The sequence below is a fragment of the Streptomyces sp. NPDC002623 genome, from assembly GCF_053592635.1.
On the sequence record NZ_JBSFWB010000004.1, the window covers coordinates 1 to 99,387 of the forward strand.

Annotated in this window: 95 protein-coding genes and 2 pseudogenes; 46 read left to right on the forward strand and 51 right to left on the reverse strand. The window is 72.2% G+C overall.

Annotated elements, in window-relative coordinates; genetic code table 11:
* The coding region (locus ACWD4O_RS08020) for a TerB family tellurite resistance protein (protein ID WP_451279329.1) at positions 1-89 on the forward strand (89 nt) is incomplete at its 5' end.
* Positions 90-201: 112 nt separating this feature from the next.
* Here the strand turns inward: ACWD4O_RS08020 and ACWD4O_RS08025 are convergent.
* Entirely contained in the window at positions 202-576 is a 375-nt protein-coding gene (locus ACWD4O_RS08025; RefSeq protein ID WP_451279331.1) for a DUF952 domain-containing protein, read from the reverse strand.
* A gap of 243 nt (positions 577-819) precedes the next feature.
* Here ACWD4O_RS08025 and ACWD4O_RS08030 point away from each other — a divergent pair, with 243 nt between their 5' ends.
* Together ACWD4O_RS08030 and ACWD4O_RS08035 are read left to right on the forward strand one after the other, a co-directional pair.
* Positions 820-1,023 (forward strand): cold-shock protein, encoded by a 204-nt coding sequence (locus ACWD4O_RS08030; RefSeq protein ID WP_031482971.1) that lies wholly within the window; start codon positions 820-822, stop codon positions 1,021-1,023.
* A gap of 124 nt (positions 1,024-1,147) precedes the next feature.
* Positions 1,148-2,662 (forward strand): DEAD/DEAH box helicase, encoded by a 1,515-nt coding sequence (locus ACWD4O_RS08035; protein WP_451278547.1) that lies wholly within the window; start codon positions 1,148-1,150, stop codon positions 2,660-2,662.
* 244 nt (positions 2,663-2,906) lie between these two features.
* Here ACWD4O_RS08035 and ACWD4O_RS08040 read toward each other — a convergent pair whose 3' ends face one another.
* From ACWD4O_RS08040 to ACWD4O_RS08070, 7 genes are all read right to left on the reverse strand, one after another.
* Positions 2,907-3,119, reverse strand: coding sequence for a DUF4287 domain-containing protein (locus ACWD4O_RS08040; RefSeq protein WP_450946374.1), 213 nt, complete (start codon positions 3,117-3,119; stop codon positions 2,907-2,909).
* A 164-nt stretch (positions 3,120-3,283) separates the two neighbouring features.
* The gene (locus ACWD4O_RS08045; RefSeq protein WP_451278549.1) at positions 3,284-4,138 is read right to left on the reverse strand and encodes an SDR family oxidoreductase; all 855 of its coding nucleotides are present in this window, start codon (positions 4,136-4,138) and stop codon (positions 3,284-3,286) included.
* A gap of 44 nt (positions 4,139-4,182) precedes the next feature.
* Positions 4,183-4,638, reverse strand: coding sequence for a VOC family protein (locus tag ACWD4O_RS08050; protein WP_451278551.1), 456 nt, complete (start codon positions 4,636-4,638; stop codon positions 4,183-4,185).
* Between the two features lie 9 nt (positions 4,639-4,647).
* Complete coding sequence (locus ACWD4O_RS08055; protein ID WP_451278553.1) at positions 4,648-5,523, reverse strand: response regulator transcription factor; 876 nt, start codon at positions 5,521-5,523, stop codon at positions 4,648-4,650.
* 52 nt (positions 5,524-5,575) lie between these two features.
* Positions 5,576-6,058: a hypothetical protein gene (locus tag ACWD4O_RS08060; RefSeq protein ID WP_451278555.1), complete on the reverse strand. Its 483-nt coding sequence runs from the start codon at positions 6,056-6,058 to the stop codon at positions 5,576-5,578.
* 9 nt (positions 6,059-6,067) lie between these two features.
* A complete protein-coding gene (locus tag ACWD4O_RS08065) occupies positions 6,068-6,421 on the reverse strand; it encodes a hypothetical protein (protein WP_451278557.1) in 354 nt (117 codons plus the stop codon).
* Positions 6,422-6,488: 67 nt separating this feature from the next.
* Positions 6,489-7,688, reverse strand: a complete 1,200-nt coding sequence (locus ACWD4O_RS08070) for a sensor histidine kinase (protein WP_451278559.1) — start codon at positions 7,686-7,688, stop codon at positions 6,489-6,491.
* A 139-nt stretch (positions 7,689-7,827) separates the two neighbouring features.
* Here ACWD4O_RS08070 and ACWD4O_RS08075 point away from each other — a divergent pair, with 139 nt between their 5' ends.
* Complete coding sequence (locus ACWD4O_RS08075; RefSeq protein ID WP_451278561.1) at positions 7,828-8,214, forward strand: VOC family protein; 387 nt, start codon at positions 7,828-7,830, stop codon at positions 8,212-8,214.
* 71 nt (positions 8,215-8,285) lie between these two features.
* Here ACWD4O_RS08075 and ACWD4O_RS08080 read toward each other — a convergent pair whose 3' ends face one another.
* Positions 8,286-11,147 (reverse strand): AAA family ATPase, encoded by a 2,862-nt coding sequence (locus ACWD4O_RS08080; RefSeq protein WP_451278563.1) that lies wholly within the window; start codon positions 11,145-11,147, stop codon positions 8,286-8,288.
* Positions 11,148-11,582: 435 nt separating this feature from the next.
* Here ACWD4O_RS08080 and ACWD4O_RS08085 point away from each other — a divergent pair, with 435 nt between their 5' ends.
* From ACWD4O_RS08085 to ACWD4O_RS08095, 3 genes are all read left to right on the forward strand, one after another.
* Positions 11,583-12,191: a helix-turn-helix transcriptional regulator gene (locus tag ACWD4O_RS08085; protein WP_450946605.1), complete on the forward strand. Its 609-nt coding sequence runs from the start codon at positions 11,583-11,585 to the stop codon at positions 12,189-12,191.
* Between the two features lie 164 nt (positions 12,192-12,355).
* On the forward strand, positions 12,356-13,030 hold the full coding sequence (locus tag ACWD4O_RS08090) for a DUF4255 domain-containing protein (RefSeq protein ID WP_451278565.1): 675 nt from the start codon (positions 12,356-12,358) through the stop codon (positions 13,028-13,030).
* Complete coding sequence (locus tag ACWD4O_RS08095) at positions 13,027-15,018, forward strand: AAA family ATPase (protein ID WP_451278567.1); 1,992 nt, start codon at positions 13,027-13,029, stop codon at positions 15,016-15,018. Before ACWD4O_RS08090 ends, ACWD4O_RS08095 begins: the two co-directional genes overlap by 4 nt.
* Positions 15,019-15,034: 16 nt before the next feature.
* Here ACWD4O_RS08095 and ACWD4O_RS08100 read toward each other — a convergent pair whose 3' ends face one another.
* The 3 genes from ACWD4O_RS08100 to ACWD4O_RS08110 form a co-directional block, all read right to left on the reverse strand.
* Positions 15,035-15,694, reverse strand: coding sequence for a hypothetical protein (locus tag ACWD4O_RS08100; protein WP_451278569.1), 660 nt, complete (start codon positions 15,692-15,694; stop codon positions 15,035-15,037).
* Positions 15,695-15,914: 220 nt separating this feature from the next.
* On the reverse strand, positions 15,915-16,403 hold the full coding sequence (locus ACWD4O_RS08105; protein WP_451278571.1) for a hypothetical protein: 489 nt from the start codon (positions 16,401-16,403) through the stop codon (positions 15,915-15,917).
* 85 nt (positions 16,404-16,488) lie between these two features.
* Entirely contained in the window at positions 16,489-17,238 is a 750-nt protein-coding gene (locus ACWD4O_RS08110) for a DUF5919 domain-containing protein (RefSeq protein ID WP_451278573.1), read from the reverse strand.
* A gap of 196 nt (positions 17,239-17,434) precedes the next feature.
* Here ACWD4O_RS08110 and ACWD4O_RS08115 point away from each other — a divergent pair, with 196 nt between their 5' ends.
* The 4 genes from ACWD4O_RS08115 (at position 17,435) to ACWD4O_RS08130 (ending at position 20,248) form a co-directional block, all read left to right on the forward strand.
* The gene (locus ACWD4O_RS08115) at positions 17,435-17,641 is read left to right on the forward strand and encodes a hypothetical protein (RefSeq protein ID WP_451278575.1); all 207 of its coding nucleotides are present in this window, start codon (positions 17,435-17,437) and stop codon (positions 17,639-17,641) included.
* 65 nt (positions 17,642-17,706) lie between these two features.
* Entirely contained in the window at positions 17,707-18,030 is a 324-nt protein-coding gene (locus tag ACWD4O_RS08120) for a DUF6415 family natural product biosynthesis protein (RefSeq protein ID WP_451278577.1), read from the forward strand.
* A gap of 114 nt (positions 18,031-18,144) precedes the next feature.
* Positions 18,145-19,089, forward strand: coding sequence for a radical SAM protein (locus ACWD4O_RS08125; protein ID WP_451278579.1), 945 nt, complete (start codon positions 18,145-18,147; stop codon positions 19,087-19,089).
* Positions 19,090-19,102: 13 nt separating this feature from the next.
* On the forward strand, positions 19,103-20,248 hold the full coding sequence (locus ACWD4O_RS08130; protein ID WP_451278581.1) for a protein-L-isoaspartate(D-aspartate) O-methyltransferase: 1,146 nt from the start codon (positions 19,103-19,105) through the stop codon (positions 20,246-20,248).
* A gap of 24 nt (positions 20,249-20,272) precedes the next feature.
* Here ACWD4O_RS08130 and ACWD4O_RS08135 read toward each other — a convergent pair whose 3' ends face one another.
* Both ACWD4O_RS08135 and ACWD4O_RS08140 read right to left on the reverse strand, forming a co-directional pair.
* The gene (locus ACWD4O_RS08135; RefSeq protein WP_451278583.1) at positions 20,273-21,667 is read right to left on the reverse strand and encodes a ricin-type beta-trefoil lectin domain protein; all 1,395 of its coding nucleotides are present in this window, start codon (positions 21,665-21,667) and stop codon (positions 20,273-20,275) included.
* Between the two features lie 141 nt (positions 21,668-21,808).
* Complete coding sequence (locus tag ACWD4O_RS08140; RefSeq protein WP_451278585.1) at positions 21,809-23,230, reverse strand: hydrolase; 1,422 nt, start codon at positions 23,228-23,230, stop codon at positions 21,809-21,811.
* A 248-nt stretch (positions 23,231-23,478) separates the two neighbouring features.
* On the opposite strand from ACWD4O_RS08140, the gene ACWD4O_RS08145 reads away from it, so the two are divergent.
* The 5 genes from ACWD4O_RS08145 to ACWD4O_RS08165 all read left to right on the forward strand — a co-directional run bounded on the left by ACWD4O_RS08145 (position 23,479) and on the right by ACWD4O_RS08165 (position 28,381).
* On the forward strand, positions 23,479-25,449 hold the full coding sequence (locus ACWD4O_RS08145; protein ID WP_451278587.1) for an eCIS core domain-containing protein: 1,971 nt from the start codon (positions 23,479-23,481) through the stop codon (positions 25,447-25,449).
* Between the two features lie 151 nt (positions 25,450-25,600).
* On the forward strand, positions 25,601-27,199 hold the full coding sequence (locus tag ACWD4O_RS08150; protein WP_451278589.1) for a phage tail sheath family protein: 1,599 nt from the start codon (positions 25,601-25,603) through the stop codon (positions 27,197-27,199).
* Positions 27,200-27,270: 71 nt separating this feature from the next.
* A complete protein-coding gene (locus ACWD4O_RS08155) occupies positions 27,271-27,714 on the forward strand; it encodes a phage tail protein (RefSeq protein WP_020132887.1) in 444 nt (147 codons plus the stop codon).
* Positions 27,714-28,226 carry a hypothetical protein gene (locus ACWD4O_RS08160; protein WP_451278591.1) on the forward strand — a complete coding sequence of 171 codons (513 nt, stop codon included), beginning with the start codon at positions 27,714-27,716 and terminating at the stop codon, positions 28,224-28,226. Before ACWD4O_RS08155 ends, ACWD4O_RS08160 begins: the two co-directional genes overlap by 1 nt.
* Complete coding sequence (locus tag ACWD4O_RS08165; RefSeq protein ID WP_351906007.1) at positions 28,223-28,381, forward strand: DUF6760 family protein; 159 nt, start codon at positions 28,223-28,225, stop codon at positions 28,379-28,381. Before ACWD4O_RS08160 ends, ACWD4O_RS08165 begins: the two co-directional genes overlap by 4 nt.
* A gap of 563 nt (positions 28,382-28,944) precedes the next feature.
* On the opposite strand, the gene ACWD4O_RS08170 is transcribed toward ACWD4O_RS08165, so the two are convergent.
* Positions 28,945-29,388: a hypothetical protein gene (locus tag ACWD4O_RS08170; protein WP_451278593.1), complete on the reverse strand. Its 444-nt coding sequence runs from the start codon at positions 29,386-29,388 to the stop codon at positions 28,945-28,947.
* Positions 29,389-29,460: 72 nt separating this feature from the next.
* Entirely contained in the window at positions 29,461-30,138 is a 678-nt protein-coding gene (locus tag ACWD4O_RS08175; RefSeq protein ID WP_451278595.1) for a hypothetical protein, read from the reverse strand.
* Positions 30,139-30,439: 301 nt separating this feature from the next.
* Here ACWD4O_RS08175 and ACWD4O_RS08180 point away from each other — a divergent pair, with 301 nt between their 5' ends.
* The 9 genes from ACWD4O_RS08180 (at position 30,440) to ACWD4O_RS08220 (ending at position 39,959) form a co-directional block, all read left to right on the forward strand.
* Positions 30,440-31,837 carry a hypothetical protein gene (locus ACWD4O_RS08180; RefSeq protein ID WP_451278597.1) on the forward strand — a complete coding sequence of 466 codons (1,398 nt, stop codon included), beginning with the start codon at positions 30,440-30,442 and terminating at the stop codon, positions 31,835-31,837.
* 63 nt (positions 31,838-31,900) lie between these two features.
* Positions 31,901-32,326 carry a phage tail protein gene (locus ACWD4O_RS08185; RefSeq protein WP_358802384.1) on the forward strand — a complete coding sequence of 142 codons (426 nt, stop codon included), beginning with the start codon at positions 31,901-31,903 and terminating at the stop codon, positions 32,324-32,326.
* 75 nt (positions 32,327-32,401) lie between these two features.
* Complete coding sequence (locus ACWD4O_RS08190) at positions 32,402-33,127, forward strand: CIS tube protein (protein WP_451278599.1); 726 nt, start codon at positions 32,402-32,404, stop codon at positions 33,125-33,127.
* Entirely contained in the window at positions 33,127-35,037 is a 1,911-nt protein-coding gene (locus ACWD4O_RS08195) for a VgrG-related protein (protein WP_451278601.1), read from the forward strand. The genes ACWD4O_RS08190 and ACWD4O_RS08195 overlap by 1 nt, the downstream gene beginning before the upstream one ends.
* 43 nt (positions 35,038-35,080) lie before the next feature.
* Positions 35,081-35,524: a GPW/gp25 family protein gene (locus tag ACWD4O_RS08200; protein WP_351905984.1), complete on the forward strand. Its 444-nt coding sequence runs from the start codon at positions 35,081-35,083 to the stop codon at positions 35,522-35,524.
* Positions 35,524-37,482, forward strand: coding sequence for a putative baseplate assembly protein (locus tag ACWD4O_RS08205; RefSeq protein WP_451278603.1), 1,959 nt, complete (start codon positions 35,524-35,526; stop codon positions 37,480-37,482). Before ACWD4O_RS08200 ends, ACWD4O_RS08205 begins: the two co-directional genes overlap by 1 nt.
* Entirely contained in the window at positions 37,479-38,036 is a 558-nt protein-coding gene (locus ACWD4O_RS08210) for a phage tail protein (protein WP_451278605.1), read from the forward strand. Before ACWD4O_RS08205 ends, ACWD4O_RS08210 begins: the two co-directional genes overlap by 4 nt.
* Positions 38,033-39,376 carry an NADase-type glycan-binding domain-containing protein gene (locus tag ACWD4O_RS08215; RefSeq protein ID WP_451278607.1) on the forward strand — a complete coding sequence of 448 codons (1,344 nt, stop codon included), beginning with the start codon at positions 38,033-38,035 and terminating at the stop codon, positions 39,374-39,376. Before ACWD4O_RS08210 ends, ACWD4O_RS08215 begins: the two co-directional genes overlap by 4 nt.
* Positions 39,377-39,530: 154 nt before the next feature.
* Positions 39,531-39,959 carry a GtrA family protein gene (locus ACWD4O_RS08220; protein ID WP_451278609.1) on the forward strand — a complete coding sequence of 143 codons (429 nt, stop codon included), beginning with the start codon at positions 39,531-39,533 and terminating at the stop codon, positions 39,957-39,959.
* Here the strand turns inward: ACWD4O_RS08220 and ACWD4O_RS08225 are convergent.
* The 4 genes from ACWD4O_RS08225 to ACWD4O_RS08240 form a co-directional block, all read right to left on the reverse strand.
* The gene (locus ACWD4O_RS08225; RefSeq protein WP_451278611.1) at positions 39,949-40,764 is read right to left on the reverse strand and encodes an aminoglycoside phosphotransferase; all 816 of its coding nucleotides are present in this window, start codon (positions 40,762-40,764) and stop codon (positions 39,949-39,951) included. The two genes, ACWD4O_RS08220 and ACWD4O_RS08225, sit on opposite strands and share 11 nt — an antisense overlap.
* Before the next feature lie 87 nt (positions 40,765-40,851).
* On the reverse strand, positions 40,852-40,992 hold the full coding sequence (locus tag ACWD4O_RS08230; RefSeq protein ID WP_451278613.1) for a hypothetical protein: 141 nt from the start codon (positions 40,990-40,992) through the stop codon (positions 40,852-40,854).
* Between the two features lie 4 nt (positions 40,993-40,996).
* The gene (locus ACWD4O_RS08235; protein WP_451278615.1) at positions 40,997-42,106 is read right to left on the reverse strand and encodes a radical SAM protein; all 1,110 of its coding nucleotides are present in this window, start codon (positions 42,104-42,106) and stop codon (positions 40,997-40,999) included.
* Positions 42,107-42,260: 154 nt separating this feature from the next.
* A complete protein-coding gene (locus ACWD4O_RS08240; protein ID WP_451278617.1) occupies positions 42,261-42,722 on the reverse strand; it encodes a DUF6415 family natural product biosynthesis protein in 462 nt (153 codons plus the stop codon).
* Between the two features lie 185 nt (positions 42,723-42,907).
* Here ACWD4O_RS08240 and ACWD4O_RS08245 point away from each other — a divergent pair, with 185 nt between their 5' ends.
* On the forward strand, positions 42,908-43,678 hold the full coding sequence (locus ACWD4O_RS08245; RefSeq protein WP_451278619.1) for a helix-turn-helix domain-containing protein: 771 nt from the start codon (positions 42,908-42,910) through the stop codon (positions 43,676-43,678).
* A gap of 61 nt (positions 43,679-43,739) precedes the next feature.
* Here the strand turns inward: ACWD4O_RS08245 and ACWD4O_RS08250 are convergent, their stop codons facing one another.
* Positions 43,740-44,066 (reverse strand): hypothetical protein, encoded by a 327-nt coding sequence (locus tag ACWD4O_RS08250; RefSeq protein ID WP_451278621.1) that lies wholly within the window; start codon positions 44,064-44,066, stop codon positions 43,740-43,742.
* Positions 44,067-44,238: 172 nt separating this feature from the next.
* Between ACWD4O_RS08250 and ACWD4O_RS08255 the strand changes: the two genes are divergently transcribed.
* On the forward strand, positions 44,239-44,376 hold the full coding sequence (locus tag ACWD4O_RS08255; RefSeq protein ID WP_451278623.1) for a hypothetical protein: 138 nt from the start codon (positions 44,239-44,241) through the stop codon (positions 44,374-44,376).
* 36 nt (positions 44,377-44,412) lie between these two features.
* Here ACWD4O_RS08255 and ACWD4O_RS08260 read toward each other — a convergent pair whose 3' ends face one another.
* The 7 genes from ACWD4O_RS08260 to ACWD4O_RS08290 form a co-directional block, all read right to left on the reverse strand.
* Complete coding sequence (locus ACWD4O_RS08260) at positions 44,413-45,318, reverse strand: DMT family transporter (protein WP_451278625.1); 906 nt, start codon at positions 45,316-45,318, stop codon at positions 44,413-44,415.
* A gap of 322 nt (positions 45,319-45,640) precedes the next feature.
* Positions 45,641-46,399: an SDR family NAD(P)-dependent oxidoreductase gene (locus ACWD4O_RS08265; RefSeq protein ID WP_451278627.1), complete on the reverse strand. Its 759-nt coding sequence runs from the start codon at positions 46,397-46,399 to the stop codon at positions 45,641-45,643.
* A 41-nt stretch (positions 46,400-46,440) separates the two neighbouring features.
* A complete protein-coding gene (locus tag ACWD4O_RS08270) occupies positions 46,441-47,796 on the reverse strand; it encodes an MFS transporter (RefSeq protein ID WP_451278629.1) in 1,356 nt (451 codons plus the stop codon).
* 79 nt (positions 47,797-47,875) lie between these two features.
* Complete coding sequence (locus ACWD4O_RS08275; protein ID WP_451278631.1) at positions 47,876-48,460, reverse strand: TetR/AcrR family transcriptional regulator; 585 nt, start codon at positions 48,458-48,460, stop codon at positions 47,876-47,878.
* 144 nt (positions 48,461-48,604) lie between these two features.
* Positions 48,605-49,012 carry a hypothetical protein gene (locus tag ACWD4O_RS08280; RefSeq protein WP_451278633.1) on the reverse strand — a complete coding sequence of 136 codons (408 nt, stop codon included), beginning with the start codon at positions 49,010-49,012 and terminating at the stop codon, positions 48,605-48,607.
* A 255-nt stretch (positions 49,013-49,267) separates the two neighbouring features.
* Complete coding sequence (locus ACWD4O_RS08285) at positions 49,268-49,534, reverse strand: hypothetical protein (RefSeq protein WP_351905955.1); 267 nt, start codon at positions 49,532-49,534, stop codon at positions 49,268-49,270.
* On the reverse strand, positions 49,531-50,121 hold the full coding sequence (locus tag ACWD4O_RS08290; RefSeq protein ID WP_451278635.1) for a MarR family winged helix-turn-helix transcriptional regulator: 591 nt from the start codon (positions 50,119-50,121) through the stop codon (positions 49,531-49,533). The genes ACWD4O_RS08285 and ACWD4O_RS08290 overlap by 4 nt, the downstream gene beginning before the upstream one ends.
* A 193-nt stretch (positions 50,122-50,314) precedes the next feature.
* Between ACWD4O_RS08290 and ACWD4O_RS08295 the strand changes: the two genes are divergently transcribed.
* The gene (locus ACWD4O_RS08295) at positions 50,315-51,538 is read left to right on the forward strand and encodes a sensor histidine kinase (protein WP_451278637.1); all 1,224 of its coding nucleotides are present in this window, start codon (positions 50,315-50,317) and stop codon (positions 51,536-51,538) included.
* Between the two features lie 223 nt (positions 51,539-51,761).
* Here ACWD4O_RS08295 and ACWD4O_RS08300 read toward each other — a convergent pair whose 3' ends face one another.
* On the reverse strand, positions 51,762-53,162 hold the full coding sequence (locus tag ACWD4O_RS08300; protein WP_451278639.1) for an LCP family protein: 1,401 nt from the start codon (positions 53,160-53,162) through the stop codon (positions 51,762-51,764).
* A gap of 344 nt (positions 53,163-53,506) precedes the next feature.
* On the opposite strand from ACWD4O_RS08300, the gene ACWD4O_RS08305 reads away from it, so the two are divergent.
* Positions 53,507-54,325 (forward strand): lipase family protein, encoded by an 819-nt coding sequence (locus ACWD4O_RS08305; RefSeq protein ID WP_451278641.1) that lies wholly within the window; start codon positions 53,507-53,509, stop codon positions 54,323-54,325.
* On the opposite strand, the gene ACWD4O_RS08310 is transcribed toward ACWD4O_RS08305, so the two are convergent.
* From ACWD4O_RS08310 to ACWD4O_RS08330, 5 genes are all read right to left on the reverse strand, one after another.
* Positions 54,300-55,241, reverse strand: coding sequence for a helix-turn-helix transcriptional regulator (locus ACWD4O_RS08310; RefSeq protein WP_451278643.1), 942 nt, complete (start codon positions 55,239-55,241; stop codon positions 54,300-54,302). The genes ACWD4O_RS08305 and ACWD4O_RS08310 overlap by 26 nt on opposite strands.
* Positions 55,242-55,418: 177 nt before the next feature.
* Positions 55,419-55,934, reverse strand: coding sequence for a hypothetical protein (locus ACWD4O_RS08315; RefSeq protein WP_451278645.1), 516 nt, complete (start codon positions 55,932-55,934; stop codon positions 55,419-55,421).
* A gap of 107 nt (positions 55,935-56,041) precedes the next feature.
* Positions 56,042-57,757, reverse strand: coding sequence for a lysyl oxidase family protein (locus ACWD4O_RS08320; protein WP_451278647.1), 1,716 nt, complete (start codon positions 57,755-57,757; stop codon positions 56,042-56,044).
* Positions 57,758-57,967: 210 nt separating this feature from the next.
* A complete protein-coding gene (locus ACWD4O_RS08325) occupies positions 57,968-60,103 on the reverse strand; it encodes a TerD family protein (RefSeq protein WP_451279333.1) in 2,136 nt (711 codons plus the stop codon).
* A 165-nt stretch (positions 60,104-60,268) separates the two neighbouring features.
* On the reverse strand, positions 60,269-61,153 hold the full coding sequence (locus ACWD4O_RS08330; protein ID WP_451278649.1) for a hypothetical protein: 885 nt from the start codon (positions 61,151-61,153) through the stop codon (positions 60,269-60,271).
* Between the two features lie 188 nt (positions 61,154-61,341).
* Here ACWD4O_RS08330 and ACWD4O_RS08335 point away from each other — a divergent pair, with 188 nt between their 5' ends.
* Positions 61,342-62,328: a glycoside hydrolase family 26 protein gene (locus ACWD4O_RS08335; protein WP_451278651.1), complete on the forward strand. Its 987-nt coding sequence runs from the start codon at positions 61,342-61,344 to the stop codon at positions 62,326-62,328.
* A 62-nt stretch (positions 62,329-62,390) separates the two neighbouring features.
* Positions 62,391-63,308: a M23 family metallopeptidase gene (locus ACWD4O_RS08340; protein WP_451278653.1), complete on the forward strand. Its 918-nt coding sequence runs from the start codon at positions 62,391-62,393 to the stop codon at positions 63,306-63,308.
* Between the two features lie 225 nt (positions 63,309-63,533).
* Here ACWD4O_RS08340 and ACWD4O_RS08345 read toward each other — a convergent pair whose 3' ends face one another.
* Both ACWD4O_RS08345 and ACWD4O_RS08350 read right to left on the reverse strand, forming a co-directional pair.
* Positions 63,534-65,870 (reverse strand): ATP-binding protein, encoded by a 2,337-nt coding sequence (locus tag ACWD4O_RS08345; RefSeq protein ID WP_451278655.1) that lies wholly within the window; start codon positions 65,868-65,870, stop codon positions 63,534-63,536.
* Positions 65,871-66,032: 162 nt separating this feature from the next.
* Complete coding sequence (locus tag ACWD4O_RS08350; RefSeq protein WP_451278657.1) at positions 66,033-66,572, reverse strand: DUF7144 family membrane protein; 540 nt, start codon at positions 66,570-66,572, stop codon at positions 66,033-66,035.
* 125 nt (positions 66,573-66,697) lie between these two features.
* Between ACWD4O_RS08350 and ACWD4O_RS08355 the strand changes: the two genes are divergently transcribed.
* The gene (locus ACWD4O_RS08355) at positions 66,698-67,258 is read left to right on the forward strand and encodes an FxLYD domain-containing protein (RefSeq protein ID WP_451278659.1); all 561 of its coding nucleotides are present in this window, start codon (positions 66,698-66,700) and stop codon (positions 67,256-67,258) included.
* Between the two features lie 26 nt (positions 67,259-67,284).
* On the opposite strand, the gene ACWD4O_RS08360 is transcribed toward ACWD4O_RS08355, so the two are convergent.
* On the reverse strand, positions 67,285-67,977 hold the full coding sequence (locus ACWD4O_RS08360; RefSeq protein WP_451278661.1) for a DUF6445 family protein: 693 nt from the start codon (positions 67,975-67,977) through the stop codon (positions 67,285-67,287).
* 198 nt (positions 67,978-68,175) lie between these two features.
* Between ACWD4O_RS08360 and ACWD4O_RS08365 the strand changes: the two genes are divergently transcribed.
* Entirely contained in the window at positions 68,176-68,637 is a 462-nt protein-coding gene (locus ACWD4O_RS08365) for a VOC family protein (protein WP_451278663.1), read from the forward strand.
* 46 nt (positions 68,638-68,683) lie between these two features.
* Here ACWD4O_RS08365 and ACWD4O_RS08370 read toward each other — a convergent pair whose 3' ends face one another.
* The 3 genes and pseudogenes from ACWD4O_RS08370 to ACWD4O_RS08380 all read right to left on the reverse strand — a co-directional run.
* On the reverse strand, positions 68,684-69,037 hold the full coding sequence (locus ACWD4O_RS08370; RefSeq protein WP_451278665.1) for a hypothetical protein: 354 nt from the start codon (positions 69,035-69,037) through the stop codon (positions 68,684-68,686).
* 96 nt (positions 69,038-69,133) lie between these two features.
* Positions 69,134-70,036: a hypothetical protein gene (locus ACWD4O_RS08375; RefSeq protein WP_451278667.1), complete on the reverse strand. Its 903-nt coding sequence runs from the start codon at positions 70,034-70,036 to the stop codon at positions 69,134-69,136.
* Positions 70,037-70,069: 33 nt separating this feature from the next.
* A pseudogene (locus tag ACWD4O_RS08380) lies at positions 70,070-70,192 on the reverse strand (ATP-binding protein); the annotation flags it as partial.
* A gap of 83 nt (positions 70,193-70,275) precedes the next feature.
* Here ACWD4O_RS08380 and ACWD4O_RS08385 point away from each other — a divergent pair.
* The gene (locus tag ACWD4O_RS08385; protein WP_451278669.1) at positions 70,276-70,512 is read left to right on the forward strand and encodes a hypothetical protein; all 237 of its coding nucleotides are present in this window, start codon (positions 70,276-70,278) and stop codon (positions 70,510-70,512) included.
* Here ACWD4O_RS08385 and ACWD4O_RS08390 read toward each other — a convergent pair.
* Positions 70,481-71,203 carry an MOSC domain-containing protein gene (locus ACWD4O_RS08390; RefSeq protein ID WP_451278671.1) on the reverse strand — a complete coding sequence of 241 codons (723 nt, stop codon included), beginning with the start codon at positions 71,201-71,203 and terminating at the stop codon, positions 70,481-70,483. The genes ACWD4O_RS08385 and ACWD4O_RS08390 overlap by 32 nt on opposite strands.
* 190 nt (positions 71,204-71,393) lie before the next feature.
* Between ACWD4O_RS08390 and ACWD4O_RS08395 the strand changes: the two genes are divergently transcribed.
* Positions 71,394-72,113 carry a DUF4142 domain-containing protein gene (locus tag ACWD4O_RS08395; protein WP_451279335.1) on the forward strand — a complete coding sequence of 240 codons (720 nt, stop codon included), beginning with the start codon at positions 71,394-71,396 and terminating at the stop codon, positions 72,111-72,113.
* Positions 72,114-72,139: 26 nt separating this feature from the next.
* Here ACWD4O_RS08395 and ACWD4O_RS08400 read toward each other — a convergent pair whose 3' ends face one another.
* Positions 72,140-73,801 carry a glycoside hydrolase family 13 protein gene (locus ACWD4O_RS08400; protein ID WP_451278673.1) on the reverse strand — a complete coding sequence of 554 codons (1,662 nt, stop codon included), beginning with the start codon at positions 73,799-73,801 and terminating at the stop codon, positions 72,140-72,142.
* Positions 73,802-74,126: 325 nt separating this feature from the next.
* On the opposite strand from ACWD4O_RS08400, the gene ACWD4O_RS08405 reads away from it, so the two are divergent.
* The 4 genes from ACWD4O_RS08405 to ACWD4O_RS08420 all read left to right on the forward strand — a co-directional run bounded on the left by ACWD4O_RS08405 (position 74,127) and on the right by ACWD4O_RS08420 (position 77,820).
* A complete protein-coding gene (locus ACWD4O_RS08405) occupies positions 74,127-75,101 on the forward strand; it encodes an LAETG motif-containing sortase-dependent surface protein (RefSeq protein WP_451278675.1) in 975 nt (324 codons plus the stop codon).
* Between the two features lie 241 nt (positions 75,102-75,342).
* Positions 75,343-75,909 (forward strand): DUF1062 domain-containing protein, encoded by a 567-nt coding sequence (locus tag ACWD4O_RS08410; protein WP_451278677.1) that lies wholly within the window; start codon positions 75,343-75,345, stop codon positions 75,907-75,909.
* Positions 75,910-76,042: 133 nt separating this feature from the next.
* Positions 76,043-77,059, forward strand: coding sequence for a permease (locus ACWD4O_RS08415; RefSeq protein ID WP_451278679.1), 1,017 nt, complete (start codon positions 76,043-76,045; stop codon positions 77,057-77,059).
* Positions 77,056-77,820: a TIGR03943 family putative permease subunit gene (locus ACWD4O_RS08420; RefSeq protein ID WP_451278681.1), complete on the forward strand. Its 765-nt coding sequence runs from the start codon at positions 77,056-77,058 to the stop codon at positions 77,818-77,820. The genes ACWD4O_RS08415 and ACWD4O_RS08420 overlap by 4 nt, the downstream gene beginning before the upstream one ends.
* Before the next feature lie 18 nt (positions 77,821-77,838).
* On the opposite strand, the gene ACWD4O_RS08425 is transcribed toward ACWD4O_RS08420, so the two are convergent.
* Positions 77,839-78,612, reverse strand: a complete 774-nt coding sequence (locus ACWD4O_RS08425; protein WP_451278683.1) for a hypothetical protein — start codon at positions 78,610-78,612, stop codon at positions 77,839-77,841.
* A 534-nt stretch (positions 78,613-79,146) separates the two neighbouring features.
* Between ACWD4O_RS08425 and ACWD4O_RS08430 the strand changes: the two genes are divergently transcribed.
* Positions 79,147-80,121 (forward strand): nucleoside hydrolase, encoded by a 975-nt coding sequence (locus tag ACWD4O_RS08430; protein ID WP_450946450.1) that lies wholly within the window; start codon positions 79,147-79,149, stop codon positions 80,119-80,121.
* A 43-nt stretch (positions 80,122-80,164) separates the two neighbouring features.
* Here ACWD4O_RS08430 and ACWD4O_RS08435 read toward each other — a convergent pair whose 3' ends face one another.
* From ACWD4O_RS08435 to ACWD4O_RS08450, 4 genes are all read right to left on the reverse strand, one after another.
* Entirely contained in the window at positions 80,165-80,848 is a 684-nt protein-coding gene (locus ACWD4O_RS08435) for a hypothetical protein (protein ID WP_451278686.1), read from the reverse strand.
* Entirely contained in the window at positions 80,845-82,557 is a 1,713-nt protein-coding gene (locus ACWD4O_RS08440) for a PHP domain-containing protein (protein ID WP_451278688.1), read from the reverse strand. Before ACWD4O_RS08440 ends, ACWD4O_RS08435 begins: the two co-directional genes overlap by 4 nt.
* Positions 82,558-82,721: 164 nt before the next feature.
* Complete coding sequence (locus ACWD4O_RS08445) at positions 82,722-84,065, reverse strand: helix-turn-helix domain-containing protein (protein ID WP_451278690.1); 1,344 nt, start codon at positions 84,063-84,065, stop codon at positions 82,722-82,724.
* A 332-nt stretch (positions 84,066-84,397) separates the two neighbouring features.
* Complete coding sequence (locus tag ACWD4O_RS08450) at positions 84,398-88,171, reverse strand: nSTAND1 domain-containing NTPase (protein ID WP_451278692.1); 3,774 nt, start codon at positions 88,169-88,171, stop codon at positions 84,398-84,400.
* Positions 88,172-88,419: 248 nt separating this feature from the next.
* On the opposite strand from ACWD4O_RS08450, the gene ACWD4O_RS08455 reads away from it, so the two are divergent.
* Positions 88,420-89,232 carry an NPP1 family protein gene (locus ACWD4O_RS08455; RefSeq protein WP_451278694.1) on the forward strand — a complete coding sequence of 271 codons (813 nt, stop codon included), beginning with the start codon at positions 88,420-88,422 and terminating at the stop codon, positions 89,230-89,232.
* On the opposite strand, the gene ACWD4O_RS08460 is transcribed toward ACWD4O_RS08455, so the two are convergent.
* Together ACWD4O_RS08460 and ACWD4O_RS08465 are read right to left on the reverse strand one after the other, a co-directional pair.
* Complete coding sequence (locus tag ACWD4O_RS08460) at positions 89,216-90,313, reverse strand: hypothetical protein (protein ID WP_451278696.1); 1,098 nt, start codon at positions 90,311-90,313, stop codon at positions 89,216-89,218. The two genes, ACWD4O_RS08455 and ACWD4O_RS08460, sit on opposite strands and share 17 nt — an antisense overlap.
* A 63-nt stretch (positions 90,314-90,376) precedes the next feature.
* A complete protein-coding gene (locus tag ACWD4O_RS08465) occupies positions 90,377-91,597 on the reverse strand; it encodes a PP2C family protein-serine/threonine phosphatase (RefSeq protein WP_451278698.1) in 1,221 nt (406 codons plus the stop codon).
* A 135-nt stretch (positions 91,598-91,732) separates the two neighbouring features.
* Here ACWD4O_RS08465 and ACWD4O_RS08470 point away from each other — a divergent pair, with 135 nt between their 5' ends.
* Together ACWD4O_RS08470 and ACWD4O_RS08475 are read left to right on the forward strand one after the other, a co-directional pair.
* Positions 91,733-92,188, forward strand: coding sequence for a hypothetical protein (locus tag ACWD4O_RS08470; protein ID WP_451278700.1), 456 nt, complete (start codon positions 91,733-91,735; stop codon positions 92,186-92,188).
* A gap of 225 nt (positions 92,189-92,413) precedes the next feature.
* The gene (locus ACWD4O_RS08475) at positions 92,414-93,334 is read left to right on the forward strand and encodes a hypothetical protein (RefSeq protein WP_451278702.1); all 921 of its coding nucleotides are present in this window, start codon (positions 92,414-92,416) and stop codon (positions 93,332-93,334) included.
* Here ACWD4O_RS08475 and ACWD4O_RS08480 read toward each other — a convergent pair.
* Positions 93,231-94,574 carry an aminotransferase-like domain-containing protein gene (locus ACWD4O_RS08480; protein ID WP_451278704.1) on the reverse strand — a complete coding sequence of 448 codons (1,344 nt, stop codon included), beginning with the start codon at positions 94,572-94,574 and terminating at the stop codon, positions 93,231-93,233. The genes ACWD4O_RS08475 and ACWD4O_RS08480 overlap by 104 nt on opposite strands.
* Before the next feature lie 92 nt (positions 94,575-94,666).
* Between ACWD4O_RS08480 and ACWD4O_RS08485 the strand changes: the two genes are divergently transcribed.
* The gene (locus ACWD4O_RS08485; RefSeq protein WP_451278706.1) at positions 94,667-95,404 is read left to right on the forward strand and encodes an alpha/beta fold hydrolase; all 738 of its coding nucleotides are present in this window, start codon (positions 94,667-94,669) and stop codon (positions 95,402-95,404) included.
* 10 nt (positions 95,405-95,414) lie between these two features.
* Positions 95,415-96,368 carry an endonuclease/exonuclease/phosphatase family protein gene (locus ACWD4O_RS08490; RefSeq protein ID WP_451278708.1) on the forward strand — a complete coding sequence of 318 codons (954 nt, stop codon included), beginning with the start codon at positions 95,415-95,417 and terminating at the stop codon, positions 96,366-96,368.
* A 69-nt stretch (positions 96,369-96,437) separates the two neighbouring features.
* Here ACWD4O_RS08490 and ACWD4O_RS08495 read toward each other — a convergent pair whose 3' ends face one another.
* On the reverse strand, positions 96,438-98,495 hold the full coding sequence (locus ACWD4O_RS08495) for a PhoX family protein (protein WP_451278710.1): 2,058 nt from the start codon (positions 98,493-98,495) through the stop codon (positions 96,438-96,440).
* Positions 98,496-98,761: 266 nt separating this feature from the next.
* On the opposite strand from ACWD4O_RS08495, the pseudogene ACWD4O_RS08500 reads away from it, so the two are divergent.
* Positions 98,762-99,387 (forward strand): annotated as a pseudogene (locus ACWD4O_RS08500) (VWA domain-containing protein); the annotation flags it as partial.

Below are 99,387 nucleotides of genomic sequence, written 5' to 3' on the forward strand. Positions count from 1 at the left end.
CGGACGGCGACTTCGACAAGACCGAGCAGGCCGTGGTCCGGGAAGCCTGCTTCACCCTCGACCTGCCCCCGCACGAGTTCGACCTCTGACGAGTCCGGCCTTACGGCAGGTCGCCTCTGCCAAGTCGGACGTCTGGCAAGTCAGAAGGGCGCATCGAGGCGCGCCGCATGTGCGGTGCCTCGATGCGCCCTTCTGCTCAGCTCAGCGACGGTCCGTCAGGCCGACGGCGCGGCCCTCCGCGTCCCAGCGGACCTCCAGGACACGGGCCACGGCGGCGCGGTCGAGCGGTCCGAAGACGTGCGGGAACAGCGTGCCCTCGGCGACCCCGGGCGGCGGGGCGGGGTCGGCGGCCTCCCACTCGCACCTCGCGGTGAGCCGCTCCTCGTCGAGGACCAGCGCCAGCAGCGGCCGGGACGTGCTCCGGTAGAACGCGTCGACGACGGCGAGGGTGGTCTCCTCGTCAGGTGAACAGTGGACGAACCCCTCCTGAGCGAGAGAGGCCGGCGCATAGGGCCGGTCGGGGCCGGCGGCATGCGCCGCGTCCCATTCCGCGAGCGTTACGACGTGATAAATCATCATCGGATCATCATCAGGTCGGTCGGCCGTGAGGGTGCCCGCAGGGTTGCCTCCCTGCTCCACGGGCCCCTCCTGCGTTCCTGTGCTACCGTGATAAAAGTGGCAGTTTCGGTTACCAGAGGCTTGTGAGTGCTCTTCGACCATCCGTCGACGAGCACTCTTTTTGTTTCCGGGGCTTTCTGATCCTGCGACGCCGGGTCCGCAAGGTGCGGACACCGGGCACTGCCCCAAGGGAGATTCAATATGGCATCTGGCACCGTGAAGTGGTTCAACGCGGAAAAGGGCTTCGGCTTCATCGAGCAGGAGGGTGGCGGCCCGGACGTCTTCGCCCACTACTCCAACATCGCCACCCAGGGCTTCCGCGAGCTTCAGGAAGGCCAGAAGGTGACCTTCGACGTCACGCAGGGCCAGAAGGGCCCGCAGGCCGAGAACATCGTTCCCGCCTGAACCGCCTGACGTCCACGAGACGCTGAGATCCGCGCGCTTTTCACGCGGATCCCGTGGCCGGGGCCCGTACTCCTGAGTACGGGCCCCGGCTCATGGCTTTTTGCCCTTTCGAGGAAGGTTCCGAATGAACCGCAACAGCTCCGTCCGCTCCCGTTCGGACAGGCGCCAGGGCGCCCCCGCCCGTTCGGCCAAGCCAGGGCGGAGCGGACGCGGGAGTCGTCCCGCCGCGTCCGGCGGTGAATTCGCGCTGCCCGTCACCCTCACCCCTGGGCTGCCGGCCGTCGAGGCGTTCACCGAACTCGACATGCCCAAGCCGCTGCTGGCCGCCCTCGGCGCCGAAGGCGTCACCACCCCCTTCCCCATCCAGGCCGCGACGCTGCCGAACTCGCTGGCCGGCCGGGACGTCCTGGGCCGTGGCCGCACCGGCTCCGGCAAGACCCTCGCCTTCGGCCTCGCCATGCTGGCCCGTACGGCGGGACAGCGCGCCGAACCCCGGCAGCCGCTGGCCCTGGTCCTCGTCCCCACCCGGGAACTGGCCCAGCAGGTCAACGACGCCCTCTCCCCTTACGCCCGCGCGCTGCGGCTGCGGATCGCCACCGTCGTCGGCGGACTGTCGATCGGCCGCCAGGCGAGCGCCCTGCGCGGCGGCGCCGAGGTCGTCGTGGCCACGCCCGGCCGGCTGAAGGACCTCATCGACCGCGGCGACTGCCGACTGGACCGGGTCGAGATCACCGTCCTCGACGAGGCCGACCAGATGGCCGACATGGGCTTCATGCCGCAGGTGACGCAGCTGCTCGACCAGGTGCGTCCCGACGGCCAGCGCATGCTGTTCTCGGCGACCCTGGACCGTAACGTCGACCGGCTGGTGCGCAACTACCTGCACGACCCCGTCGTCCACTCGGTCGACCCGTCCGCGGGCGCGGTCACCACGATGGAGCACCACGTGCTGCATGTGGAGGACGAGGACAAGCAGGCCACGACCACGGAGATCGCCGCCCGCGACGGCCGCGTCATCATGTTCCTGGACACCAAGCACGCGGCGGACCGGCTGGCCAAGAAGCTGCTGGCCGTCGGGGTGCGCGCCGCGTCCCTGCACGGCGGCAAGTCCCAGAACCAGCGCACCCGCACCCTGGCCCAGTTCAAGGACGGCCATGTCACGGTGCTGGTGGCGACCAACGTCGCGGCCCGCGGCATCCACGTCGACAACCTCGACCTCGTCGTCAACGTCGACCCGCCCGCCGACCACAAGGACTATCTGCACCGGGGCGGCCGCACGGCGCGCGCCGGCGAGTCCGGCACGGTCGTCACCCTCGTCCTGCCGAACCAGCGCCGGGAGATGACGCGTCTGATGGCGGACGCCGGCATCACCCCGCAGACCACCCGGGTCCGCTCGGGCGGCGCCGAGCTGAGCCGTATCACCGGTGCGCAGGCCCCGTCGGGAGTGCCCGTGGTCCTGGCCCCGCCGGCCCCCGCCGAGAGCCGTCCCGCACGCGGCGGCTCAGGGCGCGGCGGCGAGCGCAACGGCTCCGCCCCGCGCGCCCGGCGCGGCCGTCCCGCCGCTGCCGCCTCCGGCGCCGGCTCCGGGCAGGGCCGTCGCCGGACCCCCGCCAAGGGCAACGGCACGACCGGCGGCCGCTAGGACAGGCCCTGGGGCCTGTCCGGCCGATCAAGTCGCAGGAAATCGCCGGTGCCGAATCAGCGCCGGTGAGCGGGGTGATGGGGGTCCCCCCGCTCGAGCGCAGTCGAGAGTGGGGGAGCGTGCAGCTGCAAGGCGGAGGAGGGCGTCGACGCGGAGCGTCGGCAACCGACGACAACGCCGCAGATGTGCGTGCCACACCCCGCGTCTGCGGCATGATCGGCCGGACAGGCCCTAGGGCCAAGGCTCACGCGCCGGCGGTCTCCGCCAGCGTGTGGGCCACCAGGGCGTTGGCGTGGCCGTGGCCCAGGCCGTGCTCGGTCTTCAGCCAGGAGACGAGCTCCATGTGCCGGGTCAGCGGCGAGGCGCGGATCAGCGTCTTCCACTCGTCGATCGGGCGGCCGTACTTCTTCTCGATCGACGGGAAGTAACTGGCGGGGCCCTTCACGGGTGCGGTCATCTCGGTTGTCCCCTTTGGTCTCGGCCGTCGGCCGCCTTCGGCCGCCTTCGGTTTCCGATGGCTTCCGTCGGCCTTTCGTCGGCTTCCTTTGACTTCCTCTGACTTCCTTCGGCTTTCTGACCGGCCGAGGGGAGGGAACTGATCGGTCGCAGACGTGATCCGCGTCACCGTCCGGTGACCGCCGCGCACACCCCTCCGTCGACGAGGACGTCGATGCCGTTCAGGAAGCTCGCATCGTCCGACAGGATGAAGGCGGCGACCGCGGCCACCTCCTCGGGACGACCGGTGCGGCCGAGCGGGGTCGCCTCGACCAGCTTGCGCATCGAATCGTGCTCGGCCGCCTCCTGACGGCCCTGCGGGGTGTCGATGACGCCCGGGGCGAGCGAGCACACCCGGCCGCCGACCGGCCCCAGCCGTACCGCCTCCCGGCGGGCGAAGCGGGCCACACCGTGCTTGGCCCACGGGTAGGCGAGCGTGGACTCCTCTAGGGCCGGGCCGATCGCCTCCCGGATCCGGTCGAGGAACCCCGCCCGCAACGGGTCCTCGAGCAGTTCGACGACGTCCGGGTCGGGGTCGACGCCGGCGAGCAGCGGGGCCATCGACGAGAAGTACACGTGCGCCGTCCCGGCGGTGGCCAGCGGGCGCAACGCCTCGGCGAGGAGCGCGGTCCCGATCAGGTCGACCTCGAAGATGCGCCGCCAGTCGGCCATGGTCGGCGAGATGCCGGCGGCGTGGGCGACCGCGCGGAGCGCGCCGAGCTCCTCGACCCGGTCGGCGAGCCGTCCCAGCCCGTCGCGGTCGGTGACGTCGAGGACGAAGGGCTGGGCGACGGCCCGGGCGGTCGAGGCGTTGAGGTCGTCGGCGACCTCCGTCACGCTGTCCTCGTCCAGGTCGACGAGCAGCAGCACGTCCACCATGTCGGCCATCCGCCGCGCGCAGGCCTCCCCCATCCCGCGCCCGGCGCCGGTGACGACGCCGACGGTGCGCGCGCCACGGCCTGCGGGGCTTGCAGTCGTCATGTGGTGCTCCTTGTCTCGGTTCATACAGGTGGGGAAATGCGGGCTCACTGCGTGGACCAGAGCCGCTCCAGGGTCGGCCGGACCGCGCTGCTGACCAGCTCGACCCGGAAGCCGGTCACCTCGCCGGCGCGCAGGAAGGCGAAGAACGGTGTGCCGTCGGGGCCCCTGCGGGTGGCCTCGACCACATAGCCGTTGCATTCGAGGTCGGCCGTGTCGGCGGCCACGTCGTCGGACCAGTAGCCGATGTGGTGGATCCCGGAGCCGGGCGTCGGCTCCCAGAGGGTGCCGGGAAGGGGCCGTACGACCTCGATCCTGGGCGTCGACTTCGAGTACGCGCAGCGGAAGTCGAGGACGGCGACGCCGGTGGGCAGCTCCACCTCGACGGGGCCGCCCATCTCGTCGTGCCACTCCAGGCCGAACGACTGTGAGAGCCGGTCCGTCGTCGCCCTGAGGTCCTCGGCGACGATGCCCACGTGGAACTGGTCCTCGGGCTTCAGCATGGCGTCTCCTCATAAGTCGGCGCGGCCCAGCCAGTAGCCGAAGCCGCGGCGGGTGTGGATGAGTGCGGGGCCCTCCCGGTCCACCTTGTGGCGGAGGCGCGAGACGAGCTTCTCGATGGCCTCGCCCGCGCGGGACTCGCCCCAGACGTGCCGGCTGATCTGTTCCTTCGACAGCACGCACTCCGCGTTGGCCAGCAGATGGCGCAGCAGCCGGTACTCGGCCGGGGTGAGTGCGAGGGGCCGGGGCCCGCGCCGGGCCTGACAGGCGGCGTCGTCCATGACCAGGTCGACGGGACCGACCAGGTCGACGGGACCGACCGGGCCGACCGGACCGACCGGACCGATGCGACCGACCGGGCCGACCACCTCGTCGCCCACGTCCATCACACCCATCGCGCCCATCACGCCCCCCTCGTCGCCGTGTCGCGGCCGGTCCGCGTGCCGCCCGCGCCGTCGGCCGCGCAGCAGCACGGCGACCCGGGCGAGCAGTTCGGCGATCCGGAGCGGCTTGGTGACGTAGTCCTCCTGCTCGGCGGCGAGTTCGGGCACGAGCCGGGGGAGCGCGTCGCAGGTGGCGAGGAAGAGCAGCGGCGGACGGTCGGCGGGGGCGACGCGGCGGCGCCGGGCCGGGTACACGTTCTCGCGCAGGGCGGCGTCCCACACCAGGAGGTCGAACCGCTGTCTGTCGAGCCGGACCATGCCCTCGGCGCCGCTGTCCGCCGTGCCGACCCGGTAGCCGGCCAACTCCAGGGCGGTGCTGACCAGTTCGCTGTCCGCGGGGTCGGCGGCGACGACCAGGACCTGCTGCCCGTCCCCGCGGGGCGGGGACACGGGCCGGGGCAGCAGCGAGGACACAGGCAGGGACACGGGCAGGGACACAGACATGACGGCACCCTTCGTGCGGGACTGCCCCCACGGTAGCAGCTACTTGCCTAAGTTAAGCAAGGTTCCTGCGCGTGGGCGGCGAGGGCGGCGCGGGCGGCGTTCCGTCGTCGCCCCGGCCGAGGAGGTCCCGGCAGACGCCGGTCGCCGCGAGCGCGAGCCCCGCGTACATCAGCAACCGCCCCCACGCCGAGGCGATGAGTTCCTGCGGGTCACCGTCCGGCATCACGCGGCCCCAGACGCAGGTCACCCGGGGCGGGAACGCGTCCACGGAGACGCGCTCGAGGCGGTAGTCGCGCATCGTGTCCATGTACACGCCGTGGCCGGTCGCGGAGGCGCAGACGTCCAGGGGGTGCAGGAACGCGAGGCCGTAGACGGTCGCCGCGCCGTATCCGGCCAGCGCGATCACCGAGCCGAGGATCGTCCAGCGCCGGCCCGGGGACAGCCCGTGGGCCCGCGCCCACAGGTCCAGGACGACGGCGAACGGCGCGAGGACGATCGTCAGGGCCATCGTGCCGAACAACGCGAACACGTCCATCGCCCCGCCTCACCCGCCGTTCGCGGCGTAGAGGGCGTACGGCAGCAGGATCAGCGGGAGGGTCAGCAGCCGCGGCCGGAGCGAGCGGCCCGTGCGCAGGGGGCCCAGGACGTCGAAGAGGAGGAGCAGCAGGGCGACGAGCACGCCGAAGAAGACGAGCATGATCAGGACCATGCCGCTGTCCTCGATCTGGTTGTAGGTGCAGTTGTCCAGGTCACGGACGTCGATGTCGTCGTACCCGCAGTGCCCGTGGTCGATGTACCAGCGCGCGCAGAGCAGGGCGGCGGCCGTCGGGAACCCGATCAGGAAGTGCCCCAGGAACGACGGCAGGCAGCCGCGCAGGGCGCCGAGTGCGGTGCTCATCCGGCCACTGCACCAGCAGGGTGATCATCCGGCTGTGATGGAAGCCATACCTCCGGTCACAGGCCTGTCACACCTGTCGCCGCCCGCGCTCCGCCGGGAACAGCGCGCGGACCTGCCAGCCGTGGCCGGCCGGCACCGGCCCGGTGTGCAGTTCGCCGCCCAGGGCCGTGACCCGCTCCCGCAGGCCGACCAGGCCGAAGCCGCCGCCGTGCGCCTCGGCGGGCAGCTGGGTGCCGCCGCGGCCGTCGTCGACGACGGTGACGTCGAGGCGGTCGCCCTCGCGGCGGAGGCGGACGGTGACCGTGGCGGCGTCGGCGGCGTGCCGCCGCACATTGGTCAGGGCCTCCTGGACGACGCGGAAGGCGGCGGCCTGCACCTCGTGCGGGAGGTCGCCGGGCAGGGCGGGGTCGCGGTGGAGGGTGACGCGCTGGACCGGGCTGCCGAAGCGGTCGGTGAGCTCCGCGATGCCGGCCAGGTCGCCGACCGGCCGCCGCTCCCCCTCCGCCGTGTCCCGCAGCACGCCGACCGTGCGCCGCATGGAGGCGAGGGCCTCGGTGGCGGCGCGCTCGATGCCGGCGAGAACCGGGTCCAGGTCCTGGCCGAGGCCGTCGGGGCCCTCCCGCCGCGCACCGGCCATCATGCGGGCCATCTGCGTCTGCACGAGGATCCCGGTGACATGGTGGGCGACGAAGTCGTGCAGGTCGGCGGCGATCGCGAGGCGCTCCGCGCGCCGCGTCTCGTCGACGGCGACGGTCCGGCGGTAGTCCAGCGACCGCAGGTACGCGGCGAGCCCGGCGACGAGCAGGACGAGCACCAGCCCGACGACGATGTAGGCCAGCCCCTCCCCGTCCCCCGACCACGGCGGCCGGTAGTACCGGGCCGGAGCGGCGAGCAGCGCGCCCGCGTCCAGCACCGCGCACACCAGGAGCCATCGGGGCGGACAGTGCCGTACGGCGATGAAGAGGAGGCAGAGCAGGACCGCGACCTCGCCCGGACCCAAGGACGCGTCGCGGTCCAGCACGACCGCGGTGGCCGTGTTCAGGACGGAGAGCAGTCCGGGCACGGCGGTGCGCAGCTGCGGGGTGAGCCATGCCGGTCGCCGCGCGGCCGGCCACAGCACGGCGGCGAGCCCGGCGCCGAGGACGACCGCCGGACGCCACAGCCCGTAGCCCGTGTCCTGCGCGACCACGAGGTCGAGCACGGACGCGGCGAGCAGCGCACCGACGACGGCGCCCCGTGCGCAACCTCGTAGCCAGCCGGATCTCATGCAGCTCACGGTAGGCGCAGGCACGGCCGACGGTATCGGCCGAATGGTCGAGGAAGCGCGGCGGCTTCGACTGATATGTTCCCGTTCATGCCGCACGGCCGGTGACCGACCACGGTCCGAAGCACCGAGGAGAGCAGCCATGAGGATCCACCGGACCAGCGTCTTCGTCGACGACCAGGAAGCGGCCCTGCGCTTCTACACCGACGTGCTCGGCTTCGTGAAGAAGCACGACGTCCCGCTGGGCGAGGACCGGTGGCTGACCGTGGTCTCGCCGGAGGACCCCGACGGCACCGAACTGCTGCTGGAGCCCTCCCGCCATCCGGTGGTGAAGGCCTACAAGGAGGGGCTCGCCAAGGACGGCATCCCGCTCGCCGCCTTCGCCGTGGCCGATGTGCCCGCGGAGTTCGCCCGGCTGCGCGGACTCGGCGTGCGGTTCACCCAGGAGCCGCTGGAGACGGGCCCGGTCACCATCGCGGTGCTGGACGACACCTGCGGCAACCTGATCCAGATCCTGCAGAGCAGCTGACCACGCCCCCGCCCCTGCGCGCCGGTCGGGCCGGTCGGTCGTCCGGGTCGTCCGGGTCGGGGCGTCCCGGTTCAGTCCTCCCCCAGCGCCCCCCGCAGCTCCGCCCGCCGCCGGATCCCCAGCTTGCGGTAGGTGCTGGTCAGGTGGGTTTCCACGGTGCGGCGGGCCACATGCAGGAGTTCCGCTATCTCCGTGTTGGTACGGCCCGCCGCCGCGAGTTCCGCTATCCGGCGTTCGCTGCCGGTGAGGGACCCGGAGCCGGTGTGGGCGGGGGTGGTGCGGCGGGCCCCGGCCGTGCGCAGGACCTGCTCGGCGTGGGTCAACAGGCGGACGCTGCCCAGCCGTTCGGCGCGTTCGGCGCCCTCGCGCAGATGCTCGCGGCCCCGGCTGCGTTCGCCGGCGTCGATCAACTGGCGGCCGTGTGCGAGGAGCGAGGCCACCAGTTCCGCCTCGGCCGGGGAGTCCCGCAGGACGGCCACCGCCTCCTCGCCCAGCTCCAGCCCCCGTCGCCCGCGGGTCGCCCGGCCCAGGACGCGCAGCGCCCGTCCCTTCGTGCGCGGGGTGTCCCACACCTGGGCCAGCCGGAGTTCCTCCGTCGCCAGGGCCAGCGCCTCCTGCGGGTTGCCCAGCTCCAGCCGGCACTCCGCGGCCGCCGTCCGCCACGGGGTGACGACCGGGCTGAGGACGGCGCGCGCGGACTGCCGGCGGCCGCACTCCAGGAAGTCGTGGAGGGCGCCGGCGACGTCCCCCTCGGTGGAGCGCAGCACGCCCCGTGCGTAGAGGAAGCGGTTGAGTTCCCAGGAGTCGGAAGCGTCGCGCAGGTCGAAGCTGTCGGCGAGGCGTCGGGCCTCCGCTGTGCGGCCCGTCTCGACCAGGGCGAGCAGGGCGTGCGCGTCGACGTTGGCGGGGCCGCAGCCGGTGTGCCGCGCCCGGGCCCCGGGGTGCGCGGCGAGCAGGGTCCCGTAGGCGCCCCGCGCCGCCGCGATGTCCCAGTCGGTGTCCATCAGGGCCTGTTCCATCGGGTGCAGGAGCGCCGGATGCTGGCCGGCCAGGCCGCGCTCCACCAGCCGTTCCGCCTCGTCGAGTTCGTCGGCCCACTGGGCCACCGCCGCGGCCGTGCCCAGCAGGAACGGCTCGGCGAGGGAGTCGGCGGGCTCGGTCAGCAGGGTGCGCATCCGGCGCATCGCCTCCCGGGCCGCGATGTCCCCCGCGGTCGCCGCGTAGCGGACCAGGAGCGCCCGGCCGGACGCGCCCACCAGCTCCGGGGTGCGTTCGGCGGCGTCGGTGAGCCAGCGGTAGGCCTCCCGGCGGACGGCCTGGTCCTGGTCGGAGAGGAGCGCGGACGCGGTCTGCAGGGTGCGGGCCAGGTCGGGGTGGCCGGACAGCCGGGTCTCCAGGCCGCGCAGCGCCTCCACCGCCGTCCGGACCTCGCCGCGGCCGGCGAGCGCGGTGCCCAGCGCGATGGCGGTACGGACCTGGTCGCGGGGCTGGGCCGGCAGGTCGAACGCCTCGGCGAGCCGCGGGATGCCCGCCGGGGCGTCGGTGGAGGCGTACTCCAGGGAGCCGAGCTCGGTGAGGAGACGCTGGCGCAGGTCGTCGGGCAGCGGTTCCTGGAGGGCCCGGCGCAGATAGCGGACGGCGTCGCCCTGGCGGCCGTCCCGGACGGCGACGGTGCCGGCGTCGCGCAGCACGCGCAGCGCCCAGGGCAGGCCGGCGGGCGCGCTGCCCAGCAACTGCCGGGCCACCGCGTCGACATGGTCGCCCCGGCGCAGCATCGCCTGGGCCACCGCCCGGTGCGCGTCCTGGCGGCGGGCGGTGGACCAGCCGCCGAGCACGGCGTCGCGCAGGAGCGGGTGGGCGTAGCGGGGGCGGCCGGCGGGGTCGGGGCGCAGCACTCCGAGCCGTGTCATCGCGGTGAACCAGCCGGAGACCCGGGCGGGGTCGGCGCCGGAGGCCTCGGCGACGAGGGCGGCGAGGCCGTCGACGGTGGCGGGGGCGCCGGGGCTGTCGGAGGTGCCGGGGCTGTCAGGGGTGCCGGGGCTGTCAGGGGCGTCTGCAGTATCTGTGGTGTCGGAACCGTCCGTGATGTGCGTGGTGTCAGGGGCCGGCGGGACTTCGAGGGGGGTTTCCAGGGCGGCGAGCGTCCGGGCCACCTCCGCGGTCGCCGCTCCCGCGCTGTCCAGCCACCAGGACACGGCCGCCGGGTAGGAACCCGGGTACAGCGCGGCGCACGTCCTCGGGACGACCGTCGGCCGTGGGGCGCCGTCGAGGTCGTCGAGGAGGGCGTGCAGAAGCAGCGGGCTGCCGGCGCTTGCGCGCACGCAGTCCGCGGCGGCCCGGTCGGAGGCCTTCGGGAGGGCGGCCCGGACCAGTTCGGCCGAGGCGTCGTCGGTGAGGGGGGCGAGGGTGTGGGTGCGGAGCAGGGACGGGGTGAGGGCGTGGGTGAGACCGGCGGGGCGCGGGGCGATGTCGTACTGACTGCGCTCGGTGGCCACCAGCAGTACCGGTAATCGGTCGATACGGCGGGCCGCCTCCATGAACCAGCGGCGCGAGGCCTCGTCGGCGAGGTGGACGTCGTCCACGGCGACCATGAGCGGCGCCTCGTCCGCGTACGAACGCAGCAGCCGCCACAGCCGTGCCGCGCTGCCGCGGTCCTCGCCGCCGGGGGAGAAGTCGGCGAACTCCGGCACGGGGCCGAGGAGATGGAGGACGGCGGAGAACGGCAGCGCGGTGTCCTCGGGGGAGCAGCGGGCGCGCAGGACGCGCAGGCCGAGGTGGGTCGCGTGGGCGGCGGCGGCCTCCAGGACGGCGGAGCGGCCGGTGCCCGTGGCCCCGCGCAGCAGGACGAGCCGGCCGGCTCCGGCCAGGGCCCGCTCGGCCTCCGCGGCGAGCAGTGCGCTTGCGTCCTCGCGTTCCCGCAACGGTCCGGTCATCCCAGTCTCCTGCTTTCGCGGTCGGGTACGTCGGACATCTGGTCGGGTATGTGCAGGTGGAGGCGGTGCTGTTGAGCACAGGTCCGCGCGGCCGTTGTGGCGAGGCTCACGAAAGCGCGGCGCACACCGATCATTGCGCCTCTGACTTGCAAAGATGTTGGCGAACTGTGGTGCCGGAGGGCTTGCTCTCGTGGTCCGCCTCGTGGTGCTCCACGATTGCGCGAGCCCCAGGAGTCACAGAAGGGTGGACCGTACCCACCCGTCACGGCTTCCCGCCGAGCGGCGGGCCCGTGAACATGGGGGAAACGGTTGCTCAGCACACCTCGGACACCAGAGACCGCCGCCGCAGGCACGGCAGGCGTCACCGCAGTCGGCGCGGCCGCGGCGGGCAGCTCTGCCGCGGGCACTTCTCTCGCCGCCCGGCGACGGGTTCCCGTGGCCGTCCAGGCGCCGGACCCGATCTCCCGCGAGGGCGCGGTCAGCCAGTTGCGCGGGCGTCCGGAGATCGAGGTCCGCGAGGAGCTCTCGGCCGCCGCCGGCACGGTGGCGCTGCTGATCGAGGACACCCTCGACGAAGCGGCGCTGACCCGGCTGCGGCGGATCGTGCGCAGCGAGGGGGCGCAGGCGGTCCTCGTCGTGGGCACGATCCGCGAGACCGAACTGCTGGACGTCATCGAGTGCGGGGTCGGGGCCATCGTCTGGCGTCGCGAGGCGACCGCGCACCGGCTGGTGCAGGCGGTGCTCGCCGCCCACCGTGGCGACGGCGACCTGCCCGCCGACCTGCTCGGCCGGCTGATCAGCCAGGTGGGCACACTGCATCGCGGTGCGGCGGGCAGGCCCGGCGCCCCCTCCCTGGGTCTGACACCGAGGGAGGTGGACGTGCTGCGGCTGGTGGCCGAGGGCCTGGACACCGGAGAGATCGCCAGCAAGCTGTCCTACTCCGAACGAACCGTCAAGAACGTCATGCACGGACTCACGACGCGGTTGCATCTGCGCAACCGGGCGCACGCGGTGGCATATGCCCTCCGGGAAGGCTACATCTGACCGAACGGGCAATCGAAGGAGGACACGCGGGCAGAACACGCTGCCCGTCCACAGGTCCCGCGGTGCGTGCGCAAACCGGCCCGTGACGGGCAGGCTGAGAGGGCGACCGCTGTCGCCGACAACGTGATCGTCAGGCAAATGCAAGGCAATTGAGGAGCACGACGGTGATCCACGAGGTGGACGAGGTCCTCAAAAGCCTGCTCGAAGGCGGCGCACTGGCCGGCTCCGGCATCGAGGTCTCCTTCGAGGCCCCCACCCGCGACTGGGCCGCCCGCCGCAACGCCCCTGTGATCAACACCTACTTGTACGACATCCGCGAGGACGTGTCCCGTCGGCAGCGCGGCCAGATGGCGGTGCGCGACGAACGTGACGTCGTCGTGAAGCGCCGTCAACCCCCGCGCTGGTTCCGGCTGTCGTACCTGGTGACCGCCTGGACGCGGACCCCGCAGGACGAACACCGGCTGCTGTCCGCCGTGCTGGCGACGCTGCTGCCGCGCGAGATGCTCGCGGCCGACGAACTCCCCGGCTCCCTGGGCGCGCTGGGCCTCGCGGTGCCGGTGACCGTGGCCGGCATCCAGACCGAGTCCCGTTCCCTCGCCGAGATCTGGTCCGCCCTGGGCGGCGAGCTCAAGCCCTCCCTGGACATGGTGGTGACGGCGCCCTTCCCGGCGTACCCCGAGTACGACGCCGGGCCGCCGGTCACGGAGGGCGCGGCGGTCCGGCTGCGCGGTATCGACGGCGACCCGCCGGAGACGGGCGAGCGCGCCCACCGCCCGCACCAGGTGGCCGCGGCCCGCGCCGCCCGCGAGGCCGCGACCCGCCCGCCGGGCAAGCCGTGACCGACACGTACACCGGGCAACCTGCGATCGTCGCCGGGTCGACCGGGCTGCTCACCCGCCTCGCCGCGCTGCGCGAGCGGGTCGCCGCCCTCGTCGACCGGCGCGCCGCCACCGACCCCACGGCCGCCGACCCGCTGCGCGGCCTGTACCTCTCCGAGGACGCGGTACGCCATCTGCTGACCGGCGCGCCACAGCCCCCCGCGGACGGCCTCGCCCCCGCGCTCGACCCGCCCGACGCCCTCACCGCCCTGTGCGCCCGGCTCCGCCTCACCGAGTTCGACGCCGCGATCCTCCTCATCGCCCTCGCGCCCGATCTCGACCGCTCCTTCGAGCCGCTGTACGGCTATCTCAACGACGACGTGAGCCGACGGCGGGCCACGGTGGGGCTGGCCCTCGACCTGTGCGGGGCGCCCGCGCACCTGGCCGCGGCCCGGGCCCGCTTCCATGCCTCGGCGCCCCTGCACGCATACGGCCTGCTGGAGCTGGAGGAGCCCGAACGGCCCTTCCTGTCCCGCCTGTTGCGCGTCCCGGACCGGCTGCTCGCCCATCTCCTCGGCGACGACACCCCGGACGCGGCCCTGCACGGCCTCCTCCATGAACTCCCCCCGCCCCTGCCCGCCGCCGACGACGACTTCGTCGACCGGCTGGCGCACCGGCTGCGGGACGGCGGCCCGCTTACCGTCTATCTGCGCGAGCACCGCGAGGGCGACGGCCTGGCCGCGATCGCCTCGGCGCTCGGCGCCGCCGGCCTCGACGCCCTGCGCTTCACCGGCCCCGACGACCGCGTCCCCGACCTGCTGCGCGAGGCACGCCTGGCCCGCCGGGCGGTGGTCCTGTCCGGTCTGCCGGACAAACCCGGCCGGCTGATCGGCGCGCTGACCGACGCCCCGGACGTCACCGTCCTCCTCACCGACCCGCGCCCCTACGACCCGCACTGGTCCACCCACGACCCGCTGGTCCTGGACGCACCGCGCCGCAGGACGGGCGGGACGGCGGCCTGGGCGGTGGCGCTCGGCGCGGCGGAACCGGGATTCGACCTCGCCACCACCGTCGCCCCCTACCGCCTCGGCGGCGAGCGGATCGCGCGGGCCGCGCACGCCGCCACCGCGCTGGCCGCCTTCGAGGGCGGGCCGCTCACCGCCGACCACGTCCGCCTGGCCGCCCGCCAGCAGTCGGCGTCCGGCCTGGAACGGCACGCACGGCGGATCCGTCCCGACGTCGGCTGGACGGACCTGGTCCTGCCCGACCGCCCGCTGACCCAGCTGCACGAACTCGCCCTGCGGGCCCGGCACCGCGACCGCGTCCTGGGCGACTGGCGGCTGAGCGCGGGCGGCGGCCGCGGCAGAGGAGTGCTCGGCCTGTTCGCAGGCGAGTCCGGCACCGGCAAGACGCTCTCCGCCGAGGTCGTGGCCGCCGAACTCGGCCTGGACCTCTACGTCGTCCAGCTCTCCTCGGTCGTCGACAAGTACGTCGGCGAGACCGAGAAGAACCTGGAGCGGATCTTCACCGAGGCCGACCGCACCGACGCCGTGCTGCTCTTCGACGAGGCCGACGCCGTCTTCGGCAAACGGTCCGAGGTCAAGGACGCGCACGACAAGTACGCCAACATGGAGAGCGCCTACCTGCTCCAGCGCCTGGAGTCCTTCGACGGCATCGCGCTGCTCACCACCAACCTGCGCGCCAACATCGACGAGGCGTTCACCCGGCGCCTGGACCTGGTCGTCGACTTCCCGTTCCCCGACCCCGGCCAACGGCTCGCGCTGTGGCGGCACGGCCTGGCCCACGTCCCGTGCGCCGCCGACATCGACCTCGAGCCGCTGGCCAAGGACTTCGAACTCGCCGGCGGCTCGATCCGCAGCGCGGTCGTCACCGCCGCCTACCTCGCCGCCGGCCGCGACGAGCCGGTGGCCGACGGCGACCTCCTGGAGGGCGCCCGCCGCGAGTACCGCAAGGCGGGCCGCCTGGTCCCGGGCGAGGCCAACTGGTGATGCCCGCGCGTACGGGTCACCGGTCGCCGAGCGAGCCGATCAGCAGGAAGCCGGCGACCCCCGTGAAGACGAGGCCCATCACGACTTCGACGACAAGCCCGAACCCGGTGTCCAGGCCGTAGGCCAGCGCGTGCGTCGCCATGCGCACCGGCATGAAGCTCATGAACATCCAGGCGAACGTGCGGAAGACGAGCATGAAGAAGCCGTCCCACCACCCGAGCAGCAGCCCCCACAGCAGCAGTCCCAGGCCGAAATGAGCCACGTACAGCCGGGTGTTGAGCGTGCCGCCGGACTTCGGCAGGAACCACTGCGAGCCACCCGCCACCTCCACGCCGACGACTTCCCCGTGCCAGAGTCGCAGTGTGACCGGCTTGCCCTTCTCGGCCTTGTCATGGAAACCCGACGACACGTTACGGGCCTCCCGGGAACCGTCGGCCCGCTGCCAGGTGACCTCGTAGTGCGTGGTCGTGTCCGTGTACGTCCCACCGTTCGCGTCGGTGTGCGTCGTGGTCGTGGTGTAGGTGCGCCGCCCGACGACGGAACCCGCCTCGCCGTCGAAGCAGTCACCGGCGTCCCGCTCGCACGCCACGACCCCACGGAACTCCCGGATCTGCCGATACGGATCGGCGGCACCGGAGAGCGCCACCACGAGCACGGCCACCCCCAGCACAACCACCACCCACCGCCCGGCGGAACGCCCGGGCAACGATAAGCGGCGCAACGGCAGACGAAACCAGCGACGAGTCCTCATTCCCACCCCCTGGCGATCACCCGCGCCCACGGGGCGAATCGCTGCCCCCTTGATACCCGCTCACGCTGCACGGTCACCCGGCAACGCCCGAACAGCGCCCCTTTTCGTCACCTTCCGGAAACCGCAAGCGACGTGACGTGACAGGTCAGGCCCGCCGCGCGGCCCCCGTCGGCCAGACGACGTCAACGGGCAGCCCCGCCGCCCGCGCCTCCAGAACCGCGTCCGCCGTGCCTCCGCCCCTGCCGCTCGGAGGCTCCCCGTCCCAGACGGCGAAGAGCCTGTGCGCGCGCTGCAAAAGCACGCGGTTGGCGTCCTCGTACGCCGCCCGGTCCGCCCGCGGATGCGCCAGCACGACTACCTCGTCGGCGACCCCGACCAGCCGGTCGAAGACGACGGCGTGGTCGGGCCCGACCTGCTCCCGCCGGTAGTCCTGGGAGGGGACGACGGCGACAAGACGGCCCCCGAGCTCCAGGACGACCTCCGCGAAGAGCGAGTCGGCGCCCTGAGCGATGCAGGAGACACCCGTCAGCCCGCCGCCCGCATACGGCCGAAGCGCCGCACGCAACGCCTCGCGCACCAGCGGCACACTGGCCTCGGTCAGGTCTAGATGCCCGGTCACGGCTATGGCGATCACGTCACTCCTCGCTGCGGTGGGCCGACAGGCGTCCTGCGCGTCGCCACGTGCCGAACAACTCGCCGCATGGCTGACTTCCGCTTGATCAGCCGGTTCCCTTCGTGGTGTCGACGATCGGGACACCGCGCCCCCACAACTCCTCGGCATGTTCGGCGAAGCGGTCGAACATGCCGCTCTCTGCACGTCGGCGGACATGCATCAGCGGCGAGTCGTGGCCGACGAGCCGAGCCAGATGCGGAGTGACGAGGGCCTGGTCGTCCATGCGGAACACAGAGAGGCTCACGTGGTTCATCGCGTCCTCGGGGGCGCTGTAGCGGGCCTCGATGCCTTCGACGTCGCGCAGCCTGACGAGTTCTTCCAGGCTCATCCTGATGCGGGTGCTCACAGTGAGGGCGACGTCTTCGATCCGTTCGCGCTGGCGCGTCACTTCCCCAGCCGGGTCGCCCAGCAAGAACCGGACCTTGCACCCGCTCCGCGCCTTTCGTCGCAGCACGGAGGGGAAGGCGGGCACCTGAGTCCACAGAAAGTAGTTCGTGTACCCGGCGAAGAGCAGATCCGCGGATGCCTCGGAGATGAGCTCGGACCAGACGGTCGAGGGACACGCAGACCGGTAGGGGTAGGTCTGCACGATCTCCCGGTCGCCACCGGTCTTGAGCCGGTCCCGGACGGCCTTCGGCCACAGCATGTCGGCTTCAACTCCCAGCGCGCGCGACGCATCTTCCCTGTTCCTGGCGTGCGGGATCAACTCGTCGTCGTTGACCCAGCGTTCGACCGTCTTCCCTGAGACACCAACGCGAAGCGCAAGCTGTCGGGGAGACAGTCCGGCGGAATCCATAGCCGATCGTAAGGCTCTGTTCAAGTCTCCCCCAGACGACGTTTGGGCGTTTTCAACGCTAGCGCCCGGAAGTCCCAACTGTCTGCTTTTCGCGCCTGATTCGCCCCAGCCGGGCCATCACGATGAAGGCACAACAGACCCCGGCGACCGCGCGAACGGCCCCGGGGCGTGGCCAACGCCTCTCAGGAGCGTCGACATGTCGAACCGTACAACCCGCCCCCCGGACCGCCCACAGGGCGGCGGCATGACGATCCGGATCTACACCGTGGACCGCCACGGACAGGTCACCGACGACCGTGGTACCCGCGCCGTGCCCCATGAGGCCAGGCCGCTGCCCGCCGTGCAGGACACCAGGTTCCCGCCGTGCGGCTGCCCGAAGTGCCTTCCGGCGGCGGACCGGTGAACGCCCCGAGTCGCGAGAGCGACATGTCGAACGCTCCGTCCCCAGCCGGTTCCCCCCGCCCCGCCATGTGCGCCGCAGCCTCCTGGTTCCTGAGCCGGACGACGCTTCCCCGCCATCAGATCGTGCGGCTCTTCGACGACGACTTCCGGACCTTCCTGGAGCAGTTGATCCCGCAGATCGAGCAACTGGCCGGGACGAGAGCCGAGGACGATCTCCAGGCACTGGTCGCGCTGGCCGGAGTCGACGAGGCCCGCCGTCGGCTCGGTGTCGCCGAGCGGCCGGGGCTGAGCGGTGAGGTGGAACGCGTCCAGCAGCTCGCACGGTCGGTCGTGGCGCTGCGCGGCCACCACGACGCCCTGACCGACACCCTGCCCCACACCCACCCCTGACGGAAGTACGCCACGCCCCGGCGTGAGGGGCCCCACGGCGACCGCAGGGTCAGGGTCGCAACCAGCCAGGACAGCCGCCTCCCTCCCCCATCGACACAAGGAGCCTCCCCCCCCATGACCACACTGCTGGAATCACCCACTCGCCTCACGCCCGCCGGCATTACCTTCCTCGAACTTGAGATCACCCGGGAATGCCAGCTCACGTGTCCGGCCCACTGCTACGCCGAGGCCGGTCCCGGTGCCGGTCACGGCGGCATGACCGGGGACGACTGGCGGCGCGTCATCTCCGATGCCACCGGTATCGGCGTGAAGCAGGTGCAGTTCATCGGCGGTGAGCCGACCCGGCACCCCGAGTTCGCCGATCTCGTACGGCACGCCCTGGCCGAGGGGCTGCGTGTGCAGGTGTTCAGCAATCTGTACCGGGTCCGCGAGCCCTGGTGGGAGCTGTTCGCCCACCCCCGCGTATCCCTGGGCACCTCGTACTACTCGGACGACCCCGACGAACACGACGCCGTCACCAACCGCACCGGCAGCCACGCCAGGACGCGTGCGAACATCGCCGAGGCCATCCGGCGCGGTGTCCCGATCAAGGTGGGCGTCATCCACCTGCGCGACGGCCAGCGCACGGAACAGGCCCGTGTCGAGATGGAGGCGCTCGGTGCCACCCGTACACACGTCGACCGGGTACGCGGTGTGGGTAACGCCGCCCAGGTGCCGCCCTCGGTGACCGAGCTGTGCGGTGCCTGCGGTGACTCCCGCGCGGCCATCGGTCCGGACGGCGAGGTCTGGCCCTGTGTGCTCTCCCGTTTCCTGCATCCGGCCGGCAACGTGCGCCGCGCTCCCCTCGCCCAGATCCTCGGCGGCGACGCATGGGCGGCGCTGCTCTCGGCGATTCCTCGGCGGCGCGGGCGGGCGGGCTGTACCCCCGACGAGGACTCGTGCATGCCGTCGCCGGGTGACATCCCGTCCGTCAACCGCACGGACACTGCCTGCAACCCCGACAAGGACGGCTCCGACTGCGCCCCAGCCGAAACCCCGGCCTGCGCACCCAAGCACTGAGAGGGTGGATGCCATGGACTGGCAGACACACGCCCGTCGGCTGGCGGATGACGCCCTCCGGCCCGAGTCCCGTTGGCACGCGGCCCTCGCCGGCACGCCCCGGCATCTCTTCGTGCCTCGCTGGTGGGGGCACGCGGACGACGGCGGCGGCGGATGGGTCCTGCGGGAGGGCGCCGCCGACCCCGACAGCTGGCTGAAGACGGCCTACACCGACACCACCCTGGTCACGAGGGTCAGCGCGCTCCACGCCGACGAAGTGACCGATGAGCCTGCCGAACACATCGCACAGGGTCGCCCCACCTCGTCGTCCACCCTCCCCACGCTCGTCGTCACGATGTACCGCCACGCCTTCCTCCGGGACGACTCGCGCACGCTGGTCGTCACCGGTTCCGGCTACGGCACCGCCCTGGCGTGCACCCGGCTCGGCGACGAGTACGTGACCAGCGTCGACGTCGATCCGTACCTGGTGCAGAGCGCCGGGCAGCGGCTGGACGCCATCGGCCTGCACCCCGCTCTAGCCGTCTGCGACATCACGGGAGAACTACCCGGGCGCTTCGACCGGATCGTGTCCACTGTCGCGGTCGCTTCCGTTCCCGCGTCGTGGCTGCGCGCGCTGAACCCCGGCGGACGGCTGGTGACGACGCTCGCCGGTACGGGACTGCTCATCACCGCCGACAAGTCCGACGACGGCGGAGCGGTGGGCCGGGTCGAGTGGGATCGCGCCGCGTTCATGGCCGCCCGGCACGCCGCCGACTACCCCCTGCAGCGCGAGGAGATGCTCGCGAGCATCCAAGGCCGAGAAGGGGAGACCGTCACCGTCAGCCCGTTCCCCGTCGTGGACGTCCGCAACGGCTGGGAGCTGTGGAGCACCTTCGCCGTGCACCACCCACGCGTCGAGCACTGGTACGAGGATACCGACGGGCGCCGGACGGCATGGATGGCCCACCCCGACGGATCCTGGGCCCGCGCCACGGGCACCGGCGGCGAGCCCGCCGAAGTCCACCAGGGCGGCCCCCTGCGCCTGTGGGACGAACTGGACCGCATCCGCCGCTGGTGGCTGGCCGACGGCTACCTCAACACCTACGGAGCGAGGGTCACGGTCACTGCGGACGGCGTGACCGCACTCGCCCGTGGTGGGTGGACGGCCACCCTGGGATGACCGTCCCCACGGGCTGGAAGTCGGCTACTTCGCCGTCCACTTCTGGTTCGGGGTGCCCGAGCAGGTCCACAGCTGGAGCTTCGTGCCGTTGGCGGTGCCGTTGTCCTTGGCGTCGATGCACTTGTCGGCCTGGGGGTTGACCAGGTCGCCGGCCTGGCTCAGCACCCACTGCTGGGCGGGGTTGCCGCTGCAGTTGGCGAGCTGGATGACCGCGCCGTCGTCCCGCGAGCCCCAGGCGACGTCCATGCACAGGCCGAGCGAGCGCACCGTGCCGTCGCTCTTGAAGACCCACTTCTGGTTCGCCGACCCGGCGCAGTCCCACAGCTGGAGCGGGGTGCCGTCCTTGCCCTTGCCGTTCTGGGCGTTGGTGACGTCGATGCAGCGCTTCGAGCCGGTGCCGATGATGATGGCGCCGGGCACCGCGACCGGCGGCTTCGTGGTGCTCGTACCGCCCCCGGTGCTGCCCCCGCTCCCGCTGCCGCTGCCGCCGCCACTGCCCGACCCCGAGCCGCCGCCGGAGGCGGAACCGCCGGTGCCATTGTCCTGGGCCGGCGCGGAGGACGTCTGCACGGGCAGCGGGTCGGCGGAGGCGTCCACCCTCGGCGCGGACGGCGCGGAGACGGAGGGGCTGGGCAACGCCGTCGCGCCGGCCGACTCGGCCTTCGGCTGGGCCAGGGACCGCACCGACGGCTTGTACGTCAGCCAGATCATCACGAACGCGATCGCGACGGCGAGCATCAGGCTGAGCGCCGTCGCCAGCCAGCGGGGCAGGAAGCCGCGCTGGACGAACGTGCCGTCCACCGAGAGCGGGATCGCGCCCGAGCGCTGCACGTTCAGCGCGTACGGGCGCTGCTCCTTCGAGCCGAACCAGATGATCTGGCGCGGGCGCAGGGTCGTGTCGACGAACACCGCCCGCCCCGGCTCGATCTGCACGCTGCCGGGGCTGAACTCGTAGCCCAGGTGGTCGCCCATGTCGGCGCCCGCGACGGACGCCGTCACGCGCGTGTTGCCGAGGTTGTCGATGGCGAGGCGCGGGCGGCCCCGGAACCGCCCCTTCACCGTCGGCGGCACCAACTCGGCCCGCACCTCGGTGAACGGCGTGATCGTCAGATTCCCCTCGGGAACCGTCACCGCCTCCGGATGCTCCGTCGGCGTGATGCGCACCGCAAAGGGGTTCGGGCCGGCCGTCGCGTCCGGAGTGCGCGGCGGCGCGAACGTCAGCTCGACCGTCCCCGTCGTGCCCGGGTAGAGGCGGAGCGTCGGCGGCTCCACCGTCGTCCAGGGCGCCACACTCCCCACCGGCTCGAAGCGGTACTCGTCGACGACGTCACCGGTGTTGCGCACCCGCAGCCGTACGGTCGTGCTGCTGCCGGGGTCCACGGTCGCCGCGGCCGGTTCCAGAGAAGTCCACAGAGTCACCTGGCGACGTTACGACGCGGGCCGCGAGGCCGTCAGCAGGCCGTGGGGCACGACCGCTGCCCGAAAGGGACGAGCGGACGTGCCCGTTCACACGGTTTCAGACGTGGATCCGGCGGAGGCTCAGACGTCAGGCCTCAGGCCTCAGACCGTGAAGCGGACGGCTTCGAGTTGGAGGCCCGCCCCCATGACGCTGCCGCCGTAGATCCAGTCAGCCGGCTTGGTGCAGCCGACGCCCAGCCAGCCGCGGTCCTGGACATGCGGGTTCTGGCAGACGGAGCCGTCCGTGACCCCGATGGTGAAGCCCTCCATCGGCGAGACGGCCTCCTTGGTCTGGCCGATGTACATGTCGACCCCGTCGGCCGCGCTCGACCACTTGTCCTTGGTGTACCAGCCCTCGACGACGTGCGCGCCGTTGCCCCTTACTCCGCCGGTTCCCGCGGTGGCGATGTTGAGGGCCTTGATGGGCAGGGTCTTGCCGGTCGTGCCCGCGATCGCCCCGTCGCAGACGGGGTCCTGCCAGCCGTTGTCCGCCACGTAGGCGCGGTAGCAGATGTGCCGTCCGTCGCTGCGCGCCGCCAGTTTCAGCACGGCGTCGGCCGCCGTCTCCTGCTTGGGCTTCACGGGAGCCTCCGACTCGCTCCCGCCACCGTCCCCGCCGCTGCCGCCGCTGCCGCCGGCGGCCGGGGCCTGGCTGCTGGCGGGCGCCTCGACCACGGCGGGCGCCGTCGGGGTGGGCACCAGGACCGGGGCGCTGGGCGACGCCGAAGGGCTGGGCGCCAGGGTGCTGACACCGGCCTCCTCGACCTTCGGCTGGGCCAGGGACCGCACCGACGGCTTGTACGTCAGCCAGATCATCACGAACGCGATCGCGAGCGCCAGGGTCAGGCTGAGCGCCGTCGCCAGCCAGCGGGGCAGGAAGCCGCGCTGCACGAACGTGCCGTCCACGGACAGCGGTACCGCGCCCGAACGCTGCACGTTCAGCGCGTACGGCTGCTCCTCCTTCGAGCCGAACCAGATGATCTGGCGCGGGCGGAGCGTGGTGTTCACGAACACCGCACGCCCCGGCTCGATCTGCACATTGCCCGGCTGGAGCTCGTACGACAGCCGGTCCCCGTTGTCGCTGCCGCTCAGCGAGGCGGTGAGCTTGGTGTTGCCGACGTTGTCGATGGCGAGGCGCGGGCGGCCCCGGAACCGTCCCTTCACCGTCGGCGGCACCAACTCGGCCCGCACCTCGGTGAACGGCGTGATCGTCAGATTGCCCTCGGGGACCGTCACCGCCTCCGGATGCTCCGTCGGCGTGATGCGCACCGCAAAGGGGTTCGGGCCGGCCGTCGCGTCCGGAGTGCGCGGCGGCGCGAACGTCAGCTCGACCGTCCCCGTCGTGCCCGGGAAGAGACGCAGGGTCGGCGGCTCCACCGTCGTCCAGGGCGCCACACTCCCCACCGGCTCGAAGCGGTACTCGTCGACGACGTCACCGGTGTTGCGCACCCGCAGCCGTACGGTCGCCCGGCTGCCGGGGTCGACGGTGACGGACGAGGGTTCGAGGGAAGTCCACAGGCTCACACGCCGACGCTACGGTGCCGGTCGAGGGGAAGATCAGAAGCCACGGGGCAGAGCGGGTGCCCGGCAGGGCCGCCCCGGCTGCCCTTCCGTCCGGACGCGGCCGAAGGGTGCCCCCCGGTCTGCCCCCACGGCCCTGCCGGATCCGGCGACGGCGCGGTAAGGATGGGAATTTGCCACCGGTTCACCGGTTCACCGGCTCGGTCCCACCGTCGCCGATTCACCGTCTCCGTGCCGTTTCAGGGGTTCCCATGCGCAGCCAGGACCAGCCGAAGGATTCGAGCGTGCGCGGGGCGGGCGGTGCGCGGGCCCCGCGCACCCCGGGATCCGCGGTTCCCCCGCAGCACGCTCTCGCCACCCGCTCGCCCGAAGCGATCCTCGCCCTCCAACGGACCGCGGGCAACGCGGCGATGGCCCAGCTGGTGGCCCAACGCAGCGCCGGACAGGACCCCGACACCGTGCAGCGGGCCGCCGACTCCGTGCAGTCGGTGATCCGCTCTTCGGGCACCCCGCTCGACGGGGCCGTGCGCCAGGACATGGAGGCCCGGCTCGGCGCCGACTTCGGCGACGTACGGCTGCACACGGACACCGCCGCCCGGCAGTCGGCCGCGGCGGTCGGCGCCCGCGCCTACACCTCCGGCAGCCATGTCGTGATCGGCGACGGCGGCGGCGACCGGCACACCCTCGCCCACGAGCTGACGCATGTGATCCAGCAGCGGCAAGGCCCGGTCGCGGGCACCGACCACGGCGACGGACTGCGGGTCAGCGACCCCTCCGACAGATACGAGCGGGCCGCGGAGGAGAACGCACGCCGGGTACTGTCCGGCTCCGCGCCCGCCCCCTCTCACGGCCACGGCCACGACCATGCGCACGACCACGACCACGGTCACGCTCCCGCAGCGGAGTCGGCGTCCGGGGTGCAGCGCGCTCCCGCGCCCGGCGCCGCGCCCACCGTCCAGCGCGCGCGGACCGGCGGCATCGACGGTGTCGAGCCGCTGCCCGAGACCGACGCCTACTTCACGACCCAGTCCCCGGAGGGCGTCCTGGCCAAGGGCCAGTCCCCGAACGGCCTGATCAACGCCAAAGTGGACCACATGGGCGTCAAGAACCACCATCCGGCCGGCGTCACCCTGCGGTACTCGGACGACGGCACGCTCGCCGTCCACGACACCGACCGGGAGCCGAAGGAGTTCTACGCGACGAACACCGTCTTCCAGCAGGCGGTGGCCCAGCTGGCGCAGACGGGCAGCCAGTACACGCTCGTCCAGGGCGGGGCGCAGATCAGGACCCCGGTCGGAAATCTGACCAAGGTCACCCCGGTGACGGCGAACCCCGCCACCCAGCAGATGGCCGGCGGTTTCGCCGACCTGATCAAGGTGCAGTGCATCGACGTGGCGCGGCAGGTCGTCGGCAACTACCAGATGCAGCTGGTCATGGCGGGCAACGGCGCCAATGCCAATGCCCCGTGGGGCCAGAACGTGGGCGTCCCGCTGGCCGATCACCTCACGCAGAGCGTGGGCTTCGGCGGGACCACCGACGCGACGACCGCCGCGGCCGCGGCGACGACCGCCAACAACCAGGGCGGCCGCAGCGAACGGGACGTGGCCCGCGACTACGGCTCCACGCTGCGCGACCACCCCGCGCAGTCGGACGCCGCGGCGCGGAAGATGGGCATCAACCAGCACGCCCGGCCCGACGTCGGCGAGGGCTTCGCCACCCTCTCCATCGGCCACGACGACAAGATCGACTTCGCGACGGCGGCCCCGGGACAGAACTCCACCGACCGCAGCAATGTCGACGTGTGGAACTACCACTTCGCCGGGGTCGTGGCCCGCAGTCTCAACGGCGCGGACTGGGTGACGCTGGAGAACTACACCCGCAACCAGAACGCCCAGAAGGCGCTGAAGGACCTGGAGAGCAAGCTGCTCGACACCTACCGGGAGAAGACCAAGTCGATCTTCAACAACTACACGCCCCAGGAGCCCAAGAGCACCATGGAGAGCGAGCGGATCATCGAGATGCTCCAGAAGATCGCCCACACCACCCGCGCCAAGGCGATGGCGGAGTACCAGGCCCTCGGCATCGACCAGACGGCGTGGAAGGGCAAGTGGTTCTTCCGTCTGTACGGCTCCCAGGTGGGCGAGACCTTCCACGACAAGCAGTACGCGGGCGGCGCCGGCGACTTCGTGAACCCGCTGACCGTGCGGGTGCGCCGCGCCTGACCCGCCCGCCCGCGCACGGACGCCGAGGACCCGGTTTTGCCCTCGCGGCCACCAGGTCTGCCCGCAGACGTGCACCGGAGGCCGTTTCGGGGGACGCGCTTCGCGCGTGACGGTGAAAGAGTCCTGACGCGTACCCCGAGGAGAGCACAGCATGCCGTCCTACCTGTCGCCCGGCGTATACGTCGAGGAGGTGGCCAGCGGCTCCCGCCCGATCGAGGGGGTGGGCACCTCGGTGGCGGCCTTCGTCGGGCTCGCCCCGACCGGCCCCCTGAACGAGCCGACCCTGGTGACCAACTGGACCCAGTACGTGGCGGCGTTCGGTGACTTCACCGACGGCTACTACCTGGCGCACTCCGTCTACGGCTTCTTCAACAACGGCGGCTCGGCGGCGTACGTCGTGCGCGTCGGCGGCACCGCGGCCGGCGCGAGCGGCGACGCCAAGTCCCCCGCCGCGGTGGGCGGTTCCGCCGCCCAGGCGGCGCTGCCGGCCGGTGAGCCGAAGCAGCTCGGCACGTTCACCGTGACGGCCCTCGCGGCCGGCGCGAGCGGCGGCCCGCTGAGCGTCGAGGTCGCGGACGCGGAGGGCGAAGGCCCCGCCGAGCGCTTCAAGCTGATCGTCAAGGACGGCGACAAGGCCGTCGAGACCTTCGATGTGTCGGCGAAGAAGGGCAACCGCTCCTACGTCGTCACCCAGGTCAAGGAGCGCTCCAAGCTCATCGCCGTGGCCGAGGCCGCGCCGGCCGCACAGCTGGCCCGCCCCGAGAACCAGACGGTCGCGCTGGCCGCGCCGTCCGCCTCGGCCCCCGCCGTCCCGGGCGGCGCCCCCGACGACATCGCCTCCGTCGGCCCCGCGCAGTACCTGGGCGACAGCTCCGACCGCACCGGCTTCGGCGGCCTGGAGGCCGTCGACGAGGTGTCCATGGTCGCGGTGCCCGACCTGATGGCCGCCTACCAGCGCGGCGCGATCGACCTGGAGCAGGTCAAGGCCGTTCAGCTGGGCCTGATCGCGCACTGCGAGCTGATGGGCGACCGCGTCGCGATCATCGACCCGCCGCCCGGCCTGAACGCCCGTCAGATCCGGGTCTGGCGCCAGGAGACGGCCGGCTACGACTCCAAGTACGCGGCCCTGTACTACCCGTGGATCAAGTCCTTCGACCCGGCCTCCGGCCAGGCCCGGCTGATCCCGCCGAGCGGTCACGTGGCCGGCGTGTGGGCCCGCAACGACTCCGAGCGCGGCGTGCACAAGGCTCCCGCGAACGAGGTCGTGCGCGGCGCGGTGGACCTGGAGATCCAGATCACCCGCGGCGAGCAGGACCTGCTCAACCCGATCGGCGTGAACTGCATCCGGGCGTTCCCGGGCCGGGGCATCCGCATCTGGGGCGCCCGCACCCTCTCCTCCGACCCGGCCTGGCGCTACCTGAACGTCCGCCGGTACTTCAACTACCTGGAGGAGTCGATCCTGATCGGCACCCAGTGGGTGGTGTTCGAGCCGAACGACCACGCCCTGTGGGCCCGGATCCGGCGCAACGTCTCCGCGTTCCTCGTGAACGAGTGGCGCTCGGGCGCCCTGTTCGGCGCCCGCCCCGAAGAGGCGTACTACGTCAAGTGTGACGAGGAGTCCAACCCGCCGGAGTCGGTGGACCTCGGCCGGGTCATCTGCGAGATCGGCATCGCGCCGGTCAAGCCCGCCGAGTTCGTCATCTTCCGGCTGGCCCAGTTCTCCAGCGGGAGCGGGGAGCTGGAGGAGTAGGCCTCCAGCAGGCCTCCTCACCTCCGTATCCCTCTCCTCAACTCCCTCAGATCACTTAGAAGGAAAGCCAGATGAGTCTCCAGCCGGGTGACGCCCTTACTTCACATAATTTCGGCCTGCAGATCGACGGCGTGATGGTCGAGTACCTCGCCGAGGTCAGCGGCCTCAGCCTCGAACAGGACGTCATCGAGTACCAGCAGGTCTCCGCGCAGGGCAAGCCGGTCACCAAGAAGCTGCCCGGCGTGAAGAAGGCGGGCACCTGCACGGTCGTGCGCGGCATGACCCAGTCCGCGGCGTTCAACCAGTGGATCACCGAGTCGATCAACGGCGTGATGGGCACCGCCCGCAAGAACGCCACGATCATGGTGATGGACTACCAGAACAACCCGGTCAAGCGGTACAACATGCGCAACGCCTGGTGCAGCAAGATCGACACCAGCTCGGTGAAGGCCGGCGAGGCCTCCGCGCTGACCGAGACCGTGACGATCACGTTCGAAGAACTGGTCATCGAGTAATGCGGCGTACGGCTGTCCGGGCGGCGGCGGCGAGCGGGGAGCCGCATGAGGCGCTCCCGCCCGCGACCGCCGTGCCCGAATCCACCTTCGCGGGGCAGGCGGCTCCCGCCGCTGCCCCGGCTCCCGCCCCGGCGGCGTACCGGCTGCAAACGGAGTTCCCCTTCGAACTGCCGCGCGGTTACGTCGACGAGGCGGGCACGGTCCACCGCGACGGCGTGATGCGGCTGGCGACGGCGCGGGACGAACTCGTCCCGCTCCGCGACATCCGCGTCCAGGAGAACCCGGCGTATCTGTCGGTGGTGCTGCTGGGCCGGGTCATCACCCGGCTCGGCAGCCTGCCGCTGGTCCACGACGGCGTCGTGGAGAGCATGTTCGCCTCCGACCTGGCGTTCCTCCAGGACTTCTACCGCCAGATCAACGCCGAGGGGCACACCCGCGCCTCGGTGCAGTGCCCCCACTGCTCGGAACCCTTCGAGGTGGAACTCGGCGGGAGCCGCCTGGGGGAATCGTGACGTACGCGACCGACCGGATGCACGAGGAGATCGCGTACGTCGCCTACCACTTCCACTGGAGCCAGGACGAGATCCTGGACCTGGAACACCACGACCGGCGCCGTTACGCCGACCAGATCGCGTCCCTGGTGACCCGGGGCGGGGCGGAGGGCTGAGGCATGGGGTTCCTGGAACGGCTGCGGGGCGGACGCGGGGGGCGCGAAGGGCGCGAGGGGCGCGAGGGGCGCGCAAACGGCTCGGGTACGCCGTCGGCGACAACGCCGGCCCCGGCTGGCGGCCGGACGGATACGACATCGGCCCCGGCGGCGACCTCGGCATCGGCTCCGGCATCCGCGCCGCGGGTCGTCACGGCCGCGTGGCCGTCGCTCCCGCCCATCCAGCGGACGGCGGCCGGGGGCACGTCGGGGGTCGCGGACGCCGGCTTCGGCGGCCGACTGGCGACCTGGCAGAACCCTTCCTTCACCGCCACCGGCTCCCCCGCGGTCCTGGACTCGGGGCCGGGCGGCCGGATGAGCAGCCTGCGGGTCGCTCCACCGGTCGAACAACCCCAGCGGGTGGTTGCGCCGCCTCGGGCCACGCCTCTGCAGCGTGCGGTTCCTTCCGCTCCCTCAGCCCCTTCAGCCCCTTCAGCTCCTCCGACTCCTTCGGTCGGGATACCGGTGCGGCCGTCCGTGCAGGCGGCTCCCGCGTACCCGACGACGGCGTCGGTTCCCACGCCTCAGGCCCCGGTTCCGGCTCCTGCTCCTGCTCCTGCTCCTGCTCCGGTTGCCGCTGCCTCCGCCGCGCCGCCGATGCCTGTGGTGGCGGCACGATCGACGACGCCTGCGACTCCGGCTCCCGCCGCCTTCCCGACTCGGGGCATCCGGGTGTCCCCGGCGAGCCCCGGCCCGGCGACGGCACCGGCCTCGGCCCCGTTGACCAGGTCCGTGTCGGCACCGGTCCAGCGCCGTACGCTGCCCGCCCGGCCGACGCCCGCACCCGCGTCGACGTCCGCCTCCGCCGGTTCCGCGCAGGCCTCCGGCCGGGGCACGGCCACCGACGCCGGAGGCACCCCGCCCGCCAAGGAACCCGCGCCGGGCCCACGACCGGCCCCCTCGGCCTCTCCAGCTCCCTCGACCTCGTCCGCCGCAGCGGGACCGACGGCGGCGAGGGCGGGCGGCACGCCGTCCCCGACCCTGAGCGGGTCCCCGGGCGTGTCCCCGGCCCCGGCGTCCGGTGGGCAGCCGGTGGGGATTCAGCGGGCGGTACCCCGCCATGAGCAGGCCGCGCCCGCCGCCTCCCGTCCGACGACGCCCGGTCCGGACCCGGTCCGAGTGCAGCGTGCGGTACCAGTACCGGTCGCGGGTGACGCCGGCCCCTCGCCGGCAGCCGGTGCCACACCCGCCAGGCCCACCACGCCCACCACACCCGCCGTGCCCACCGGCCCCGCCCGGCCGTTCCCCACGACCACGCCGACCACGCCGACCACGGCTGCCTCGCCTCCTGCGCCGGGAAGTTCACCGTCTCCGGGGACGTCGAGAACCGCGCCGACTCCGCCCGTCGCCTCCGCGGGACCCCCCGCGGCGAGCACCGCGCCCAGCGTGCAGCGGGCCGTCACGGGGCGGACGGCATCGTCGCCCCCGAGCAGCCCGCCGCCGACACCCGCCGCGGCCACACCGCACCCCGTGAGCAGCCGACCCGCCCCCGCCGACACCCGCACCGGGTCGTCGGCCGCCCGCACTTCCGGCTCCGTTCCCGCGCGCAGCACTGCCGCCACCCCGGCGACGGCACCGCCCGCCGCCGTACAACGCGCGGCAACGCCACTTGCCCCGGCCCCGGCCGCCACCCCCGCCTCCACCCCCGCCTCCACCCCCGCCTCCGCCTCCGCCTCCGCCTCCGCCTCCGCCTCCGCCTCCGCCGACAGCGGTCGCACCTCGCCCCCGGCCGTGCAACGCGCAACGACGGCACCCCGTCCGACTGCGGGCCCGACCTCGGCCCCCGCCCCGATCCCTGGCCCGTCGGTACCGACCTCCGGTGACGCCGGTCGGACATCGCCCCCCGCCGTGCAGCGAACCACACCGGCACCCGGCGCGGCCTCGAGCCCGGCCTCAGCCCCGCGTTCGGCCTCCAGCGACGCTGGCCGGACGTCGTCCCCGTCCGTACAGCGGACGGCACCGGCAACCAGCTCAGCCTCCGCCCCCTCCCCCGGTGCGCCCCCGACCTCGACCCCGACCGTGCAGCGCGCAGCGACGGCCCCCGGCGCGACCACTTCGCCCGCCCCCGTCGTCCCCACCCGGCCCGTCGCCGCGAGCGGTTCGACGCCGACGTCCCCCAGCCGCCCTGCCGCCGAAGCCGGTTCCGGACAGCCGTCGTCCGCGACGAGCGTCCAGCGGGCGGTCGGCCCCGGCGCGGCCACCCCCCGACCCCGCGCAGGCCTCGGCGCCCCCACGAGCCTCCCTCCGGACCGCCCGCGTCCGACGACACCCGCCAACGCCCCGGCGCCCGCTCCCCGTACAACCACCGCGACGCCCCCGGCGAACCTCGCCGACCTCGCGCCCACCCCCGGCACCCCGAGTTCACGGACGGAGCCGCTCCCCGCGCTCCAGCGCTCCACCCCCCTCGGCGCCCCCGTCCAGCGCACCGCGGCGGCACCGACGCCCCCCGCGCAGCCCTCCCGCCCCGCGCCCGCGCGCCCCGCACTGGGCAGCCCCCTCTCCGCCCGCCCCGCCGACGCCAAGCCGCTCGCCGCGCCGAGCGCCACCCCCGTCGCGCGCCAGGCCGACGCCCCCCGTACGACGACGTCCCCCACGCCCCCCGTCGTACAACGCGCCACCGCAACACCCACGGCCCCCCACCTCCCGCGGCCCGCTTCCACCTCCCCTGCCGCACCAGCCACCCCCGTCACCCTGCCGATGCCCATCGCGCTGCCGATGCCCGCGCAGGCGACACCAGCCACCCCCGCTTACCCCACGGCCTCCCCGACCGCCTCCCCCACCACCTCCCTCACGACCTCCCCCCTCCGCTCCGTCACCCGCGCAGTGCGCCCCATGACGACAACCGCCAAGTCCCCGACGCCCGCTTCCGCCCCCTCCGTCGTGCAGCGCCGCGCGGCCGCCGCACCGCCCGTACCACTGCGCCGCTCCGCACCCGGCGCGCCCGCAGGCCTTCCCGTGGCCCGCCCGTACCCCACGCCCACGCCCACGCCCTCGGTCGGGGCCGCAGCCGCCGCCCCCGCAACCCCTCTCCCGGGCATCGCATCGCTCCCCCCGGGCGCCCATCTCCCCGCCACACCCCTCCCGCCCGCTCAGCCCACCGCCCCCGCCGCCGCCACTCCCCCCACGATCCAGCGACGTGCCGCGGCCGCCCCGCCCGCGCCGCCCGCCGGGGTGCCGAAGACCCCCCGCCCCGCCACCGCCGGCCCGCCTCCCGGTTCCGGCGGCGCCCAGAGCTCCTCGAACTCCGCGAGCCCGGCGCACGCCGAGCCGCACCCGGGGTTCGATCCGCGCTCGCTCACCGACTTCCAGCTCGACGAGCTGACGCACCGTCTGACCGGGCGCATCACCCGGCTCCTGCGCACGGAACTGCGACTCGACCGCGAACGGATCGGCAGGCTCCGCGACCCCCGCCGCTGACCGACAGGCGCCCTTCCCGCCCCCACTCCCCTCCCGCACTCCCAGAAAGGCCAGGCGGCTCCGATGCCCTCCGATCTCGACCCGGGCTCCACGATCTTCTTCACCCTGACCATCGACGGAGAGAGCCTCGGCTACTTCAACGGGTGTGAGGGACTCTCGTCCCAGGTGGAGATCGAGCACCGCCAGGAGGGCGGGAACAACGGCTTCGTCTGGGCGCTGCCGTCCCGTGTGACGTTCTCCAACATCCGGCTGACCCGGCCCCTCACCCCGGACACCACCAAGGTCGCCAAGTGGATCTCCTCGGTGACCACCGGGGTGACCCGGCCGACCGCCCAGATCGCGGCCCTGCGCGCGGACGGCTCGGAGGTCGCCCGGTGGGGCCTGATCGACGTGCTGCCGGTCAGCTGGCAGGGGCCGTCGCTCAACCCGGACAGCCCCGGCGTGGCGACTGAGGTCCTGGAGATCACCCACCACGGCTTCACCGACTGACCACCAGGACGAGCACAGCGCGCACGACGAGCACAGCGAGCACGACGACCAGCACAAGGCAGGGAGTGACAGGCCATGGCCAAGGGAAGCAAAGGCGGCGCCGGCAAGAGCCTGGTCCGTGCGACCCTCGCGATCCACGAACCGCCGGTGGGCACCAGCACCACGCCCGGCGGGCTGATCAAGTCGTTCGGGTTCGACTTCAACCCGTCGCAGCTGCAGCTCGGCCGGAAGGCCCAGTGGAAGGTCACGCCGACCGCGGCCGTCCGGGACGGCTCCGTACCGGAGTTCATGGGTCCGGAACCGCGCCAGATGACCGTGGAGATCTTCCTCGACTCCTCCGACCAGCCCGGCAGCAACACCGTCCTGAAGAAGGTCGAGTCGCTGCTGGAGTGCTGTGAGGTGACGACGAAGAGCATCGCCGCCAAGCAGCCCTCACCGCCGTGGGTGGTGTTCCAGTGGGGTTCGTTCTCGACGGCCCGCTTCACCGCCTATGTGAGCAGCATCGACGTCACGTACTCGCTGTTCGGCACGACCGGCGTCCCGATCCGTGCCACGGCGCAGGTGCATCTGCACGAGATCCCGAGCAAGACGAAGGGCCAGAACCCGACCTCGGGCGCGCTCACGGCCCAGCGCGTGCACCGCGTCGTCGCCGGCGACTCGCTCCAGTCGCTCGCCTGGCGCGAGTACGGCGACGCGTCCGCCTGGCGGTCGATCGCCGAGGTCAACGGCATCGACGACCCCTCCCGGCTGCCGACCGGCATCGAGCTCGTCATGCCGGCCGTAGAGGAGGTGCGCTACTAGTGGTCCAGTCCGCGTTCTCCAGCGTCATCCAGGTCACGCTGGGCGGCCGTCCCCTCCCCGTCGACTTCGCGCCGCTGCTCGTCGAGGGCTGGGTGGACCAGGGGCTCGGTGTCCCGGCCGCCTTCCGGCTGACGTTCCGCGACCCGTACCGCCAGGTCCTCGGCAAACTGGGCGTCCGGTTCGGCACCCCGGTGGTCCTCGCGCCGATCGCGGACGGCAAGGGCGCGGCCGACCCGCTCCTCACAGGCGAGGTCTGCGGCATGGAGGCGGACTACGACGGCACCGGCACCTTCACGGTCATCCGGGGCTACGACTTCGGTCACCGGCTGATGCGCCAGCGCCGGGTCGCCGCGTACCGCAACCAGAGCGCCTCGGACATCGCCCGCAAGCTGGCCGCGCAGGCCGGCGTCCCCGTCGGGAAGATCCAGTCGACCAAGACCGTCTACGAGTTCATCAGCCAGGCCAACGTCACCGACTGGGACTTCCTCGCCCGGCTCGCCGACGAGAACGAGATGGTCATGTCGGTGGACTCCAAGGGGAAGTTCCAGTTCCTCAAGCCCGACCCGGCCTCGGGCGCGCCGCCCACCTCGACCCCCGGTGAGAAGAGCCCGTTCGTCATGGAGGCGGGCACCGACATCCTGCGGCTGCGGGCCGCCGTCACCGCCGCCGAGCAGGTCGGCACCGTCGAGGCGCGCGGCTGGGACGTCACGACGAAGAAGAAGCTCACCGCGACCGCGCCCGCGAAGACCAACCCGGGCATCAGCATCGGGACGACCCCCGGCGAGGCCTCCGCCAAGTTCAAGCCGGCCAAGCTGGTCGACGCGCAGACGCCGTACGACCGGCAGTCGGAGGTGAAGTTCGCCGCCGAGGCGCTCGCCGACGACGTCACCGGCTCGTTCGCCGAGCTGGAGGTCGTCGCGCGCGGCACCCCGAAGCTCCGCCCGGGCCTGCCCGTCACGCTCGCGGACGTGGGCGCCCCCTTCGAGGGCAAGTACACCGCGACCTCCGTACGGCACGTGTTCGGCGACGGCAAGCACTACGAGGCCTGGGTCACCGTCAGCGGACGGCAGTGGCGGTCGCTGTTCGGCCTGACCTCCGGCGGCGGGGGAGGCGGTGCGACCAGCGGCCTGAACCTCCCCGGCACGACCAACGCGCTCGTCACGGACGTCCAGGACCCGCTCAAACAGGGCAGGGTGAAGCTCCAGTTCCCCTGGCTCGACGACCTCTACATCAGCGACTGGACGCGGGTCGTGCAGTGGGGCGGCAAGGCCGGCGGCTCCATCTTCCCGCTCGACGTCGGCGACGAGGTGCTGGTCGCCTTCGACCGGGGCGCCCTCGACCACCCGTACGTCATCGGCGGCCTCTACAACGGCAAGGACAAGCCGACCCCGGTCAAGGACGTGCCGCTGCACGACGGGGCCCGGCGGCGCGCCGTCCGGCACACCCTCTCCGACCGTGACGGCAACCGCGTCGACCTGCTCAGCCAGACCACCGGCGGCCGCAAGCAGGGGGTCCGGGTCACCTCCGGCGACGACCGGCTCGTCATCAACCTGGACCGCACGAAGACCGAGATCACCATCGACAGCAAGGGCGACGTCAGCATCAAGGGCAGCCGCGCGGTGTCCGTCGAGGCCGGCACCGACCTCACGCTCAGCGCGCGCCGCAACCTCACCATCAAGAGCGGCGCCCTGTTGACCATCCGGGGCAGCTCGGTCAACGTCAAGTCGATGACGGGCGTGCTGTCGGTGGACTCGGCCGGTCTGCTCAGCCTCAAGTCGGCCGGCGCCGCGATGGTCAGCTCGCTCGGCACCGTCCAGGTCAACGCCACCGCCAACGTCGGCATCAGGGCCGCGACCCTCATGCTCCAGGGCGTGGTGATGGTCAACAGCAAGCCGTACCCGCTGCCATGACGGCCCGCATCACCGAAAAGAGAAGAAGGCAGGTGGCCGTCTGATGGCCGAGCAATTCGTCGGATCGGGCTGGGCGTTCCCGCTGCGCATCGGCCCCACCGGTGGCATCGCCATGGTCAGCGGCGAACGCGAGATCGAGGAGGCCATCCGGCTGATCCTCGCCACCGCCCCGGGCGAGCGCCCGATGCGTCCGGAGTACGGCTGCGCCATCCACGACCTGGTCTTCGCCCCGGTCAACGAGGCGACGGCCGGCCGGATCCAGCACGAGGTGTACACCTGCCTGGACCGCTGGGAGCCGCGCATCGAGGTCAACGACGTCGAGGTCACGGCCGGCGCCGAACAGGGCGTGCTCTTCATCGACGTCCGCTACTCGATCCGCGGCACCAACAACCCGCGCAGTCTCGTCTTCCCGTTCTACGTCATTCCGTCCCACGACGAGCCGGATCTCCCCGGCTCATCCGGTACGGCTTCCGAAAGCGACCGCTGATGGCCCTGCCCTCCCCGAACCTGGACGACCGCCGCTTCCAGCAGTTCGTCGACGACGCCAAGCGCTACATCCAGCAGCGCGCACCGGAGTGGACCGACCACAACGTCTCCGACCCGGGCGTGACCCTCGTCGAGACGGTCGCCCACATGGCCGACCAGATCGTCTACCGCCTCAACCGCGTCCCCGAGAAGAACCATCTGGCCTTCCTGGACCTGGTCGGCATCCGGCTCTTCCCGCCGTCCGCCGCGCGCACGGAGGTGACGTTCTGGCTGTCCGCGCCGCAGGAGGAGCCGGTCCTGCTGCCGGTGGGCACGGAGGTGGCGACGGTCCGCACGGAGCGCGAGGAGGCGGTCGTGTTCGCGACGGAACGCGAACTCGTCGTCGTGCCCTCCTGGTTGAAGCACCTCGTGGTGCAGCACCGGGGCGAGCCGGTCACCGACCGGACCACCGACCTCACCGAGGGCAAGGACCTGCTCTGCTTCTCGGAGGCCCCGCAGCCCGGCGACTGCATGCTGTTCGGCCTGAGCGCCGCCGTCCCGCACTGCGCGGTGGCCCTGGAACTGGACAGCCGCGTCGACGGCGTCGGCGTCGACCCGCGCCAGCCCCCGCTCGTCTGGGAGGCCTGGACGGAGGACGGCTGGCAGGAGTGCGAGATCGACCGCGACGGCACCGGCGGCCTCAACCGCCCCGGCGAGGTCGTCCTGCACATCCCCGGCGGGCATGTGCTGTCCCGCTCGGGCGGCCAGGAGGCGGGCTGGCTGCGCTGCCGCGTCACCGAGCCCCTCCCCGCCCAGCCCTTCTACACCACCTCCCCGACCGTGCGCTCCGCCGAGGTCTTCACGGTCGGCGGCACCGCCCCCGCCGTGCACGCCGAGACGGTCGAGGACGAGGCCCTCGGCGAGTCGACGGGCCTGCCCGGCCAGCGCCTGGCCCTCACCCACACCCCCGTGGTCGGCGACGACCCGCCGCTCCTGCTCCAGACCGCCGAGCACGAGGGCTGGATCGACTGGCAGGTGGTCCCCCACTTCGCCGCCTCCGGACCGGACGACCGGCACATCACCCTCGACGCGGCCACCGGCGAGATCGCCTTCGGCCCGGCCGTCCGCGAACCCGACGGCCGGCTCCGCCAGTACGGGGCCGTCGCCGCCAAGGGCTCGGTCATCCGCGCCCGCCGCTACCGCACGGGCGGCGGCCGGGCCGGCAACGTGGCCCGGGGCACGGTCCAGGTGCTGCGCACCTCCGTCCCGTACGTCTCGGAGGTCGTCAACCGCGAGGCCGCGCGCGGCGGCGTCGACGGGGAGACGGTGGAGGAGGCGAAACTCCGGGCCCCGATCACGCTCCGCGCCCAGGAGCGTGCGGTGACCCTGCGCGACTACGAGGAACTGGCGCGCCGCGCGGCCCCGGAGACGGCCCGCATCACCTGTCTGGAGGGCGAGCCGGACGAGCACGGCTCCTACGCCGTGCGGGTGTTGGTGGTCCCGCAGGCGGTCGCGGACCCCGGCGGCCGGCTCCGCTTCGAGCAACTGGTCCCCGGCGACTCCCTGTTGGACCGCATCACCCGCCATCTCGACGAACGCCGCCTGATCGGCACGAGGTTGGCGGTGGGCCCTCCGTACTACCAGGGTGTGACGGTCGTCGCGACGGTCCACGCCTTCCGGGGCGTCGACACCGACCGCGTCCGCCGCCAGGCGCACGACGCCCTGTACCGCCACATCGACCCGCTGACCGGCGGCGCGGACGGCAAGGGCTGGCCGTTCGGCCGCCCGGTGCAGGCGGGCGAGATCTTCGCGGTCCTGCAACGCGTCCCGGGCGTCGAGCTGGTCGACCAGGTCATGCTCCACCCCGCCGATCCCCTGACGGGCAAGCGCGGCGAGGCGACCGACCGCATCGACCTGGCCGCCCCGGCCCTCGTCTTCTCCTACGACCACCGGGTCCGTGTGATCGGGGACGGCTCATGAGGGGCTCGATCGACGGCCTCGGCTCGTCCACCCCCATCGGCACGATGCTGCCGGCCGTCTTCGCGGACGACGACCTGGCGCAACGCTTCGTGGCGGGCCTGGACGAGGTCATGGCCCCCATCCTCAACGTCCTCGACTGCCTGCCCGCCTACTTCGACCCGGCCCTCGCCCCGGTCGACTTCACCCGCTGGCTGACGGGCTGGGTGGGCGCGGAGACGGACGGCACGGAACCGGAAGCGCGGCTCCGGGCCGCGGTCGCGGCCGCCGCCTACCTGCACCGGGTGCGCGGTACCCGCCGAGGCCTGTCGGAGGCCGTCCGGCTGGCCTTCGGCGTGGCACCGGACATCTCCGAGAGCGGCGGCGCGAGCTGGACGGCCCGCCCGCTCGGCCCGTTCCCCGGCGCCCCCCGCCCGCACCTCCACGTCACGCTCCGCCTGCCCGACCCGCGCCCCGCGGACATCCACCGCCTGGACGCCCTCGTGGCCGCCGCCCGCCCCGCTCACATGCCGTACACGGTCAAGGTGACCGCCGCCGAAAGGACCCCGGAGAGATGACCACCCAGAACTGCGCCGAGTGCGGCACGCGGGCCGAGCCCGGCCAGTCGTTCTGCGACGCCTGCGGGGCCGTGCTGAGCTGGACGGAGCGGACGGAGCGAGCCCCGGCACGGGCGAGCTCGACGGCGGGCGCGGACACGGGGTCGTCCTCCCCGGCACGAGAGCCCGCCCCGGCAGCGACACCGGCACCGGCACCGGCCGCCCCCGAGCCCACGCCGCCGCCGGCAGCAGCCCGGCCGACCCACGACGATCACAACCACGACCCCGACCACGACCACGACTCGGACGACGAGGACACGACGGAAACCCCCCTCCCGGTACTCCCCCCGGAAGAACCCACGACGCCGACACCCGCAACCGCTCAGACGACGCACCACCCCGCCCCGACACCCCACACACCCCACACGCCCCCTGCTCCCGCGGCTCCCACCGCCGACGACGAGGCGATGGCGGCCCGGGCCCGCTCCCTCCTCGTCCCGGTCGCCGACACGGAACCCCGCCCCGACCCGACCCCGTCGGTCGCCCCGGTCCTGCCGGGCAGGCCGGTCGCGGACCGGCCGCAGGTCCGCGCCCCGGGCCCGGTCCAGGGCGAGATGCACGGCGTCGCCTGCCCGTGGTGCGCGACCCCGAACAACCCCGACCGGCACTACTGCATGCGCTGCGCGATGCCGATGACCCTGGAGGACCGCTCCAGCCTGCGCCTCCCGTGGTGGCGTCGTCTGTTCAACCGCAACGGCGAGGCCCCCTGGGCGGGCGACCGTCCGCGCCTGCGCCGTACGTTCGACCGGATCGTCACATGGGTGGTGGCGGCGGTCGTCCTCACCCTCGTGATCCTCGCGGCGGTGAACACGCCGGCCGCGATCCAGGCCACGAAGGACCACTTCGCCAAGCGCGCCCCGGTCTTCGCGGACTCGTACGCGGCGTCGCGCTCCTACCCGGGGCACAAGCCCGAGCTGGCCTTCGACCGGATCAACAACACCTGGTGGGGCCCCGGCGTCTCGGAGTCGGGCGAGGGCGAGTGGATCGAGGCCAGCTTCGACGAGCCGATCCGGCTGCTGGACGTGGTCATCACCTCGGGCACGACGACCCGCCCCGACCAGTTCACCCAGTCGGCCCTCCCGCACCGCATCAAGGCGACGATCACCTTGAAGGACGGCACGATCACGACCCGCGAGCTGACCCTCGACCAGAGCGCGGGCGGCCAGCCGCGCTCGTTCCGCGTCGGCGAGGTGTCGAAGGTCCGCTTCACGATCGAGTCGTCGTTCCTCGCCTCGGGGGACAAGCAGGTGGCGATAGCCGAGATCGAGTTCTTCGGCAGGTCGAGCGCGAACTCGACGTGACGGACAGGTAGGCGAGCGGGACCGACGGAGACAGCCGGCCGCAGGGAGGGAACGCGGCCGGCTTTCTCACGCCCAGAACTTGCTTGCGTAACTCAAGCAATAGCTTTATAGTTGCCTAAGTTAAGCAACCGACTCGCTGCGGAAGGACCTCGCCATGTTCGCCTCCTTCATCCGCTTCGTCGTCTTCGGCGGCGGCACCGGAGTCCTCTGCAGCCTGGCGGTCCCGGTGCTGGCCACCCAGCTGCCGTGGACCCTGGCGAACGCCCTGATCACCATCGCGTCGACCCTCCTCTGCACGGAGCTCCACGCCCGCTACACCTTCCGCACCGGCCGCGCGGGCCGACGTCGGCACTTGCAGTCGGCGGGCTCGGCGGCAGCGGCCTACGCGGCGACGAGCATCGCGGTCCTCACCCTCCACGCACTCCAGCAGTCCCCGAGCATGCTGACGGAACAGGCGGTCTACCTCTCGGCGTCCGCCCTGGCCGGCATCGCCCGCTTCCTCCTCCTCCGCCTGGTCGTCTTCACCACCCCCACCCCCGCAACCCCCCTCCGCCTCCACCCCCCACTGGCCCTCACGGCGTGAGCCGACGCCGGCGATGCCTCTCCCAGGCCCGAGCCGCCGCACACATCCCGTACGTCCAGTCCCCCGGCCGTTCCCCGTCAGCGATCGACTCCCACAGCCGCCGCTGAGCCCGCGCGAAGGCATCGACATGGGAGGCCGACGCAGCAGCCCAAGCAGGATGGAGCGCAGCAAGCCCCTCCGCCTCCGCAACCCGGTGCCCCGAGGCGACAAGCCAGATCACCCACAGAGCCGGATCGATCCACCCGGCCCCCCGAGAAGCCCAGGCCCAGTCGACGACCCTGGCCCTCCCCTCCACGATGAGGACGTTGTCAGGCTTCCAGTCGGTGTGCAGCAGGGCGTCCCCCTCGAAGAGTCGAAGGTCGTCCGGATCGCTGACATAGGAACTCATCCGCTCGGCCATACCTTTGAGTTCGATGTCGCCGGACGTCGCAACGGAGGCAAGCCGCTCCATGGCCCGCAGAACGCACAGCAGGTCGGACGAACCGGGCGAGTAGTCGGCATGCCGCCCTCCAAGATCCTCGAACCCGAGCAGATCCCACCCCCCTGCCCTGATCCGCCACCGCAGCACCGGGGCAAGACCACCGGTGTACGCGTTGGCGTCGGCCTCCCGCTGCTGAGTCCAGACCCGAGGATGATCGAGCCGCAGCCCCTTCACAAAGACTGTCCCCTCATCGAGAAACAGCCGCGCGGCGATCTCACTGTTGAACCCGGCAGCGACCACCTCCACCCCACGCACAGGTCCGACGACCGCCTCGATCTCCTTGACCACGGCGGCGGGGATCTCGGCCAGTCGATGAGTTGCCACGAGTCTGCTCCAGGGACGGAAAGGCAATGGCGGGAGGCCACCGTGGGGCGACGGCTCGCTCGCAAGCCCCCACCCCACAGCGCTTGATCAGTTGTACGGGTTGTCGTCGCCGCAGCCCGGCAGTGTCCGTGCGGTGAGCGCGTCGACGTCGTCGAGAAGCACGACGGCGTTCGGGTCCTCCTCCACGGTGATCCGGTGGGGCGCGATCTCGACCAGTACAGCAGCCATGAGGTCACCTGCTTCCATGTTGGCAGTAGCTCTTGAGCGGTGCCTTCGCCTCCTGGAGTACCTTCGCCATGGGCCTGCACACCCGGCACGAGCCGGACAACAGGCAACCAGTGCATCCTCCGGTGCGAAGCATGAGGAAATCGGCGATACCGCCGAGTCGGGCCAGACCTTCGACGCCTTCTGCGATCAGGTCGACGTTCGGGTTCCGCCCCACCTTGCAGATGGACGCCCGTCCGAACGGGTCGGCGTGAAAGAAGGAATGGCCGGCCGGGCACCCACGGAACGGTGTCCGCTGAGTGAGGTGTTCGGGGGACTGCGACGGCAGGGGTTCACTCGTACCGTGAATCGTCGGTGAGATGTTCGCGTACTCCCGGTACGGCACGCCCAACCGGTCGGCCCAGGCGCGCATAGCCTCCTGCTCGTGCGCGTTGCGGCGCACGATGATCAGGCTGAGGTCGATGTTCAACCCGGCGACGACCGCCTTGCCCAACCCCTCCCTGAAGCGGTCGAAGGCCCCACGGCGTCGTGTGACGGAGTCGTAGGTGTCCGCGCTCGCGCCGTACACACTGAGACTCAGCTTGCAGGGAGGGCAGTCGGTGAGCAGGCCGAGAATCCTCTCGTTGCGCAGACGGCTTCCGTTGGACAGGAGCTCGACCTGCATGCCCAATTCGTGCGCGAGCCGGTACGCGAGCGGAAAGTCGGGGTCGATCAGCGGCTCGCCGCCCGTGATCTGCAACCAGATCACGCCGACATCCCGCATGACGTGCAGCAGCCTTCGCTTGCCTTCCCAGTCGAGACCCGCGAAGCGTTTCTCACCGAGGTAACACATCTCGCAGTCAAGGTCGCAGCCAAGGTTGATCTCCCAGGTGGCCCGCGTAAATCCGTACGGGCCGGGCAAGCGCAGCAGGACATTGTCCGTAGCGGGCAGCCCATGCAGATCGACGCCCCAGTGCGAAGCAACGGAGTCGGCGAGCCACCGGGGCACCGCGCGGTGTTCATCCACAGCCTCGCGGATCTCCGCGAACCGGATATCCCCCACCTGAATCGCCTTCGTGCTGCCCCGACGCAGTACGACGTTGGTCGTCCCGAAGGGCGACGCGATCAGAGTGTGCATCGTGCGTCATTCCTCCTTTCCGCCGGAGACGGTTGAGTTGGCGCGCCCGATGGTCCGGTCACGGCAGGTCCTCCTACGAGAGTTCGGCAGTGGACAGTCGCGACCCTGACCCTGCGGTCGCCGTGGGGCCCCTCCCGCCGGGGCAGGACGGCCGTCAGCAGCGCGGCAGGCCACTCGTGCTGCCCGCGCAACGGCTGTGGACCCGCCCGCCGACGCCGGCGGGGCCCATGCCGGTGAGAGTGTCGTAGTGCCCCCGGAGTGCGATCACCGAACGCGCGAGCCGATTCACGCGCTCCACCTCTCCACTGAGCCCCGGCTGCTCCACGAGACCGAGCCGCCGCCGGGCCTCACGGATCGCGGCCAGCGCGACCATCGCCTGCGCGTCGTCTTCGGCACGTTCAGTGACCAACTGCTCGACCTGCGGGATCAGTTGCTCCAGGTGGCCGGTGAAGTCCTGCGCGAACAGCCGGACTGTCTGATATCGCGGCAGGCTCGCCTGGCCGAGAAACCAGCCAGCCGCCGCACGCATCGCAGTGAAGTCCTGGGCCGGTGACGGGATCTCCGCCTCGGAGTTCGCGACGTTCGCGGCTCCATCGCAGTCCACTGTGTTCGTCAAGTTGCCGCTCCCTCAAACGTCGGCCACGCCCCGGACCCCGACAGCGGTCCCGAGGTCTGCTCTGTCACCGTTCACGTTCTCCCGGTCACGGATGGTGGCGCGACGGCAAACGGGGTGTCCCTACGAAGTCAGCGGGGGCGTCATTCCGGTGTCATTCACGACGTCAAAGAGCTACCGTTGTCCGCATGACCACACCGAACAGCACCCTTCGCGCGGTCCGTATGGGGCTGCTCATGAGTCAGGACGAATTCGCGCGAGCCGTCCGCAATGCCGGACAACTACAGGGCACGCCCAACGACGCTTCGAAGCGGCTCGTGCAGCGCTGGGAGAGCGGCATGATCGTCGCGCCTCGCCCGATGTACGCACGCGCCCTGGAGGCCGTGACCGGCCTGCCGATCGAGTCCCTCGGCTTCGCCACCCCGACCCTCGCCCGCGTCTCGGACGACGGCCGAGGCGGCCATGACCTCCAGGATTCGCCGGTCGGCATCCCGGCAGTCGGAAACGTGCCGAGCCCGGGCGCTCAGGCCGCCCCTCGCGGCAACCACTCCGGCGTGTGGCTGAGCACCTACGAGTTCGTCTCCAGCGGGCGGGGCGATCAGGTTCTCACCGGGAAGCACCACGTGGTCCTGCTCCAGCACGGCAACCGGCTCACCGGCCGCAGCCTCCCGAACGGTTCACTCAACCCCAGCAGCCCGCTGACCCTCGATCTCCAGGTCGAGGGCAACACGGTGACCGGCACCTGGACGGAACAGACGGCACCGGACGGGTACTACCGCGGCGCGCGCTATTTCGGCGCGCTGCAGATGCTCGTCGAGCCCACCGGACGGCGCATGGCGGGCAAGTGGGTGGGCTTCGGCAAGGAGTTCGACGTCAACACCGGCCCTTGGGAGCTGAGGCTCCTGGACGCGTCGACGACGAAGGCCGCCCTCGACAGGTACAACCGGACACCGGACTAGGAGAACAACTGCTCGCCGCGAGCCCCCGCTCCCACTCGCGGTCGGGCGGCGAAAGGGTCCCTCAGAACAACTGCCCCCACCCGAAGGTGAAGAGGTAGGCCCGACGCCCCGTTTCCCGTCCTCGGGTGCCTTGGAGCCGGATGACCAGCACGGTTGCCAGGAACAGGGCGGTGAAGGCCTCGAACACCAGGGCCCCCGCGACCGGGCTCGCGAAAAGCCCCACGAGGACGCCGACGAGTACGACGATCCCCAGGCCGATGTGCGCGTCGGTCAGGTCGGCCCTGAACAGGTCGCGCAGTGACCCGCGCATCGCCCGCATGTCGGCGTCGTACCGCTTCCGCGCCGCCTCCTCATCGGCCGCAGGCCCTTCCGGCCAGTGCTCTGCCATCGTCTCCCCCGATCAGCGCAGTCCTCAGTGCAAGTTGGACCCTTTCACCAAGCAGGGGTTCACCACCACCGGGCCGGACGGTCACGAACGGCGACGCCCGTGAGTCGGCGCTCGTGCCCCTCCGGGAACCGGGAGCCGGGGTTCGAGCCGTCAGGCCGCGGATCCGCTGTCGATGACCAGGTCGGTCTACCTCTCGGCGTCCGCCCTGGCCGGCATCGCCCGCTTCCTCCTCCTCCGCCTGGTCGTCTTCACCACCCCCACCCCCACAACCCCCCTCCACCTCCACCCCCCACTGGCCCTCACGGCATGAGCCGACGCCCGCGATACCTGGGCCCGGTCGGCAGGGCTACCGATCCCTCTCCTGCTTCGCCAGGAGCATGACCGCGCACAGCAGTAGGGCCGAGCCTGAGGCAGTGGCAAGGGTGAGCCGCTCATCGAGCAGCGTGACGCCGAGGATGAGCGCCGCGACCGGTTCGAGCATCATCACCACGGAGACGGTGGTGGCGCGGACCGCCATCAGTGCCGAGAAGAACAGCGCGTAGGCGAGCGCGGTCGGGATCGCGCCCAGGTATCCGAGCAACGCGATCGACGTCACGACGTCCTCGTCGGCGGGCAACAGCGCGCCGGACGGCGTCGCTGTGACCAGCAGGCACACTGCTCCGATGGCAAAGCCGGCCAGCGCGCGGTCGTAGGGCTGCCCGGCCCGGCCGCGCCGTGCCTCAGCCTGGGTCAGCAGGTTGATCGCGGCCGATCCTGCCGCCGAGGCGAGCGCGTACAGGAATCCCCACAGCGGTTCGGTGCCTCCTGCTCGGGCATCGGTGCCGAAGGCCAGCAGGGCGAGCCCGCAGAGGGCGAGCAGGATGGTGAGCGCGCCTCGACGGCCCACCCGCTCACCGAAGACGAGCCGTGCGCCCAGGGCCGTGAAGACCGGCCCGGCGCCCAGCGCGACTGCGGTGCCGACGGACAGGCCGGCGAAGGCGACAGCGGCCAGGTACCCGGTCTGGAAGACCGCCATCAGGACGCCGGTCGCCATCAGCGCGATCGGCCGGGCGCGCCCCTTGCCGACGGCCGGTGCGAGGAAAGCGCGCCCGGCGAGCAACAGCAGGGCACCGATGGCGAATCGCCAGCAGGAGACCGCGACCGGGCTGAGGCCACTGGTGCGGTAGAGCAGTGCGGCGGCGGCGCCGGCACTGCCCCAGGAAGTGGCGGCGAGGGAAATGTAGAGCAGAGGACGTAAGGGTGCAGCCCGCATGGATGACTCCGGTCGGTGGTCGCTGACGGCGCGTGGACTCGGCACGCGGGCAGCAGGCACCGCTCCGGCGGCTCCTTCAAGGAACGCGCGGAGGGAGTGGAGATCCGGTGGGGCCGCCCGCTAGAAGGCGGGCGGAGGCAGGACTGCGAGGGAGTACGGCTTCATGATCGGGACCCTAGCGCAGACCCCCACCACAAAAATCACAATTTACGACCAGAGTCGCGCCCCTGACCCTGCGTCCGCCGTGGGGCCCCTCCCGCCGACGACGCCTGCGAGTCGGCGCTCGTGCCCCTCCGGGAACCGGGCCCCGGTCTTCGAACCGTCAGGCCGAGGATCCGCTGTCGATGACCAGGTCGGTGCCTACCACCGCGCCGGCCGCGGGCGAGGCGAGGTAGAGCACCGCGGCCGCCACCTCCTCGGCCGCCGCGAGCCGGCCGAGCGGGTTCTCCGTCTTCACCCGCTCGGCCCGGTCGGCGTCCGTCTCGCCGGGCCGCAGCGACATGGGAGCGGCGGAGGCGCCGGGGCTGACCGCGTTGATGCGGATGCCCTGGTGGATGTGGTCGAGAGCGGCGGCGCGGGTCAGCGCGGAGACCGCTGCCTTCGAGGTGATGTACGCGGCGACGTTCGGGATCCGCAGGTGTGCGCCCAGGTTGGAGGAGATGTTGACGATGGTGCCGCCGCCGTGCTCCTTCATGTGGGCGATCTCGTGCTTCATGGCCAGCCAGACGCCGGTGACATTGGTGCGCAGCACCGCCTCCCAGTCCTCCTCGCTCACCTCTCCGACGGGTCCGGTCGCGCGGAGTATCCCGGCGTTGTTGATCGCGATGTCCAGTCCGCCGAAGCGGGTGACGCACTCGCGTACGAGGTTCCGGAGGCGGCCGGAGTCGGTGACATCGGCGGTGACGGCGGCAGCCGTGCCTCCGGTGGCCTCGATGAGAGCGACCGTCTCGTCCAGGGAGGCCTCGGTGCGTCCCGCGGCGACCACAGACGCGCCCTCGGCGGCGAAGGCGAGCGCGATCGCGCGGCCCAGGCCGGAGCCTGCGCCGGTGACGAGGACGGTCTTGCCGGTGAAGCGGTTCATTGCGGTGACTCCCTTGAGTGACGGGTTGACGGGTTGACGGGTTACTCGGTGCGGTGGGCCAGGAAGCTCACGACGGCGAGGGCGGCGAGCGCGGCCCCGGTCACGGCCAGGGACCTGGCGTCGCCGCCGAGCGCGAGCAGGCAGGCGAACAGGACGGTCGGGCCGAACTCCATCGCGGTGTTGAGCACGCCGCCCGCGAGCCCGGTCTGCTGCTGCGGCACACCTTCGGTGGCGAGCACGGCGGCTCCCGCGAAGGAGGCCGCGGTCCCGGCAGGGAGCAGCACAAGACCCGGCAGCAGGCCATACGCGTACGGGGTCTGCGCGTCGAGCCCGGTGAACGCGAGGAGGGCGAGCCCGGCCGCGCCCGTGGACAGCCCGGCGGCCGTGACGGTCCCGGCCCCGTACCGGCCGATGAGCGGTCCGGCCGTCCGGCCCGAGGCGATCAGCGCGACGGCGAACGGCACGAACGCCGCCGAGGTCTGCAACTGGGACCAGTCGCGCGCCTGCTGGAGGTGCAGTGAGAGAACCACGAAGGTCATCGCGGTCGCGCAGGCACTCAGCGCGATGGCCGTGAGGGCGAGGCCCCGCCGCCGGTCGAGCAGGAAGCGGGGTGGCAGCAGCGGGTCGCGGGCCCGGCGCTCGACGTACCAGAACGCGGCCAGCAGCGCGGCCCCGCCGAGCAGCGGCACCAGCACCCGGGCCGACGACCAGGGTTCGGCGTCGGTGACGACGAGCCCGTAGCTGGCGAGGGTGATCCCGAGTGTGGCGAGCAGGGCACCCGGCAGGTCGAGGGTCCTGCCCCGGCTCGACGCGGTGTCCGGCAGCAGCCGGGGGGTGAGGGCCAGGGCCGCGATCGCCACCACGAGCGGCACGGCGAAGGTCCAACGCCAGGAGAGCAACGCCGAGATGACGCCGGACAGCAGATTGCCCGCGGTCGCGCCGAGCACCGAGAGCCCGCCCCAGGTGGCCATCGCCCTGCCGTATGCGGCGGGGGAGGGGAAGACGGCGCGCAGCACGGCCATGGCGGCCGGCGCGACGAGGGCCGCGCCCGCGCCCTGCGCGAAGCGCGCCGCGAGCAGGGCCCCGATGCCGGGGGCGAGCGGTGCGGCGGCCGAGGCGGCGGCGAACAGGGCAAGGCCCGCGGTGAGGGCGCGCCGCCCTCCGTAGCGGTCGGCGAGGCGTCCGCCGAACAGCACCAGCCCGGCGAAGGTCAGCCCATAGGCGGCGCTCAGCAGGATCAGGTCGGCCCGGTCCAGGCCGAATTCGCGCCCGATGCGGGGCAACGGTACGGCGATCACGGCGAGCGTGAAGATCAGCGTGGTCTGGACGCCGCAGAGGAGGACGAAGGCACATCGGTGCCGCACGGCAACGACGCGGGCGGCGCCCGTGGCGGTCATGTCTCCCCCTGATATTTGACCGATCGGTTCATTATTTGGGCATGCGAAAGGGAGCCCCATCGGCTCCCGCGAGTGTGATTCAGTCCAGCAGGGCCAGCGCCTGCTCGGCCGCGTCCCGCACCCGGGCGGAATCGCCCGACGCCTTGCCGACGATCCGCACACCCTGCAGCAGGACGAGCAGCATGCGGGCCAGCGCGCGTGGATCACGGTCCTCGGGAAGCTCGCCCTGGGCCCGGGCCCGCACGAGCGAGGAGTGCAGCAGGGTCTCGAGGTGCTCCCAGCTGATCTCCACCCGGCGGGCCGCCGCAGGATCGTGCGGGGCCAGCTCGGCCGCGGTATTGGTGACGAAGCAGCCGTTCAGCCGCCCTTCCGGGGAGGCGGCTTCCGCCGCGAAGCGGCGCACCACCGCCCGCACCGCGGGCAGTGCGGGACCCGGCTGGGACAGCTCGGCCAGGAGGAACGGGTCGCGCATCTCGGCATACCGGTCCATGGCCTTCAGATACAGCTCGTGCTTGCTGCCGAAGGTCGCGTAGATGCTGGCGCGGCCGATGCCGAGGTGCTCGACGAGGTCCGCCACCGACGTCGCTTCGTAGCCGCACCGCCAGAACAGCTCAAGGGCCGACTGCAGCGCGGCGTCCGGATCGAATTCCTTGGTCCTGGCCACGTCGCAGAACATAGGCGTATCCAGAACGTTCAGTCAAATAAAGGGGGGCGGCGGCACGTACGACGCCCCCTCCCCCCTCGGGCCGATGCACGCGCCAGTCGGGCCCGCCCCGAAGAGCCCGAGCCCCTGGATTCACCCCAGCCCTCAGCGTGAGTCGGCGCGTGAGTTGGAGCGCAAGTCGGCGCGATTCCGCGCGGCGCGTGGATTCACCACCACCGGGCAGGAATTCCACAACTCCACGCCCGCCGTGAGCAACTCCATTACGGCGCCCTGTTCGTCGGGAGTCCATTCGGCGGACTCTCCGCCGAACAGTTTCTCGTAGGCGCTGTTGTGCGGCTCTTCCTGGCAGGGAAGTTCATGCGGCGCGTCGAGTCCTCGGGCCAGGTCCTCGAAGAAATTCCATGCGTCCAGCACCGCGCCCGGTGGGAGTTTTCGGCGGGCCGGATCCTCGAGCCAGTGCTGGACCCGGGCCAGCTCCAGCACCTCCGGCTCGAAAACGTCCGGCCTACGGCCTCGTCGGCTCGTGTACGCCCGCGCCTGCCGGACGGTCACGAACAGTGGCACCTGTGGGCCGGCGCCCGATTCCGCAGGTAGAGCGAGTACGCGGTCCGGTTCGTCGTCCCGCCCGGCGATCCACAGGACCACCCCGCTGCGCCCTCGCCCTCGCGCGCGCACCCGGTACGGATAGGGACCGTAGGCCCGGGCGCCGCTTCCGGGCGCGAATATGTCTGCCGTTCCGGTCTCCGTCACGCCGTCACATTGACACGGTCCGGAAGATCCGTCGCGGCAATTACCGGCGGCTCGGCTTTACGGGACCTTGAACTCGATCTGGGCGATGGCCGGTCCGTCGCCCGTGACCTGACCTTCGCCGATCTTCTCCGTCCAGGAACCGTCCTTGTGGAGTTTTGCCAGAACGGTGGAGGAAAGGCTGACGGTGATCTGAATGCCGCCCTCGGCCGCCGGTGCGCGATCAATACTCACTTCGTGGCTCATGCGGACGACGTTACCGCCGACAACTCCCGCACCAACGGCTGTTGAGGTTTTATCCAAGGTAATGGCGTATGCGCCGATCACGCCCCCGCCGTCCCCGTCCCGGCCCCCGCCGTCCCCGTCCCGGCCCTCGCCGTCCCTGCCCCCGTACCCGTCACCGTCCCCCTCGCCCCCTCCACCGGGACCTCCACCTGGGCCACGAAGTCGGAGACCATGCGGTCGAAGAGGGTTGCGAGGTGGTGGAGGTCATCCGGGGCCCAGTCGACCAGGGCGGCCTGCATGCCCAGCAGGCCCGCGTCACGGACTCGTGTCACTGCCGTCCGGCCCTCTTCCGTGAGCCGGATGAGCTGGGCGCGACGGTCGTCGGGGTCAGGGACGCGCACCACGAAGCCGGACTTCTCCAGCTGCCTGAGCTGACGCGTGACATGGGACGCCTCCACGGACAGGCGGACGGCGAGCACGCCCGGCCGCAGCAGCTCGTCCGTGGCCAGGTGACGCAGGATCGCCACGGCGGCCCGGTCCAGCGGAAGTCCGACGAGGGACATCAGCCGTTCGTGCTGGCGGGCGCGACCGGCGAGGTACGTGATGCGGGTCAGGGCGCGCTCGATCGTGATCACGTCTGCGGAGACCTGCGCTGCGGAGACCTGTGGTGCGGGTGGCGGTGTGGGCATTACTTCACAGTACAGATACTTGCCAAACTCAAGCAAGATCCTCGCAGCAGCCTCACCCCCGCACCCCCACCCACGCCGGCGCGGCCCGGGTCGATCGTTGCTTGACTTAAGTAAGCTCAATCTGGTTGCCTAACTTAAGCAACGAAGAGTCGAAGAGTGAGAACCAGTGCCTGAAGCAGCAGGAGCGTCCCCCATGCCCTCCCCGACCGCCCGGCCGCCCAGACCCCCCAAGGCCCCCAGAGTCCCCGACGCGGCCGTCGCCGTGGCCCTCTTCGCCTGTTCGTTCCCCGGGAGTGTGATCACGTTCCCCGGTCAGGACCTGGACGTCCCCTGGTGGCCCGGCGTGGTGCTGGCGGCGGTCTCGTGCGCGGCGCTGGTCCGGCGTCGCGACCGCCCCCGCGGCACGGTCGCCGTGACCCTCGTCTGCGCGGTGGCCGCCTCCGCGCTCGGATACCTGCTCACGGTGCTGCTGCTCGCGCCGCTCATGACCGCCCTGTACTCGCTCGCCGTCGCCACCGACCGCAGGACCGCCAACACCTTCGCCCTCACCTGCATCGCCGTGCTCGTCGGCACCGGTCTGTTCGCCGGGCCGGTCGGCGAACCGCTGGTGCTCAAGCTGCTCGGTCCCACCGCCTGGCTGCTGCTGCCCACCTCGCTGGGCACGGTGACCCGGCTGCGCGCCGCCTATCTGGACGCCGTCCAGGCCCGCGCCGAGGACGCCGAACGCACCCGGGAGGAAGAGGCGCGCCGTCGGGTCGCCGAGGAGCGCATGCGCATCGCCCGTGATCTGCACGACGTCGTCGCCCATCACCTCGTCCTGGCCGGACTGCAGGCCGGGGCCCTCGCCCGGCATCTCCCCGCCCGCCCGGAGGAAGCCGCCCGTCTCACCGCGGACCTGACCGGCACCACCGCGTCGGCGCTGCGCGAACTCAAGGCCACCGTCGGCCTGTTGCGGCAGGCCGGGGATGCCGAACAGTCGGCCACCGGCACCTCCCCCACCCCGGGGATCGACCAGCTCCCCCTCCTGGCCGCCTCCTTCAAGGGAGCCGGTCTCGACGTGACGCTGCACACCGAGGGCGAGCCCGGTCCGCTCACCGCCGGCGCGGAACTCACGGCGTATCGGATCGTGCAGGAGGCCCTCACCAACGTCACCAAGCATGCGGGAGCCAGTACGGCCGAGGTGCGGATCGTGTACGCGGGGGACCGACTGGCGGTCACCGTCACGGACGACGGGAGTGCCCGCCCGAAGTCGTCGACCGCGGCCGGATCGGCCGGGTACGGGCTCATGGGGATGCGGGAGCGGGCCCGGTCGGCGGGCGGGCGGGTCCGGACGGGGCACCGGCCCGGCGGCGGCTACGAGGTGGTCACCGAACTGCCCCTGTGCACAGGGCAAAAGAACGAGTCCCACCCCGCCTGACACGGGATGGGACTCGTTCTCGATCTCGTTCTCTATGGAGCGCCGGGCAGGCCTTGCACCTGCATCTCCCCGCAGGAAGCGGGGCATCTTTCCTTGGACGACCAACGCAGAGGACGTTCACCGTTTTTGTTTCCCGGTGACCGGCTCAAGATCAAGCTTACCCCACCTTCGGGGTGCCGTTGACCACCGTTGACCACGGATGGCCACCGATGAGCAGCCGTGATCAGGCGACGTCGTCGACCTTCAACTCCGGCCCCACGACCAGGGTGATGACGTCCGCCGCGGCCGAACTGTCCGCCGTCGGCTGCAGGCCGGGCAGTCGGGAGGCGAGGACGGCGGCCTTGGCGTCGAGACCGGTCGGGTAGGTGACGGTCGTCTTCGTCACCGTCGTGGGCGCGTTGCCCGTGCCGGTGACGGTGTAGCCGGCCTTCTTCAACTTCTCGGCGACGTCGGCGGCGCGTCCGGAGACCCCGGTGCCGTTGAGGACCTGGACCTTCACGGAGGAGGCGTACACCACGTTCTTCTTCAACGCGTCCAACTGCGCCTTGGTGACCTCCTTGTCCTTGGCCAGGGAGGTGAACAGGTTCGCGGCCTGCGGGTACTGCCAGACGACGTTGGCCCTGTCGGTGGGCTGGTCGGCCTCGCGCCCGTAGTTGGGCACGGTCAGGAAGCTCAGCCGGTCGCTCGGTATCCCCTTGAGCTCGTTGGCGAGCCCGGTCAGCGGCTGGATGCCGGCCATGTCGGGGTCGGTCGTCAGCGACTTGGTGGCGGACTGCAGGAAGCCGAGCATCGCGCTCGGGCTGGAGAGCTTGGACTTGGCCTTCTTGGCCAGGGCGTCCATGAACTCCTGCTGGCGGCCGATGCGTCCGATGTCGGAGTTGTCGCCGACGCCGTAGCGGGCGCGGACGTAGCCGAGCGCCACCTCGCCCTTGACGGTCTGGCAGCCGGCGTCGATGTTCAGGTTGGCCTTCTCGGAGCGGATGGCCTGCTCGGGACAGACCTCGATGCCCTCCAGCGCGTCGACCATGCCTTTGAAGCCGGAGAAGTCGACCGACATGAAGTGGTCTATGCGCAGACCGGTGTTGGACTCGACGGTCTTGATGGAGCAGGCGGCGGCCTCGGCGACCTTGCCGTTGCTGCCGCCGATCGCGAACGCCTCGTTGATCTTGGCGTGGTGCAGGGAGGACGAGTCGCCGTCGCCCTTCTCGCAACCGGGTATCTCCACCCACGAGTCGCGCGGGAAGGACACGACCGAGGCCCACTTACGGTCGGCCGGTATGTGCAGCACCATCAGCGTGTCCGACTGCATGGTGGTCAGGTCCTTGCCGTACTTGGCGTTGGCGCCGTCGCGGCTGTCGGAACCGACGATCATGATGTTCTTCGAGCCGGGACTCAGGTTGACCGGGCGGTCCTTGCCCAACTTGTCGTCCACATCGGCCGAGTTGATGTTGTTGTTCAGGTCGTTGTAGACCCAGGCCCCGACCCCGCCCATCCCGAGGACGACGACGGAGGTCACGCCCGCGCTCCACGCGAGGATCCGCCCGCGCCTGGTCAGCCGCGTGCCGCCGCCGCCCTTGGCTCCGGCCGCCCTGCCCCTGTTCCCCCGGCCGGACGTCGCCTCCACCGCAGGCCGTCCACGCCTTCTCGTTCCGCTCACCGGCGCTCGCCCCTCCGCTTCGGCCGTCTCACCCCGTACACCGTGCTCGGATCGTCGGCGTTGGTCACCGCCGAACGACGGAACCCTACATGCGTGTAGGAATACGTCCGAGAAGCACTGGCGACTCAGGAGACTCACGGAGACACACAAGGGTTGCCCCCGCGCGCCCCCGAACTGCCCTCACACGCCCGCCGTCCGCCCCACGTCGCAACACGGCCCATGAGAACCGGACGGCAAGGATCGACGAACGCGCACCCACCACCCGTGTGCGTCCCCCCTTGCCCCCACCCGTTCGTCGGAAGGCTCCACCCGTGGCTGCCCCCACGCCCCTCGACCACTCGGCCTCCGGTTACTCCGTCGCCCACGCCTACTGGCTGGCCGAGGCCGCCCGCGCCGCCTACAGGTCACCGGAGGAGGCCGAGGACCTCGCCCGCTCCTGGGGCTTCGACCGCTTCCGCCACGTCTCCTCGCCGCACACCATGCCGTTCCCGATCGACGACACCCAGGCGTACGTCGCCGGGAGCGACCGGATGGTCCTGGTGGCGTTCCGCGGCACGGAGCCGCTGAACCTGCGCGACTGGCTGAGCGACGTCAACACCCCGCCCGTGCCCGGCCCGGCGCGGAAGGGGTTCGTGCACTACGGCTTCCACCGGGCGCTGGACGTCGTCCATCCGCAGGTCCGTGACACGGTCGCCGAGTTCAAGGACGACGGGCAGACGGTCTGGTTCACCGGCCACAGCCTCGGCGGGGCGCTCGCCATGCTGTCGGGGGCGCGCATGCACTTCGAGGCCCCCAACCTCGTCCCGCACGGCGTCTACACCTACGGCCAGCCGCGCACCTGCGACCGCGACCTGGCCAAGGCCTACGACACCGCGCTCAAGGGCCGCACGTTCCGCTTCGTCAACAACAACGACATCGTCCCGCAGGTCCCGCCCGCGCCCGCCTTCCAGCACGTCGACGCGGTCCGCTACTTCGACGCCGCCGGCAAGCTCCACGACCGTATGCCGGCGCTGGGACTCCTCGCCGACAAGGTCAAGGGCTCGACGGCCGATCCCTTCGCGCCCGCGTCGGACGGCGTGCGCGACCACTTCATGGACACGTACGTCACGTTGCTGGAGCGGAATCTGTAGCGGGACCCGGAGCGGAACCTCCCTGCACGATGAAGACGGCGATGTCGTGGGTGGGGCAGCAGCCCGGTTGCACCGGCCCGTGACCCGGCGGCGGATTGCGGATCACGTCCGCCGCGTCCGTCGCCTCGGGTGCCGGTCCGGCGGGACCGGGCTCGAGCGCGTAGACGATCAGCAGCTGGTCCGGGTCCTCGGGGAGGAGCAGGGTCCGGAAGGTGGAGGTGAGCTCGCCCAGCAGCGGGTGCCGGAGACGGTACGTGCCGTGCATGGGGTCGACGACGTCCTGTTCGTTCCACAGCCGCAGGAAGTCGGGCTCTTCCGAGGCGAGTTCCGCAATGAACGCGTTCGTCTCCTCGTCCTCGGGATGGCGGCCCACCTCCAGGCGCAGCCAGGCGACGACGTTGCGCGCCAGGACCGGCCAGTCGAGCACCAGTTGCCGGATGGCGGGCTGTCGGTACACCAGGAGGGCCAGGTTGCGCTCGGGCACGGGGTCGAAGTCGAGGAAGATCTTCGACGCCGGGCGGTTCCACGCCAGCACCTGCGTCCGGCGGCCCATGATGAACGCCGCCGTGTCCGGCATGTTGTCCAGCAGCCACTGCGCCCCTTCCGACACGCGGTCCGCGGCGGGCGGCTGTCGGCGGTCGGGGCGGGCGAGGTGGTGCAGATGGACGCGCTCCAGCTCGTCCAGGCGCAGGGCACGGGCCACGGCGTCGAGCACCGTGCCGGAGACCTTGTGGTTGCGGCCCTGCTCCAGCCGTATGTAGTAGTCGACGCCGACCCCGGCGAGCTGCGCCAACTCCTCGCGCCGCAGCCCGGGGACCCGGCGCAGCCCGCCGAACGTCGGCAGACCCACATCGGCCGGGCGCAGCCGGGCGCGCCTGGAGCGAAGGAAGGCGCGGAGTTCGGTGCGTCTGTTCAAGACCTCTCGACCTTTCCCGGCAGGCTCAGCCGTTCCCGGCAGGCTCAGCGGATGCATGCCGCAGCATTGTGAACCAGAGGCCCGTCCGGCCCCTCCCTCACCCCTGGTCGACCGGGCAGACTCGGTCCCGGCCGCTCACAGTCCCGGGCCGCCGAGAAATGTGACGCGCGGGGGTGGTCACAGCTTTCGGCGGTCCTGGGACGGCGGGCACTCGTGTCCGTTGTCCGGCAGGCCCAGGGAGTGCAGCGACGGCTCGCCGCCCGCCGGGACGACGAAGGTGAACGCGGCGGAGGTCGGGGGGATCCGGAGTGTGCGCTGGTCGCCGAAGGTGAGCGTGGGGTGGGGCTCCCAGGGGCAGCCGGCCCGCTCCAGCGCCGTGACGACGTCCGCGTAGGACGGGGCGCCGGGGAAGGAGCCCGTCCCGTCGGTGAGCTCCGGCGGCAGGTCCACCGTCTCGCGCCAGGTCGGAAGGCTCACCAGTCGCACCTCGCGGCACCGGCAGACGAATATCTCCAGGTCGCCGTATCCGTAGAGCCGGGGCAGGCGGCTGCGCGGGCGTGTCGGGTAGCCGATCTCGCTGGGGTCGGCGCCGAGGGCCGCCGTGACGGCCGCCCAGGGCGCGCCGACATACACGGGGCCGAGGCGGGCGGTCAGGGCGGCGGAGGCAAGAAGGTCGACCAGAGCCGGAGACACGGGTGGAGCGTCGCAGCAGGTCAGTGGGGCTGTCCAGCGGATTCCCGCGGAACGGCCCCGGTCCGCGCGGGCGGGCCGGGGCCGTGGGGCTGGGTGAGGCGGGTCGGTTACGGGGCGTTGATCAGGCCGACCGGCGGGACCGACACCGTGCGGGCGCCCTGGGTACCGCCGAGGACGACCTTGCGGAGGGAGACGTTGTTCTTGGTGCTGGTCTCCTGGAGGCGGTTCGCCGGGTTGGCGACGACCTGGATGTAGTAGGTGCCGTTCGGCAGGTCGGTGATGTCGAAGGACTGGCCGGGACGGTACTGGGTGTACGTGTCACCGGAGCCGACGTCGAGGACCTCGCGCACGGAGATGGAGTTCTGCTGGCCGCAGGCGGTCGACAGATCGGTGTTGTAGGGGTGCCAGTTGGCGTTCTTCACCGTGTAGTCGACGGCGTCGGTGTTGGCCAGGCAGAAGGCCTCCTTGCCGCTCTTCACGATGTCCTTCTGGTCCGCGGACAGCAGGTGGTAGCTGGCGAAGTCCGTGAAGTGCCAGTGCTCGTGGCCGATGCGCGGGTCCCACTCCATGGTGCCGGCCGGGGTGTAGCCGATCTGCTTGCCGGCGGCGTCGTAGAAGTACTGGTACGAGTCCATCAGGTCGGCGCCGGGCTTGCGGAAGCCGTCCACGACGAGCGGGGCGGGGCCCGCGTTCCAGACGTTGGCGCTGAAGGCGAGGTAGTCCTTGCCGGGCGCGTCGCCGTCCTCGCCGTCGGTGACGGCGATGTCCCAGGCCGGGAGCGAACGCAGGTCCGGCTTGGGCACGTTGGCCGGGAGGCCCGCCCGGCCGGTGGGCCGCTTGGCGTTGGCCTTCAGCCCGGGCGCGATCCGGGAGCCGTCGGTGTGACCGGCGCCGTCGCCGAGGTGGTGGGCGAGACCGCGGTCCTCCAGGGCGTGGGAGAGCGCGGAGGGGGTGGGGGCGTCCGCGCCGCGGGGGCCGTAGTGGTGGTTGGCCCCGGGCGCCCCCATGGCTCCGGCGGAGTGCCCGCCGTGCCCGCCATGGGCCGACGACGAAGAGGACGACATCGACGAGCGCATGCCGACGCCGCCCTCGCCGCCTTCCCCTCCGTCGTCGTACTGCCGGACCGTCACCTTGATGGTCTGCTGGTCGTTCGGGATCCCGAACAGGTCGCGGTACTTCTTCGCGACCGACACCTGGGCCGTGTACTCGCCCGCGGGCAGGTCGATCTGCCGGTCGTAGTCGACGGCGGTGGTGTTGGCCGCCCAGCCCTTCTCGACGCCCCACACCGAGCCGAGCGTGAAGGGGTTGGTGGGGCAGCTCTCCGGATAGTGCGAGGTCGCCGGGGCGTCCGGACGCAGCCGCCCGGAGGCGTTGTTGGGACAGAACGCGCCCGTGGTCTTCTGCACCTCGGCCCCGGACGCGTCCTTGACGGACACCTCCAGGAAGCCGGGCAGCCCGCTGAAGTCCTTGACGGTGCCGGCGGGCAGCGTCTTCGTCTTCACCTTCGACCCGTCGCGCAGGATCTGCTGGGCGACGACCGGGTCCTTGTACGACTTGCGCGTCACCTTGAACTCGAGGGGCGCGTTGTCGACCGTGACGTAGGTGCCGAGGTCGAAGTCGAGGTTGAACCCGCCCTCCCACTCGTACCGGTCGAGGATCACGGACTTCGAAGCGGCGACGAGCTTGAGCTTCGGCACGCCGGGTGTGCTCGCGGGCGCCGCACCGGCGCCGGGAGCGGCCCCGGCGACGGCGACGACGGTGAGCGCGGCCCCCGCGGCGAACGCCGCACGCTGAAGGCCCTTGCGATGGTGCTGTCTGGTCATCGGTTCCTCGTCTGCGAGTGCCATGGTCAGTGGCATCGGACTGGACAGCCCACGATCCGGCCACCTACCCGGACGCACCCCACGCGCCCCGGCCATGACTGTGAGCACCCTGTGAGAGTCCCAAATGACAGTTCCGGGTTGCCTGTTGCCAGGAATCAGCAAAAGAACCCCCGCCAACTACCCCCACCCAAAGGCCAGTTCACCAAAAGTTCACCCGTCCGAGTGAGCCCTCGCCGACCCGTCCACAGCACGCCGTGGAGCGGCCGACTGCTCCAGGTGAACGACGACGGTGGAGTGGAAGCGCTGCACGGCGTCGTCGACACTGCGGATGAAGCCGGACTCGGCGTTGCCGCGACCGCTGCCCATCCCCTTGACGAGGGTGAGCCGGAATCCGCTGATCGTCGCCCCGTTCTTCGGCAGTAGGTCGGCCGGTTCCGGACGAAGCCGCTCCAGGGTCCCCCGGGGCCCGCCCGAACCGCCCTCGACCAGGGTCTCCACATGGAGATCGGCAGGCGCCTCCGCCAGCCGCCGGACGAGCCGCTTCGCCCAGGTCAACGGGTAGCCCTGGTCGGGCGCGGGAATCTCGACGGACGTCCGCAGCCGGCCGGTGCGCAGGTCGGCCCCGACCGCGAGCACCCCCGGCGTCCCCTCGATCCGCAGCTCCGCCTGCAGCTTCCCCTCCGCGCACAGCTCGTCGGCCATCCGCGCCCGGCGCGCGCCCGGATCGGTGCCCCGCCGGGCCCGCTGCACGGGCAGCACCTTCTGCCCCAGCTCACCGCCCAGCCCCAGGCTGACCTGACGGATGAGCCGCTCCCAGCTCTCGACGACCTCCAGCGCCCGCGCGTCGCCCGGACACAGGGTCTCGTCGTCGATGCCCTTGCGCACGGGAACCCAGGACGCGCCCATGTTCTGGAAGCCGTGGCATCCCGAGTTGTCGTGCTGGAGGTAGCGCAGCAGTTCCTGGAGCAGCCAGGCGTGCGCGCTGTTGCCGACGCCCTCGTGCCGGATGAGCAGTTGGGCCTGGTGCGCCACCTCGGCCCAGGACAGGTGCCGCAGCGCCACCTTGTGCTTGCGCCGGCCGTCGATCTTGACGTCGACGAGCGGACTGCCCTCGAGGGCAACGTCGTTGGAGAGCGTGATGACGGCCTCGTAGCCGCGCCGGGCGGCGATGTCCATGTAGGCCTGCACCTGCTCGGGGCGCAGCGCGTTGCCGTTGGTCTTCGTCTCGACCAGCGCGGTCCACAGCTTGCCTGCGCGCTCGACGCGGATGACGCCGTCCGGGCGGCGCGGGGCGTCGCCGTGCGGCAGGGACACCTCGGTGAACGTCTCCATCCGGCCCGCCGGAGCGCCGAAGGCGGCCGTGAGCCGCCGCCCGAACTCCGGGACCTGCGCCATCACCGACAGCAGTACCGAGGTCGCCCGGGTCTCGCGGTCCGGGTCGCTCTTGAGCGCGGAGACCGGGAAGAGCCGGGCGTCCTTCCATGACTCGTTCTCCGCGAGGGACTTCTTCGCCGTCTTCGGCAGAGTCACCTTCTTCTTGGCGGTGCGGGGCCGTGCCGCGGCCTTGCGCCCCGGCTCCGTGTCGTCGTCGGTGGCGGGACGCGGGGCGGGGACGGCGGGGAGCGTGGCGGCAGTGTCCGTCGTCACCGGGACGTGCTCGACGGCGGGGTGGACCGCGACGCGGACGGCGCCGTCGGCGGCATCCTGTCCGACCGAAGCACCGGATCCCGCATCGGTGTCGGTGTCCGTTCCCGTGTCGGCACCCGCTTCCGTGTCGGTGTCCGTGTCCGCGTCCGCGTCGGTGTCCGCCGCGTCGTCGATGTCGACGCCGAAGTCCGTCGCGAGGCCGGCCAGGCCGCTGTCGTAGCCCTGTCCGATCGCCCGGAACTTCCAGTCCTCCCCGCGCCGGTACAGCTCGCCGAAGATGAACGCGCTGACCGATCCGGCGTCGTCGATGGCGAACCGCAGCAGGTCCTCCCCGGCCCCGTCGGCCAACGTGACCCGAAGGTCCTCCAGTTCGCCGAAGCCGGCGCCCTCGTAGCGGCTGGCGGCGACGACGATCCGGTCCACTTCGGCCGGGATCGCCGTCAGGTCGAACCCGATCCGGTCCTCGCTGCCCTCTCCCACGGGTGCCTTGCCCAGGAGTTGAACGCTTCCGTCCGGGGCGTCCGGGTGGTTGTAGAAGTAGAAGTCGGCGTCGCTGCGCACCTTCCCCTTCTCGTCAAGGAGGAGAACGGAGACGTCCGCGTCGCCCTCCCCGGTCGGGCTGGCCCACCCGAGGCTCACCACCACCGCGTCGACGTTTTCACTCAGAGCCGCCAGACCCACGTTGGCGCCCTTGACCATCTCGTGCACAAGCCCCCCTAAACGGCCCCCACCGATGTGACACGCGCCACACGTGACGCGCGGTCAGACTCTAATACCAACAGGGTTGATCTCGGGGCGTTCCGCAGGAAAAGCCGTACGGCGACGGCCCGGGAGGTCGTCGCCGTGGGCTTGGGGTGGGGTGGGTCAGAGGGCGTATCTCGGCTTCAGGTGGCGCCAGAAGTCGCGGAGCATCCACTTGTCGAACTCGGTGATCTGGGTGGCGCTGCCGGCGTTCATGAGGAAGCAGCACTGGCCGGTCGGGGTCCAGTCGTAGAAGTCGTCGAGGCCGAAGGTGTGGCCGACTTCGTGCAGGTAGATGTGGATGTTCTCCTGGTTGAGGGTGGACGTGAAATACTCCTGGCCGACCCGCTGGCCCCAGTCGCCGCCGGCGCCGCCCTGGAAGCCCTTGGTGAGCCAGAGGGACTGGTCGTAGTGGCGGGCGGTGCCGCCGGGGCAGCGGGAGTAGTTGCCGTCCTGATGGAAGAAGCGGCCGCAGTCGGGGGCGCACTGCGGGGCGCCGGCGCCGTCGAGGACGTTGGTGTAGACGTCGACCGAGTTGTCGGTCCACTGGAGGGTGGCGCGGTTCTTGACCGCCCAGCCGACGATGTTGACCGGGACCGTGGTGTACGGCCAGTTGTTGTAGCCCCGGCCGTTCTCCACCTGCGCGGCCATCCACTTGGCGAACTGCTTCTTCAGAGCCGCGTGGATCTGGTCGCGCAGCGCCGTGCTGACGGGGGCGTCGGACTCCCAGCGGACGCAGTAGTTGATGCTGCCCCGGTTGGCCATGACCTGGTCCCAGCCGTAGTTCCGGAAGCCGTAGAGGTCGGGGTAGGTCGTCGAGACGTGGTTCCAGACCTGGTTCAGCGGCTGGACGAGGTTCGACGGCGGGCTCCACTCGTCGGCGGCCTCGGCGCGGGGAGCGGCGACGCCGGTCGAGTGGAAGAGGAACGCGGCGAGCGCCGCGAGGACGGTGAGCAGTCTTGCGGAGTGCCTGTGGCTATGCCTGTGCCTATGCCTATGCCTGTGCACGGTGAACTCCTCGTGTGGGGTACGGGATTCACTTGCTTTCGCGGTCGTGCTTCGTTCCCTGCTTCGTTGTTCCTTTCCGGGTTGCCGCCGGGGCCGTCCAAGTTGCCGTGTTTCGGTCCTGACATCGTCCGGGTGGTTCCGTGGCGAGTCCGGGGTGGGGAGGGGGGCGTGGACGTCATCATGAGCCGGTGTTTCACTCCCTTCGGGTTCCGCTGACCGCGCTGCTCGCCGCCCTCGCCCTGCTCGTCGGGCCCGCGTGCGTTCCCGTCGGGCACGGGGTCGGTGCGCCGCCCGGGGCGTTCGGGGCGTACGTCGGGTACGACGACGCCGCCGTGCGGCGGATCGCGGGGCTCGACGCGTGGCTGGGCGCGGCCACCCCTCGCGTCGGGCACGCGTATCTCCCGGGGGACCGGTGGAGCAACATCGAGGGCGCGCCCGGGTATCTGGAGTACTGGGCGCAGTGGCGCAAGGCCCGCGCCGACCGGATGTTCGTCCTCAACGTGCCGATGCTGGAGGGCACCGAGGAGCACCTGCCGGACGCCGTCGTGCGGGAGGAACTGCGCAGAGGCGCTCGCGGCGACTACGACGAGCACTTCCGGACGCTGGCCCGGCGGCTCGTCGGACTCGGGGTGCCCGATGCCGTGCTGGTGCTGGGGTGGGAGATGAACGGGATCACCTACACCCATCGGTGCGGGCCCGATCCACAGGCCTGGAAGCGGTACTGGGTGCGGATCGTCCAGGCCATGCGGTCGGTGAACGGCGGCGGGCGCGGCGGGCAGGGGTTCCGGTTCGAGTTCACGCCCAGTCGGGGGCTGGACGCCGTCCCGTGGACCGCGTGCTATCCCGGCGACCGGTATGTGGACGTCGTCGGCATGGACGCCTACGACCAGCCGCACGGCATGTCCTTCGAGAGGCAGGTCGCCGAGCCGTACGGGCTCGCCGCGCAGGTGCGGTTCGCGCGGGCGCACGGCAAGCCGGTCTCGTATCCGGAGTGGGGGCTGTACCGCAACGGCGACAACCCGGAGTACGTGCGGGGCATGCTCACCTGGTTCGCCGAGCACCGTCCGCTCTACCAGACCGTCAGCGACTACTGCCCGCACGGCGTGTGGCGGTGCCCCGACAATCCCCGGTCCTCGGCGGTCTACCGCGCGCTGGTCGCAGGGCCGTTCGGCTGAACCTGGCCGACCCGCCCGGCCCCTTCCCTCCCCGGCCGCGCCACCGGTCCGATGATCCCAAGATGGGACGAGAACACCATGCGCACCTCCGCGCCGCACCCGGGGTCCGGGCCGCCCTCCTCGCCCTCCTCGCCCTGCTCCTGCTCGCGCTCGCCGCCGTGCCGGCCGCAGCCGGAAGCGACGGGCACACCGGGTCCACCGGTCACACCGGTCACACCGGGTACGACGGGAACAACAGAGGCGGCGATACCGCCCGCCGCGCCGTCCGCGCGCACGAGGCGGCCCGCGAGCGGGTCGAACGGCTCCGGGAGGCCGACGCCCGGGACTCGACGATCAAGGACGCCGAACGCCGACGTCGGACCGTCCGCAACGAACTGTGGGACCGGCTGCGGGCCGCGGCCCGGGGCTCCGGCGATCCGGTCGCCGTCGACCCGTCCGGGCGGGGCGGCCGCTGCCGCTTCGGTCAACGCAGCCGCCCACCCCAGCCCAAGCCGGAGTCGGAGTCCGAGCCCAAGCCCGAGTCCGCCTCCGAGTCCGCGTCCGAGTCGCGCGCTGACCTCTGGACCGCTCCGACGCGGCGCTACTGGCTCTCCGCCGGCTACGCCGCCAAGGGCTCCCGCTGGGCCCGCCGCCACACCGGCCAGGACTTCGCCGTGGACTCCGGGACGCCCGTGTACGCCGTCGGCGCCGGTACCGTCCGCGCCACGACCTGCGGCGACGGCTTCGGCAACCAGGTCCTGATCCGGCACGGTGACGGCTACTTCACGCAGTACGCCCACCTGTCCCGCATCGACGTGCGCAAGGACCAGCGCGTGACGGCCGGCCAGCGCATCGGCCTCTCCGGCGCATCCGGCAACGTGACCGGCCCGCACCTGCACTTCGAGGTACGGATCACCCCGTATCACGGCTCCGAGGTGGCCCCGCTGCCCTGGCTGCGCCGGAAGGCGGTACCGGTGTCGAGGACGCCGGCGGTGCCCTGAACATCGGGGCTGCCCCACCGACCAGGGGCAGCCCCGAGCGCCGCCGGGGGGAGGCTCGGTGCCGGACGCCTTGCCATGACGGCCGTAGGGGTCCAGCCAGTCGACTCCCGGCAGGTCCGTCCCCCGGGCGGCGACTCCAGGCTGCCGTGCCCGGGGCGGCGACGCACGCCGGTACCCGGAAGATCCGTACACGTAGCCGGGACGGGCGTCCCTCCCCCGCGCTACCTAGGTACTCGCGGGGATCTCCGTACGTGAGGCGATCCCCAGCTTGGCGAGGATGTGCTCGACGTGGGCGTCGACCGTCCGCTTGGAGATGACGAGCCGTTCGGCGATCTCCCGGTTGGACAGCCCCTGCGCGACGAGCGCGGCGACCTCCCGCTCCCGCCGGGTGAGGGCGTCCGCGGAGCGCGGCGGCTCGGGGGACGTCCTGGGCGCGGGGGGACGCACAGCGGCACCGGCACCGGCACCTGTGCCGGCCGCCACCGGCACGTCCGCGTCCGCCCGGACCGCCGCCAGCACCTCCCGTCCCGACAGCCGCGCCCCCGTCTCCCGCCACCGCTCGAACCCCTCCGGACCCAGCGCCGCCCGCACCGCCTGCTGCGCCGCCTCCTGCTCCTCGACGAGTCGCGGTAACAGCGCCACCGGATCGCCGCTCAGCCGGCGCGCGTTCTCCGCGTACCCGAGCAGCCAGCAAGCCCGTACGTACCGCTCCTGCCGGACCGCGTGCCAGGCCAGCCCCAGACAGGCCAGCGCCGCGACCAGCACCTCGCCGATCTCGCTGGTGGCCTCCAGGCCCCGGCGCAGGCACTCCTCGCCCTGCGCGTCCTGGCCGGTGAGCATGAGGATGACACCCCGGGTGGCCATCGTGGACGCGTACAGCTGGCGCTCGCCGCGGCCCTCCAGATACGCCAGGCCCGTCGCGCACAGCTCCAGCGCGCCGTCGGTGTCCCCGAACACGGCCCGCAGCAGCGCGGCCTCGTAGTGGACGACGCCGATGCCGAGGCCGTCGCCCGACGCGACGATGCGCAGCCGGGCCGACTCCACCTGCGCCAGCCCCTCCTCCACCGCGCCGCCGAACGCCGTCAGCGCGCCCAGATAGGCCTCCGCGGACAGCTCGACCCGCGTCTCACCGCACCGCCGGGCCACCGCGTACGCCTGCGGGAACCGTTCCGACGCCGTGTCCATGTCGGCCGTCCAGACGGCGAAGATGCCGGTCATCAGGAGTCCCCAGGCGCGCTCGGGACCGTCCTGCGGCACCAGCTCCAGCCCCTTGTCGATCCAGTGCCGGCCCTCCGACAGCGTGCCCGCGGCCCGCCAGTACGGGCCGAGCCGGGTGGCCAGCCACAGCGCGTCCACCGCCCGCCCCTCGGCCGCGCACCCGTACTCCAGGGCCGCCCGCACATCGGCGGTCTCCTCCCGCACGGCCCGGTGCAGCACGGCCTGCGCCGGGCTGAGGAACTCGTCCCAGAACCGGCCGACCAGCCGCTCGTAGTAGGCGAAATGCCGCTCGCGGACGGCGTTGCGCTCACGGACGGCGTCGTCCGCGCCGCCCTCCGCGGCCGGGCGTCCGGCCCCGTACTCGCGGATGGTGTCCAGCAGGCGGTAGCGGGAGCCGTCCTCGCCGATCCGCTGCACGACGGACTTGTCCACCAGCCCGATCAGCGCCGCCACCACCTCGCTCGCGGGTAATTCGCCGCCCCCGCAGACCAGTTCGGCCGCAGTCAGCTCGAAGGAGCCTGCGAAGACGGACAGTCGGGCCCACAGCAGCCGTTCCTGCGGGGTGCACAGGTCGTACGACCAGTCGATGGCCGTGCGCAGGGTCTGATGCCGGGTCAGGGCGGTGCGGCGGCCCCCGGTGAGGACCTCGAAGCGCTGGTCGAGCCGGGCGGCCAGCTCGGCCAGCGGCACCGCGCGCAGCCGTACGGCGGCGAGTTCGAGCGCGAGGGGCATGCCGTCGAGCCGGTCGACGAGCGCCAGCGTCCGCTCCCGGTCGCCCTCCCCGACGGCGTTCCCGCCGGTGACGGCCGCGGCCCGCTGCAGAAAGAGGCTGACGGCGTCGCCCCTGGTCAGCGGGGCGATCGGGACGCAGTGCTCGCCGGGGACGTCCAGCGGCTGCCGGCTGGTGGCGAGCACGCTCAGCCCGGCGGCCTCGCGCAGCAGGATGTCGCAGAGCATCGCGCACGCGTCGACCAGGTGCTCGCAGGTGTCCAGCACCAGCAGCATGCGCCGCTCCCGCAGATGCTCGACGACCGCGTCCAGCGGAGTCATCCCCGGCTGCTCCGGAAGCTCCAGGACCCCCGCGAGGGTCGCCGGCACCAACTCCGGGTCGTGCAGCGCCGAAAGCTCCACCAGCTGCACGCCGTCCGCGAACCGGGCCGCCGCCGCGCCCGCCGCCCGCAACGCCGTGCGGCTCTTGCCGACGCCGCCCGGTCCGACCAGCGTGACCAGCCGGAACCGGCCCAAGACCCCTTTGATCAGATCGAGTTCCTCGATCCGCCCCACGAAACTGGTCATCTCCACAGGGAGTTGTCCGCCCCGCCGCTGACCGAAGCCGAATCCCATGCCACCCCCGCGCGCGCCCTTCACCGATCGACCACCACCATCACACCGTAAGCACACGACTGCCGAGCGTGAACGGCGCGAGGTGATCCTGATGGGCGTAGGTATCACCCGGGACGGGGACGGAATTCGCGCGCCCGCGCGAAGGATGACGGCGTCCCGACCTCACCCGGACGAGTGAGTCCGCTGGGACTGGTGTGTTCCGTGGGACGAGTGGGGCCGGTAGACGGAGAGCGCCCAGATCACGAAGACGTCGATGGAGATCTGGATGACCGCCCAGAACGGCGCGTACGGCAGGAACAGGAACTGCAGGATCAGACTCAGCGAGGCCAGCGTGATGCCGCTGACCCGCGCCCACTCGGCCTTCTCGATCCCGCCGAGCAGCGCCCAGCCGGTCAGTGTCGCGACCACGCCGACGGCGAGCAGCAGCCAGCCCCACCCGGTGAGGTTCATCTCGTAGGCGTAGGAGCCGACCCGGGCGTACACGTCGTCCTCGGCGATCGCCGCGATGCCCTGGAACACGGCGAGGACCCCGCTCACGAACATGAGCACGCCCCCGAAGACCACCCCGCCGGCGGCCAGCCCACCGCCCGTGGACGGAGCCGATGTCGAGCCGGGCGTGCCGGTGCCCTGGTGGGACGGGTCCCAGACAGGGGACTCCTTGCGCCTCGACGGCGGGGGCTGGGAGTGCGGCTGATCGCTCATGTTCCGACCATCCGTCCGGGGGAGGGCCGCCACCACGGGGGGTGCGCCGTATGGGTGAGCCGGCATGCGGGCGGGCCGGTCGGCCCCTTCACTGGAGTCTCCGGAGGATTGATCTTGGAGGCGAGATGGCACGGACGAGCCCGAAGAAGGGCGTGAAGAAGGTCGTACTGCTGGCGGCGACGGCGCTCTGTTGCACCACGTTGCTGACCGGCTGCTCCGACGACGACACGCCCTCCTCGGTGTCCAGCGCGGCCAGCAAGGCGGCCTCCGCCGCCGAGTCGGCCGCCAGGTCGGTGGCCGGCGAGGCGACGGCGGCCGCGTCCTCGCTCGCATCCTCGGTCGCGTCGTCGGCCTCGGACGCGTACGCGTCGGCGACGGCGGAGGTGGGCCGCGAGCTGGACGAGATCAAGGGCGGCACGGACGTCAAGGACGATGTGAAGCTCGGCACGCCCGCGGCCGACGGCGACCGCAGCACGGTCGAGGTGACGGTCACCAACAGCGCCGACTCGACGAAGTCCTTCGCCGTGCAGGTGGACTTCGAGGACGCGAGCGGCAACCGGCTGGACGCGGTCCTGGTCACCGTCTCCGACGTGGCGGCGGGCAAGACCGGCACGGCCACGGCCCGCAGCAACCGCGCACTCTCCGGCGAGGTGAAGACGGAGGTGGCGAAGGCGGTGCGCTACTAGGGCATACGGGTGACTGCCAGGGCGGCCTAGGCCATCCAGAAGAAGACGGCCGTCATGCGCTTCTCCTCCAGCGTGGTGCCGGAGTAACCGGTCGCGGTGTGCACGAGGTTGGCGTGGTAGAGCAGCAGCCGGTTGTACTTGTGAGGCACCCGGACGTCCTCCTCGAAGGCGTCCGGCGCGACGAACCGGGTGCCGAGGGCCTCGACGAGGCTGTTGTGCGGGGCCTGGACGACGTTCCCGCCGAGCCGGCCGCCGGGCAGGGACTGCCGGTAGAAGCTGGTCCCGCAGTCCTTGGGGACGGACGGGTTGAGGTACAGCACGGCCGCGTACCGGCACAGCGACCGCGAGTCGGAGTGCGGCCGGGGCGTGCTCTCGCCCTCGCCGACGACCTGGATGCAGTTGTGGTTGAGGGTGCCGCCGCCGGGAGCCTGCTGCACCCACAGCTTCTGCGCGCCGGTCGCCTTCCTCACCAGCCGCTCCACGCGCCCGAGTTCGGCGGGCTCCAGCCCCGGCATGGTGCGCAGTCCGGGCCAGCTCTCCGCCGTGTACGGATACCCCTCGACCCAGTCGTCCTTGGCGAGACAGCGCGCGCGGATGGCGGCGATGTCGGCGTCAGGGAAGACGTCGTCGAGGACCCAGTAGTCCCGGCCCTTGGTGGGCTTGCGGTAGGGCAGGACGGGAAGCGGTGCGGCCTGCGGGGCCCGCCGTGGCATGGACATGCAGCGAATCTAGGTCGAGGCCTCACCAGGACTCGCCCGCGTTCCGGTCGGGATTCACCCGCGAAGTGGTCAACGTTCCGTCAACGCGGACAGCGGCATATAGGACCGTTTCTGTCCTCCAGAGGTGTCAGAGTGCCTTCACGGACGCAGGACGTGTCACGAATCCGGCCATGAATCCCGCCACGATCGGAGCACCCGATGAGCCGCCACATCCAGGTCACCTTCGACGCCCACGACCCGCAGGCGCTGTCGGCCTTCTGGCGCGACGCACTGGGCTACGTCCATCCCGGCCCGCCCGGGGTCGATCTGCCCGAGGGGGCCGACCCGCTGGCCGCGTGGGACGAGTTCCTCGCGCGGGTCGGCGTCCCGGAGGAGGAACGCAACACGATGTCGGCCATCGAGGACCCGGACGGGCGCGGACCGCGGGTGTTCTTCCAGCAGGTGCCGGAGGACAAGGTCGCCAAGAACCGCGTCCACCTCGACGTCCGTGCGGCTCCCGGGCTGGAGGGGGAGGAGCGGATGGCGGCACTGGAGGCCGAGTGCGACCGGCTCGTCGCACTGGGAGCGACGCGCGTACGCCGCCACGAGCCGGCTCCCCCGATGAGCATGGGCTGGATCGTGCTGACCGACCCCGAGGGCAACGAGTTCTGCCTGGACTGACGTGCGGGAACCCCGTCCGCACCGGACGGGGTTCCCTCGCCTCGCCCTAACCCCGGTAGAAGAAGACCGAACGCAGTTGGAGCCGGTCCGAGGCGGGACGGCCGTGCGGGCGCAGGGTCCAGGTGTCGCCGGAGCAGTCGGGCCCGGTGAAGACGATCGCGAACTCGTCGGTGTCGTTGTGCGGGGCGAAGGCGGGCGAGGAGGCGTCCGGATCCGCGACTTCGGGAAGCGTGATGCACTCGCCGCTTGCCGGGTCGGAGAGGCTGACCGACAGCGGCTGCCCGTCGAGACCGATGACCTGGTACCCGAAGGTGCCGGTCGCGGCCTGGGCAGGGGTGGCCAGAACGGCCGTGAGGGCGAGGGCCCCGCAGGCGGCGGCGAGGGGGTGCAGAAGACGCACGAGGTTTCTCGTTTCGTGAGGAGAGCCAGGTTCGCCTGCACCTTTGCCGCCGACTGCGTCCCCTACGCAGCGATCAACAGCGGGAAGGTTTCTCTGTCATCCGTTCGGACCAGCGAACAGATCATCGGCGACGGTGGCATGGACAGCCCGCTCGGACCAGACGGTGAGCTGATCGAGGTCGGCGCAGGCTTCGACGCGCTCGCGAACGCGGTCAGGGACGTCGATGCCGCGCCAGCGCAGGATGTTGAGGATCATCTCGACGCTATTCGAGATCTTTCCCTGCTCGATTCCCTGCTCGACGCCCTGCCCCCGCACCTCTTCGGCGAGCGGGTGCCGCCAGAAGTACTGCATCGTCGTCATCAGGTCCCTCCACATCTGCTTGGCCTGGGGGTCCGCCAGGCACGAGTCGACGAACTGCACAAGCACCGCGGCGCTGTCCTCGTCGATGGTCCGTAGGGCGGCTGCCAGCGATTCCAGTATGCCCGCGGCTTTCGGACCGCGACCGTGTGTCATCGCGGAAAACACCGCAAGGGTGACGTTCCGCGCGGCCTCCCGCTCGTCCGCGATCACCGGAACGTTGTCCGGCCCGAGGACGAACGGCTGAACCGTCATCGACGGCATCCCCCGCACGCCGACCCGGATCGGCTCCGCCGCCCAGCGAGCCGTGGCGCTGTTCTGCGTGACGACGATGAGGACCGGATCGCAGCGGTACTTCTCCAGCAGATACGCCAGGTAGTACGGCCAGCTGCGGCGCTTGCGCGCGTCCGGCTGGCTCTGCGACTCCACGACCAGCAGGTACGTGCCCTCGTCGGTCTCGGCCCGCAGCAGTGTGTCCACGCGCCGCTCGATGGGCTCGATCTCGGTGAGGTCGACGTTCAGGGCGGCGAAGTCGTGTGGCTCGGGGAACGGAACGTGGAGCACTTGTTGCAGGGCACGGGTCAGCAGCGCGGGATCCTTCTGGAAGATCCGGTGCAGGGCTTCGTGCGAGGAGCCGACCATCGGCTCTCCTTTCTGTACGACGTGATCAACGAACTACGCCGCATTCAGTTCGCACCACACCAGCTTGCCCCGGTGGCCCAGCCGGGACAGTGGCTGCCAATGCCACAGGTCCGAGCAGGCCCGCACCAGCGCCATGCCCCGCCCCCCTCGCGCACCTCCTTCACTCCATACGCACAGAAGCTCCCGGAATTGTGGCCTCCACCACAGCGCGCCCGGGGCGCTGCTGCTGAAGTGACCGGATGATCGGTCTTCTGCTTCGCGTGCTCCCGTTCTGGGTGCGCGAGCCTCTGCTTGTCGTCTTCGGCGTCGTCTTCAGCGGCTTCCTCTTCTACGCGGCCGTTCGCGACGACGAGTGGAAGATGGCCGCCCTCGGGGCCGCCGTGGTCGTGTTCACCGCCATCCGCGTGTACACCATGAACCGCGAGCTGAAAGCCCGTCGGCTGCTCAAGGACGCCGAGGGCGCGCCGTCCGCGTGACCTCGTCCCCCACCGACACCTTTCCCGCCCGGCGTACGGCGAAGTACGCGCCGAACGCGATGCCCGCGTCGGAGCCGGGTGTGCGGCGGTAGGTCGCCAGGGTGCGCAGGGGTTCCGGGCCGTCGCGGCGGCCGGTTTCCTGGTCGACCATCGTGATCGCGCAGCGGATCGTCCGTTCCGTGAAGGTGAGTTCGGTACCGGCTATGGCCAGGTGGGTCGCCTCGTCCTCGGTGTGCGGGGCGGGCCAGCCGTCGATGACCAGGTTGGGGCGGAAGCGGTTCATGGGGAGAGGGCTCGAACCTCGGGCCGCCAGGCGGTCGTTCAGGGCTGACAGGGTGGCGCGGGAGACGACGTGCAGACGGTTGCTGTTGCCTGCCGGGGGATCGACCCGGACCAGCGTGCTGGGGACGCCCAGCAGGTCGGTGAGCCAGGCGTTGGCCGCCGCGCCCTCGCCCTTGACCGGGTCCCGGCCCGGCGCGCTCAACGTCAGTTCCCCGTCGACGAGTTGCGGGGTGATCAGCGCCAGGCCCGGGTCGCCCCACTGCCAGCGGGCGTCGCCCTTGTCGTCGAGGATCGCGTAGCCGCGGTCGTTCAGGAGACCGCTCGGGGTCACCGTCGCCTCCGTCAGTGCGATGCCCGCACAGCCCTTCACCGGGTAATACGTGATGCCTGTCAGCCTCGCCGCCGTCATCCCCGACTCCCCCCGTCGCTCCCCGGACCTTCCCCGTCCAAGAACTTTTTGCCGAACCCTGTGAGTCCGAACCGCTTCCCGCCCGTATTCCTGTGTGTCGGAGCCCACCGGGCGGCGACATAGCGGCGGATTCCCCGACCGGGCAGGAGGAACGGTGCAACTTTCGCGGAACGCGATGGGAACTCTCTTCGTGGGCGGCGCGATGACCCTCACGCTCGGAGCGCTCGCCTACCCATCGATGCTCGGGCTGGACACGGTGTCGACGTCCACCGACCGGATCATCGCCAACACCCAGTGGGGGCCGCTGACAGAGGGCGACCGCAACTTCGTCGTGGCGGTGCGCGCGGCCGGCCTGTGGGAGTACCCGGTCGGGCAGATCGGGCTCCAGAAGGGCCAGAGCAAGGCTGTTCTCATCGCGAGCCAGCACCTGATCGACGGACACGCCGCGCTGGACGAGACCGTTCGCAAGATCGCGCCGATGCTGAACGTCACGATCCCCAACGTGGCGAGTCCGCAGCAGGAAGGGTTCGTCACCACCCTGAAGGCGGACCAGGGCAAGCAGTTCGACGTCGACTTCGCCAACATCCTGCGCCAGACGCACGGCTCGATCTTCAACACCGTGGCGAAGATCCGCTCGACGACGAAGAACACGCTGGTGCGCGCCCTGGCCGACCAGGCCAACGACACGGTGCTGGACCACATCACGGTGATGGAGAACACCGGTCTGGTCGACTTCGACACGACGCTGTTCAACCAGACCACCCCGCCGAAGCTGCCCAAGTCGGACATGACCCCGCCGGTCCCGCCCGCCGGTCAGCCGCTGGTCGTCCTGACCCCGCCGCCGAACGCCACGTCCACCCCGGTGGACCTCAGCGCGGCCGTGGGCGGTCAGCAGCAGCAGTCGCAGTAGGCGCTCTCAGCACCACCGCTCCTGACTCAGGCCAGCCAGACCGTCGTGTCCGGGGGGAGGGTTCCTCCTCCCGGTCCGTGGTCGTCCAAAGGCATGCTGGTCAGGAGCACTTCCCCCGGTGGGAGCGGTACCGGTGCGTCCGACAGGTTCGTCATGCAGCGCCAGGCGTCCGAGCGGGCGAAGAACAGGACGCCCGGGGTGTTCGGCGTCCCGCGCCAGGTGAGCTCCTCGCCCGACAGCAGCTTGCGGCGCAGCCGCAGGGCCGTTCGGTAGAGCTCCAGGGTGGAGCCTTCCACGCCGGTCTGCGCCTCGGCCGCGTAGCGTGCGAAGTACGGCGGCTGCGGCAGCCACGCGCCGCCCGCGCCGAAGCCGTACGACGGTCCTGTCGTCGTCCAGGGCAGTGGCACCCGGCAGCCGTCCCGGCCCTTTTCTGCGTGACCCGTCTGCTCCCAGAGGGGGTCCCGGAGGGCGTCCACGGGCAGCTCGGCCACCTCGGGCAGACCCAGTTCCTCGCCCTGGTAGACGTACGACGATCCCGGCAGCGCCAGCATCAGCAGCGTCGCCGCCCGGGCCCGGCGCAGGCCGGCCTGCTCGTCCACGCGCGGGGCGGTGCCGTCGGAGAGCAGCCACGCGTTGCCGTCCGTGCCCGGCGGGAGCATCAGCCGTGAGGTGTGGCGGACGACGTCGTGGTTGGAGAGCACCCAGGTGGCGGAGGCTCCGACCGCTCGGGCCGTGGCCAGGGAGTCGGTGATGACCTCACGGAGCTGCTCCGCGTCCCATCCCGCCTGCAGATACTCGAAGTTGAAGGCCTGGTCGAGTTCGTCCGGGCGGGCGTAGAGCGCTCGACGGGCTCCCGGGACCCAGGCCTCGGCGACAGCCGTGCGGGGCGGGGTGTAGGAGTCGAGGATCGTGCGCCAGTCGCGGTAGATCTCGTGGACCTCGTCGCGGTCGTAGAAGGGGTGCGTGCCGGGCGGCAGGCGGGACAGGGCGTCCTCGCCGCTCAACTCCGGGCTGCCCAGGTCGCGCAGGGGCTCGGCGAGGTCCTTGGCCAGGGCGTGGGCGACGTCGATGCGGAAGCCGTCGACGCCCCGGTCGGACCAGAAGCGGAGCGTGGTGCGGAAGTCCTCGCGGACCTCCTCGTGGGACCAGTCGAGGTCCGGTTGCTCCCGGGTGAAGAGGTGGAGGTACCACTGGCCGTCGGGGATTCGCTGCCAGGCGCTGCCGCCGAAGACGGACTGCCAGTCGGTGGGCGGGAGTTCGCCGTTCGGGCCGCGGCCTTCGCGGAAGACGTAGCGGTCACGGGCCGGGGAGCCGGGGCCGGCCGCCAGGGCCTCCTGGAACCAGGGGTGCAGGTGGGAGGTGTGGTTGGGGACCAGGTCGACGATCACCTTCAGGCCGAGGCGGTGGGCCTCGGCGGCCAGCGCGTCGAAGTCGGCCAGGGTGCCCAGGCGCGGGTCGACGTCCCGGTAGTCGGCGACGTCGTAGCCGCCGTCGGCCAGCTCGGAGGGGTAGAAGGGCGAGAGCCAGAGGGCGTCCACGCCGAGGGCGGCCAGGTGGGGCAGCCGGTCGGCAACGCCTCGCAGGTCTCCGAGGCCGTCGCCGTCCGCGTCGGCGAAACTGCGCGGATAGACCTGGTAGACGACGGCCTGTCGCCACCAGTCGGGGTGGTGGGAGGAGAAGTCGGTCACGAACGGAATTCTGTCCAACTTGCCGGGAAAGCGAACATGCGGGTCATTCGGAGTGGAACATTCCGTACCCGGTGGAAGTGCACTGAAAGTGTGACGGATTCTTGAACCCCCCGAGGTTTGACACAGGTTGACAGCGGTCTGACCTGCACACGACGATGACCTCACGCTGCGACGCCCGTTACCAGAGGGCCCAGTGTTTCTCCTGAGTTTTCCTTCTGAGCTTGCTGTCTTCTGAGTCTTCCGAGTTTTCCTCCTGATCTTTCTGATCTGACCAATCAGCCCTGGCGACCCGCCTAGTAGGGGATTCGCCAAGAATGGGATTCGCATGTCCATAGCGAGACGTGTCACCGTGCGCCGCCTGCTGGGGACGGGCGCCGCTTCGCTCACCCTGTGCGCCGCCTCCGTCGCCGCCGCGTCCGGCGCCTTCGCCGGTACCGGGACGCCCGGCGGCGACGGCTGGAAGTCCGGCGGCCAGTACCAGCCGGGGACGGGCGCGGGCACCGAGACGGGGACCGACCGCTGCCAGTTCTCGCTCGACGGCAAGAACTTCTTCGACTCCGTGCGGGTCGACGACCAGACCCTCAAGCCGAGCCAGGACGGCAAGATCCACATCACCGTCCGGGCGGCCGCGAACGCCGGCACCTGCACCGCCTCCCTCGCCTCCTACCTCGCCCACGGCGCCACCTTCGCCACCTCCGGCGAGCAGGTCTTCGTCGACTTCGACAGCGTGACGGTCAAGCCCGGCCAGACCGACACCCTCGACATCGCCGTGCCCGACGCGGGCTGCTACGCGCAGATCGACCTCTACCGGGGCGCGGTCAAGTTCGACGGCAAGCTCGACGCGAAGGACGGGTTCGTCCACGGCGAGCTGCCCAAGGGCCCGGACCGTCCGGTCATCAAGGACAAGCTGATCGCGGCCTGGAACGGCGGCACGAAGGACTGCACGGTCACCGAGGAGCCGCCGCCGGTCACCCCGCCGACCGTTCCGTCCACGCCGCAGTCGCCCACGACTCCGGCCGCGAACACGCCGTCCGGCACTCCCTCCGGCTCGCCGTCCGGCACCCCGTCGGAGCCCACGTCGGCGTCCCCGTCCCCCTCGGACTCGACGAGCCCGACCCCGTCCGCCTCCGAGTCGACGACCGCCCCGGCCCCGACGCCCAACGGCGGTGGCGGCGACCTCGCGGAGACCGGCGCCAACAGCGACACCCCGCTGATCGCGGGCGGCGCCGCGGCGCTGCTGGCGGGCGGCGCGGCCATCGTCGTCGCGACCCGACGCCGCAAGGCGGCGACCCGCGCCTGACGCCCGCTCGTGCGATCGCCCCGGCACCTTCGTGGTGCCGGGGCGATCGCACGTCGTGGCTCGAAAACCGGTGGAGCGGCGCCGCTGAGCGCCGCTACCGTGCTGCCCGACCGAGTCGTCTGGGCAAGGACGTGCCGTTGTACACCGTGTGAGACCCCCCGAGTGCTGATCTGTCGCGCGTCGCGCAAGTGCGCCGCGCTGCTTTTTGCTGCGGACTTCTCACTGAAACCGGTGTACTTCTGTGCTCGAAAACTGGGTGGTCATACCCACCTGCCTGCCGCTCGTGCTGCGCCGTTGCCATACGTGCGCGTCGGACCGCTTCCGGGCGAACGGCAAGTTTCGCGTCAACGCAAACCACAAACTCCTCGACGCCTGGCTCCTCGTGCTCTGCACCGGGTGCGGGGAAACGGCGAAGCTCACGGTCCTGGAGCGGACCCATGTCCGCTCCGTACGACCTGAGCTGCTGGACCGGCTGCATGACAACGACCCCGGTCTGGCAGCCGAGTTGCTCCAGGATCCGGTCGTACGGCGGCGCAATCGCATCGCCCTCGACTGGGACGACGCCTGGCGCCTCGACACGGGCGGATCGGATCGCCCGGACCGGGAAGTGAGCGACGTGATCGACGTGATCGACGTATCGGTCCGCTTCGCGGCACGGATCCCGGTCCGGCCGGTGCGGCTGATCGCCGAAGGCTGCGGTCTTTCGCGGGCCGAGGTCGAGCGACTGATCGAGGAGGGGAGTCTCGTCTCGGCGGTCCGGCTGAGCGGCAAGCTCTCCGACGACTTCACCTTCACGCTCAAACGCTGAGCCCTGCCGTAGGTCCCCTAGAGCCGTAAGGGTCCTAGGGGACCTACGGATCCTAGGGGGCCTACGGGTGCGCACAGCGCGTTCTTTGGAAAGTCCGCGGCAACCCACAGCCGTCCTCGCTAACTTCCGCGAGGTGTACAACCAACGGACTGTCGCCGACGGCCTGCGGCTTGCCGTGCGCGCGTCCGTGTACGCCGTGCTGGGCGGCGCCGCGCTGCTCGCCATAGCGACCGTCGTGTCCGTCCTCGGACCGCTGCTCGCGCTCGACCTCTACACCCCGCCGGTGGCCGCCTGGTGGACGGTCTTCACCGCCGTCGCCGTCCAGGGCGTGCCGTTCCTCCTCCTCGGGACGGTCGTGTCGGCGGCGATCGGCGCGTTCGTCCCGGAGCGGGTGTTCCGCCGGCTCCTGCCGCGCAACCCCGCGCTCGCCGTGCCGGTCGCGGGGGTCGCCGGGGTCGTGCTGCCCGGCTGCGAGTGCGCCTCCGTGCCGGTGGCCGGGAGCCTGATGCGGCGCGGAGTCGCCCCGGCGGCCGCCCTCGCCTTTCTGCTCTCGGCGCCCGCGATCAACCCGGTCGTGCTCGTCGCGACCTCCATCGCCTTCCCCGGCCAGCCGAAGATGGTCCTGGCCCGGCTGCTCGCCTCGCTCGGCACGGCCGTCGTGATGGGCTGGCTGTGGGCGCGGTTCGGGAAGGAGAAGTGGCTGCGGCTGCCGAAGCCCCGGACGGCCGGGCAGGAGTCCCACGCCGCCGGAGGAGCCCGCGCCTTCCTCACCGGCCTTCAGCACGACTTCCTCCACGCCGGCGGCTTCCTGGTGCTGGGCGCGGCGGCCGCGGCTACCTTCAACATCGTCGTCCCGCGCTCGGTCCTCGACGTCTTCACCGGGTCCCCGTGGCTCGCGGTGCCGCTGCTGGCCGTCCTGGCGGTCGTGCTGTGCGTGTGCAGCGAGGCCGACGCGTTCGTCGCCGCCTCCCTGAGCGCCTTCCCGCCCAGCGCGCGGCTGGCGTTCATGGTGGTGGGCCCGATGGTCGACCTGAAGCTCATCGCCCTCCAGGCGGGCACCTTCGGCCGGTCCTTCGCCGTACGGTTCGCGTCGGCGACCTGGGTGGTCGCCCTGACCGCCAGCGTCCTCGTGGGGTGGTGGCTGCTGTGAGGCGGTACGGACCGGCGGCACTGCTCCTCCTCACCGGCGGCGCGGTCCTGCGGATCACCCTCGGCAGCGAGCTGTACCTGCGGTACGTGCAGGCGGGACTGCGTCCGTACCTCGTCGTCTCCGGGGTCGCGCTGGTCCTGCTGGGCCTGGTGACGGCGGTCCTGCGCCACCGCACACCGGACGACGACCACGATGACCACGACGACCACGAGGACCACAGCGAGGAGGACGCCGGCCACGAGGGGCACTCGCACGGCCCCGCCGGCCCCCGGGTGGCCTGGCTGCTCACCCTCCCCGCCCTCGCCCTCCTCCTCTTCCCGCCGCCCGCCCTCGGCTCCTACAGCGCGGGCCGCGAGGCCGCCCAGCGGGCCGCGCAGGGCGTCGGCGCCTTCCCGGCGCTCCCGGCCGGGAACCCGCTGACGCTCACCGTCGGCGAGTTCGGCTCACGCGCGATCTACGACAGCGGACGTTCGCTGACGGGCCGTACCGTCCGCCTGACCGGCTTCGTCACCCACGGCGACGACGGCGCCTGGTACGTCACCCGTCTCACCGTCACCTGCTGCGCCGCCGACGCCACCACCGGCAAGGTCGAGATCCAGGGCGCGGACGACGACGTCCTGCCCGCCGACACCTGGGTCACCGTCACCGGCACCTGGCTGCCGAAGGGCGAGCTCGGCTCCGACGCGGCCTGGCCGCCGCTGCTGACGGCGACGAACGTCACCCGGGTGAAGCAGCCGGCGGACCCCTACGAAAAGCCGTAGCGGCTGCCGCTTCCCGGTTCACACCTGCACGCGCCCCTGCTTCCGGACGTCCGCGAGCCGCCGTACGCCGAGTTGCACGGCGGCCTGGGTCGCCGCGTTCGGGGCGTCGCTCAGGCCGCCGTTGGTGAAGGCGAAGGCGTCCTCGCCGGCCCGGACGGCGGCGACGTCCAGGGTGAGGACCGTCGGGTCGCCGCCGTTCTCCTCGGCGGTCGCCCAGACGGTCAGGCTCACCCGCAGACCCTGGCGGAGGTCGCCCACCTCCGGCAGCGCCAGGTCGGAGACCTGCACGTCCAGCACGGTGTCGCCGGTCGCCTTGGCCGTGAACCGGGCGCACTTCTGGGGCATCGTCTTCAGCCAGGCCAGCTTGCGGTCGACGTCCGCCGGGCGGTTGCCGGTGAGCTGGTAGCGGAGCTGGGCGCCGGCGTCGGGGTCGTCGAGCGCGACGACCGCGCGGGCGGGGCCGCCGAGCAGCTCGTCGGCGTAGAGGTCGTCGAGGAGCTTCTGGCAGTCGGCGGTGGGGGTGGTCGCCTTCAGCATCCCGTCCCGCCAGGTGGCGGCGCCGTGGGTGGGGGTCCAGGGCGCGCCGAGGTCGGTCTCGGTGATGAGAGCGGCGTGCGCCTGCGCCTCGGTGAGCACGGGCGCGGTGGCCGGCGCGGCCGGCTTGGCCGAGGACCGCACGACGGTCGGCGTGGCGGGCGCGGCGGTCGGGGGATGCTCCAGCCCCAGGGTGGCGCAGCCGGTGACGACGCCGAGGAGCAGTGCGGAGGAGGCCAGGAGGGTACGACGGCTCATCGGGGGATGCCTCCAGAAGTGCGCGCGGGGTCGTGCCGGGCTGCGCCGGGCTGCCTCCTCTCACGGCAACACCGGTACTACGCCCCGACCAGCGCGGCGGGCCGTACGGGTTACCTGCATTGCTGCGAGCGAGTGGGCCACCGGGCCGGGGCGGGTCTCGGGGATGCGGCAGGGGGGGTGCTCGGCGGAATGGGGAGCGAGGCGCGCGTGAGGAGCGGCCGCGGATGGGTAGCGGGGGGCGCGCGTGCGGGGCGGCCGCCGGGGCGCGGGTTCGGCTGCCGCGCCGAGGCGCTGCCAGGCTGCCGAGGTGCGTCCCCGGATCGGCGGGCGGGAGGCGCGGCGGCCGGACCGGCTGCGCCCGGTGGGGGTTGGGAAGTGGGGCTCGCGGCGAGGCGGGGGCCGTCGGGGCACGCCGTGTGGCGGGCGGCCGTCGGCTCCGTGACGCGGGGGCCGTGCGGGGGACCGGGCTGTGGGGAGGGGCGGGTCCGCATAGGGTCGGGGACGACCGGGTTGGTGTGCGGAAGGAGTCCTTACGTGACCGAGCAGAGCAGCGAGCAGCCCATCCCCGTGATCATCGACTGCGACACCGGCGTCGACGACGCCCTCGCCCTGCTGTTCGCCGTACGCCATCCCGGCCTGGACGTGCGGGCGGTGACCTGCGTCGCCGGGAACACGGACGTGGACGGCGTCGTCCGCAACACGCTGACCGTGCTGGAGCACGCGGGCGCCGGGGACATCCCGGTCGCCCGGGGCGCCGAGCGCCCGCTGATCGAGCCCGCCCGTTCGGCGTCGCACGTGCACGGACAGGACGGCATGGGCGATCTGGGCCTGCCCGCACCGACCCGCCGCCCGGTCGACGTGGACGCCGTCACCCTGCTGCGCCGCGAGATCCTGGCCTCCCCGCGCCCGGTCACCCTGATCCCCACCGCCCCGCTGACGAACATCGCCCTCCTGCTGCGCACCCACCCGGAGGTGACCCGCAACATCGAGCGGATCGTGTTCATGGGCGGCGCGGTGACGACCGGGAACGCCACCCCGGTCGCGGAGTTCAACGTCTGGCACGACCCGGAGGCGGCGGCGGTCCTGCTCACCGCGGGCGTGCCGATCACGATGTACGGCCTGGACGTGTTCACCCGGGTCCTGGTCCCGGCCGCGGACGTGGCCCGGCTGCGGGCGAGTTCGGAGCCCCGGCTGCGCCTGGCCGGCGAACTGCTCGCCCACCGCGACCCGGCCACCTCCGGCGACCCCACCCCCACCGGCGGTCTCGGCGACGCGGGCGCGGTCTGCGCGGTGGCCGACCCGGCGGGCCTGACCACCGAACGCCTCCCGGTCGAGGTCTCCCTCGCCGCCGGCCCGTCCCGCGGCCAGACGATCGTCGACCGCCGCCCCCGCCACGGCGAGTCCGAGATCCACGACGGCATCCGCGAACAGGCCCTGGTGGACGTGGCGTTGGACGTGGACGTGGAGCGTTACGTGAAGCTGTGGCTGACGACGCTGGAGGGGCCCTGAGGACCGTCCCAGGTCTGTCTGACCGTCCGTCCGTCCATCCGTCCTAGGTGTGGTCGGCGCAGCACGGGGTGGGGTTGGGGACCTCGAAGGGCGCGAGGGTGTGGCCGGCGGCCGGCACGAGGGCGAGGACCAGTTGCCCCGCGCGCCATTCGGGTCGTACGTGATCCTGGGTGTGCACAGGGGTGGCCGGGTCGGGGCCGTCGTCCGAGGGCGCGCCGACCACGATCACCCGGTCGACGGCGGTCAGCTCCAGCAGCTCGGCCACGGTGACCGTCCCGGTGAGCCGCTCCGCGCCGGGGTAGACCACGGCCCGGCCGGCCTGCCGCCCCGCGTGCTCGGCGGCGGCCAGGGCGGCGGCGCGGGCCGCTTCGGCCGGACCGTGCGTACGGTCGCCCAGGGCCGCGCCCGTCTCCGCCGCCGTCCCCGTGTCCGTGCCCGTCCCGGCTTCTGCTTCCGGTTCCCCCGCCGCCGTCTCCGTGAGTCGCCGCCAGGCCGCCTGCGCCGACGCGCTGTCCGGCAGGGCGAGGGAGACGGCCGTGCCCCGGCGGGTGTCGGTGCGGATCAGATGGGTGCAGGCGACGGTGCCGGGCGGGAGGTCGAGGGCGGCCACGAGGCGGCGGACGAGATGGTCGGCCTCGCGCAGGCTCGCCGTGCCGGCGTCCACCCCGATGACGGAGTGGACGCCGGACGCGGTGTACTGGTCGTGCTCGTCGTACGGACTGCTCATGCGGGCAGGACCCACATCGGGTTGGAGTAGAACCAGAGGTCCTTCCACGGGTCGGCGTCGCCGAGGACGTCCATCGCCGGGCCCGCGGGGTCGATCGCCGCGCCGTTGACGCCCACGGCGCCGCGGTTGCCGTCGGTGCCGCGCAGGCGGACGTAGACCGGCTTGTCGAGGCGGCCGAGGGAGTACGTCAGGCGGACGCTGCCCGTGGACTTGTTCACCTCGAAGGACTTGACGACCTTCGTCTTCGGCGTGGCGAAGACGTCCTTGTCTGCGACCGGGCCGGTGACATCGCCCTGGATGACGTCGACGCGGGCCAACGAGGGCTGGAACTGCGCCCAGTTGGGCCCGTTGGAGAGGCTGATCCTGATGACCAGGTCGACCTGGGCGCCGCGGCGCACATGCAGCGAGTCGCCCAGGGCGACCTCCCGCCCGCCGGAGACGAGCCGGGCGTCGAGACCGCTGATGAGCCCGCCGTGGTCGACCCAGACGCGGCCCGCGCGGATGCCGTCCATGACCGCCTTGTACGAGAAGGAGGCCGCGCCGACGTGGGTGCGGGAGTACTGGCCGGGCCAGAAGTCGGTGTCGGTGAGGCTGATGCCACCGCCGTAGACCGGGTCGTTGTAACGGCCGTCGGCGTTGAAGTCGCCGCCCGGACCGCGTACGGCGGTGTCGGCGTAGACGTTGTGGGAGTCGGAGTTGGCGGTGATCCACCAGGGCTTGCCCTCGGCGAGGAGGCTGTCCCAGAGGCCGCCGACGGTGGCGGTCATCCAGTCGAAGCCGCCCCAGGTGCGGTAGCTCTCCAGCGGGTAGCCGGGGAAGGACTCGGCGCCGGGGCTGCCGTCGTAGATGCCGCGTCCGCCGCCCGGGCCCTTCGGCGCGGGGAGGCCGGCGGCCTGGTGACCGGGGGCGCCCTCCATGCCGACGGCGATCGTCGGCTGGGCGTCGCGCCAGCCGCGGATCTCGTGCGGGGAGTCGATGCCCTTGCGGGCCGGGTGGTTGGCGAGGAACAGCGCGTCCTTGACCTTGCGGCGGCGGACCTGGTCGGCGAGGAAGTTCACACCCGCGATGGCCAGCGCCTCGTTGGCGGGCGTACCGCTGCTCGCGCCCTTGACGCTGCCGTCGAAGGAGTTCTCGAACTCCTTCAGCACGGCCACCTCGTTGTTGCCGGGGTGCACGAAGACCGTGCCGTGCTCGGCGCCCGGGATGTTCCACTCCAGGCCCTGGAAGACGAGGGTGTCGTCCGTCTGGTCGCGGGCGGCGACGATGTCCGGATTGACCTTCTCCACGCCGATCTTGGCGTGGGCGACGCTGCCGTGGTCGGTGATGACCATCCAGTCCAGGCCGTGCGCGTTGGCCTGCCGTACGTGGTCGATGACCCGGTACTTGGCGTCGCTGCTGTACTGGGTGTGGATGTGGTGGTCGCCGGCCAGCCACAGGTACCCGCCGCGGCCGCCCTGCGTCTTCTGGGACGCCTGCTGCTGCACCGACGCGGCTGCCTCCCCCGCGCCGGCGAGCACGCCGCCCGCCGCCAGCCCCGCGCCGAGCAGTCCGGTACGGCGCAGCATGCCCCGCCGGGACAGCTGGCCGGGCGTCAGCTCCTCGTCCGGGACGGACGTGTCGAGGGCGGGCGGCAGCGACGTGGCGTCCCCGCTCCCGTGGTGGTGGTGATGGTGGTGACCGTGGTCGTCGTGACTGTGGCCGTGGCTCATGCTCAACTCCCGCTGAAATGCAGGGACCTTCACGTGCGGACGTGCAGAGTCTGGAAAGAACCGGTGAACAGCGGGGATCGAGGTGGTGGTGTGGCGACGAACGAGTCATGTGCAGCTCATGCGCGACGAGAACGGGCCGCCCGGCGGGGCCTGGACCCGTGCGACTACAGCGGCGGCTGGGCCGGGGCCGGGCCCAGGGTCGTCGTGCCCGGGGCCGTGCGGTGGCCGAGGCCGGTGCGGTAGGCGTCCAGGGCGGCCTCGACGCGGCCGGTGCGGCGCAGCAGGTCGCCCAGCAGGCGGCAGAGGTCGGCGAGGTCGCCCGCCGCGCCCGCACGCTCCAGGAGGCTGAGGGCGCGCACGTAGTGCTCCTCGGCGGCCTCCGTGTCGCGGGCGTCCTCGGCGATGATGCCGAGCAGCCGGTGCGCGCCCGCCGAGTGCACGGCCCCGCGCTCGGGGGAGAGGTCCCCGAGGACGTCGTTCAGCAGGGCGGCGGCCTCGTCGGACTTGCCCCTGCGGTGCAGGACGTCGGCCAGTTCGACGGCGACCTGGCTGCTGTAGAGGGCGGCGCGCTGGGCCGAGAGCATGGCCTGCGCCTGCTTCAACTCGTCCTCGGCGCGCTCCAGTTCGCCGTTCTGCGCGTAGACGTAACCGCGCATCCAGTGGCAGTTGGCGAGTTCGGTGCGCAGCTGGAGCTGGCGGTAGAGCTCGGCGGCCTTGGCCAGCGAGGCGTCGGCCTCGGCCAGGCGGCCCTCCGCCAGGAGGGTGCGGGCGACGGAGCGGTGCATACGGGCGACGAGCGCGGGGTCGGCGACCTGGGGCGCGAGGGCAAGGGCGAACTCGGCGGCCTGGGCGGCGCGGGCCGCCGCACCCATGTCCATGTACGGGCCGATGATGGAGGCGTAGAGCAGCAGCAGCGCGTCCGGGTCGTGCAGTCCGCCCCGGTTGAGCTCGTCGAGCGTGGACTCCAACAGGTAGACGGCGTAGCGGAGTTCACCGGCGAGGTAGTGGGAGACGGCGCGGCCGCGCAGGGCGGGGACGCGGGCGGGGAGCGGGGCGTCGGCGAGCACGGCCTCGGCGCGCTCGAAGCAGCGGCGGGCCGCGTCCAGGTCGCCCGTGTCGATCCCGCACTCGCCGAGTCCGAGCAGCGCGGTGGCCTGCTCCTCGGCCAGGCCGTGCTGCTCCGCCTCCGCGAGCAGCTCGGTGTACTGCCGTGCCGCCTCCTCGGCCTCGCCGGTGGCCAGCGCCCGCTGGGCCTCGGTGAGGCGCAGCCGCAGGTCGGTGACGAGCCGGGCGGGCCGGCCGGTCGCCAGCTCCTCGAAGTCGACGCCGAGCCGTTCGGCGATGTGCTTGAGCGCCTCGTCGGAGGGCCGCACCCGGCCGGCCTCCAGCGTGGACACATAGGCAGGGGTGTAGGTCGGCTCGGCCAACTGCCGCTGTGTCAGGCCCCGTTCGACGCGCAGCCGCTGCACCCGGCGGCCGACGACCTCCGGCTCGTCCCGCTCTCCCACGCTCGACTCCCCCAACTCCCCCTGTGCCTCTTGCCGTTGGACTATCTCAGCCCCTAGGTTAAACAGCGAGTTAAGCACGCTTAATGGCTTGCTGACGTGAGTATCGCAGTCGCCGACGTTGCGAGGTAGCCGTGCCCGGACGCACAGCCGCACGCCCTTCCGCACGCCCTTCCGCGCCCTACGTCAGGGCCGTCGCCGCAGCGCTCCTGGCTGTCACGGCCCTGATCACCGCAGCCAACGCGGGCCCGGCCAGAGCCACCGCCGACAGCACCCCGACCTCACAGCACGAGACGACCGAGCGCCGTTAGGGTCTGGCAGGGCGAAGACCCGTCCTAGCGCGCGATGTCCGCGACGCCCTTGCGGCCGCAGACCTTTCGGTGGGTCGCGTCCGGTACGTAGGTGCGCCACTGGGACGTCGTCAGCTCGGTGTCGCCCGCGCGTAGGCAGACGCGGGCCACGGCGCGGTCCGGGTCCACGGCGTAGCGCTGGATCGGGACGTGCCGGGCCCCCGCGTACAGGGTGGTGTCGTCCCCGCTGAAGGCGAGGGTCTCGACGGCCTCGCCGGGGGTGGGCAGGGGGCCGCCCAGGGGTTGCTGGGTGGCCGTGTCCCAGAGTTGGAGGGTGCCCGCGTCGCCGCCGACGGCGAGGGTGCGGCCGTCGGGGCTGAGGGCGAGGGCGCTGACGGCCTCCGGGGTGTCGCCGAGCGGCGCGGGGAAGACGTTGCGCAGGACGCCCGCGCGGTGGCGCAGGTCGCCGTCCCACAGGGCGACCCGGCCGGTCTTGTCGCCCGCCGCCAGTCCGCTGCCGCCGGGGCTGAAGGCGAGCGCGTTGATCTCCTCGCCCTGGACGAGGTCCTTCGGCGTGCCTGTGCCGCCGGGCAGCCGGGCGGAGCGGTTGTCGCCGACCAGCAGCCCGCCGTCGGGGCGGACGGCGAGGTGGAGACTGGCCAGGTCGGTGCCGGTGACGACGCTCTTGCGGCGATGGCTCGCGGTGTCCCACGCCTCGTTGCTCAGCGTGCCGATCTCCGGGGTGCGGGTGGTGTAGAGGGTGCGGCCGCCGGCGTCCAGGGCGAGGGTGACGACGGCGGTGCCGGCCGCGGACGTCGACAGGTCCAGGGAGCTCTGCCGCCAGTCGTGGTGGACGTCCCAGACGGTGAAGCGCTGCGGGGACGCCTGCCGGCCGGCGACCGCGATGCCGTAGGCGAAGGAGCCGCCGTCGGGGCTGAAGGTCATGAGCGGGGCCGTGTCCTGCGGCACGACCGGCAGGGCGGGGTCGTCGGAGACGGGCATCGAGGGGGCGGGGAGGGCGCGCAGGAGTCTGCCGTCCCGGGTGTCGTGCAGTTCGAAGCGGTAGCGGCTGCCCGAGCGCCGGGCGGTGGCCAGGGTGCGGCCGTCGGGGCTGAGCAGGACGCCGTCCAGGGGCTGTTCGCGCCACTGGGAGGTCATGGCCGTCGTGAGGTCGAGGGTGTGGACGGTGCCGCCCTCGAGGTAGCGCAGGAAGGGCCGGTCGGGGTCCCAGGCGAGGCAGTCGTAGACGTGCTGGTTGTTGAGCGGGTACCGGAAGACGGGGGCGTCGGGCTTCGACAGCCGCCAGATCCGGATCTCGTCGGCGCCGCCCGTCGCCAGGAAGGCCCCGTCCTTGCTGAGGGAGGCGTACTGCACGCCCTGGTCGGCGACCTCGCCGACCAGCCGCCCCGACGGGATGTCCCAGACGTGGACGCCGGTCGGGGCGACCACGGCGAACCGGTCCGGGCTGCCGTAGCCGTACGCCGCCATCGTGGTGTCGCTGTCGCAGAGCGCGCCCGCGTTCTCCCAGTCGCCGGGCAGCGTGCGGTGGGCGGCCGTGTCCCACACCTGGGGCGCGTGGCCGGTCGGGCAGACGACCACCTTGCCGTCGTCGGCACTCGGCATCACGTTCGTCCGGTCGGCGTCCCGGGTCTCGAACAGCAGCCGGTCGTCCGTGAGGGAGCGCAGCTGCACGCCGTCCTCGAACGTCCGGCCGAGCAGGTAGGCGCGGCCGCTCGGGGCGAGGCTCAGGTCGTGGTCGCCGGTGGTCCGCCCGGCCTTCGCCCAGGTCCCGGCGGCCGTGTCCCACAGCCGCACGCCCGCGTCGTCGGAGAGCGCGAGGATCCGGCCGTCCGGTCCGGCCGCGAGCGCGTCGCCCGCCGGGAGGCTGCCCCGGCCGGTGCGGCGGTGGGTGGCCACGTCCCAGGTCTGCCAGACCCGGCCGCCCACGCCGAGCAGCGTCCGCCCGGAGTCGACGAGGAAGCGGCGCTCGCTGTAGCCGGAGGCGGGGTCGGTGAAGGCGTCCGGCTCCGGCTGGGCGAGCGAGCCGAGCAGGGCCCGCCGGGTCTCCGGCAGCGGGGCGATCCGCCACGCGGCGACCCCGAGCAGCAGCGCGGCCCGCGGGTCGGTCGTGCGCAGTCCGTCGGCGACGGCGGCGATCCGGCGGGCGGTGTTCTGCGTGCGCTGCCGGTCGTTGTCCCGGTGCTGCTCGAACGCGGCCAGGACGACCACCAGACACACCGCCAGCACCCCGGAGAGAGCTCCCACCAGCAGTCGGCCCCGGCGCCTGGACCGGGCCGCGGCCAGCCGCTCGGCCTCCCGGGCATCGAACGCGGCGAGGAGGAAGGACCGTTCGACGGCGGTCAGTCCCGGGTCGGTCGCGTGGTCGGGGAAGAGTTCCTCCGCCCGCGCCAGCCGGCTGCCCCGGTACAGCGCGCCCGGGTCACGGTCGTGCTCCAGCCAGGCGTGCGCGCCCTCGCTGAGCCGACGGTGGTGTCTGAGCCGCTCCCGGTCCTCCTCGACCCAGCCGTGCAGCCGGGGCCAGCAGCCGATCAGGGCCTCATGGGCGAGATGGACGCCGTCCTCGTCGGCGGTCAGCAGCCGGGCGACGGCCAGCCGTTCCAGCACCACCGGGGCCTCGGGGTCCGCATACTCCCTGAGCTCGGCCCGGGTCAGCGGGCGGCGGGTGTCCGGCGTCCCCTGCCCCGGCTCCACCATCCGCAGCAACAGCCGGCGGGCGGTGTGCGCCTGCGCCGGGGAGAGCTGCCGGTACACCTCCTCGGCGCTCGCCGCGATCGCGCCGCTGACCCCGCCGACCGCCTCGTACGCGGCCAGCGTCAGCATCCGCCCCTTGCGCCGCCGCCAGGTCTCCAGCAGCGCGTGCGACAGCATCGGCAGCGCGCCGGGCTGGTCCAGGACCTCCTCGACGATCCGCGCGGTCAGCTCCCGCTCCACGAGCAGCCCCGCCGCCTGCGCGGGCCGCACCACCGTCTCCCGCAGTTCGTCCGCCGACATCGGGCCGACCAGCAGCGCGGACGAGCGCAACGCGTCCGCCAGCCCCCGGTGCTCGGCGCACCGGGCGTAGAAGTCCGCGCGGACGGCGACCAGCACCTTCAGCCGGGAGGCCGGGTCCCGTGCGGCCAGCAGCAGATCCAGGAAGCGGGCCCGTTCCTCGGGGTCCCGGCAGAGGGTGAAGACCTCCTCGAACTGGTCGACGACCACCCAGGCCTCCGGCTCGCCCTCCGCCGGGGCCAGCAGATGCCCGTACGTGGCGGCCGGCCGCGGCCCGGGCGTGAGCACCCGCAGCACGGCAGGAGCCCCGAGCTCCGCGATCTTCTCCCGCAGCCGGGGGATCAACCCCGCCCTCAGCAGCGACGACTTCCCGCTCCCCGAGGCCCCGAACAGCACCGCGAACCGGTGCTCGCCGCACACCAGCCCCTGCACCTCGTCGAGCAGCCGGTCCCGGCCGAAGAACAGCGCTCGGTCGTCCGGCTCGAACCGGGCCAGCCCCCGGTACGGCGGGGTCGCCTCCCCCTCGCCGTCGGCCTGGACCCGGGCGAGTTCGGCCTCGGCCTCCTTCCACCGGGGTTCCCACTCCCCGGGATCCGCCCCGCAGGCCCGCGCATACCCCTGGACCACCGCGAGCGACGGCAGCCGCTCGCCGGCCGCCGCCTGCGACAGCGTCGTCGCGGAGAACCCGGCCGTGATCGCCATCGTGCGGTACGAGGGGGAACCGGCGGACGCGCGCAGCTCACGCAAGTCGTTCGCGAGGCGTTGCACGGGACCGGCTTCGGGGTCCAGGGGTCGTTCGGGACGTCCCACGGGTCCACCCACTTCCGAGCAGCAGATGAAAACGGAGTTCAGGAACGCTCAAACTACGTTTCGTCGTGATCCGTCGTACACCAACGCCTGGTGTGAGGTTGATGACGTGCAGAAACCGCGCCCGGATCAACGCACAGGACCGGACAACGCACAGGAATTGATCGCCCCGTCGAAAGGGGCTGCCGATCAACTCCGGGCCCGCCAGCCTCGAACTCGTCCGAGCACTCGAGGAACTGGAGAGCACCCGCATGTCTTCCCTGGCAACCAAGACGTCGCGCCTCGGCCGAGCCGCCGTCGTCGCCGGCACCGCCGTCGCGCTGACTCTCGGCCTGACCGGCAGCGCCGACGCCGCGATCCTCACCCCCTTCCCCTACATGGGCGCCGGCGCCCCCACGCAGGAGAAGTTCCAGCCGCTGTTCGACTACGACAGCGACAGCTGCTTCCCGGCCGCGGCCGTCGACGCGAGCGGCCGTCTCAACGGCGGACTCAACAACTCCGGCTCGATCACCGGCGGCTGCCGCACCAACCACCTCGGCAAGGCCAACACCTACTCGCGGTCCAAGTGCGACAAGGGCACCGGCTGGTGCGCCGTCGTCTACACCCTGTACATGGAGAAGGACCAGGGCAACGCCGTCGCCGACATCGGCCACCGGCACGAGTGGGAGGCCGCCGTGGTCTGGTGGCACGGCAACGACGAGTGGCCGAGCTATGTGTCGACGTCCGCCCACGGCAACTACACGACCAAGCGGTTCAACGACGTCGAGCGGGTCGGCAAGCGCTTCAAGGTCGTCTACCACAAGGAAGGCGAGTTCGGCACGCACTCCTTCCGCTTCGCCAAGGTCGGCGAGAAGGCGGAGGCCTGGGGCGGCGGCGACAACTGGGACCGTCCGGCCCTCGTGCCCTACGACACCCTGTGGAGCCAGAACCGCACGGCGTTCAACGCGCTCGCGAACTCCGACTGGGGCCAGGCCAACTTCCCGCTCCAGGACAAGAACGACCGCTTCCGCAACACCCTGAACAAGGCCAAGCCGTCCGGCATCAACTTCAACGCCTGGAGCTGACCTCCAACTGCCGCAACTGCTGCTGGACGTGATCCAGGGCGCCCTCGCGCCGACCGGGCACCCTGGCACGCAACTCGGCGAGCGCCGGCCCGAGCTCACGCGCTCGGGCCGCGCTGTCGATCCGCCCCCACTGGTGGTGCGCCCGGTCCACGGCCGCCTCCACGGCAGGAGCGTCGACCGGCTGCCCCACCTCCAGCCGGACGACGGCGACCGCCAGCCACGTCCGGCAGCTCCGCTCGGCGTCCCCGGCGAACATCGCCAGATCCGCCCGGACCTCGGCCCAGTGCAGGGCTTCCTCGGACCCCCGCCCGTGGGCGACCACCGCAGCCTGCTCCCAACGAGCGGCCAGGGAATCGGCGTCGGCATGCCGCCCGTCCCGGACGGCGCCGGAGATGGCGGTATGGGGATCGGCGTCCTGCTCTTTCAGCCAAGGGGCGGCAGGTGTGGCAGGGGCGGCGGACAGCACCAGGTCCGCCGTCTCCCCCTCCCCGGCGAGTCGAGTGAGCGCGGCCTGGTGCAACCGTGAGATCTCCGGCCGCTCCCCACTGCGCAGTATCGTCGCGACCGCCTTCATATAGGACGGCGCCGCGACCCCCCGCCGCCCCGCGGGCGGCGGCGCGACCCGCCCGTAGACGGCGGCCCCGGGCCCGCAGTCCAGCACGTTCGCGCGCAGCCACTCCCAGACTTCGGCGTCCGCGTGCAGATCGAGCACCACCGTCGTGGACCCGGCCGCCCGCAACCGCAGCTCCTCCCGGAACCAGTGCCACGGCAATGCCGTGTACCGAACGGTCGACGGCGTCGTACGCGCCAACGCGAGATGCGGCAGCCGCTGACGCCGGTCGAGGTGCAGTTGTCCGGCGACGAACAGGGTCAGCGGCCCGGGCGCCGCCGCCGCGGCCCGCAGCCGGGTCAGCACGGCCTGCGGCTCCAGCGGATCGGCGAGTTCGACGACGTTCGCGGTGTCGGCGCCGGCCAGCACGGAGGGCGGCACGGCCGCCAGCACGGGGAGCACGGAGGCCGCGTCCACCAGACGTCCCTTGCCCATGGGCGAGGCCGCGAGCACCAGCACGGTTCCGGTCATGGTCCCCTCCCCTGTCGATCACGTACGTCAGCACGGTAACCGCTGCTGCTGCAAAGGGAGGTCTCAGGCCTGCGAACGCCGTACGGCGAAGACGGTGGTGTCGTCGTCCAGACGCCCTCCGCAGTGCCGCAGCGTGCCGTCCCGCACGAAGGCGACCAGACGGCCCGGTTCGGCGACGCGCGGATCGCGGGCGAGGGCCGCCGCGACCTCCTCGGCCAGCGGGTAGAACTCCCCGGCGCGGTCCCGTGCCTCGGTCACCCCGTCGGTGACCAACAGCAGCGTCGCACCGGCGGCGACGGTCACCCGCAGGACCTGCGGCGGCCCGACCTGCCCGACGACGAGCTCACCGAGCCCGAGCGGAAGCCGGTCGCCCTGCGGCAGCGCCCGTACGGCGCCCGCCGCCCCGCCGACCGCGAGCACCGGCTCATGCCCGAACCCGACGATCTCGATGTCCTCGGTGCCCTCGGCGTTCTCGGTGTCCTCGGTGTCCTCGATCCTCTCGACGGCCGCCTTCCCGTCCTCCTCCCGCACCGGGAAGGCGATGAGCACGGCCGTCGCGAACCGGTCGCCGTCCGCCCGCCCGAGCGCCACCGTGTGCTGACGGTGCCGTCGCATCCGGGTCTCCAGCCGGGCGGCGACGACGCCCAGGTCCGCCTCGTGGTACGCGGCCTCGCGGAACGTGCCCAGCAGCGCCGCCGCCGTCTCCACCGCGCCCAGCCCCTTGCCCTGCACATCGCCGAGCAGGACGCGGGTGCCGTGCGGGCCGGGCTGGATGTCGTAGAAGTCGCCGCCCATCCGGGCGTCGGCGTCGGCGGCGAGGTAGACCGCCGCGTGGTCGAGGCCGCCCCAGCCCGGCGGCAGCGGGCGCAGCACCGTACGGCGGGTCGTCTCGGCGATGTCCATCATGTGCAGCATCCGCCGCTCGCCGCGCACCCGGACCGACGCGGCCAGCACCGACAGCAGACCGCCGACGAGGACCAGGACGAAGTCGGCGGGGCCCTCCCGGTACTCGGAGGGCCAGGCGGCGTCGCTGGTGGCGTAGGCGACGAGGGCGAGCGCCGCGAAGAGCGCCGTCGTCCAGACCCCGCACAGCGCGGAGGCGATGGCGGCGACGAACACACACCACGAGACGATCCGGAACTCGCCGGTGCTGTTGAAGTCGGCGTAGGTGATGACGACGAGCACGAGCAGCGGCACCAGCCAGGTGATGCTGCGGCCCTTGATCTGGAGCAACTGGTGACGTTGCAGCACGTCCCGGCGCCGGGCCCGCGGACGGCGGTCCATGGGACGAGCGAAACACGGGCCGCGGCCGCCCGCATCCGGGAACCCGTCCGGCGCGACCCCTGCCGGCCGACTTGCCACCGCCCCGCCCCAGGTGTGCCCTGGAGGGAGGCGGGGCGAGGAGAGAGGAGTGCTCCCATGTCTCATGCGGTGCCCACGTCGGGAGTGCCGGCCGAACGGAACCCGTTCGCACGGCCGCAGACACCCAACGTCTTCAGCGAACGCTTCCACCGCAACGCCCAGGCGTCGACGGCCGTGACCCTGGGGCTCGTCTACGGCTACTGGGTCGCGGCCAACAACCGCTCCGGCGGCCCGATCACCGGCTGGAACGTCCTGCTCGGCTTCGTGAGCGCGTTCGCGTTCGCGGCGCTGTACCTGGGCATCCACGCCCTGGCCCCACGCATGCGGCGCGAAGTGCACGCCTTGCTGTGGACGGCCTTCGCGGGCTGTTCCTTCGGCTTCCTGTACAGCCAGACCGGCGCGTCCGTCCTGCGTTCCACGGGCATGGCGCTGGCGGTCGCGGCGGTCACCATGGCCACGCTCTTCTACCGCTACTACACGCACGAGGACGCGGAGGGACACCGCATCCGCTGACCCCCGTCACACAGGCCCCGGCGTTGTACGCCGGGGCCCATGCGTTCCCTCATCCCTCCACTCACCGGCCGGCCGGGATCCTCTCCCAGCCGTCCGACGAGGTCTGTCCCCCAGAACCAGGAAACACCCGTTCGGGCGAACCCTCCACCGGAACATGTCACGGTGCGCCACCCGTACGGCCGCGACAGGCTCGCGCTCCCCGCCCCGACCCCGTTGCCTTGAGACGTGTCCCGAAGCCTGCGGACCGCTCTCTCGGCCGCCCTCATCGCGCTGTCCTGCCTGTTCACGCCGTTCGGCGCGCTCGCGGCCTGGGCGGCGTACGGCCTCACCGACACCCGCGGCTATGTGACCACGATGGCGCCGCTCGCCTCCGACCCGGCCGTGCGGGACGCCGTCGCGGACACGGTGGGTGACGGTGTGGCACGCGAGTCGGGACTGAACCCGGTCTTCCTGCGGGAGGCGGTCCGCTCGTTCACCGCGACCCGCGCCTACCGCAGCGCATGGGACGCGGGCAACGAGGCGGCGCACACGGCGGTGATGCACGCGCTCCGCGACGAGGACCCCGACGGCCGCGGCGGCCACGCCGACGAGCCGGTCACCGTGGACCTGGCGACCGTCACCGCCCCGCTCAAACGCCAACTGACGGTCGATCACGTGCCGTTCGCCGAACGCATCCCCGTCGAGCACACGCGCGTGGCGCTGCTCCCCTCCGACGACCTGGCCGCACTCCGGAAGGGCTATCGCGTGCTGGACGTGGCCGGTTTCTGGCTTCCCCTGACGGCCGTCGTGTTCGCGGTGACCGGTATCGCGGTGGCGGCCTGCCGTCGCCGGGCGATCACCGCGACCGCCCTCGGCACGGCCCTGGGCGGCGCTTTCCTGGGCCTCGCGGTCGCCGTCGGCCGCCGGCTGACCCTCGCCGACCTCCCCGACCCGGCCCACCGCCCGGCCGCGGGCGCCGTCTACGACGCCCTCACCGAGACCCTGCGCACGGCCTCGTGGCTGCTGCTGGCGCTGGGCCTGACGCTGGCGGCGGCGACCTGGCTCAGCCGGCCCGGCTCTCCGGCGGCCCGGCTGCTGCGAGGCCGGCGAGCGTCCGCAGCGCCCGCGCAAGCTCCGGGGGCGGAGCCGACGCGAGTCCGAGCCTGACCGCGTCCGGCGTGCGGTGCGGGTCGACGGCGAAGGCGGTGCCCGGAGTGACGGCGATGCCGTGCGCGGCGGCCGCGGCCGTGAAGGTGTCCGCCCGCCAGGGCGCGGGCAGCTCCCACCAGGCGAAATAGGCGCGCGGATCGGTCCGTACGGTGAACCCCGCGAGATGCTCGGCGAGAATCGCCTGCCGTCGCGCGACGTCCGCCCGCTTCTCCTCGACGAGCCGGCGCACCACCCCGTCGCCCGTCCACCGCACGGCCGCCTCCACCGCGAACCGCCCCGCGCTCCACCCCCCGGACCGCACCGCGGCCCCCACCGCCTCCGTCCGCTGCCCGGGCACGACGAGAAACCCGACGGTCAGCCCGGGCGCGACCCGCTTGGACAGCCCGTCGACGACATGGGTGAGCCCGGGGGCGTGGACGGCGAGCGGAACGGCGTCCGGATGGAGGAACGACCAGATGCGGTCCTCGACGACGGGCAGCCCCGACTCGACGACCAGCCGCCCGAGTTCATGCCGCCGCCGCTCGCTCATGGTCGCGGCCGTCGGGTTGTGCAGGGTCGGCTGGAGGTAGAGGGCGGAGAGGGGAGCGGCGCGGTGGACGGCGGCGAGCGCGTCCGGCCGCACGCCCTCCGCGTCGCCGGGGAGCGGCACGAGCACCAGCCCCAACCGCCCGGCGATCTCCTTGACCAGCGGATATGTCAGCTCCTCCACCCCGACCCGGCCGCCCGGCCGGACCAGGGAGGCGAGAGCGGCGGCGATGGCCTGACGGGCGTTGCCGGCGAAGAGGACCCGGGAGGGGTCCGGCCGCCAGTCGGGGAGGGCGAGGAGTTCGGCGGCGGCCTCGCGGGCCGCCGCGGTCCCGTCGGCGGCGCCCGGACGCATCGCCTCCGTCAGCGCGTCGGCCCGCAGCAGCGGCGCGAGGGAGGGCGCGAGCAGCTCCGACTGGCCCGGCACGGCCGGGTAGTTGAGCTCCAGGTTGACGGGCGCGGCGGTGGCCGACTCGATGAGCGCGCGCCCCTGCGCCCCGTCCGGCGCGGCCCGCACGAAGGTGCCCCGGCCGACCTCCCCCACCACCAGCCCGCGCCGGACGAGTTCGCCGTAGACCCGCCCGGCCGTCGAGGGCGCGATGCGATGCCGTCGCGCGAACCACCGCTGCGGAGGCAGCCGTTGACCGGGGCGGAGCCGCCCGACCGCGATGTCTTCGGCGATGCGGTCGGCGATGGACCGGAAGTCACCCACTCCCGCCCCCCTTCTTTCTGAGATTGCTGAGATTGCACCGAGGGCAAAGATCTTATTGCACCGAGGATTTCAGCCGCCCTACTGTCGATCACATGGCGCTTCCCCTTGTACTCGTCCACGGCCACCCCTTCGACCACACGATGTGGACCCCGCAGATCGAGGCGTTCTCGCCCACCCGCCGGGTGATCGCCCCGGACCTGCGCGGCTACGGAACCTCCCCGGCGGTCCCGGGCATCACGCTGCTCTCCGACTTCGCGCAGGACATCGCGTCGCTGCTGGACGAGCTGAAGGTGGAGACCTTCGTGCTGGCCGGTCTGTCGATGGGCGGCCAGATCGCGATGGAGTGCTGCGCGCGGCTCGGCGACCGCGTCCGGGGCCTGGTCCTCGCCGACACCTTCGCCGCGCCGGAGACCCCCGGCGGCCGGCTGGCCCGCAACGAGATGGCCGACCGGCTGCTCGCGGAGGGCATGGCCGGCTACGCCGACGAGGTGCTGGAGAAGATGGTCGCCCCCTACGCCGACCCGGCCGTCAAGCGCCACGTCCACCGCATGATGACGGCCACCTCCCCCGAGGGCGCGGCGGCGGCCCTGCGCGGCCGGGCCGAACGCCCCGACTACCGGCCCCTGTTGACCCGGGTCACGGTCCCCGCGCTGGTCGTGGTCGGCGAGGACGACGAGTACACCCCGGTGTCGGACGCGGCGGCGCTGCACGCGGCGCTCCCCGACTCCGCACTCCATGTCATCGCCCGCGCGGCCCACCTGCCGAACCTGGAGCGGGCGGCGGAGTTCAACAAGGTGCTCGAAGACTTCCTGGCGAAGATCGAGGCGTAGCCTGGCCGGGATGCGTTCGACACGCGTGCGGCTCCTCGGCGCCTGGTGTGCGGGGCTGCTGCTGGCCGGGATGAGTGTGGTCGTCGGGTGTCGGGTCGCCGATGCCGACGGCGTCACGCCCGTGCCGCAGCTGCTGGCGTTTCTGCCGTGGCTGATCGTGCCCACCGGGGCCGGGATCCTGGTCACGATGCTCGCCCGCTGGTGGACCGGGCTGTGGTGGGGAGTCGTCGTGCTCGGGCTGCTCGCCTGGTCCGTCGAGCCGTACGGGACCGGCGCGGAACCCGGGGGACCGGAGCTCGCCCGGCTGCGGGTGCTGACGTCGAACGTCGAGTTCGGGTGGGCGACCGACGCCCTGATCCCGGTGGTCCGGCGCGAGAAGCCGGACATCGTGTTCGTGCAGGAGTGCGAGTACAGCTGCCTGGCGGCCGTACGGAAACAGCTCGGGGGCGCGTACCCCTACCGGCAGGCCGTGCCCGGGGACAGCTCCGTCGGCTCGGTCGTCCTCAGCCGGTATCCGCTGACGGCGGCGGAGGGCGTGCCCGGCGAGATGGGGATGCCGGGGGCGGTCGCCGACGTCGGCGGACGGGCCGTACGGCTCCAGCTCGCCCATCCCAAGCCGCCGCTGCCCGGCCAGGTGACCGTGTGGCGGCGGGAGCTGGGGCGACTGCGCGACTTCGCCGCCGCCCACCGGGACGGTCCGCTCATCCTCGCCGGCGACTTCAACGCCTCCCAGGACCACGCCGTCTTCCGCCGCATCCTGGACACCGGGCTGCGCGACGCGGCCCGCCTCGCCGGCGAGGACCGCGAGCCCAGCTGGCCGAGCCGCACCACGCCCGCCTTCGGCGCGCAGATCGACCACGTCCTCGTCTCGAAGCAGTTCGCGGCGGGCGACGCCCGCTTTCTCCGCCTCGACGGCACCGACCACCGCGCGCTGCTGGTGACCCTCACCCTGCACCGGACCTGACGACGCGGACGACGGCGGCCCGCATCCGTGCGAGGCACGGACCCGAACCGCCGTCGGAGCACGAGGGCCCTAGCGACCGATGTCCTGGCCGTCCTTCCGCCAGACGGCCACGACGGCCGGGCGGACGTACTTGCCCGCGCCGTCCGGCCAGGCGCTGGCCGGCTTGTCGACGGTCGCGCCGTCGATCTCGCCCGGGTGCTGCACGGCGACGAGGACCCGGCGGTCCTGGATGAGCGGACCGCAGGTCTCCGCGCCCTTCGGCACGGTCAGGAACTGCTTGAGCTCACCGCGCCGCGGACCGGTGGTGGCCACGCCGAAGAGCCCGTCGTGCGAGCCGAGCTGGGAGCCGTCGGTGGAGATCCACAGGTTGCCGTACGGGTCGAAGGCGACGTTGTCCGGGCAGGAGATCGGGCTGACGTCGTCCTTCGGGAAGCCCGCGAAGTAGGTCGCCGGGTCGTCGGGGTCACCGGCGACGAGGAACAGCGACCAGGCGAAGGCCGTGCTCTCGGGACGGTTGCGCGCCTCGGTCAGCTCCAGGACGTGCCCGTGCTTGTTGGCGTTGCGCGGGTTGGCCTCGTCGGCCTTGGCGTTCGAGCCGACGCCGCGGTTGGTGTTGTTGGTCAGCGCGATGTACACCTTGCCGCTGACGGGCGACGGCTCGATGTCCTCGGGCCGGTCCATCTTGGTGGCGCCCACCTTGTCGCCGGCCAGCCGCGTGAAGACGAAGACCTCTTCCGCGGTCATGCCCTCGACGTGGCTGACGGCGCCCTTGGCGGTGGCGGTGGCGATCGGGATCCACTGGCCGCTGCCGTCGAACTCGCCGTCGGCGGGCAGCTTGCCGGTGCCGTCGATCTCGATGGCGGGGGAGTCGCCGGTCAGCTTGGCGACGTACAGGGTGCCCTCGTCGAGCAGCGACAGGTTGTGCTCGCGCACGGACCGGCTCGACCCCTTCTTCATGCGCTTGCTGCCGACGAACTTGTAGAAGTAGTCGAACCGCTCGTCGTCGCCGGAGTAGACGACCGGCCGCCCGTCCGCGGTCATCCGCACGGTCGCGGCCTCGTGCTTGAACCGCCCGAGCGCGGTGTGCTTGCGGGGCGTCGAGGTCGGGTCGTAAGGGTCGAATTCCACGACGTACCCGAAGCGGTGGACCTCGTTGGGCTCCTGGGCGACGTCGAACCGCTTGTCGAACCTCTCCCACTTGCGCTCGGTGGCCCCGGTCCCGATCCCGTAACGCTTGTCGGTGGCCCGGCTGCTGTTGGCGAAGTACTGGTTGAAGTTCTCCTCGCCGTGGAGCGTGGTGCCCCAGGGGGTCGTCCCGCCGGAGCAGTTGTTGAGCGTGCCGAAGACCTTGCGACCGGTCGGGTCGACGGAGGTCTTGAGCAGGTCGGACCCGGCGGCGGGCCCGGTCAGCCGGAACTCGGTGGTGGCGGTGACCCGCCGGTTGAGGTGGTGCCGGGGCACGGCCGTCAGCTTCCCGGTCCGACGGTCCTCCTCCACCACCACGGCGGCCAGCCCGTGGGCCGCCCAGGCGACCTCGACCTGCTGCCGGGTCGGGTTGGCGGCGTCGTAGCCGCGGAACATGAGGATCTCGTCGGTGTACTCGTGGTTGGCCACGAGCAGCTGCCGGTCGCACTCGCCCGGAAGGGGCAGCAGCGCCAGGAAGTCGTTGTTGTACCCGAACTGACCGGCCTGGGCGGCAGCGGTCTGGTTCTCCGGGTCGAAGGCCGGAGCGCCGCGCAGAATGGGCTCGCCCCAGCGGATGACGACGTTCTGCCCGTACCCGTCCGGGACGGTGACGGCGTCGAGGGTGTTCGGAGCGACGGAGCTGTAGCGCAGCCCACGGGCCGCGCTGCCTGCGGGTTTCCCGGTGGTCTGCGCCGGTGCGGCCGCGACCGGCAGCGCACCGGCGGTCCCGGCGGCGGCCGCGACGGTCACGACGGCGGCGGCGCGCATCATCGTCCGGCGGCCGATGGCCCCCGCGATGACGTCACCGACGTACTCGTTGTCGCTGGTGTTGGGCACCTCGTGGAAACAGGCGTCACCACACCGGAAACGGCAGGTCATGGCGGAGCGACCGCCGGGATGGGACTGGGACGGCGTTCCGATCAACGGCAGAAGCTTGCGCACCTTTAATCTCCCCTTGCATGCCCTTGGTGTGAGCGTGACGGTAGGGGCACGTATGTGCGCAGGCGCTGCCGCAGCGTGAACGAAGGGTGAATCCCAGGCAGACACAAGGGTGTTGGGCTTGCGCGGAGGGGGCGGGGAGGCGGTATTGACACACGTGGATTCCCCACACTCACCCCTGCCCAAGATCACCACCCAGGGCCGCTAACCTTACGTGTCCGTCCTGGCCAGGGATTTACGGGCATCAACTCATGCGAAGGGTTGCGCATATGGGCATTCTCACTCTCCTGCGGAACGCGTTCGGCAGGTCCCGCAAGGGGCGTCCCGCCGAGGCAGAGGGTGCGGAACAGGTTCCTTCGCAGGAACGAACCGCCGCCCCTGAGGAGCGGGACCACGAGGCGACCGCGCCCACTCCGGCGCCGAAGCCGGAACCGACGGTCCCGTCCCCGTCCCCCGAACCCACCCCGAAGCCCACCCCGACCGCCCAGGTCCCCGAACCCCGCCCGTCGACCGACGACAACGAACACGACCTCGTCGCGGCAGCCTTCGACAACGTGTCGGTCCCGAAGCCGACGAGGTCGGAGGACCAGACAGAAACAAACGACCAGCCTGCGGCTGTGGCTGTGGACGCGGATGCGGATGCGGACGGGGCTGCGGCTGCGGACACGACTGCGGCTGCGGCTGTGGAGCCGGCTGCGGACGCGGATGTGGAGCCCGCTGCGGATCCGGCTGAGGCTGCGGACGGGGCTGCGGCTGCGGACGCGGTTGCGGACGCGGCTGTGCCGGACGCCGAGGCTGAGACCGAGGTGACGACTGCGGAGGAGGCTACGGCTGAGGCTGAGGCGACCCCCGAGGCTGAGGCGGCCCCTGAGGCCGAGGCCGAGGTGACGCCGAC

Coding starts and splice junctions, on each gene's coding strand:
- ACWD4O_RS08255 (WP_451278623.1), top strand. CDS start 44,239: ATGACCAGGTCGGTCTACCTCTCGGCGTCCGCCCTGGCCGGCATCGCC.
- ACWD4O_RS08160 (WP_451278591.1), top strand. CDS start 27,714: ATGCGGCGTACGGCTGTCCGGGCGGCGGCGGCGAGCGGGGAGCCGCAT.
- ACWD4O_RS08405 (WP_451278675.1), top strand. CDS start 74,127: ATGTCCATAGCGAGACGTGTCACCGTGCGCCGCCTGCTGGGGACGGGC.
- ACWD4O_RS08490 (WP_451278708.1), top strand. CDS start 95,415: ATGCGTTCGACACGCGTGCGGCTCCTCGGCGCCTGGTGTGCGGGGCTG.
- ACWD4O_RS08290 (WP_451278635.1), bottom strand. CDS start 50,121: ATGCCCACACCGCCACCCGCACCACAGGTCTCCGCAGCGCAGGTCTCC.
- ACWD4O_RS08295 (WP_451278637.1), top strand. CDS start 50,315: ATGCCCTCCCCGACCGCCCGGCCGCCCAGACCCCCCAAGGCCCCCAGA.
- ACWD4O_RS08200 (WP_351905984.1), top strand. CDS start 35,081: ATGGCCGAGCAATTCGTCGGATCGGGCTGGGCGTTCCCGCTGCGCATC.
- ACWD4O_RS08350 (WP_451278657.1), bottom strand. CDS start 66,572: ATGAGCGATCAGCCGCACTCCCAGCCCCCGCCGTCGAGGCGCAAGGAG.
- ACWD4O_RS08230 (WP_451278613.1), bottom strand. CDS start 40,992: ATGGCTGCTGTACTGGTCGAGATCGCGCCCCACCGGATCACCGTGGAG.
- ACWD4O_RS08345 (WP_451278655.1), bottom strand. CDS start 65,870: ATGGGATTCGGCTTCGGTCAGCGGCGGGGCGGACAACTCCCTGTGGAG.
- ACWD4O_RS08080 (WP_451278563.1), bottom strand. CDS start 11,147: ATGACCGGACCGTTGCGGGAACGCGAGGACGCAAGCGCACTGCTCGCC.
- ACWD4O_RS08065 (WP_451278557.1), bottom strand. CDS start 6,421: ATGAGCACCGCACTCGGCGCCCTGCGCGGCTGCCTGCCGTCGTTCCTG.
- ACWD4O_RS08455 (WP_451278694.1), top strand. CDS start 88,420: ATGTCTTCCCTGGCAACCAAGACGTCGCGCCTCGGCCGAGCCGCCGTC.
- ACWD4O_RS08075 (WP_451278561.1), top strand. CDS start 7,828: ATGAGGATCCACCGGACCAGCGTCTTCGTCGACGACCAGGAAGCGGCC.
- ACWD4O_RS08115 (WP_451278575.1), top strand. CDS start 17,435: ATGTCGAACCGTACAACCCGCCCCCCGGACCGCCCACAGGGCGGCGGC.
- ACWD4O_RS08070 (WP_451278559.1), bottom strand. CDS start 7,688: ATGAGATCCGGCTGGCTACGAGGTTGCGCACGGGGCGCCGTCGTCGGT.
- ACWD4O_RS08210 (WP_451278605.1), top strand. CDS start 37,479: ATGAGGGGCTCGATCGACGGCCTCGGCTCGTCCACCCCCATCGGCACG.
- ACWD4O_RS08155 (WP_020132887.1), top strand. CDS start 27,271: ATGAGTCTCCAGCCGGGTGACGCCCTTACTTCACATAATTTCGGCCTG.
- ACWD4O_RS08035 (WP_451278547.1), top strand. CDS start 1,148: ATGAACCGCAACAGCTCCGTCCGCTCCCGTTCGGACAGGCGCCAGGGC.
- ACWD4O_RS08235 (WP_451278615.1), bottom strand. CDS start 42,106: ATGCACACTCTGATCGCGTCGCCCTTCGGGACGACCAACGTCGTACTG.
- ACWD4O_RS08265 (WP_451278627.1), bottom strand. CDS start 46,399: ATGAACCGCTTCACCGGCAAGACCGTCCTCGTCACCGGCGCAGGCTCC.
- ACWD4O_RS08030 (WP_031482971.1), top strand. CDS start 820: ATGGCATCTGGCACCGTGAAGTGGTTCAACGCGGAAAAGGGCTTCGGC.
- ACWD4O_RS08375 (WP_451278667.1), bottom strand. CDS start 70,036: ATGGTCGGCTCCTCGCACGAAGCCCTGCACCGGATCTTCCAGAAGGAT.
- ACWD4O_RS08125 (WP_451278579.1), top strand. CDS start 18,145: ATGACCACACTGCTGGAATCACCCACTCGCCTCACGCCCGCCGGCATT.
- ACWD4O_RS08365 (WP_451278663.1), top strand. CDS start 68,176: ATGAGCCGCCACATCCAGGTCACCTTCGACGCCCACGACCCGCAGGCG.
- ACWD4O_RS08130 (WP_451278581.1), top strand. CDS start 19,103: ATGGACTGGCAGACACACGCCCGTCGGCTGGCGGATGACGCCCTCCGG.
- ACWD4O_RS08465 (WP_451278698.1), bottom strand. CDS start 91,597: ATGGACCGCCGTCCGCGGGCCCGGCGCCGGGACGTGCTGCAACGTCAC.
- ACWD4O_RS08215 (WP_451278607.1), top strand. CDS start 38,033: ATGACCACCCAGAACTGCGCCGAGTGCGGCACGCGGGCCGAGCCCGGC.
- ACWD4O_RS08260 (WP_451278625.1), bottom strand. CDS start 45,318: ATGCGGGCTGCACCCTTACGTCCTCTGCTCTACATTTCCCTCGCCGCC.
- ACWD4O_RS08220 (WP_451278609.1), top strand. CDS start 39,531: ATGTTCGCCTCCTTCATCCGCTTCGTCGTCTTCGGCGGCGGCACCGGA.
- ACWD4O_RS08110 (WP_451278573.1), bottom strand. CDS start 17,238: ATGGATTCCGCCGGACTGTCTCCCCGACAGCTTGCGCTTCGCGTTGGT.
- ACWD4O_RS08205 (WP_451278603.1), top strand. CDS start 35,524: ATGGCCCTGCCCTCCCCGAACCTGGACGACCGCCGCTTCCAGCAGTTC.
- ACWD4O_RS08390 (WP_451278671.1), bottom strand. CDS start 71,203: ATGACGGCGGCGAGGCTGACAGGCATCACGTATTACCCGGTGAAGGGC.
- ACWD4O_RS08320 (WP_451278647.1), bottom strand. CDS start 57,757: ATGACCAGACAGCACCATCGCAAGGGCCTTCAGCGTGCGGCGTTCGCC.
- ACWD4O_RS08440 (WP_451278688.1), bottom strand. CDS start 82,557: ATGAGCCACGGCCACAGTCACGACGACCACGGTCACCACCATCACCAC.
- ACWD4O_RS08025 (WP_451279331.1), bottom strand. CDS start 576: ATGATTTATCACGTCGTAACGCTCGCGGAATGGGACGCGGCGCATGCC.
- ACWD4O_RS08120 (WP_451278577.1), top strand. CDS start 17,707: ATGTGCGCCGCAGCCTCCTGGTTCCTGAGCCGGACGACGCTTCCCCGC.
- ACWD4O_RS08060 (WP_451278555.1), bottom strand. CDS start 6,058: ATGGACGTGTTCGCGTTGTTCGGCACGATGGCCCTGACGATCGTCCTC.
- ACWD4O_RS08340 (WP_451278653.1), top strand. CDS start 62,391: ATGGGACGAGAACACCATGCGCACCTCCGCGCCGCACCCGGGGTCCGG.
- ACWD4O_RS08485 (WP_451278706.1), top strand. CDS start 94,667: ATGGCGCTTCCCCTTGTACTCGTCCACGGCCACCCCTTCGACCACACG.
- ACWD4O_RS08055 (WP_451278553.1), bottom strand. CDS start 5,523: ATGTCTGTGTCCCTGCCCGTGTCCCTGCCTGTGTCCTCGCTGCTGCCC.
- ACWD4O_RS08245 (WP_451278619.1), top strand. CDS start 42,908: ATGACCACACCGAACAGCACCCTTCGCGCGGTCCGTATGGGGCTGCTC.
- ACWD4O_RS08190 (WP_451278599.1), top strand. CDS start 32,402: ATGGCCAAGGGAAGCAAAGGCGGCGCCGGCAAGAGCCTGGTCCGTGCG.
- ACWD4O_RS08385 (WP_451278669.1), top strand. CDS start 70,276: ATGATCGGTCTTCTGCTTCGCGTGCTCCCGTTCTGGGTGCGCGAGCCT.
- ACWD4O_RS08460 (WP_451278696.1), bottom strand. CDS start 90,313: ATGACCGGAACCGTGCTGGTGCTCGCGGCCTCGCCCATGGGCAAGGGA.
- ACWD4O_RS08250 (WP_451278621.1), bottom strand. CDS start 44,066: ATGGCAGAGCACTGGCCGGAAGGGCCTGCGGCCGATGAGGAGGCGGCG.
- ACWD4O_RS08325 (WP_451279333.1), bottom strand. CDS start 60,103: ATGGTCAAGGGCGCCAACGTGGGTCTGGCGGCTCTGAGTGAAAACGTC.
- ACWD4O_RS08435 (WP_451278686.1), bottom strand. CDS start 80,848: ATGAGCAGTCCGTACGACGAGCACGACCAGTACACCGCGTCCGGCGTC.
- ACWD4O_RS08360 (WP_451278661.1), bottom strand. CDS start 67,977: ATGTCCATGCCACGGCGGGCCCCGCAGGCCGCACCGCTTCCCGTCCTG.
- ACWD4O_RS08355 (WP_451278659.1), top strand. CDS start 66,698: ATGGCACGGACGAGCCCGAAGAAGGGCGTGAAGAAGGTCGTACTGCTG.
- ACWD4O_RS08040 (WP_450946374.1), bottom strand. CDS start 3,119: ATGACCGCACCCGTGAAGGGCCCCGCCAGTTACTTCCCGTCGATCGAG.
- ACWD4O_RS08145 (WP_451278587.1), top strand. CDS start 23,479: ATGCGCAGCCAGGACCAGCCGAAGGATTCGAGCGTGCGCGGGGCGGGC.
- ACWD4O_RS08050 (WP_451278551.1), bottom strand. CDS start 4,638: ATGCTGAAGCCCGAGGACCAGTTCCACGTGGGCATCGTCGCCGAGGAC.
- ACWD4O_RS08425 (WP_451278683.1), bottom strand. CDS start 78,612: ATGAGCCGTCGTACCCTCCTGGCCTCCTCCGCACTGCTCCTCGGCGTC.
- ACWD4O_RS08270 (WP_451278629.1), bottom strand. CDS start 47,796: ATGACCGCCACGGGCGCCGCCCGCGTCGTTGCCGTGCGGCACCGATGT.
- ACWD4O_RS08185 (WP_358802384.1), top strand. CDS start 31,901: ATGCCCTCCGATCTCGACCCGGGCTCCACGATCTTCTTCACCCTGACC.
- ACWD4O_RS08150 (WP_451278589.1), top strand. CDS start 25,601: ATGCCGTCCTACCTGTCGCCCGGCGTATACGTCGAGGAGGTGGCCAGC.
- ACWD4O_RS08045 (WP_451278549.1), bottom strand. CDS start 4,138: ATGACGACTGCAAGCCCCGCAGGCCGTGGCGCGCGCACCGTCGGCGTC.
- ACWD4O_RS08470 (WP_451278700.1), top strand. CDS start 91,733: ATGTCTCATGCGGTGCCCACGTCGGGAGTGCCGGCCGAACGGAACCCG.